We start from the raw sequence: 112,851 nt of genomic DNA, 5'->3' as shown, positions 1-112,851 counted from the left end.
CGTCGCTGACGGTCCGCGGGGACGTGTCCGAGGCCAGGGCGTCCGCGAGCGCCCTGGTGAAGTGGCTGCCCTGGAGTTCGTCCGAACCACAGGTCTGGCCCGCCGCGCAGCCGAAGACGACGGCCACCCGGTCCCGCCACGACGGAAAGTTGGTCGCGGGCCCGCCGAAGGAGCCCACACCGTCGGGTTGTTGCGCGTCTCGGCAGGCGTCGATGCTGAGCAGGACCGTGCCCGCCTTGCAGCCCTTGAGCAGCGTCGTCAGATCGAGGCCGATCAGGCTGTCGGCGTCGACGTGCGGCGGATCGGTCGACCAGTTGAGCTGTGCCTCCGAGGGCACGAGGTAGTCGGCGCCGTCGACGGACAGTCCATGGCCGGTGAAGTGGATCAGTACCGTGCCGTCCTCCGGTGCCGTGCAGCAGACCCGGCTGATGGCGCTGACGATCCGGGACCGCAGAGCCGGCCGGTCCGAGGAGAGCCCCAGTGTCTCGACGCTGTATCCGGACGAACGCAGCGCGGCATCCATCAGCTCGACGTCCCGCTGCACTGCTTGGGTCAAGTCCGGGAAATGGTCGCTCAGTTCGTACTGCGGCACAGCGATGAGCAGTGCCTGCCTGCTGTTCCCCACGGCCGTCGCCTCCCCCCGTCGGGCCTGATCGTGCAGATCACCATGCCACAGGTGAACGGCGGCCCGGACGGGGTTCGGCGACCGCAGGTCACCAGACGCGTACCGACCCGCCCGGGGCGAAGGCGGGGCTGGTCGCGCCGGCCGGAACCTCCTTCAGTGGTTCGGCGATCTCCTCGACCGTCGGGCCGACCTCGGCCGCGATGCGGTCGAGCGCCGCCAGGTCGAAGCCGTAGACGCGGGCCGCGTTGCCGCCGGTCATCGCAGCGACCTCCTCGGGCTCCACGCCCGCGTACGCGATCCGCAGGGCCTCCCGTGTGTACGGGGCGGTGCCCTCGTCGTGCGGGTAGTCGCTGCCCCACATGATCTTGTCGAGGCCGATCCGGTCGCGCAGCGGCACCTCGTGGGGGCGCATGAAGCTGGCGCCCACGTAGCAGTTGTCGCGCCAGACCTCGCTGGGGCTCGCTCCCATCGAGGCGGCCAGCCCCGCACCGAACCTGGATTCGGCTGTGGTCGCCCGGGTCGCCGCCGCGACCAGGCGGCCGTGGTAGTAGTCGAGCATCCCGACGACGCCCGGGATCCAGCCGGAGCCCTGTTCGGTGAGGACCAGTTTCAGTCCGGGGTGGCGGCGGAAGGCCCCGCCGAAGATCAGGTGCCACAGCGCCCGGTGGGAGAACCAGGTCGTCTCCACCATGAAGACGGCGCGGGCCGCCGGTTCGTCGCCGAGCGGCGGGGAGGCCGAGCCGCCGTGGTGGTTCACCGGTACGTCCAGCTCCTCGCAGACCGCCCACAGCGGGTCGTACGCCTGCGAGTACAGCTCCGGGACGCCCGAGCCGGGCGGTGCGCCGGGCAGCAGGATGCCGCCGGTGAGGCCCGCCTCCTTGGTTCGGCGGACCTCGCGGACCGCTTCGGCCGGGTCGTTGAGGAGGATCTGTGCCACGCCCGCGCGCCGGCCCGGTGCCTGCGCGCAGAAGTCGGCGAGCCAGCGGTTGTGGGCGCGCAGGCCGGCCCAGCGCTGTTCGTACTCCTGCCGGGAGGGCGCGGGCGCCATCAGGGAGGCGGAGGGGAAGAAGGGCGGGATGGTGTTGGGGAAGACGACCTCCGCGACGATGCCGTCCGCCTCCAGTTCGGCGAGGCGGCGCTGCGAGTTCCAGTTGCGGTCGGCGGTGTCGGCGACCAAGTCCTCGTACGGATTGACGTAGGCCGCCGCCCAGGCGTCGAAGTCGTCGTGGTGCTTCGACTCCAGGTAGGGCCGGTAGTCCAGGAGATCGGCGCCGGCATGGCAGTCGGCGGAGATGACGGTGTAGCGCTCGCGGGGCATCAGCCGGCCCCCAGGACCGGGAAGTCGTGGCCGGTCAGCCAGTGCCGGCCGGTCTCGCGCGAGCGCGTCCAGGACGCCTCGACCGCCGCCTGGTCGGTGCTCTGGCCCAGGTCGGCGGGGGTGGGGCCGATGCGTTCGGCGATCGGGGCGAGCTTCGCCGTGTCGAAGCCGAACACCTCGGCCGCGGCGAGGCCCAGCATGCGGCGGGTCTCGGCGACGGGGATGTCGTGGAAGGTGTCGCGCAGCCATTGGGCGGTGTTCGGCCAGGTGCCTTCGGGGTGCGGGAAGTCGCTGCCCCACAGGATGTTGTCGACGCCGATCTCGTACCGCTGGGCGAGTTCGCGGCGCTTGGTGTTCGTGGCGCAGATGAAGACCTGGCGGTCGAGGTACTCGTGCGGGGGCCGCTTCAGTTCGGCGAACGGGGAGAGTTTCTTGCCGCCGTGGGCGCCGAGGTAGAGCCGGTCCATGAACCAGAGGAGGTTCGGCAGCCACCAGCAGCCGGACTCGGCGACGCCGAACCTCAGCCCGGGGTGGCGTTCGAAGGCGCCCGACCAGAGCAGGAACCAGAGCGGGCGGGACGGCCACCAGGTGACCTCGGAGACGTAGATCCCGAGGTGGTCGCCGTACTCGTGGCGCGGGGCCGCCCCGGAGTGCGTGACCACCGGCATCCCCGTCTCGGCGGCGGCCGCCCACACGGGGTCGTAACGGCGGTCGTGGTAGGGCGCCTTGTCCACCCACATGGAGGGGATCATCAGCGCGCCGAGGCCGGAATCCTTCGCCCGGTGGATCTCCGCCACGACCCGGTCGACCTCGCCGGTGACGGGCAGCAGGGCGACCCCGCAGTGGCGTTCGGGGTTCTGCGAGACGAAGTCGGCGAGCCAGCGGTTGTGGGCCTGCGCGCCCGCCATGCCCAGTTCGGGGTCCTGGTCGCCGGAGAGGCCGAGGCCGACGCCGAAGGGCGCGGCGGTGCGGCTGTCGACGGCGTCCGCGTCGGGGAAGACGACCTCGGCCGCCACCCCGTCGCCGTCGAGTTCCTTCAGCCGCCGGGCGGCATCCCAACCGCCTTTCAGGCCTTCCTCGTTGTCGTGGAACCACTTGTCGGCGAAGGCCTCGTTGCGCACACCGAGGCGGGTCATCTCCTCGCGGCGGCGGTCGCGCCCGGCGAGGAAGTCGTCGAAGTCCCGGTGGAAGCGGGGGTCGAGATAGGGCCGGTACTCCTCCGTGGGCAGCCCGGCGTGGCAGTCGGAGGAGATGATCAGGTAGGGGTCGTCGGTCATCGCTCGCTCCTCAGTCGAGTATGAAACTCTCCAGGTACGACGGGTTGGCCCGCTCCAGCATCGACTGCGACCTGGCGCGGATCTGCCGGTCGCTGTGCTCGCTGTCCGGCAGCATCCAGAAGCGGTCGGCGCGTATCCCGTCCACGACGGTCGCCGCGACGTCCTCCACCGGGGTGAACTCCACCTCGTGGCCCGCCGCCCGCATCGCGGACTCCCATTGGCCGAGGCTGCGGTACGGGGTCCTGCGCGGGCGTTCCTTGGCGTACCGCTCCGGCCGGTTGCGGTGCGACTCCCACAGTCCGGTGCGGAGCATGTGCGGTCCGGGGAAGAGCACCGAGGCGCCGACCGTGACGCCCTCCGCCTTCAGGTGTGCGTACAGCGACTCGGTCATCGTGACGACGGCGGACTTGGTGACCGCGTACACGGAGGCGGTCGGCAGCGGTGCGATCCCGCCGTCACCGGACGAGGTGTTGACGACGTGGCCGGGGGCGCCGCCCGCGATCATGCGCGGCACGAACGCCTGGATGCCGTGGAAGACGCCCCAGACGTTGACGGCGAACGCCCATTTCCAGTCGTTCGGTTCGTGCTCCCACATCCGGCCCTCGGCACCGGAGCCGACACCGGCGTTGTTGCACAGCACGTGCACGGCGCCGAAGGTGTCGTACGCGGCTTCGGCCAGGGCCTGCACGGAGTCGCGTTCGGCGACGTCGACGGCCCTGGCCAGCACCCGCGCACCGTCCTGGCGCAGTTCGCCCGCCGCCTTGTCGAGCGCGTCCTCCTCCACGTCGGCGAGGACCACCTTCAGTCCCTCGGCGGCGAACCTGCGTGCCATCGCGAGGCCGATGCCGCTCGCGGCGCCGGTGACGACGGCGACCTGGCCCTCCTCCAGCCTCATCGGGCGCTCCCTTCCGGCGGGCCGTCGTGGATCTGCTGCGGGTCGTCGTAGCGCTGGTGGATGTACGGCAGCAGGGCCTTCGCGCTCACCCGCTCCACGGCCCTGCCCCGCTGGTCGCTGGTCTTCTCGCCGATGGTGAGTTCGACCAGCCGCCGTACGGGGAGGTCGGCGACCGGGTCGTACACCGATTCGCGCAGCACCACGTCGCCCGAGACACGTTCCAGCCTGCGGACCTTCTCGTGGCGGGTGCAGTGGATCAGCACGGGGTCGGAGTCGAAGCCCTCGCCGTCCACGGCGGGCAGGAACTTGAAGTAGAAGTCGAGTTTGTCGGCAGGTTCGGGCAGGGGGAGCGGTCCGCTCACCGCGCCGCGCACCTCGACGAACTCGATGCCGTGGCGGGCGAGCGCGGCCCGGACGACGAGGCCGTCGCGTTCGACGCTCACCTCGCCGAGCTTCTTCGGTTCGCCGAACACCTCGCGGCCGCCGATCAGCGCCCGTTCATGGGTCATCGGCATGACGAGCGGATACCAGCCCTCGTGGCCGTCGTGGACTGCGGCGACCGCGACGGAGCCGGCACCGAGCGGGTAGCCGGGGAGTTCGACCGTGCTGATACTGGCCCGGACGAGCGGGCGCCCGGCCGGCTTGAGGGGCGGCGGCAGGACGGCCGCCACCGCGTCGGGGTCGCTCTCCCAGAGGGCCACCACACCGGTGGACCAGATGTCGGGGAGCTGGGAGCGGGCCGCGCGGGCCGCCGCGATCTCGGCCCCGGTGCGCGCGCCGTACCGTACGCGTGCCATGTCGTACCACCCTTCTCGGTCGTCCGTGGATCGGTCGTCCGTGACTCGGTCTCCGTGGATCGGTCTCCGTGTCCCGGTTCTCCGTGCGGGTTCTGTAACACAGTTACACCGACGCCGATGAAGGGTAAATAGGCATGCATGTAACGGAGTTCGAGAATCAAGGAGCGCTGTGGCGCGATCGTCGCTGACCCGCGAAGAGGTCCTGGACACGGCCGCCGCCCTGGTGAAGCGGCACGGGCCGCAGGCCCTCACCATGCGCGCCCTCGCCGCGGAGCTGGGCACCGCGGTCACGTCCATCTACTGGCACGTCGGCAACCGTGAATCGCTGCTGGACGCCCTCGTCGAGCGCACCGTGCGCGAGATGGGCACCCTCCGCCCGGCCGGCCGGACCCCGGCGGCCCGCATCGTCTCCGTCGCCCGCGGCCTGCGCCGCGAGCTGCGGGCCAGACCGCATCTGATCGCGATGGTCCACGAACGGGGGCTCACCGAGCGGATGTTCCTCCCCGCACAACAGGCCCTCGTCCACGAGGTGCACGCCGCGGGGCTGCGCGGGGCGCGGGCGGCGGCGGCGGTGCGGGCGGTGCAGTTCCAGACCGTCGGCTTCCTGCTCGTCGAACGCAACCGGGAGCGGTCCCCCGTCCAGTCCCCCGGCGAGGGCGATCTGTGGGCCGCGTCCACCGCGGACGACGACCCGGCGCTGGCCCGCGCGCTGGCCCGGCCGGCCGACCCGGACCGGCTGTTCGCGGATTCCGTACGGGCCCTGGTGGAGGGGCTGCTGGCGGGCCCCGTGCGACAGGGGCCGGGCCGCGGACCCGGGGCGCGGGGGCGGGCGGCCGAATAGGAGACTGTCAGTCGCGGCCCGTATTCTCTGTGACCATGCTCGACGACCGCCAGACCGCAGCACCGTGGCCGACCGCCTACCCGCAGGGGTACGCGGTCGTCGACGTGGAGACCACCGGACTCGCACGGGACGACCGGATAGTGTCCGCCGCCGTCTACCGTCTGGACGCGCAGGGCAATGTCGAGGACCACTGGTACACCCTCGTCAACCCCGAGCGCGATCCCGGCCCGGTCTGGATCCACGGCCTGACCAGTGAGGTGCTCGAAGGCGCCCCGCTCTTCCCGGAGGTCGCCGCGCAGCTCTCCGAGCGGCTCGCGGGCCGCGTCCTCGTCGCGCACAACGCGGCCTTCGACTGGTCGATGCTGGCCCGGGAGTACGCACGGGCCTCGGTCGTCGCCCCCGTCGAGCAGCGGCTGTGCACCATCGCGCTCGCCAAGGAGCTGCGGCTGCCACTGCCCAACCACAAGCTGGCGTCGCTGGCCGCGCACTTCGGCGTCGTGCAGCAGAACGCCCACCACGCCCTGGACGACGCCCGGGTGCTGGCCGAGGCGTTCCGGCCGAGCCTGCACGCGGCGGCGCGGGACGGGGTGCGGCTGCCGCTGCTGGAGTGCCGGCCGCTGACCGAGTGGTCGGACTCCCCGGTCACACCGCGGATCGGCTTTCAGGCCTCGTACGGCCAGAACAGCTGGCGCGCCTCGCGCAAGCGCCCGGCGTGCCCGTATCCGAACCCCGGGCGGTACCAGAAGGACAAACCCCTCATGCAGGGCATGCGGGTGGCCTTCTCCGGGGACACCTCCGTCGACCGCGAGCTATTGGAGGACCGGGCCGTGGAGGCCGGGCTGCATGTGGCGACCAGCGTCTCCCGCCTGACCAGTCTGCTGGTCACCAACGACCCGGACGCGTCGACGTCGAAGACGGTCAAGGCGAAGTCGTTCGGCACACCGATCCTGGACGAGAGCGCCTTCACCCACCTGCTGCGCGATGTGGCACCCGCAGGCGTGCAGGTGCCCGCGCCGTCATCGGAGTGAACCGGCGCGACTCGCCCGCCCGCCGCTCGCCCGCCGCCGCCCCCGCGTCCGACCCTGTGGCGCATGGCACGTTGTGAGGTTTGCGGAAACGACTACGGCATGTCCTTCGAGGTGCACGCGCAGGGCGCGGTGCACGTCTTCGACTGCTTCTCCTGCGCCATTCACCGCATGGCGCCCATCTGCGAGCACTGCCGGGTCCAGATCATCGGCCAGGGTGTCGAGGTCGACGGGCACTGGTTCTGCGGCGGGCACTGCGCCCGCGCCGAGGGGAAGGTGGGCATCATCGACAAAGTCTGAAGCGCGGTCGCGTCCCCTTCCGCGACCCCTGCGCGTCGCACCCCACGGCACAGTTGTACCGTCGTGGGGTGTACCGCTTCCTGTTGACCCGGCAGTGGCTGATCCTCGCCCTCCTCGCCCTCGTCCTGATTCCCACCATGGTCGAGCTGGGCTTCTGGCAGCTGCACCGGCATGAGCACAAGGTCGCGCAGAACTCCCTGATCTCCCGCAATCTCAAGGCGGAGCCGGTTCCGGTCGCCTCCCTCACCGCTCCGGGCCACACGGTCCCGCGCTCCGACTACTGGCGGACGGTGACCGCCACGGGTACGTACGACACCGCGCACCAGGTGGTCGTGCGCCGCAGGACCTCCACCGACGGCCGGATCGGCGTCCATGTGCTGATCCCGCTCGACCTCAAGGGCGGCGGCACGGTCCTGGTCAACCGCGGCTGGGTGCCCTCCGCCGCGAGCCAGCAGGCCTTCCCCGACGTACCGGCCGTGCCCAGGGGCGAGGTGACCGTCACCGGGCGGCTCAAGGCCGACGAGACGACCGACGCCAGCGGCATCAAGGACATCTCGGACCTCCCGGACCGCCAGGTGATGCTGATCAGCAGCTCCCAGGAGGCCAAGAGGCTCTCCCGGCCGGTGCTCGGCGGCTACATCGAGCAGACCGCGCCCGAGCCCGTCGGCGACTCCCCGGAGCTGATCGAGGCCCCCGACGACAGCTCGATCGGCCCGCACATGGCGTACGCCGTGCAGTGGTGGCTCTTCGCCGCCGGTGTCCCGGTCGGGTACGTGGTGCTGGCGCGCCGGGAGAAGCGCGACCGGGCGGAGGCGGCGAAGGCCGCTGCCGGGGAGCAGCAGCCAGCCGAGCCGGAGAAGCCGGAACCCGCCACGGCCTGACACCGTGTCCGCCGGATGCGGGCCGGGGCGTGCCCGGCCGGGTGACTCCCGCGGCCCGGGACTGCTTAACGGGGCCCAGGTTCGGGAACACGCCAGAACGTGACCCCACGCATCGAGGACTACGCCCTCATCGGCGATCTCCAGACGGCCGCCCTGGTCGGCAGAAACGGTTCTGTCGACTGGCTCTGTCTGCCCCGCTTCGACTCGGGCGCCTGCTTCGCCGCCCTGCTCGGCGACGAGGACAACGGCCACTGGCGGATCGCCCCGAAGGGCGCGGAGACCTGTACCCGGCGCGGCTACGTAGGTGAGTCCCTCGTCCTGGAGACGTTCTGGGAGACCCGCACCGGCACGGTCAAGGTCATCGACTTCATGCCGCAGCGCGACCAGGAACCCGATGTCATGCGGATCATCGAGGGCGCCAGCGGCACCGTCGAGATGAGCTCCGTGATCCGGCTGCGCTTCGACTTCGGCTCGGTCGTGCCGTGGGTGCGCCGCTCGCAGGGGCACCGGGTGGCGGTCGCGGGGCCGGACTCGGCCTGGCTGCGCAGCGAGCCGCCGGTCAAGACCTGGGGCCAGCAGTTCTCCACCTGCTCGTCGTTCACCGTCTCGGCGGGCCAGAAGGTGGCGTTCGTACTGACCTGGCACCCCTCCCACTCGCCCCGCCCCGATCTGGTCGACCCGCACGAGGCGCTGGAGAACACCCTGTCCGACTGGGCCGAATGGTCCTCGCGATGCAGGTACCGGGGCCCCTACCGGGAAGCGGTGATCCGCTCGCTGATCACGCTGAAGGCGCTGACCTTCGGCCCGACCGGCGGCATCGTGGCGGCGCCCACCACCTCGCTGCCGGAGGAGATCGGGGGCGTCCGGAACTGGGACTACCGTTTCTGCTGGCTGCGGGACTCCACGCTGACCCTCGGCGCCCTGATCTCGGCCGGTTACCTGGAGGAGGCCGCCGCCTGGCGGGACTGGCTGCTGCGGGCGGTCGCCGGGGACCCGGCCGACCTCCAGATCATGTACGGGCTCGCGGGCGAACGCAGACTGCCCGAGGCGGAGCTGCCGTGGCTGCGCGGATACGAGAACTCCACCCCGGTCCGGATCGGCAACGCCGCGGTCCGCCAGCGTCAGCTCGATGTGTACGGGGAGGTCATCGACTCCCTGCGGCTCGCCCGTGAGGCGGGCCTCGGCGACAAGCCGCACGCCTGGAATCTGCAGCTCAGCCTGCTCGGCTTCCTGGAGTCCACCTGGCGCGAGCCGGACGAGGGGCTGTGGGAGATCCGCGGCCAGCGCCGTCACTTCGTGCACTCCAAGGTGATGGCCTGGGTCGCCGCCGACCGTGCCGTACGCACCCTGGAGAACGATCCCTCGCTGACCGGCGACGCCGACCGGTGGCGGGCGATGCGGGACGCCGTGCACCGGGAGGTCTGCGAGAAGGGGTACGACCCGGAACGGAACACCTTCACCCAGTCCTACGGCTCACGGAACCTGGACGCCGCGACCCTGCTGATCCCCCGGACCGGTTTTCTGCCGCCGGACGATCCCCGGGTGATCGGTACGGTCGACGCGGTCCGGGCCGAGCTGGGCCGGGACTGCCTGGTCCGCCGCTACAGCACGGACGGCGCGTCGATCGACGGGCTGCCCGGCAGCGAAGGGGCCTTCCTGGCGTGCTCGTTCTGGCTGGCCGACGCGCTGCGCCTGACCGGGCGCGCCGACGAGGCCAGGGAACTCTTCGAACGGCTCCTGGCGCTCCGTAACGACGTGGGGCTGCTCGCCGAGGAGTACGACACCGCCGGCCGCCGCCAGGTGGGCAACTTCCCGCAGGCGTTCAGCCACATCGGCCTCGTGGGCACCGCCATCGCACTGTCCGGGGAGGACACGACGGAGCCCGACGCGGCAGGATAGGGGCCATGGATCTTGGACTGAAGGACCGTGTGTACATCGTCACCGGAGCGACCCGGGGGCTCGGCAACGCCACGGCGCGGGTGCTCACCGACGACGGGGCGAGGGTGATCGTCACCGGCCGGGACGGGCGGCGTGCCGAGGCGGCCGCCGCCGAACTGGGGCCGGACGCGGTCGGTCTCGCCGCCGACAACGCCGACCCCGCGTCCGCGCAGCGGCTGGTGGACGAAGCGCACGAGCGGTTCGGCCGGCTGGACGGCATTCTCATCAGCGTCGGCGGGCCGGCCCCCGGTTTCCTCGCCGACAACACCGACGAGCAGTGGCAGTCGGCCTTCGAGTCGGTGTTCCTGGGCGCGGTGCGGCTGGCCAGGGCCGCGGCGGCCGTGCTCGGTGAGGGTGGTGTGATCGGCTTCGTGCTCTCCGGCTCCGTGTACGAGCCGATCCCCGGGCTTACCATCTCCAACGGGCTCCGTCCCGGCCTGGCCGGTTTCGCCAAGTCGCTGGCGGACGAGCTCGGTCCGCGCGGCATCCGGGTGGTGGGCGTGCTGCCGTCCCGGATCGACACGGACCGGGTGCGTGAGCTGGATGCCCTCTCGGGCGACGCCGAGGCCGCCCGGACGGCCAACGAGGCGCAGATCCCGCTGCGGCGCTACGGCACCCCGGAGGAGTTCGGCCGGACCGCGGCGTTCCTGCTCTCCCCCGCGGCCTCGTATCTGACGGGCATCATGGTGCCGGTCGACGGCGGCACCCGGCACGGCTTCTGAACCGGAGCCCTGCCCCGGCCGGGCGGCGGCGGTCAGCTCACCCGTTCCGCACGGTGCTTGACCGCCCTCAGCCGCACCTCGGCCGGCAGCTCGGCCAGCCCCGCCGAGTCCCGCGCATGGGCCAGCGCCTCGTCGGTGAGGCGGCCGAGCGCCTCGTCCGGCGCCGCGTGCGGTTCCATCAGCAGGCGGATCCTGGCGTGCGGCGAGCTGCGCCGGCCGGTCAGCACGACCTGGGCGCGGGCCACCCCGTCCAGCGTTCCCGCCTCACCGGCGAGCACCCCTTCCAGGGCCCGGCCCCGCAGCAGCGCCCCCTCGCCGTCCCCGCTGTCCACCAGCACCTCGGCGAGGCGGGCGCGGCGCAGCTGGGCCAGCAGCCACCACAGGGCGAGGACGACCACGACGGCGAGGGTGGCGATGACCGCCGGCCACCACCAGCCCTGGTCGTGCCAGCGGTTCCGGTCGGCCTCGCTGATGAGCACATCGCCCTTGCCGTACCAGGGCCACCAGGACGGCACGCCGAGGCCGAGACCGGCGGCGAGCACCGCGCCGCCGCCGCAGATCAGTACCAGCCCGGCGAGGCCGATCAGTACCCGGTTGACGGTCCTGAGCAACGGACTCACCCCTTCTTCGCGGGCCGGCGGACGTGTACGGACAGGCTCGGCGGCCGGGCCAGCCCGAGTTCCCTCATGCCGGTCCCGAGCACGGTGTCCAGATCGGCCCGTACGTCGTCGAGTTCCCGGAAGTGCGAGACGGCGCGCACCACCGCCCTGCGCCGGCCCATCCGGACCCGTACCGACTGCACTCCGGACACCTCGACGGCCCGGTCGCGCAGGACCAGCGCGGCCGCGGACCGGTCGAGTGCGGCGCGTACGCCGGGACGGTCGCGGCGCATGGGCAGCAGGGCGCGGAGGCCGGGGGTGACGGCGAGCACGAGGAGCCACACTCCGACGGCCACGGTGAGCGCGGCGGCGGCGAGCAGCCAGGCGTTCCCCAGCGGTCGCTCGGCGAGCTGGTCGGCCAGCTCCCGGCGCCACCGCATCGCCGGGCGGTCGGCCCGCACCGCGGCCACGTCGTAGAGCAGTAGCCCGCTGCCGCCGAGGACCACGAGCGCGAGGAGCGTCGCGGGGATCCGGCGCGCCGACCAGAAGCGGCCCGCCCCGGCGGCTTCCTCCTGCCGCGCGGGCACCGGGTCGTACGCGGCGGACGAGGCGGACTGGTCGAGTTCGAGCACGTCCCCCTCCTCGGCGGGGCCGGTGGTGGGCGGCCGTCCGGCACGGTGTTCCGGTTCGTGGGGCTCGGTCACTGGATCCTCCCCTGTGCCGCGGCGCTCGTTCCCGTCGGATGCAGGCGCTCGACCTGTACGGCCACCTCGGGCACTTCCATCCCCGCCAACGCTTTTACCCGTTCGGCGACATGGCGACGCACCCCACCGCACTGGCGGCCGATGGCGCAGGGATATCCGAGCTCCAGGCTCACTCGCACCCGGGCGGTGCCCCGGTGCACCGTGACCGTGGCGCGCGGGGCACCACCCTGTTCCGGTGGCTCGTCGATCGCCTCCTTCGCCGCCTGCGCGGCGATCTTCGCGACCACCCGGTCGGCGATCCGGGTCTCGCCGCGCTCACCGGCGGCGATCTGGTCCTTCACCCCCGACAACGCCGTCACCGCCGTCGGTCGCCGCGCTCGCGACGCCGGAAGAAGTCGCCGAGCTCCAGGTCACCCTCCAGGAGGCGGCCGGCGACGAAGCCGACCGCTCCCAGGGCGGCCACCAGCAGGAAGGCCCCGAACCCGCCGAAGTACCCGGCGAATGCGAGCGCCATGCCGGCCACCATGCCGACCACAGCCATGTTCATCGTGCGCTCCTCAACTGCCTTGCGCCGGAGGTCTAATGGAGACGTGACTCGGACTGGTCCTCGTCCTCGGCCTCGTCGGGCAGCTTCACGTCGCTCACCGCGATGTTGACCTCGACGACCTCCAGCCCGGTCATCCGCTCGACCGCGGCGACCACGTTCTCCCGTACGTCACGGGCGACATCGGAGATCGAGACGCCGTACTCGACGACGATCTCCAGGTCGAGCGCGGTCTGGGACTCACCGACCTCCGCCTTCACTCCACGGGTGACGGACTTGCCGCCGCCGGGTACCCGGTCGCGCACGGCTCCGAAGGTGCGCGAGAAACCGCTGCCCATGGCGTGGACGCCGACCACGTCGCGGGTCGCCATTCCCGCGATTTTCTCGACCACACCGTCGGCGATGGTCGTCCGGCCACGGGTGGCGGGGGCTCCCCCGCCGCGCCTGGTGATCTGGGTCGATTCCTTGTCGAGGCTCTCCGGGCGGTTTCGCTGAGTGGTGTCGGTCATCGCCATTCTTCCCTTCAGGGCAGTTTGGAACTCTTTGCCCACATTAGGTGTGCTTGTCCCGTCCCGCGCCGTGGATGCGGCAGGCTGGGGCAATGACGACGGCTGACGGCCCGCACAGGGCGGACGAATGGACAGCGGCGGTCCGGCAGCGGCTCGGCCTCGGCCGGCTGCTTCCGCTGGGCGGTCCGGCGGACGGGGCCTGGATCTCCGAGCGGGCCGCGGTCGCGGTGCTGCGCACAGCGGTGGCGGGAGCGGGCCCCGGCCCCGCGCTCGGGGAGCTGAGGATCTCGGTGGCCGATCCGGACGGGGCGCCCCGGGCGGAGGTGGAGGCGCCGCCGAGCGCGCTGCGGCCCGGTCCGCTGCGGATCGAGGTGGAGATGTCGGCCGTGTCCGGTCAGCCACTGCCCGCCGCGGCCGAGGCGCTGCGCGCGGCGCTGCTGACGGCGGCCGGGCAGCGCCTCGGCCTGGTGGTCGCCGCGGTGGACGTCCGGGTGACGGAACTGCTCGACGCGGCACCGGAACGACCGGCTCCCGCCCCGGCCGAGGCGCGCGCGACGGAGGCGGAGGGGGTCGCGGGGACCACGGCGGCGGGTGTTCCCGGTGTGGTGACACTGACCCGGGTGCTGGGCCATGCGGTGCACGCGCGGCCGGGCCATGTGCGGGTCGAACTGGCTACGGCCTCGGACCACCGGGCGCTCGACGTGGTCCGCGCGGTGCGGGGCGCCGTGGCCGCGGCGGTGGAGGGGCAGCCTTCGGTCGCGGTGCTGGTCACCGCGGTGGTGGAGCGGGGCTGAGTGCGAGGCGGGTCCGGGGTCCGGGCCCGCCCGTGATCGCGGCGCGGAGGCTCGGACCGATCGGCGATCGGGGATGCCCGGCACCGCGACGCCGCCCCGCGACCGCGTCGGCCGGACTCAGTCGGTGATGCCCGCCAGATCGCGCAGCCGACGGCCCTGCGCGGCGCGTTCGGCGACGCGCTGCTCCTCGTAACCACGGGAGACGGCACCGCTCAGCAGCGCCTTGGTCTCCACGACGGCGTCGCGCGGGGCGGCCAGCAGCGCGCCGGCCAGATCGCGGGCCGCGGCGTCCAGCTCACCGGCGGGGACGACGAGGTTGGCCAGGCCGGTGCGCTCGGCCTCCTCGGCGTGCACGAAGCGGCCCGTGGCGCAGATTTCGAGCGCGCGGGCGTAACCCACCAGGTTCACCAGGGGGTGCGTACCGGTGAGGTCGGGCACCAGACCGAGGCTGGTCTCACGCATGGCGAACTGCACGTCCTCGGCGACGATCCGCAGATCACAGGCGAGGGCGAGCTGGAAGCCGGCACCGATCGCATGTCCCTGGACGGCCGCGATCGACACGATGTCGTTGCGGCGCCACCAGGTGAACGCCTCCTGGTACTCGGCGATGGTCGCGTCGAGCTCGGCCTCCGGGCCGCGCGCCATGTCGAGGAAGGATGGCTCGCCGTCGAACCCCTCGGGGGTGAACGCCTGCCGGTCGAGTCCCGCGGAGAAGGACTTGCCCTCGCCGCGGAGCACGACGACCCGCACGCTGCCGGGCAGTGCCCGTCCGGCCTCCGTCAACGCCCGCCACAGAGCGGGGGACTGAGCGTTGCGCTTGGCCGGATTGGTGAGGGTCACCGTGGCGACCGCGTCGTCGACGGTGAGTCGTACGCCGTCCTTGTCGAGCACAGAGTCGAGCGAGGTCATGGGGCGCCTCCGGATCGGTTCAGTCAACATGAAGAGCTAAGTGACTGAACAGTAACCACCCGAACGGCATCACTGCCGACCGGGTGGCCACCGCCGAAACCGGTGAGCCCCGGGGCGGGCCGCACAGCCTGCCCCTCGACCCCGGGGCGTCAGGCCGTGGCGGCCTTCTTGCCCCGCGTCGCTCCGCCGCGTCCCCGCAGCGTGACTCCGGACTCGCTGAGCATCCGGTGGACGAATCCGTAGGAGCGGCCGGTCTCTTCGGCCAACGCCCGGATGCTCGCACCGGAGTCGTACTTCTTCTTCAGGTCTGCCGCGAGCTTGTCGCGCGCGGCGCCGGTAACCCGGCTGCCCTTCTTCAGAGTCTCGGCCACCCGTGCCTCCTCATGGGAAGTGCGCTCTGGACTCTCATGATCACCCCTCAAGAGCTTCCTGGCCACCCATTCGGCAAGGTCCGTACAACCGGGTTCACGGCCGGGGAACGGGCCGACACGACCGGAATTTCGCATTCCGCCGGGCTGTGGCGGCAGGCAGGGCAGGGCTCGGAACCGAACCGGCAGGTCAGGGCCACACGGGGCGCGCGGCCGCCATACGGGTGCGCCCGGCAGGTATCTGCCGGGCGCTGCGCCAGGGTACGAGACGCACTCACACAGATGATGGATCACGCGTAGGCCGAATGATCCAGACGGAGTGGATCAGACGGCGGCGGGCCGGATCAGGCCAGCGCGACGAGGTCCTGGTAGTCCGCGCCCCACAGGTCCTCGACACCGTCGGGCAGCAGGATGATGCGCTCCGGCTGGAGCGCCTCGACCGCGCCCTCGTCGTGCGTGACGAGGACGACGGCGCCCTTGTACGTGCGCAGCGCGCCGAGGATCTCCTCGCGGCTGGCCGGGTCGAGGTTGTTGGTCGGCTCGTCCAGCAGCAGCACGTTGGCGGAGGAGACCACCAGGGTGGCCAGGGCGAGACGGGTCTTCTCGCCGCCGGAGAGGACGCCGGCGGGCTTGTCGACGTCGTCGCCGGAGAAGAGGAAGGAGCCCAGGGTCTTGCGGACCTCGACGAGGTCGAGGTCGGGCGCCGCGGAGCGCATGTTCTCCAGGACGGAGCGGTCCGGGTCGAGGGTCTCGTGTTCCTGGGCGTAGTAGCCGAGCTTGAGGCCGTGGCCCTGGATCACCTCGCCGGTGTTGGGCTTCTCGGCGCCGCCGAGGAGCCGCAGCAGCGTGGTCTTGCCCGCGCCGTTGAGGCCGAGGATGACGACCCGGGAGCCCTTGTCGATGGCGAGGTCCACATCGGTGAAGATTTCGAGCGAGCCGTACGACTTGGACAGGCCCTCGGCCATCAGGGGGGTCTTGCCGCATGGTGCGGGCTCGGGGAAGCGGAGCTTGGCGACCTTGTCGGAGACCCGGACGGCCTCCAGACCGGAGAGCAGCCGCTCGGCGCGCTTGGCCATGTTCTGCGCGGCGACGGTCTTGGTGGCCTTGGCGCGCATCTTGTCGGCCTGCGAGTTGAGGGCCGCGGCCTTCTTCTCGGCGTTCTGCCGCTCGCGCTTGCGGCGCTTCTCGTCGGCCTCGCGCTGCTGCTGGTAGAGCTTCCAGCTCATGTTGTAGATGTCGATCTGGGCGCGGTTGGCGTCGAGGTAGAAGACCTTGTTGACGACCGTCTCGACCAGCTCTTCATCGTGGGAGATCACGATGAAGCCGCCGCGGTAGGTCTTGAGGTAGTCGCGCAGCCAGACGATCGAGTCGGCGTCGAGGTGGTTGGTCGGCTCGTCGAGCAGCAGGATGTCGGCGTCCGAGAAGAGGATGCGGGCCAGCTCGACGCGGCGGCGCTGTCCGCCGGAGAGCGTATGGAGCGGCTGTCCGAGGACCCGGTCGGGCAGGCTGAGCGCGGCGGCGATGGTGGCGGCCTCGGCCTCGGCGGCGTAGCCGCCCTTGGTGAGGAACTCCGTCTCCAGGCGCTCGTACTTCTTCATCGCCTTCTCGCGGGTGGCGCCCTTGCCGGTCGCCATCCGCTCCTCGTTCTCCCGCATCTTGCGCAGGATCTCGTCGAGGCCACGGGCGGAGAGGATGCGGTCGCGGGCCAGCACGTCGAGGTCGCCGGTGCGGGGGTCCTGCGGGAGGTAGCCCACCTCGCCGGAGCGGGCGATCGTGCCGCCGACGGGATTGCCCTCGCCGGCAAGGCACTTGGTGAGCGTGGTCTTGCCCGCTCCGTTGCGGCCGACCAGACCGATGCGGTCGCCCTTGGCGATACGGAAGGAAGCGGACTCGATGAGGATGCGGGCGCCGGCACGCAGCTCGATGCCGGAAGCGGTGATCACGGTAAAACTCCAGGGCGGGTCGGACGGCTGACGGGACGAGGGCGGAGGTGTCTCGACGCCGCTAATGCACAAGGAGAATTGCCATACGGGCCATTCTACTGGCGGTGTGCAACTGCTTTTCCGCATGCATCCACAGCACCGGCCGGACGGTCGCCCCGCGTCGCCTTCCCACTCCACCGCGCAACGTAAAAGGGCATAGCGGTGTGAACTATCCGATACTCGGCGGAGGCGCGGAGGCGGTGGGAGCACCGCGGCCGGAGCGGAGGGTGGTGCCTCATGCAGTTCGACGACGACGCCGACCTGGACACGTCCGAGGTCCAGGACGTGCGCGGCAGCCGGATCCCGGGCGGCAGGGCCACCGTGGGCGGCGGCATCGCCGGCCTCATCGCGCTGATCCTGGGGCTGCTCTTCGGTGTCGGCCCGGAGCAGCTGGGCCTGTCGGACGGCGGTCCGGACACGACGCCGACCGCGTCGACGGCGGCGCAGGTGCAGCAGTCCTGCCGGACCGGGCAGGACGCGAACACCAGGGACGACTGCCGGACCGTGGCCGTGGTCAACAGCGTGCAGGACTTCTGGCGGCAGGAGTTCCAGCGGCGCCAGGCCACGTACACGCCGTCGCGCACCGTCCTGTTCAGCGACCGGATCGGCACCGCGTGCGGCTCCGCGACCTCGGCGGTCGGGCCGTTCTACTGCCCGGGTGACCGGCAGGTCTACCTGGACCTGGGGTTCTTCGACGAGCTGCGGACGAAGTTCGGCTCCAGCGGCGGCCCGTTCGCCCAGGCCTATGTCGTCGCCCATGAGTACGGACACCATGTGCAGGACCTGATGGGGACGCTGGAACGGTCGCAGGACGGCCGGACCGGCGAGAACAGCAACGCGGTCCGGGTGGAGCTCCAGGCGGACTGCTACGCCGGGGTCTGGGCGCATCACGCGACGACCACTCCGGACGAGTCGACCGGGCGGCCGCTGATCACCTCGCTGACGCAGGCGGACATCCGGGACGGGCTCGACGCGGCGGCCGCGGTCGGCGACGACCGGATCCAGGAGAAGTTCCAGGGCCGCGTCACGCCGGAGTCCTGGACGCACGGCTCGGCCGCGCAGCGCCAGCAGTGGTTCACCACCGGCTTCCGCAGCGGCGACATGGCCGACTGCAACACCTTCCGCTGAGCCCCGGGGCCGTGCCCGTACGGATGCCGTGCAGGGCCGATGTCAGTGGCGAATGGAAGACTGAGACGCAGATCACAGAACCGGGTCACGGGAGCACGAAAAGGGGTGAGCGTCATGGCAGGCGCACCGGCCGGCGTTCCGACGATCTATCCGACGATTCTGTACGACGACGCGAAGACCGCGATCAGGACCTTGACGGAGGGCCTCGGCTTCACCGAGGAAGCGGTGTACGAGGGCGAGGGCGGCCAGGTGCTCCATGCCGAGCTGTCCTGCGGCAACGGCAGGGTGATGCTGGGCTCCAAGGGTCGCGAGGGCGTCTTCGCCAAGGCGATGCAGGGCGCGGGCCCCGCCGGTGTCTACGTCGTGGTCGACGAGGTCGACGCGCACCACGCCAGGGCGGTGGAGTACGGGGTGGAGATCCTGATGCCGCCCACCGATCAGGACTACGGCTCGCGCGACTACATGGCGCGGGACACCGAGGGCAATGTGTGGACCTTCGGCACGTACGCACCGGGGTCAGCCGGCTGACGGCCGGACGGGCCCGGGGCAGGGCCTGTCCGGCGCGGGGTGTCAGGCGCCGCCGGTGTGCACCTGGAACGCGGCCCGGCGCACCGCCTTGGCCAGCGCCGGGTCCGGGTGCGCGGCGGCCAGGGCCACCAGCACCTGCACGGTGCGCGGATGGCCGACGGCCCGGACCTCGTCCAGCAGGGCCGGTACCGTGCCCTGGACGGCCGAGTCGAGATGGCGGACCAGCAGCCCGGTCTCGCCGTGGTCGGCGACGGCCGCCGCGGTGTCGACCCAGAGCCAGGTGGCCTCCTCCCGGCTGAGGACGTCCTGGGCGTCCTCGGGGTCGGTTCCGTCGTACTCGGCCAGCCAGAGCAGCGCGTAGGGGCGCAGCGAGGGGTCGGCGACGACGGAGCGCACCTCGGGCTCGGCCGGGGCGCCGACGACCCGGAGCGCCTCGAAGGCGAGCCCGCGCAGGAGCGCGTCCTCGCCGCGGGCGACGGCGAGGAGTTCCGCGACGGCGCTGCCGACGGGGCGGGCGGCCAGCCAGGCCCGGTATTCGTCGCGGGCCGGGCCGGGGGTGAGCCGGGCACAGCCCAGCAGCATGTCGGCGGCGGACTGCTCGATGTTCCCGGCCGGACTCTGGGCCGCGACGCAGATCTGTTCCAGCTTGACCCAGACCGCCCAGTTGCCGAGCGGGGTGAGGGTGGCGTGGCCGCTGCCGAGGGTCAGCGCCCCGACGGCGGCCAGGCCCTCCAGGGCCCAGTCCAGCAGGAGCGCCACCAGGGCGGCGGGGTGTGCGGCGGGCGCGGTATCGGCCGGTGCGGGCAGCGGCTGGGGTCCGTAGGGCACCTCGCAGCGCTCCTCGCGCAGTTCCGCGACGCGCTGGCCGAGCAGGTCCAGCAGGGCGGGCACGGTGACCGGGCCGGCCGAGAGCTGGAGGAGGGAGAGGACCTGCGGCACGGCCTCGACGGCCTCGGCGACCGCGGTGGACTCGATGTCCGCGGGTGCCGGGTGGACGAGCGACCAGGCGTCGAAGAGCGCCACCCAGCCGCGGAGCACGGCGGAGTCGTCGCGGTCCCAGGCGCGCAGCCGCCAGCCGGGGCGTGCGGTGTCGCCGTGCAGTTCGACAAGGCCGGCGAGCCTGGCCCGGTCCCAGCCGGAGCGCACCTGAGCCGGGGACAATTCCAGAGCGGTCGCGGCCCGTTGGAGCGCCTGGGCGGCGAGCGGTGGTGCGCCGGGGATCGCGCCGTCGGCCGCCCAGCGGGCGATCCGTACGGCATCGGCGAGGGCCGTCCTGGCCTGCCGGGCCAGTTCCGACCGGGGCGGAGTGCCCTCCGGTGGGCGGGGTGCCGGCCTGGTGCGCCGGGTGGTCACGGCCTTGCGAGCGGTCGCAAGGGGTCGCGGGCGGACAAGTCGCAGCCTGGAGTCGCGCGGGTTACGGGACGTCACGGGAGCAGTCTTGCCCCTGACGGCCCGAAAGCCCAAACGGAACCCGAATTCCCGGTGGAGGGGCTGGTGGACGGGGCCTCGGACCAATCGGCCGAACCCTCGCATCACCTCACATCAGGGGCGTGAGGAAGCGGCGCAGGGTCTCTTCGTAGTGGACCGGATCGGCATTCCACATTGCCGCATGCGGAGCCTGCGGTACGGCGTGCAGCGCGATCAGCTCCGGGCGGCGGGCGGCGAGGTCGCGGGAGGGCTGCCAGGGGGCGAGCCGGTCGTCGGGTCCGTGGAAGATCAGGGTCGGGGCGCGCAGTGCCGGGGCGAGGGAGCCGTCGAGCAGCCGGGCGCCGTGCAGTCCGGTCTGTCCCTCGGCGGCGCGGACGGCGAGCGGCAGCAGGGCGGCCGGGACGCCGCGGGCGAGGGCCAGGGCGCGCAGCGTGGTGGCCCAGTCCAGCACCGGGGAGTCCAGGACGAGGCCGCAGATCCGGTCGCGCAGCGCGGAGTTGACGGCCGCGAGCAGCGCCATGGAGGCGCCGGTGGACCAGCCGTGCAGGACGACCTTCTCGGCTCCGTACCGCACGGCGAAGCGGATCGCGGCGTCCAGGTCGCGCCATTCGGATTCGCCGAGATGAGCGAGGCCGTCGGGGGACCTCGGGGCTCCGGCGTCGCCGCGGTAGGCCAGATCGAGCACGGGCAGCCGCAGGCCGTGCAGGAACCTCATGACGTTCATGGGGTGTTCCCGGGTGGTGCCGATGCCGTGCACGGTGATGACCCAGGTGTCGCGGGGGCCGGGCAGGAACCAGGCGGGCAGGGTGCCGAGTTCGCCGGGGATCTCGACGTCCCGGTGGTCCAGGCCGAGGGCAGAGAACGGGTCGCCGCTGTGCAGCTGCGGGGTGACCCGGACCTTGGTGCCGGTCTCCAGGCTGCCGCGGTCGACGCGTTCCAGTCTGCGGACGACGGTGTCGGGGGCGTGGTGGGCGTGCTCGATCACCGGGCCGACCACGGCGTGGACGTCCTTGCCCGTCAGTCCGTACGTGCCGGGCCGCAGGGCGGTGAAGGAACGGGTCAGGGTGACCTGCCCGGCCGCCGTGGCGTGCACGGTGAGTCTGCGGTCGGCGGGGAGGGGTCGTCCGGACGGGGCCCTGAGGGCGGCGTCGCTGGCGAACCGGCCGGCCGCGACCGCTGCCGCACCGACGCCGAGGATCGTGGTGACGGCTGCTGCCGTAACTGTTGCCGGGCGCACCGCTTCAGTGTCGTGGCGGGTGCGGGACCCTGCCAGCGGGCGGAGCGGCCCCTACGCCGTCCGGTGGACCGGACCGGCCGGTCAGCCCGGTTGTCCGTACGCCTTCAGCGCCTCCTGCACATCGTCCAGCTGCTCCGGGGAGAGCAGGCTCGGGACGCGTCCGGGGACGGAGCTCGCGGCGAGCCAGAGCCGGCAGAGCCATTCCAGCTGGGCGGTCCGGTCGTACGCCTGGTCCAGGGTGGCTCCGTAGGTGACGGTTCCGTGGTTCTGGAGCAGGCAGCCGGTGCGGTCGCGCAGGGCGGCGAGCATGTTCACGGCCAGTTCCTCGGTGCCGTAGCGCGCGTAGGGGGCGACGCGGACGGGGCCGCCCAGCATGGCGGCGGCGTAGTGGACCGGGGGGACCTCGGGAACCAGCGTGGAGACGGCGGTGGCGTGCACCGCGTGGGTGTGCACGACGGCGGCCGCGTCGGTGTTCCGGTAGACGGCGAGGTGGAGGGGGAGTTCGCTGGTCGGGGAGAGTTCGCCGAGTACGCGGTTGCCCTCCGGATCGACGCCGACGGCGTCCTCGGGACCCAGCCGCTCGTACGGCACTCCGCTCGGCGTGACCAGGATGGTGTCGCCGACCCGTGCCGACACGTTTCCCGAGGTCCCGACGACGAGGCCCTCGGCCGCCGTCCGCCGGGCGGTGGCGACGACGCCGTCCCAGGCCTGTCCGATCGCGTCCCGCTGCTGATCGCTCATGCGCCGATCCTGTCAGTCCCGGGGGCGAACAGGTATGCGATCGGCCACAGCCGTGCCCCGCCGGAAACCATGGCCGCACCCCGTCGGAGGGCCGGGCCACGCCCCGCAGAAAGGCCGGGCCACGCCCCCCGCGACAACAAGCGGAATGCTCCGGCTCCGCTTTGGAACACCACAGCGCCCTGTCCAGTTCATCTTCCGTTCACCCTGGTTGCCTACGGTCCACATGCCAATGACGTCGAACGATTGCCTGGGTAAATGGAACACATCACGCTGCTACTCGCGATTGTGATCGTGACAGCTCTAGTGTTCGATTTCACGAACGGTTTCCATGACACCGCGAACGCGATGGCGACCACCATCTCGACCGGTGCACTCAGACCGAAGACAGCGGTGGCCATGTCCGCCGTTCTCAATCTCGTCGGCGCGTTCCTGTCGGTGGAGGTCGCCAAGACGATCTCCGGCGGGATCATCAACGAGGACGGGCTGCGGACAGAAGTCATCTTCGCGGCACTCGTCGGCGCCATTCTGTGGAACCTGCTGACCTGGCTGGTCGGACTGCCGTCCAGCTCCTCGCACGCCCTGTTCGGCGGTCTGATCGGTGCGGCCGTGATGTCGGCCGGCTGGTCGTCCGTCAACGGCGGCACCGTCGTCACCAAGGTGCTGCTCCCCGCGGTCGCCGCCCCGATCGTCGCCGGTCTGGCCGCGCTGCTGGCCACCAGGCTGACGTACCGGATCGGCGGCAAGGTCCGCAACGACGCCCAGGAGAAGGCCACCGCCAAGGGGTACCGGGCCGGCCAGATCGCCTCGGCCGGACTGGTCTCGCTCGCCCACGGCACCAACGACGCGCAGAAGACCATGGGCATCATCACCCTGGCCCTGGTCACCGGCGGCGTCCTGCACCCGGGCGCCAACCCGCCGGTCTGGGTCATCGTCTGCGCCGGTACGGCCATCGCGCTCGGCACCTACCTGGGCGGCTGGCGCATCATCCGCACCATGGGCAGCGGCCTCACCGACCTCAAGCCGCCGCAGGGCTTCGCCGCCCAGACCAGCGCGGCCACGGTCATCCTGGCCTCCTCGCACCTCGGCTTCTCGCTCTCCACCACCCAGTCCTGCTCCGGCGCCGTGATGGGCGCGGGCCTCGGCCGGCAGGGCGGTGTGGTCCGCTGGTCCACCGCCACCCGGATGTTCGTCGCCTGGGGTCTGACCCTGCCGGCCGCCGGTCTGGTCGGGGCGGGCGCGGAGCTCCTCACCAAGCAGGGCACCTGGGGTGTCGTGGTCGTCGCGGCGCTGCTGGTCGCGGGCTCCGGTGCCATCTGGCTGGTGTCGCGCCGCAAGCCGGTCGGCCACGGCGACGTCGCCCCGTCGGACGGCGACGCCGAGCCCGCGGGCGTCGTCACCCAGGCCATCGCCGCCGTCAGCCCGCCGCCCACCGCGGCCGCGGTCCAGACGCCGGACCTGAACCTCATGACCACCATTCCGGCCCCGGCCGGAACCACCCAGGACCCGGCGCGACCCGCCACCGTCTGAGCCGGCCGTCTAAGGAATCAGCATGAACATCGACTGGGCAGCCCTCGGCTCCGTATTCGGCGTCTCCCTCGTTGTCACCGTCGCGCTGGTGGGCCTCTTCACCCTGGGCATCGTCGGCCTCTCCAAGCAGCCGGAACCGGCGGCGCAGGGCGGCTCCGGCGGCTCGCTGCTGCTGGCCCGCGCCGGCGCGTACGTCTGCTTCGGGCTGTGCGCGGCGGCCGTCGCGTACGGGATCTATCTGATCGTCGCCTGAGCCGCTCCCGCGCACGCTCTCCCGTCGGGCCGGACACCACGTGTGTCCGGCCCGATGTGCGTCTCAGCACACTGCGCCGTCGCAGGTCAACGGCAGGTTGACGGGCGTTCGCAGAGCGTGGTGGACTGCCGGAGCCAATTACGGCGACAGCAGAGGAAGCCGGTGCGAATCCGGCGCGGTCCCGCCACTGTCACCGGGGAGCGGTCCCCCACACCGGAAGTCACGGCTCGCGCGAGCGGGCTGGAAGGCCGGGGGAACCGCGGATCCGGGAGCCAGGAGACTCTCGTCGCCGGTCACGTCGAACCAGGGCGCGGACCCTGAGTGAGGACATATCGCCATGCCCGGCTGCCGTGCGTCCGCTGTCCCGGTGCTCTCGACGAGAGCCCTTTGTACGAAGGTCCGCCGAGGCGCGACGGCCGGCTGAGCCGTGCGAGCCGACCGCATCTTCGCGTACGGCGCCACGGCCGGCCTGATCGGCGACCTGCTGCTCGGTGACCCCCGCAGGGGACACCCGGTCGCCGCCTTCGGGCGGGCCGCGGCGGGCGTCGAGCGCCGTCTGTGGCGCGATCACCGCGGCTGGGGCGCGCTGCACACCCTCGTCTGTGCCGGAGGCGCCGCGGGCGGTGCCGCGCTGCTCACCCGTGCCGTGCGCCGCAGCCCCGCCGCCTCCGTGGCACTGACCGCCGCCGCCACCTGGTCCGTCGTCGGCGGTACGTCCCTGGGCCGCGAGGCGCGGGCCATCGGCTCCGCCCTGGCCGCCGGTGACATCGAGCTGGCCCGGGAGCGGCTGCCGCATCTGTGCGGACGCGACCCGCATTCCCTGGACGGACCGCAGATCGCCCGCGCCGTGGTGGAGTCCGTGGCGGAGAACACCTCGGACGCCGTGGTCGGCGCCCTGGTGTGGGGTGCGCTGGCCGGGGTACCCGGGCTGGCCGGTTTCCGGGCCGCGAACACCCTCGACGCCATGGTCGGGCACCGCTCGCCCCGGCATCTGCGCTACGGCTGGGCCTCGGCCCGCCTCGACGACCTCGCGGGCTGGCCGGGCGCCCGGCTCACGGCCCTGCTCGCCGTGGCAGCCGGGGGGCGCCCGCGTGGCGCGGTCCGCGCCTGGCGGGCCGATGCCGCGAAGCACCCGAGCCCCAACGCGGGCCCGGTGGAGGCCTCGTTCGCGGGTGCGCTCGGCGTACGGCTCGGCGGCACCCTCGCGTACGGCGGCCGGGTCGAGCACCGCCCCGTGCTCAACGGGGAGACGGGCCGGGCGGTGGAGACCGCGGACATCGAGCGGGCGGTGCGGCTGTCGCGCCGGGTGAGTGCGCTGGCGCTCGGCGTGTGCGTGGCGGGACGGCTCGGCGCGGCCCTCGCCGCACGGCGGATCGCGGGGCGCCGGAGCACCGCGACCAACCTTGCGGGACCTCGCATCACAGGACGGAGCAACGCATGAGCGGCGGGCTGCTGGTCGCCGGAACCACCTCCGACGCGGGCAAGAGCGTCGTCACGGCAGGGATCTGCCGCTGGCTCGTGCGCCGGGGCGTGAAGGTGGCGCCCTTCAAGGCGCAGAACATGTCGCTCAACTCGTTCGTCACCCGGGAGGGCGCCGAGATAGGGCGTGCCCAGGCCATGCAGGCCCAGGCCGCCCGCGTCGAGCCGAGCGCGCTGATGAACCCGGTCCTGCTCAAGCCTGGCAGCGACCGCTCCAGCCAGGTCGTCCTGATGGGGAAGCCGGTCGGCGAGATGAGCGCCCGCGGCTACCACGGGGGCAGGCAGGAGGCGCTGCTCTCCACGGTCGTGGAGTGCCTGGAGCAGCTCCGGGGCACGTACGACGCGGTGATCTGCGAGGGGGCGGGCAGTCCGGCCGAGATCAATCTGCGGCGCACGGACATCGTGAACATGGGCATCGCGCGGGCGGCGCGCTTCCCGGTGGTGGTCGTCGGCGACATCGACCGCGGTGGGGTCTTCGCCTCGTTCTTCGGTACGACGGCGCTGCTCGCCGCCGAGGACCAGTCGCTGATCGCCGGCTATCTCGTCAACAAGTTCCGCGGTGACGTGTCGCTGCTGGAGCCGGGCCTGGAGATGCTGCGGGACCTCACGGGCCGGCCGACGTACGGTGTGCTGCCCTTCGCCCACGGTCTCGGCATCGACGAGGAGGACGGGCTGCGGGTCTCGCTGCGCGGCGCCGTGCGCGAGTCGGTCGTCGCGCCGCCGCACGGCGAGGACGTGCTGCGCGTCGCGGTGTGCGCGGTGCCGCTGATGTCGAACTTCACCGATGTGGACGCGCTGGCCGCCGAGCCCGGCGTCGTCGTCAGGTTCGTGGACCGCGCCGAGGAGCTGTCCGACGCGGACCTGGTCGTCGTGCCCGGCACCCGCGGCACCGTGAAGGCGCTGGCCTGGCTGCGCGAGCGCGGCCTCGCCGACGCGCTGGTGCGGCGCGCGGCCGAGGGCCGGCCGGTCCTCGGCATCTGCGGCGGCTTCCAGATCCTCGGCGAGCACATCGAGGACGAGGTCGAGTCGCGGGCCGGACAGGTGGCGGGCCTCGGCCTGCTCCCCGTACGCATCCGCTTCGACCGCGAGAAGACCCTGGCCCGGCCCGTCGGCGAGGCGCTCGGCGCGCCGGTCGAGGGGTACGAGATCCACCACGGCGTGGCGGACGTGCGGGGCGGGGAGCCGTTCCTGGACGGCTGCCGGGTCGGCGCCGTGTGGGGCACCCACTGGCACGGCTCGCTGGAGAGCGACGAGTTCCGCCGCCGCTTCCTGGCCGAGGTCGCCCGTGGCGCCGGCCGGCGTTTCGTCCCCGCTCCGGACACCTGTTTCGCGGCGCTGCGCGAGGAGCAGCTGGACCGCCTCGGCGATCTCGTCGAGGAGCACGCGGACACCGACGCACTGCTGCGGCTCATCGAGTCGGGCGCGCCGTCGGGTCTTCCCTTCATCGCTCCGGGAGCCCCCGCCGCCCCCGCGGCCCCGGGAGGCCGCCGATGAACAGCGTGTCCCGAGACCGCCTTCTTCATGCCCATTCACCCGCAGGAGGGATCGCCCCGTGAGCACGCATTTCCCGTTCACCGCCGTCGTCGGGCAGCAGGACCTGCAACTCGCCCTGCTCCTCAACTCCGTCGCACCGAACATCGGCGGCGTCCTCGTGCGCGGGGAGAAGGGCACCGCCAAGAGCACCGCCGTGCGCGCGCTCTCGGCGCTGCTGCCCGAGGTGGACGTCGTCTCCGGCTGCCGTTTCTCCTGCGACCCCGCGTCGCCCGACCCGGCGTGTCCGGACGGCCCCCACGAGGTCGGGAACGGTGTGTCGCGGGACGCCCGGATGGTGGAGCTGCCGGTCGGCGCGTCCGAGGACCGGCTCGTCGGGGCGCTCGACATCGAGCGGGCGCTCGCGGAGGGCGTGAAGGCGTTCGAGCCGGGCCTGCTCGCCGACGCGCATCGCGGGATCCTCTACGTCGACGAGGTCAACCTGCTCCACGACCACCTCGTGGACCTGCTGCTGGACGCGGCGGCGATGGGTGCCTCGTACGTGGAGCGCGAAGGCGTCTCCGTACGGCATGCGGCTCGTTTCCTGCTCGTGGGGACGATGAACCCCGAGGAGGGCGAGCTGCGGCCGCAGTTGCTCGACCGGTTCGGGCTGACCGTGGAGGTCGCCGCGTCCCGGGAGACCGATCAGCGGGTCGAGGTCGTGCGGCGGCGGCTCGCGTACGACGACGACCCGGCGGCGTTCGCCGCCAAGTGGGCCGACGAGGAGGACACGTTGCGGGCGAGGATCGTCGCCGCGCGTGCCCTGCTGCCCGAAGTACGGCTCGGCGACGCGGCGTTGCGGCAGATCGCGGCCACCTGCGCGGCCTTCGAGGTCGACGGGATGCGCGCGGACATCGTGATGGCGCGGACGGCCACCGCGCTGGCCGCCTGGGCGGGGCGCACGGATGTGCTCGCCGAGGACGTACGGCAGGCCGCCCTGCTCGCCCTCCCCCACCGGCGCCGGCGCAATCCCTTCGACGCGCCGGGCCTCGACGAGGACAAGCTCGACGACACGCTGGAGCAGAACGGCGGCGAGGACGACGACCCGGACCCGGACGGCCCGGGTGGCGGCGGCCGCCCCCCGCGGGGCGACGGCCCCGACACGCCGCCGGACCCCGGGGGCGAGTCCGGCGACACGCCCGCTCCGTCCGTACCGGAACAGGGCCGGGAACAAGGGCAGGGGCAGTCCTCCGGGGGCGGTGAGCGGCAGCCGGTGGGCGCCGCCGAGCCGTTCCGCACGAAGATGCTGAGCGTTCCCGGGCTGGGCGAGGGCGCGGCGGGGCGGCGCTCCCGGGCCCGTACCGAGCACGGGCGTACGACCGGCGCACGGCGTCCGCAGGGTGCCCTGACCAAGCTGCACCTGGCGGCGACCGTGCAGGCCGCCGCCCCGCACCAGCGGACGCGGGGCCGGTCCGGGCGCGGGCTCGTGGTCCGGCGGGACGATCTGCGGCAGGCGGTCCGGGAGGGGCGCGAGGGGAACCTCGTGCTCTTCGTGGTGGACGCCTCCGGGTCGATGGCCGCCCGGCAGCGGATGGCCGCGGTGAAGGGTGCGGTCCTCTCGCTGCTGCTGGACGCGTACCAGCGGCGGGACAAGGTCGGGCTGATCACCTTCCGGGGCAGGGACTCCGAGGTGGCGCTGCCCCCGACGTCGTCGGTGGACGCCGCGGCGGCGCGGCTGGAGCTGCTGCCGACCGGCGGGCGCACCCCGCTCGCGGCCGGGCTGCTCAAGGCCCATGAGGTGCTGCGGGTGGAGCGGTTGCGCGATCCGTCGCGGCGGCCGCTGCTGGTCGTGGTGACCGACGGGCGGGCGACCGGGGGGCCCGATCCGGTGGCACTGGCCTCCCGGGCGGCGCGGCTGCACGAGGCGGAGGGCATCGCGTCCGTCGTCGTGGACTGCGAGTCGGGGCCGGTACGGCTCGGCCTCGCGGGAAGCCTCGCGCGCGATCTCGGGGGCAGCGCCGTCACGCTCGACGAATTGCGGGCCGAGGCGATCGCCGGGCTCGTCAAGGACGTTCAGGAAACCAACAGGAGGGCCGCGTAATGCCGCAGGGACAGCCGACCACCGTGCCCGACGACGGGCTCACGACCCGTCAGCGCCGCAATCGTCCGCTGCTGATGGTGCACACCGGCATCGGCAAGGGGAAGTCGACGGCGGCCTTCGGGCTCGCGCTGCGCGCCTGGAATCAGGGGTGGCCGATCGGCGTCTTCCAATTCGTCAAGTCGGCGAAGTGGAAGGTCGGCGAGGAGAACGCGCTGAAGGTCCTCGGGGCCAGCGGCGAGGGCGGGTCCGTCGTCTGGAACAAGATGGGCGAGGGCTGGTCGTGGGTGCAGCGCGACGGCCAGATGGACAACGAGGAGGCGGCGCGCGAGGGCTGGGAGCAGGTCAAGCGCGACCTGGCCGCCGAGACGTACCGGCTGTACGTCCTCGACGAGTTCGCGTACCCGATGCACTGGGGGTGGATCGACACCGACGAGGTGGTCGAGGTGCTGCGCGAGCGCCCCGGTGCGCAGCACGTGGTCATCACCGGGCGCAACGCGCCGCAGAAGCTGCTGGACGCCGCCGATCTGGTGACCGAGATGTCGAAGGTCAAGCACCCGATGGACGCCGGTCAGAAGGGCCAGCGGGGCATCGAATGGTGAGGCACCGGAAGTGAACATTCCTCGTCTGGTGATCGCCGCGCCCTCGTCGGGCAGCGGCAAGACCACCGTCGCCACGGGGCTGATGGCGGCCTTCGCGGGTCGGGGCCTCGCCGTGTCCCCGCACAAGGTCGGGCCCGACTACATCGACCCCGGCTACCACACGCTGGCCACGGGCCGGCCCGGACGCAACCTCGACGCGTACATGTGCGGCCCCGACCGGGTCGCCCCGCTGTTCGCGCACGGGGCGCGGGGGTGCGACCTCGCGGTGGTCGAGGGCGTGATGGGGCTGTACGACGGTGCGTCGGGGCAGGGCGAACTGGCGTCGACCGCCCAGGTGGCGAAGCTGTTGCGGGCGCCCGTGGTGCTGGTCGTCGACGCGTCGTCGCAGTCGCGTTCCGTGGCCGCGCTGGTGCACGGCTTCGCCTCGTGGGATCCGCAGGTGCGGCTCGGCGGGGTGATCCTGAACAAGGTCGGCTCCCAGCGGCACGAGGCGCTGCTGCGGGACGCGCTGGAGGAGTCCGGTCTGCCGGTGCTCGGGGTGCTGCACCGGGCCGAGCAGGTGGCCGTGCCGTCGCGCCATCTGGGTCTGGTGCCGGTGGCCGAGCGGCGCGGCGACGCGGTGGGCGCGGTCCAGGCGATGCGGGAGCAGGTGGTGGCGGGGTGCGATCTGGAGGCCCTGATGGCGCTGGCCCGGTCCGCGCCCGCGCTGCCGGGCGAGGTGTGGGACGCGGCGGGGGAGATCGGCGGCTGCGGCGGGCCCGTGGAGCTGTCCGCCCCCGCCGGGCGCCCGGTCGTGGCGGTGGCCTCCGGCGCCGCGTTCACCTTCTCGTACGCCGAGCACACCGAGCTGCTCACCGCCGCCGGGGCCGAGGTCGTGCCGTTCGATCCGTTGCGGGACGAGAAACTGCCCGAGGGCACCCGGGGGCTGGTCATAGGCGGGGGCTTCCCGGAGGTGTACGCGGGTGAGCTGTCCGCCAACGCGGCGCTGCGCGGGGCCGTCGCCGGGCTGGTGGAGTCCGGGGCTCCGGTGTCCGCCGAGTGTGCCGGGCTGCTGTACCTGGCGCGGTCGCTCGACGGGCTGCCGATGTGCGGGGTGCTCGACGCCGAGGCCCGGATGTCGAAGCGGCTGACGCTCGGCTACCGGGAGGCCGTGGCGGTCTCCGACAGCGTGCTGGCGGCCCCCGGCACCCGGGTGCGCGGTCACGAGTTCCACCGCACCGTGCTGGAGCCGGGTGCCGGGGCCGATCCGGCGTGGGGCATGCACCAGCCGGAGCGGCGGGTCGAGGGGTACGTGCAGCGGGGCGTGCACGCGAGCTATCTGCACACGCACTGGGCCTCGGCGCCCGGCATGGCGCGCCGGTTCGTCGAGCGGTGCCGGGGGTGAAGCGCCTGCGGCGCTCAGTCCGCGATGCCCACCACGAGCCAGATGAAGCCCACCCCGGCCACGGTGCACAGCAGCGTGGAGCGGGCCGGGTGCCGGTGGTGTGCCTCGGGAAGGATCTCGGCGGCGGCGAGGTAGAGCAGCGCGCCGCCGAAGAAGCCGAGATAGCAGCCGAGAAGTTCCGCCGGAAGGGTGAACAGGAGCGTCGTCGCGGCGCCCACGATCGGTGCCAGCGCGTCCGCGAACAGCATGATCATGGCCTTGCGGCGGGCGTTCCCGTACAGGCTGGTGATCGTGTAGGTGTTGAAGCCGTCGGCGAAGTCGTGCGTGATGACGGCGAGCGCGACGGCGGCTCCCATGCCGGCGCCCACCTGGAAGGCGGCGCCGAGTGCGACGCCGTCCATCAGGCTGTGGCCGACCATCGCCGCCGCTGCCGTGAGCCCGACCTGCGGCACCCGTTCCTCGCCCGCGCCGTGTGCCGCCTGGCGTACCGCGAGCAGCCGCTCCACGAGGTGGGCGAGGAGGAAGCCGCCGACGAACAGGAGCAGGGCGGCCGGGACGCCGAAGACGGGTTCGCCCGCGGCCTCGATCGCCTCCGGCAGCAGGTCCAGGCCGACCACCCCGAGCATCAGCCCGCCGGCGAAGCCGAGCACCAGGTGACGGCGGTCGGTGACGCGCTGGGCGACCCAGCCGCCTGCCAGGGTCATCAGGAACGCGCCGAGCGCGACGAACACCGCCATGCGCTCTTGCTAGCCGATCGCCCCCGGTGCGCGCATCTCAGCACGCCCGCACATTCCTTACGAACCGCGCATTCCTCGCGACCCGCGCATTCCTTGTGAACCACGCGCACTTCTCGCGCCCCGTGCATTGCTTGTGAACCGCGCACTCCTTGTGATCCGTGCGTTCCTTTTGAACCGCGCACTCCTGTGAAGGGAATCCGCTCCATGCCCGCATCCCCCGACACGGCCGCCTCGGCCGCCGCGCCCGGCGCGTCGCTCGCCGTCGGGGTCGGCGCGTCCAGGGGCGCACCGGTCGACGAGATCCTCGGGCTGATCCGGGACACCCTGCGCGAGGCCGGGCTCTCGCCGACGGGCATCGCGGAGTTGGTGACCGTGGACGCCAAGGCGGACGAGCCGGGCATCGTCGCGGCGGCCGCGGCGCTCGGCGTACCGCTGCGGACGTACCCGGCCGGGGAGTTGGCCCGGATCGAGGTGCCCGGTCCGTCCGGCGCACCGCTCGCCGCCGTCGGGGCGCCGTCGGTCGCGGAGGCCGCCGCGCTCGCGGCGGGAGGTGAGCTCCTGGTGCCCAAACGGAAGTCGGCCCCGCGGGGGCGGGCGGCGATGGCGACCTGTGCGGTGGTGCGCCGCGGTCCGCCCGTCCCGGTCGTCGACGCCCTCCCGGCACCGGACGTACCTCCCGGTCCCGGCCGTTGCGTGAAGCCCGGTGCCGGGCGCATAGTCGTTCTGCCGTACTCAGAGGATGAACCGGGACGGCCGCGGCAGCCGGCCCCCGTCCCCACGACGACGGCCATCACCACCATCACCCCCACGGCGGTCATGCACACTCCCACCGAAAGTCCCGACGCAACAGGCGCGGGCGCGCACGATCTGCGGCACCACGGTGACGCGGAAGTACGGGGACGGGACCGGGATCTGACCGATCTCGCCGTCAACGTACGGGCCGGTACTCCCCCGGCCTGGCTGAGGGAACGGATAGCCGGGTCGCTGGGCTCGCTCGCCGCCTACCCGGACGGCCGGGCCGCTCGGGCGGCGGTCGCGGACCGGCACGGGCTGCCGGAGGAGCGGGTGCTGCTGACGGCGGGTGCGGCCGAGGCGTTCGTGCTGATCGCGCGGGCGCTGCCGGTCTGCCGTCCGGTCGTGGTCCATCCGCAGTTCACCGAGCCGGAGGCGGCGCTGCGCGCGGCCGGGCACGAGGTGGGGCGGGTGCTGCTGCGGGCCGAGGACGGGTTCCGGCTGGACCCGTCGGCGGTGCCCGAGGACGCGGATCTGGTGGTGGTCGGCAATCCGACCAACCCCACGTCGGTGCTGCATCCGGCGGCGATGGTGGAGCAACTGGCCCGTCCCGGCCGGACGCTGGTGGTCGACGAGGCGTTCATGGACGCGGTGCCGGGCGAGCGCGAGACCCTGTGCGGGCGTACGGACGTCCCGGGGCTGGTCGTACTGCGGAGCCTCACCAAGACCTGGGGGCTCGCGGGGCTGCGGATCGGTTACGTGCTGGCCGAGCCCGGGATCGTCCGCGCGCTGGAGGAGACCCAGCCGCTGTGGCCGGTGTCGGCCCCGGCGCTGACCGCCGCCGAGGCGTGCATGGAGCCGCGGGCCCTGGCCGAGGCTGCCGCCGCCGCCGAGCGGATCACGGTGGACCGGGCCCATCTGGTGGCGGGGCTCAGGGAGTTCACCGAGGTGCGGGTGGCGGAGCCGGCCGAGGCGCCGTTCGTCCTGGTGCGGCTGGAGCGGGCCGCCGAGGTGCGGGAGCGGTTGCGGCTGCTGGGGTTCGCGGCGCGGCGAGGGGACACGTTTCCCGGGCTCGGTCCCGAGTGGCTGCGGCTGGCCGTGCGCGACCGTGTCACGACGAACCGTTTCCTCCAGGCGTTCGACCAGGCGCTGCAGACGCTGGGCACGGCAGTGCGCTGACGGGGCAGCCGGTGAGAAACCGGCACCGGCTGCCCCGCTCGGGCGCCCTCGGGGCAGGTCAGCTCCGGGCGCGCCGCCTGGCAACGACCACCGCCCCGGCGCCCGCCGCCAGCAGTACGGCCGCGCCGCCCGCGAGGTACGGAGTGGTGGAGCTGCTGCCCGTCTCCGCGAGGTTCGATCCGGCGGCCGGTTCGTTGCCGGTGCCGGTCTGGGGCTTCACGCCGCCGCCGCTGGTGCCGCCGCTTCCGCTGTTGCCACCGTCACCGGACCCGCCGCCGGTCGAACCGCCGTTGCCCGAACCACCGCTGTTCGAGCCGCCGCCGGTCGAACCGCCGTCGCCGGACCCGCCATCACTGGACCCGCCGGTGCTCGAACCACCGTTGCTCGAACCACCGTTGCTCGTACCGCCATTGCTCGTACCACCGCTGTCCCCGCCGCCCGGTCCGGTCGACTTCGGCGTCTCGCAGGTCGCCTCGGCGAGCGTGATCTCGCCCTGCACATCGGCGACGTTCAGCTTGAGCGGGTTGACGGAGACCTTCAGCTGCAGCGCGGTCGCCGCGGCGGTGCGCGAGGTGGTGTGCGTCTTCGAGAGGTCCAGGGTCACCTCGCCGACGGCCGGGACCGCGACCCGTGTGGTGCCGCCCGCGGTGAGGTCGATGCGCTTACCGAGGACCGACACGTGTCCCAGCACGTTCGACTCGGCGACCGGCTTCCTGCCCACCTCGCAGACCGCCCTGGACGTGACCTTCTCCACCTCGATCAGCGAGAGCAGCGGCAGTCCGGGCACATGCACCCGGGCCTTGGCCACATTGCTGTAGCCCTCCGCCCGGTGCTTGTCGGCGGTCGCGTTCGCGGTGGCCACATCGGCGGCGAGCACGCTGACCGGCCGGCCGCCCTCCACGCCGTCGAGCCGTACGCTGAGCGCGGTCTCCTTGGCGTCGGCGGGTGCCTGCACCTCGTTGAGCGTGGCCTTGAGCGGCACGTCGACCGTCTTGTTCAGGAGCGAGACGTCGAGTGCGGTACGGAGCACGACCGCGCTCGCCTTCCCGCCACCGGTGGTCGTGGTGGCCGCGGGTGCGGCCTGCGCCGGGGCGGCGACCAGCAGTGCGACGGGAGCGGCTGCGACCGCCAGGGCGGCCAGGCGGAAGGTGTTGCTGTTCAAAGTGGTGGAACCCCCACAAGAGACATGGAGCCACCGGTGCCGTCCAATGGGGGACATCGAGTGCTCCGGTGGCCTCGACCCCGAAATCTTTACGCACGGAGGGTGAACTTGCGGACACCTGACGTGAGTTCACTCCAAAGGGGGGTTTCCGTGCTTGTATTCGAATATCTCGGTACGTTCGTTCCTCCGGGTCACCCGATCCGCTGAGCGCAGACCGCGCCGGAGCCGACTGCGCCGGGGTGCGCGCGAAGGTGTTCCAACGACAGGACCGGGATTCGGTAACCGCCTGTCAACACGGCGCACCCCGTCGCGGGGCCGGCGGACTCAGCCGATCACCCGCCCGTTCAGCACCACCCGCCGCGGCGCCGCGAGCACCCGTACGTCCGCCCGCGGGTCCTCGTCGTACACCACCAGGTCCGCCGGGGCGCCCTCCTCCAGCACCGGCCGCCCCAGCCACCGGCGCGCGCCCCAGGTCGTCGCGGACAGCGCGTCCAGGGCCGGGATGCCCGCCTTCACCAGCTCGGCGACCTCGTCCCCCACCAGCCCGTGGGCGAGCACCCCGCCCGCGTCGGTGCCGACGAAGACCGGGATCCCGGCGTCGTACGCGGCGCGCACCGTGTCGTAACGCCGCTCGTGCAGCCGCCGCATATGGGCCGACCAGCGGGGGAACTTGGCCTCGCCGCCCGCCGCGAGCGAGGGGAAGGTGGCGATGTTGATCAGCGTGGGGACGATCGCCACACCGCGCTCGGCGAAGAGCGGAATGGTGTCCTCGGTGAGCCCGGTGGCATGCTCGATGCAGTCGATCCCGGCCTCCACGAGATCGCGCAGCGAGTCCTCGGCGAAGCAGTGCGCGGTGACGCGGGCGCCGAGCCTGTGCGCCTCGGCGATGGCCGCCTCGACGGCCTCGCGAGGCCAGAGGGCCGTCAGATCGCCCACCTCGCGGTCGATCCAGTCGCCGACCAGCTTCACCCAGCCGTCGCCGCGGCGCGCCTCCTGGGCGACGTACGCGACCAGTTCGTCGGGCTCGATCTCGTGGGCGTAGTTCCGGGTGTACCTGCGGGGCCTGGCGATGTGCCGGCCGGCCCTGATGATCTTCGGCAGGTCCTCGCGGTCGTCGATCCACCGGGTGTCGGCCGGTGACCCCGCGTCCCGCAGCAGCAGCGCCCCCGCCTCCCGGTCGGCGAGTGCCTGCTTCTCGCTGGTCGCCGCGTCCACGGCGCCGTGGTGGTCGAGCCCGACGTGGCAGTGGGCGTCCACCAGACCGGGCAGCACCCAGCCGGTGACCGTCACCGCCCCGTCCGCACCGGCCGGCCGGCCGTACGAGACCCGCCCGTCGACCACCCAGAGCTCGTCCCGGACGTCGTCGGGGCCGACGAGCACCCGTCCCTTCACGTGCAGCACCTGAGATGCCCTGTGATCACTCATGGGCAGCACTGTACGAGGCGGCGCGCGGGGCCCTCGGTACGCTTCGACGGAAGCACCGACCGTACGCGGCACCGCGCACCGACCCGATCCGACCCGAAGAGAGCACCACCGTGACGCACCCCTTCCTCGACCTCGCCCCGCTCACCGCCGCGCACTTCGCGGCCATCGAGAAGCGGGTGGCCGGCCTCCTCGCCACCGAGCAGGACGTCGTCATCATGCAGGGCGAGGCGCTGCTCCCCCTCGAAGGCTGCATCCGGGGCGGCGCCCGGCCCGGCTCGACCGCGCTGAACGTCGTCACCGGGCCGTACGGGCAGACCTTCGGGAACTGGCTGCGGGACTGCGGCGCCAATGTGGTCGATCTCGCGGTCCCCTTCCACACGGCGGTCACCGCCGACCAGGTCGCGCGGGCGCTGGCCGAGCACCCGGAGATCGACTTCGTCTCCCTGGTCCACGCGGAGGCGGCGACCGGCAACACCAATCCGGTCGCCGAGATCGGCGAGGTGGTCCGTTCGCACGGGGCGCTGTTCATGCTGGACGCCGTCGCCTCGGTGGGTGCCGAGCCGCTGCTGCCGGACATGTGGGGCGTCGACCTCTGCGTGATCGGCGCGCAGAAGGCCATGGGCGGCCCGGCCGGGGTGTCGGCGGTGTCGGTGAGCGAGCGCGCCTGGGAGCGGATCGCCGCCAACCCCGAGGCCCCGCGCCGCTCCTACCTCTCGTTGCTGGACTGGAAGGAGCGCTGGATCGACGGCGGCCGCAAGGCCCTGCTGCACGCCCCCGCCCAGCTGGAGATGCTGGCGCTGGAGGCCTGTGTGGAGCGCATCGAGACCGAGGGCCTGGACGCGCTGATGGCCCGTCACTCGGCGGCTGCCGCGGCGACGCGCGCGGGTGCGGTGGCGCTCGGCGGCGGCCTCTCGCCGTACGTGCACGAGGCAGCGGATGCGGCGCCGGTCGCGACGACGCTGCGCGCCCCCGAGGGGGTCGACGCCTCCGAGCTGGTCGCACGGGCGCTCGCGGCCGACCCCTCGCTGCCGCTGATCGCGGGCGGGGGTGCGCTGTCCAAGGAGATGATCCGGGTCAATCACTACGGTGTGGATGCGACGCGGGGCGCGGTGCGGTCCTCGCTCGCGGCTCTGGGGGCGGCGCTGGCCGATGCGGGCCGGCAGGTCGATTTCGAAGCTGCCCGCAAGGCCGTTTCGGAAACCTGGCCGAGCGAATAAATTCGGGCCGAATCAAATATTTCCCGAACACGGGGAGCCGAATGCGGGGAGCTGCTTTATTCAGAGCAGCTCCCCGCATTCTTCTGCCCGGTTTCCCGGACCCTAAACACCCGAGTTTCCAGAGAGTCCGAACGACCCCGAACCACACAATTCCGTTGCGTCGCACGAGAGTTACAACCATGTGACCTACTCCACATCGCGACCGTTATGCCGGATAAATAGCCCTCAAAACAGAAGAAAACACTCCCTGTTCGCGCCGGGGCACGCGCCCGCGTGATAACACAGAGGGCCATCCCACCCAACCCCTCACGTCGATGCAATTTGGAAATTTGCTGGGTAAATTCAATTTGCATGACCGCCGCACCAGCAGATTTTGCAAGTGCCCGAAACGAATTCATCACCATCGACACCCCACGAGTGGAGGACGGGGCCGCGATCTGGCGCATCGCCCGCGACTCCGAGGTCCTGGACCTCAACTCCTCGTACAGCTACCTGCTGTGGTGCCGTGACTTCACCGCGACCTCCGTGGTCGCCCGGGGCGAGAGCGGCGAACCCGTCGCCTTCGTGACGGGGTACCTCCGGCCGGACCGTCCCGGAACGCTCGTCGTCTGGCAGGTGGCCGTCGACCACGCCCACCGCGGGGCGGGGCTCGCCGGAAAGCTGCTGGACGCACTGACCTCCCGGGTCGCCGCCGAACAGGGCCTGGCCTCGGTCGAGACGACCGTCACCCCGGACAACACCGCGTCGGACCGGCTGTTCACCTCCTACGCACAGCGCCACGACGTGGCCCTGGACCGCGAGGTGCTCTTCGACGGCGGGCTGTTCCCCGAGGGGAACCACCTGCCCGAAGTCCTGTACCGCATCGGCCCGTTCCACACCTGAGCCTCCCGGCGACTCACCCCCCTCTCTCAAGCAGGAGATCCCCTGTGACCATCACCCCGCCCGCGCTGAGTGTCTTCGAGACCCTGGAGTCGGAGGTACGGAGCTACTGCCGCGGCTGGCCCGCCGTGTTCGACCGTGCGCAGGGCGCCCGGCTGACCGACGAGGACGGCCACAGCTACCTCGACTTCTTCGCCGGCGCGGGGTCGCTCAACTACGGGCACAACAACCCGGTGCTGAAACGTGCCCTGATCGACTACATCGAGCGCGACGGCATCACCCACGGCCTGGACATGGCCACCACGGCCAAGCGGACCTTCCTGGAGTCCTTCCAGAACAACGTGTTGCGCCCGCGCGATCTCCCGTACAAGGTGATGTTCCCCGGGCCGACGGGCACCAACGCGGTCGAGGCGGCGCTGAAACTGGCCCGCAAGGTGAAGGGGCGCGAGTCCATCGTGTCCTTCACCAACGCCTTCCACGGCATGTCGCTCGGCTCGCTCGCCGTCACCGGCAACGCCTTCAAGCGGGCCGGCGCCGGCATCCCGCTCGTGCACGGCACCCCGATGCCGTTCGACAACTACCTCGACGGCAAGGTGCCCGACTTCCTCTGGTTCGAACGGCTCCTGGAGGACCAGGGCTCCGGGCTGAACAAGCCCGCCGCCGTGATCGTCGAGACGGTGCAGGGCGAGGGCGGCATCAACGTGGCGCGCCCCGAGTGGCTGCGGGCGCTGGCCGACCTGTGCCACCGCCGCGACATGCTCCTGATCGTCGACGACATCCAGATGGGCTGCGGACGCACCGGGTCGTTCTTCTCGTTCGAGGAGGCCGGCATCGTCCCCGACATCGTGACCCTGTCGAAGTCCATCAGCGGCTACGGACTGCCCATGTCCCTCTGCCTGTTCAACCCGGAGCTGGACATCTGGGGGCCGGGCGAGCACAACGGCACCTTCCGCGGCAACAACCCGGCGTTCGTCACGGCCGCCGCCGCGCTGGACGCCTACTGGGCGGACGGCCAGATGGAAAAGCAGACCCTGGTCCGGGGTGAGCAGATCGAGCAGGCGCTGCTCCCGATCTGCGACGAACACTCCGCTCTCGGCACGCGGTACCGGGGCCGCGGCCTGGTCTGGGGCCTGGAGTTCACGGACGAGGCACGCGCCGCCGCGATCTGCGCCCGCGCCTTCGAACTGGGGCTGCTGGTGGAGACCTCCGGCCCGCGCAGCGAGGTCGTGAAGCTGCTGCCGCCGCTGATCATCACCCCCGACGAGCTGGACGAGGGTCTGCGCACACTGGCCCGCGCGATCCGCGACACCGTCTGATTCCGGACCCGCCCCGGCGCGGGTCCGACGAGAAGCACCACCGCAGAGAGAAAGGTACCGACCCACCGTGATCGTCCGATCGTTCAGCGACATCGAGAACACCGACCGGCATGTGAAGGCCGCTTCCGGCACCTGGGAGAGCAAGCGCATCGTGCTCGCGCAGGAGAAGGTGGGCTTCTCCCTCCACGAGACCACGATGTACGCGGGCACGGAGACGTCGATGTGGTACGCGAACCACATCGAGGCCGTCCTGTGCGTCGAGGGCGAGGCCGAACTCACCAACGACGAGACCGGCGAGAAGCACTGGATCACCCCCGGCACGATGTATCTGCTGAACGGCCATGAACACCACACCATGCGGCCGAAGACCGACTTCCGCTGCGTCTGCGTCTTCAACCCGCCGGTCACCGGGCGGGAGGAACACGACGAGAACGGTGTCTACCCGCTGCTGACCGAGGAGGGCTGAACCATGACCACCGCCGGACGCACCGACCTCTACCCCACGCGCGGCTCCGCCGAGATGACCACCCCCCGCCAGGACCCGGTGATCTGGTCCCCGCCCGGCACCCCCGGCCCGGTGGCGGTGCGGGACCTCCAGGGCTTCGAGCGCGACGGCTTCCTCACCGTCGACCAGCTGATCACCCCCGACGAGGTCGCCGCCTACCACTGCGAACTGGAACGGCTGATCGCCGATCCGGAGGTGCGGGCCGACGAGCGCTCGATCATCGAGCCGAAGTCGCAGAAGGTACGGTCGGTCTTCGAGGTCCACCGGATCAGCGAGGTCTTCGCCCGGCTGGTCGAGGACGAGCGGGTGGTGGGCCGGGCCCGGCAGATCCTCGGCTCGGACGTGTACGTCCACCAGTCCCGGATCAACGTCAAGCCGGGCTTCGGAGCCTCGGGGTTCTACTGGCACTCGGACTTCGAGACCTGGCACGCCGAGGACGGGCTGCCGAACATGCGGGCGGTGTCCGTGTCGATCGCGCTGACGGAGAATCACGACACCAACGGCGGGCTGATGATCATGCCCGGTTCGCACAAGTCGTTCCTCGGCTGCGCGGGCGAGACGCCCAGGGACAACTACAAGAAGTCCCTGAAGATGCAGGACGCCGGAACCCCGTCCGACGAGGCCCTGACGAAGCTGGCCGACCGGCACGGCATCAAGCTCTTCACGGGCCGGGCGGGTTCGGCGACCTGGTTCGACTGCAACTGCATGCACGGCTCGGGCGACAACATCACCCCGTACCCGCGCAGCAATGTCTTCATCGTCTTCAACAGCGTGGAGAACGCCGCCGAGGAGCCGTTCGCGGCACCGGCGCGGCGCCCGGAGTTCATCGGGGCGAGGGACTTCACCCCGGTGCGATGAGGTGATCCGCCGGGAGGGGGAGGAGCGGCACCCCCCGCTCCTCCCCCTCCCTTCCCCCCCTCCCCCTTCCCCCTTCCCGTACCGAAATCGCTGGACCGGCACGGCGGTCGGCGGCGAGGGTGGGCCCCATGACCTCACTCGTACGTCACATCACCATCGACTGCTCCGACCCCTACGGACTCGCCCGCTTCTGGTCCGAGGTGCTCGACGCCCCGGTCTCCGACCAGGACGCCCCCGGTGACCCCGAGGTGCTCGTCGAGGCTCCCGGTGCCGCGCTGCTCTTCATCCGGGTACCGGAACCCAGGAACGGCAAGACCCGCGTCCACCTGGACATTCAGCCGCAGGACCGGACCCGCGACGAGGAGGTCGAGCGGCTGCTCGGCCTGGGCGCCACTCTCGTCGCCGACCACCGCAAACCGAACGGGCGGGGCTGGGCGACGCTCGGCGACCCCGAGGGCAACGAGTTCTGCGTCGAGTGCGGTGCGGCGGAACGGGCGGCCCTGACCGGGACCCGGCTGCCGGTCACCGCGGACGACGTGACCACCGCGGTACGGCTCGCGATCGACGCGCTCCGGGAGTCCCCGGTGGACAAGTGGCACTCTCCGGCGGGGTCGCTGGAGTGGACCTGCTGGGAGACCGCCGAGCATCTGGGCGACGACCTCTTCAGCTACGCGGCCCAACTGGGCCCGCAGCGGCCGTCGGTGGACGCGTACGTCCCGTACCGCTGGAGCGCCGACCGCGAGGGCGGTCCGATGAACGCGGTCTTCGCGGACCGGTCGGCCGGAACCGCCGGGCTGTTCCTGACCCTGGAGGCCTGCGGCGCGCTGCTCGCCTCGATGGTGCGGACGACTCCGCCCGGGATCCGCTCGTACCACTCCTACGGGGTGTCCGACCCGGAGGGCTTCGCCGCGATGGGCATCGTGGAGACCCTGGTCCACACGCACGACATCGCCGCGAGCCTGGGGGCCGGCTGGACCCCGCCCGCCGGCCTCTGCGACCGGGTGCTGGCCCGGCTGTTCCCGGACGCCCCGAAGGACGCCGACCGGTGGGCCGTACTGCTCTGGGCCACCGGCCGCGGCGAACTGCCCGGCCGCCCCCGCGTCACCTCGTGGAAGTGGCGCAGCGCACCGCTGGACGAGTCCGGCCAGGAGTGACGCGGCGGCGCCCGGCGGGCGTCCGGGACTTGGGCCTCTCGCTCGGATCACGCCGGGCTCGCGGGGCCTGATCCAAACGAAAGACCCTAGGCCTGGGCCTCGTCCAGCGCCGGGTAGTCGACGTAGCCCTTCGCGTCGCCGCCGAAGAAGGTCGACGGGTCCGGGGTGTTGAAGGGGCCGCCGGCCTTCAGCCTGGCAGGCAGGTCCGGGTTGGCTATGAACAGGGCGCCGTACGCGATGAGGTCGGCGACCCCGTCGTCGACCAGTGAGTGGTCGTCCGGGCCGGTCGGGCCGTCCGTCAGCGCGTTGAGGACGAACGTGCCGGAGAACTGCTTGCGCAGCGCAAGGGTCAGCTCGCGGATCTCCACCGCCTCCAGGACGTGCAGATAGGCGAGGCCGAGCGGCTCGATCTCCCGTACCAGCGCGGTGTAGAGGGCTTCCGGCGCGGGCTCGTCGATGTCGTTGTAGGGGTTCTTGGGCGAGATCCGCAGTCCGGTCCGCTCCGCGCCGATCTCGGCGGCGACGGCCTTGACCGCCTCGACGGCGAACCGGATGCGGGCCTCCTCCGAGCCGCCCCACTCGTCGTCGCGCAGGTTGGTGTTGGGGGCCAGGAACTGGTGGATGAGGTAGCCGTTGGCGCCGTGCAGCTCGACCCCGTCGAAGCCGGCGTCGACCGCGTTGCGGGCGGCCGTCGCAAAGTCGGCGATGGTCTGGCGGACCTCGTCGCCGGTCAGTTCGCGCGGGGTGGTGAAGTCCTTCATGCCCGTGCCGGTGAAGAGCTGGCCGACGGGCCTGACCGCTGACGCGCTGACCGGGGTCAGCCCGTCCGGCAGCACGTCCGGGTGGCCGATCCGGCCCGCGTGCATCAGCTGGGCGAAGATCCGGCCGCCCGCCGCGTGCACCGCGTCGGTGACCTTGCGCCAGGACGCGACCTGTTCCGCGCTGTGCAGTCCCGGGGTGGAGGGGTAGCCCTGGCCCACCACCGACGGCTGGACGCCCTCCGTGATGATGAGGCCCGCCGAGGCGCGCTGGGTGTAGTACTGGGCGACGAGATCCGTGGCGGTGCCGCCCTCACCGGCCCGGCTGCGGGTCATCGGAGCCATCGCGATGCGGTTGGCGAGCCGGGTGCCGGACAGGTCGATGGGGTCGAACGCGGTGGTCATCGGGGCTCCCGAGGTATTTATGTGGTCGGCCAACTATCTGTGCGGGTGCCACTGTAACCCATTACTTGGCCGACCAATGTAAAGTGTGCGGAAAGCCGCCGGAACCCGGCATCGGAGCCGGGCCGGGGCGTCCCACCGAGGAGCTCCCATGAAGGCCGGACCAGCCGGATCAGCCGGACCCCCAGACCCCGCCTGTCCCGGCCCGCCGAGCGCGGCCCTCGGCGGACCTGTCAGCCACGCCCTCTCCCGGGTCGCGCGGCTGCACCGGACCGCCGCGGGCAGGCTGCTCAAGGGGCTCGGGCTCTACCCGGGCCAGGAGTTTCTGATGATGTACCTGTGGGACGCCGGTGCGGTGCGCCAGGCCGAGCTGATCAAGGCCGTCGACCTCGATCCCTCCACCGTCACCAAGATGCTCCAGCGGCTCGAACAGAGCGGGCACGTGTGCCGCCGCCCCGACCCGGACGACCGCCGGGCCGTCCTGGTCGAGGCCACCGACGAGAGCTGCGCGCTGCACTCCGACGTCCAGCGGGCCTGGGTGGAGCTGGAGGACCGCACCCTCGCCGGTCTCGAACCCGCCGAACGAGAGGAGCTGACCCGGCTGCTCGCCAAGGTCGAGGCGAACCTCTGCCGGGAGGCCGGGGAAGCCGGGGAGTGCGGGGAGGCCGGGGGCTGTCCCGGACCCCGCTGATCCCCGGCGGGCGGCGTCAGCCGGCGAGCACGTCCAGGGCCCGGTCGACATCGGCCTCCGTGTTGTACAGGTGGAAGGCCGCACGCAGGCTTCCCGCCCGGTTCGAGACCACCACTCCGGCCCGCGCGAGCTCCGGCTCCCGCGCGCCGAGGCCCGGCACGGCCACGATCGCCGACTCCCCCGGCACCGCCTCGTGCCCCAGCCCGGCCAGCCCCGCCCGCATGCGGGCCGCGAGCCCGGTGGCATGGGCGTGGACGGCTTCCACACCGACCTCGTTCAGCAGCGCGAGGGACTGCTCGGCGCCGTGGTACGAGAGGAAGGCGGGCGGTTCGTCGTAGCGGCGCGCGGTCCGGGAGAGCTGTCCGACCGGGCCGTACGTGCTGTTCCAGGGGTCTTCGGCGGCGTACATGCCGGCGAAGACCGGCGGCAGGGTCCGCTGCGCCTCCTCGGTGACGGTGAGGAACGACGCGCCGCGCGGGCAGAGCAGGAACTTGAAGCCGCCGGTGACGGTGTAGTCGTACTCCCCGGCGTCCAGCGGCAGCCAGCCGGCCGACTGGGTGGCGTCGAGCAGCGTCCGGGCACCATGGGCGCCGGCTGCCGCCCGTACCGCCTTCAGGTCGGCGATCCGGCCGTTGGACGACTGCACGGAGGAGAGGGCGACGAGCGCGGTGTCCGGCCCCACCGCGTCGGCCAGCCGGTCCAGCGGGGCGTAGCGCGTCCTGAGGTCGCCGCGGACCGCGAAGGGGCTGACGACGGAGCTGAACTCGCCCTCCGGCGCCAGGACTTCGGCCCCCGGCGGCAGCGCGGCGGCGATCAGCCCGACGTGCACGGAGACCGAGCTGCCGACGGCGACCCGGTCGGCGTCGACCCCGCAGAGCCGGGCGAAGCCGGACCGGGCCGCTTCCACCGCTTCGAAGTCGCCGGAATCGGCCCGGCTGCCGGAGCCGACCGCCTCGGCGAGCGTCCGCACCGCCGCCACGGTCCGCCGGGGCAGCAGCCCGCAGGTGGAGGTGTTGAGGTAGGTCGTCCTCGGTGCGAACTCTGCGTTCACCGCACGGCTGAGCGAAGTAGTCTCCATGCGCCCAGCCTGCGGCCCCCTCACCTCCTGGTCAATCACGAAGAGTTGAGGGGAACACTCAAGCAATGCTCATGCGTGCCGCCGGGGACGGGGCTCAGGCGTTGCCGCCGGCCTGCGGGACCTCGCAGGCGCCGTCCGCGTCGCACGCCGCGGCGTCCTGGCCGATCGCGGTGAGCGGGCGGTCCTTCCACGCCTGCTCCAGCGCCTGGGCGAAGACCTCGGCGGGCTGGCCACCGGAGATGCCGTAGCGCCGGTCGAGCACGAAGAACGGCACCGCGTTGGCGCCCAGCTCGGACGCCTCCCGCTCATCGGCCCGCACCTCGGCCGCGTACGCCTCCGGGTCGGCGAGCACGGCGCGCGCCTCGTCGGCGTCGAGCCCGGCCTCGACGGCCAGCTCGACCAGTACACCGGCGTCGTAGACGGACCGCTTCTCGGCGAAGTTCGCCCGGTAGGCGAGGTTCAGCAGCTCGTCCTGGCGGCCGCGGGCCTTGGCCAGGTGGAGCAGCCGGTGGATGTCGAAGGTGTTGCCGTGGTCACGGCCCTCGGTGAGGTAGCCGAGCCCCTCGGCCCGCGCGTTGGCCGCGACGTTCGCCTCCATGGCCTGAGCCTCTTCGCGGGTGCGCCCGTACTTCTGCGCCAGCATGTCGATGACCTGCGCGGTGTCGCCCTTGGCGCGCCCGGGATCGAGCTCGAAGGACCGGTGCACGACCTCGACCTGGTCGCGGTGGGCGAACCCCGCCAGGCCCTTCTCGAAGCGGGCCTTCCCGATGTAGCACCAGGGGCAGGCTATGTCGCTCCAGATCTCGACGCGCATTCTCTTCTTCTCTCCGTATCCTCGTACGTACCGCTCAGGGCGCGGAGCCACCCTCCGCTCCCGTCCACAACACACGAGCGGACTTCCTCATTCCCCGGCCGGGGGCACCGGCTCGCAACGGCCCGTCGAGTCGAGCGTCACGTTCGCCGCGCCAGGCGTGGTGGCGCCACCACTGGTGGGGGCTCATCGCAGCCGCGTAGGATCCGGTCGGCCTTGAAAAGGACCTGTCGGCCCTGCCCGCGTGGAGGCCGCGAGGAAGCTCTCGATGCCTTCAACTCGCGTCAGCCATCGCACACTTCGGGCAGCAACGGTCACAAATCCCATAGGGGGACCGAGCTGTGGGTTCAGCACTCCCGACAATCATTGTCGTGTTCTTTCTCGTCGCGCTGGCGGCATGGATCATCTCCGCAGTGGTGGGCGGCCGGAAGAACAACAGCGATGGCGGCGGAGGCGGCAACTGATCCCTTGTGAGCCGGGTACCCGCTGCCCATGGCGCAGGGGATGTGGAGTCGGATCGTTCCGGATGGGCCGTGGGGCCGAAGGGCACCCCGGCTCGACCTGGCCGGCCCGTTGAGCAGCGGCGGCCGACACGGCTGCGTGTCGGCCGCCCGGCCTGCGGCTCTCCCCGTTGTCACTCCCCGTCGTCGAGCTCGACGATCGGCCGGTCGGCGACCACGGCGACCAGGATCATCGGCGCGTCGCCGTCGCACTGGTTGAGGGAGACCGCGACCCACCGGCCGTTCACCGGCCCCCACACCCGCAGATCCCCGAGACAGTCCGCGTCGCACAGGGCCCGGTACAGCGGCGGCAGGGGCTCACCCGCGAGGTCGCGGAAGATCGGCACCCGCATGCCCACCGCACGGTGCGCGCCCCACCGGCGGTCCAACTCGTCCACGAGATCGGCGAGATGACCTGTTGCGGCCTCCTCGGCCTCCTCCCACTCGCGTTCGTACACACCCACGAGGTCACCGCTCTCCCAGAGCGGCACGATCCGGAAGCCCTCGCCGGCGGTCGCGGACCACTCCCCGGTGTCCGGCTCCCCCTCGCCGACCGTCGGGCCCGTGGCGGGTACGGGCCCGGCGAGCAGCGCCTCGATGTCGGACACCGCGCGGCCGGCCTTGAAGGTCTCCCCCGTCCGGACGGTCATCAGCTTCCGTCGCGCAGGTCGTCCGGACCCGTCGTGCGGAACGCGATCCGGTCGAAGGACGCCTCGCAGCCCTCGCCCGTCGGCGACTGGACCAGGAAGCCGACCGAGGCGTCGGCCGCGCGCTCCGGCTCGCCGAGGGCGAAGACGCGGACGAAGGTCCACTTCTCGCCGTCGGTGGAGGCATGGAAGGCGAACGCGTTGCCCGTGCGGCTCAGGCGCAGCCAGCAGCTGCCGCCGTCCACGGTGAAGGAGTTGACGTCGTCGGAGTGGCCACGGGTGACGACCGTGCAGACGGTGGGGCGGTCCGGGGAGAGTTCCAGGCAGATCTTGGCCCACTCCCGTTCCCCGACGTGGAGGTAGAGCACCCCGGCGTCGAAGGCGGCCGCGAAGCCGACCCGCACCCGGGCGATCAGCTGGAAGTCGCCCCTGGGCGCGGGGCCGAGGAGGCGGGGGGCGTCGCTCGCGGAGTCCAGGGCCTCGCCGCCCGGCGGTACGAAGCGGTCCTGGCGGGCGCCGGCGCGGCCGGTGAGAGTGCCGTTCTCGTACGTCCAGTCGCCGCTGGGGCCGAACTCGTCGAGCCCGAAGGGGAGTTCGGGGAGGTGCGGGGTCATGCGCGGCGTCCGTCCACTCGGCGGGGAAGGCCCTGGGGGTTGTCCTCGCGGAGCTCCGGCGGGAGCAGCGCCTCGGGGGTGGTCTGGTAGGTGACCGGGCGCAGCCAGCGTTCGATCGCGGTGGCGCCGACCGAGGTGGAGGTGGAGGTGGAGGACGGGTAGGGGCCACCGTGGTGCTGGGCGGGGGCGACGGCGACGCCGGTCGGCCAGCCGTTGACGAGGACCCGGCCGGCCAGCGGGGTGAGGGCCGCGAGGAGTGCGGGGGCCTCGGCGTCGACGCCGTCCGCGGCAGTCTGGAGGGTGGCGGTGAGGTTGCCGGGGAGCCGGGAGAGCACGGCGGTGATCTCGTCGTGGGAGGTGTAGCGGGCGACGACGGTGACGGGGCCGAAGCACTCCTCCAGGAGTTCGTCGTGCGGGCCCTCGGCGGCGAGGAGGTGCGCCGGTACGGTGAGGAAGCCGGCCGAGACGGTGTGGTCGCCGCCCGCGCCGGGGGTGACCGGGGCCTGGACGCCGGGGAGTCCGGCCCGCTTCCGTACGCCCGCGAGGAAGGCGTCGCGCATCCGGTGGTCGAGCAGGACCGCGGCCTCGGTGTCGCTGACCGCGGCGGTCAGGGACTCCAGCAGCCGGTCGCCCGCCTCGCCGGCCGGGGCCAGGACGAAGCCCGGCTTGGTGCAGAACTGGCCCGCCCCCATGGTCATCGAGGCCCCGAGCCCGGCGCCGATCTCCTCGGGGCGCTCGGCGGCGGCCGCCCCGGTGACGACGACGGGGTTGAGGGAGCCCAGCTCGCCGTGGAAGGGGATGGGGCGGGGGCGGGCCGCCGCGGCGTCGAACAGGGCGCGGCCGCCGCGTACCGAACCGGTGAATCCGGCGGCGGAGACCAGCGGGTGCCCGATCAGCTCGACGCCGGCGTCGAAGCCGTGCACCAGGGTCAGCACGTCCTCGGGCAGGCCGGCCTTGGCCGCCGCCCTGCGCAGTACGGAGGCGCACAGTTCGGAGGTGGCGGGGTGGTCGGGGTGTGCCTTGACGACGACGGGGCAGCCGGCCGCCAGCGCGCTCGCGGTGTCACCGCCGGGGACGGAGAAGGCGAGCGGGAAGTTGCTGGCCGCGTAGACGGCGACGACGCCGAGCGGGATCTTGTAGCGGCGCAGGTCGGGCCAGGGCGGGGTCCGGTCGGCGTCCGCGTGGTCGATGTGGATGTCGAGGAAGGCCCCCTCGTCGACGACCTCCGCGAAGGCCCGCAACTGGGCGGCGGTGCGGGCGAGTTCGCCGGTCAGCCGGGCCGGCCCCAGCGCGGTCTCGGCGTCGGCCGCCTCGATGACGTGCTCCCCGGCCTCGGTGAGCAGATCGGCCGCGATGCGCAGGAAGGCGGCGCGCACGGTGCGGTCGGCGAGCGATTCACGTACCGCGTGGGCGGCCCGGACCGCACGGTCGACCTCCTCCGCTGTAGCCTCCACCGCAACCTGCTCGCGCGGGTTCCCGGTGCGGGGGTCGACGCTCCAGACTGGTGCTGCTGCCACCGTGATTCCTTCCGCTCCACTGCCGCACATGCCAGAAGTTGTTCGGTATTCTGAACAGAGTTCCTGATCGTGAATATGCAGCGACTCTATTTCCGGGCGTTCGATGTTGGCAAGGAGCCACCGGGCTCCGGAAGTCGTCCGGTTCAAGCAGTCGTCGGGTGCACGAAGTCTCAGGGTTTCGCAAGTGGGCTGGAAGGGGCGTAGGGCGATGTCGGTTGCCGAATCTGGTGGGGCACAGGTCAAGTCCGCCGTACGGACGGTGGAGCTGCTCGAATACTTCGCGGGGCGGCCCGGCATGCATTCGCTCGCCGCGGTGCAGGAGGCCGTCGGCTATCCCAAGTCCAGCCTGTACATGCTGCTGCGCACGCTGGTGGAGCTGGGCTGGGTGGAGACCGACGCGACGGGCACGCGGTACGGGATCGGCGTACGGGCCCTGCTGGTGGGCACCTCGTACATCGACGGCGACGAGGTCGTCGCGGCCGCCCGGCCCACCCTGGACCGGCTCTCCGACGACACCACGGAGACCATCCACCTGGCCCGGCTCGACGGGACGAACGTGGTGTACCTCGCCACCCGGCAGTCCCAGCACTATCTGCGCCCCTTCACCCGCGTCGGCCGCCGGCTGCCCGCCCACTCCACCTCGCTCGGCAAGGCACTGCTGGCCACCCACAGCGACGAGCAGGTCCGCAAGCTGCTCCCCGAGACGCTGCCCGCGCTGACCGAGCACACCATCACCGACCGCGAGAAGCTCATCGAGGAGCTGCACACCGTACGCGAACAGGGCTACGCGGTGGACCGCGAGGAGAACACCCTCGGACTGCGCTGCTTCGGCGTCGCCGTTCCGTACCGCACCCCCGCCCGCGACGCCATCAGCTGCTCGGTGCCGGTCGCCCGGCTCACGCCCGCGCACGAGCAGATGGTGAAGGACGCGCTGTTCGACGCCCGGGACCGCCTCACGCTCGCCACCCGGAGGCTCTGACCGTGCGCATCACCCTTCGCGAGGTCCGGGCGGATGACCTGCCCCTGTTCTTCGCGTTCATGTCCGACCCGGAATCGGTCAGGACGGCCGCCTTCACCAGCGAGGACCCCACCGACCGGCATGCCTTCGACGCCCACTGGCAGCGCATCCTGGCCGACGGCTCCATCGTGATGCGCACGGTGGTCGCGGACGGGACGGCGATCGGCAACGCCGGGGTGTACGGACCCCCGGGCGACCGCCAGGTCACCTACTGGATCGACCGGGCGCTGTGGGGCCGCGGGGTGGCCACCGCCGCGCTGTCGGCGCTGCTCGACGTCGTGCCCGAACGCCCGCTGCACGCACGGGCGGCGGCCGACAACAACGGTTCGCGCCGGGTGCTGGAGAAGTGCGGGTTCACCGTCACCGGCACGGACAACGGGTACGCCCACGCCCGCGGCGAGGAGACCGACGAGCTGCTGTTCACCCTGCCCGGATGACCGGACGGCGGTCCGCCGCCGTACCGGGGCACGCCGGTCGGGTATGAGAAACCGGTGAGAATCGGCGCATTCGGGAACGGTGCGCGGCGCCCCGCTCGTCGTCCGGGCGGGATGAACAGAACAATCAGGCGAACCTCGGTCTTCTGCCTGCTGCTGGTTCTCGCCCTGATGGGGCGGGCGACCTGGGTGCAGGCGTACCAGGCGAAGGCGCTCGCGGAAAACGACCACAACCGGCGGAAAACCATCGCGCAGTACGCGCAGCCGCTCGGCGACATCATCGTGGCCGGGAACCCGGTCACCGGATCGAAGAGGACGGAGGGCAGTGACCTCGCGTACAAGCGCACCTACACACAGGGCGAGCTCTACTCGGCCGTCACCGGCTACAGCTCGCAGGCGTACGGCGCCACGCAGCTCGAAGGGATCTACAGCCATGTGCTGGACGGCACCGACGACCGGCTGAAGAACCCGCTGGACGCGTTGACGCGCAAGCAGGCGGCGCCGGGCAACGTCCTGACGACGATCGACCCGGACGTGCAGAAGGCCGCGTACGAGGCGCTCGGCGACGACAAGGGGGCGGCGGTCGCGATCGACCCGAAGACCGGCCGCATCCTGGGCATGGTCTCCACCCCCTCGTACGACCCGTCGACGATCAGCGGGACGGCGGACGGCGAGGCCTGGCAGAAGCTGCTCGACGACGAGGACAAGCCGATGGTCAACCGTGCGCTGCGGCAGCCGCTGGCGCCCGGTTCGACGTTCAAGCTGGTGGTGGCGGCCGCGGCGCTGGAGGACGGGCTGTACGGCTCGGTCGACGAGCGCACCGAAAGCCCCAATCCGTACACACTGCCCGACACCAGCACCGTCCTGAGCAACGAGAATCCCTCGGCGCCCTGCGAGAACGCCACATTGCGCACCGCGCTCCAGTACTCCTGCAACAACGTCTTCGCGAAGGCCGCCGTCGACCTCGGCCAGGACAAGGTCAGGGCGATGGCGGAGAAGTTCGGCTTCAACACCGACAAGCTCGATGTGCCGGTACGGGCGTCGAAAAGCGTCTACCCGACCGGCATGGACCGCCCGCAGACGGCGCTCACCGGCATCGGTCAGTTCGAGGTCACCGCGACGCCGTTGCAGATGGCCATGGTCTCGGCCGCCCTCGCCAACGGCGGCGAACTCGCCGCTCCGCACATGGTGTCCGCCGTGACCGACTCCAAGGACAACCCGCTCCAGGAGTTCGCGGACGGGGACACCGAGCGGGTCGTCTCCGAGTCCACCGCCGAGCAGCTGCGCAGCGCCATGGTGACCGTCGTCGAGGAGGGCACCGGCACCAACGCCCGGATCGCCGGGGTCGAGGTGGGCGGGAAGACCGGCACCGCGCAGAACGGCGTGGGCAACAGCAAGAGCCCGTACGCCTGGTTCACCTCGTACGCGAAGGACGCGTCCACCGGCAAGGAGGTCGCGGTCGCCGTGGTCGTCGAGGACTCGGGCGCGGCGCGCTCCGAGGTCAGCGGCAACGGCCTGGCGGCGCCGATCGCCCAGAAGATGATGAAGGCGGCGCTGGCGGGCTGACGGACGGGCGGGAGCCGTCCGCCCGGCCGTCCGGCATCTGCCCTAGGCCGGGCGGGGAAGGCATCCCCCGCCCGGTCTCGCGATAGGACATCCTCCCGATGCCGCCGGGCCCCCTCGGTCAGCAGCCTTGTCCCATGACGAAGGCGCTGGTCGGGAGGGTGCGGTGGGTACGGTGACGGGGTCGGCGACGGTGCGGGTGCTACGGGACCGCACGGCGGGGCTGTTCCTGGCGGCGGTCGTCGTCTCGGGTTTCGGGACCTCCGCGATGTGGCTCGCGGCCGGGGTCTGGGTCAAGTCGCTGACCGGGTCGGACAGTCTGGCGGCGCTCGCCGTGTTCGCCATGTGGCTGCCGGTGCTGGTCGGGCCGGCGCTCGGCACGGTCGCCGACCGGCTCCCGGGGAAGAAGCTTCTCGTCGGGTCGAATCTCGTCATGGCGGCGCTGCTCGCCTCGTTGACGGCGGTGGACTCGGCCGGCCGGGTCTGGCTCCTGTTCGCCGTGCTCGTCATGTACGGAGCGAGTTTCGTGCTGATGGACGCGGCCGAGTCGGCGCTGGTCGCCGGGGCCGTCGACGCCCGGCTGCTGGGTGATTTCAACGGGCTGCGGATGATGGCGGGCGAGGGCATGAAGCTGCTGGCGCCGCTGGCGGGTGCCGGGCTGTACGCGCGGTTCGGGGGCGGGGCCGTGGCGTTGCTGGACGCGGCGTCGTTCGTGCTGGCGGCCGGGGTCTGCGCGCTGCTGCCGCCCCCGGAGCGGGCCGAGGCCGCTCCGGCGGGCCGACGGGCCGAACTCACCGCGGGCGTACGGCAGGTGTGGGGTTCGCCGGTGCTGCGGCCGCTGGTGCTGGCGGGATCGGTGACGATGCTGTGCGCGGGGCTCAACGGGGCCGCGCTCTACGCCGTCGTGGACGACTCCCTGGGGCACTCCCCCACGTACGCGGGAGTGCTGTACGCGGTGCAGGGCGCCGGGTCCGTCGCGGTCGGACTGCTGGCCGGTCCGCTGCTTCGGCGGCTGCCGGAGCGGGTGTTCACCGCGGCCGGGATCGCGCTGTTCGCGGTCGCCGTGGGGGCGCGGGCGCTGCCGTACGACGCGGTGGCGCTGGCGGCGAGCGCGGCCGTCGGGGTCGGGCTGCCGTGTGTGCTGATCGCCGCGATGACGGCGGTGCAGCGGGAGACCCCGCCGTCCGTGCTGGGCCGCACCGCCGCGACGGCCAACACGCTGCTGATGGTGCCGAACGCGGTGGCCCTGGCGCTCGGCGCGGGTCTGATCGCGCTGGTGGACATCCGGGTGCTGCTGCCGCTGGTCGGCGCGGCGGCGCTGGCGACCGCGGCCCTGCTGGTGAAGGGCCGGCGGGGAAGGCTGACGGACTCCCCCACCGGCCCGGCTCATTCACCGGCCGAGGCGTGAGAGCGCTCCGGCGACGGCGCGGAGGTCGGGGACCGAGGCCAGTCCCGCATGGTACAGCCGCAGCTGGCCGGCGCCGAGCGACGCGGCGTGCGCGGCGTCCCGCTCCAGCGTGGCGGGGCTGCCGCCCATCCCCGTGACCACGGAGAAGTTGGCCGCGAGCACCCCGTCACGGCCGGCGAACGGGCCGAGCACGGCCTCGCGCGCCGCGTCGCCGCCGGTGCAGGGCAGCACCACACCGTCCGCCACGGAGAGGATGTGCTCCGGGTCGACACCGACGTTCGCACCGGTGCGGTGGGGCTCGGGGTCGGCGTGCAGCAGCACCTGGAACCCCGGCTCCGCCGCCGCCCGCACGGCGGCGACCGCCGATTCCTGGAGCGTACGGGCGACCGTGCCGCGCCACCGGAGGGTGGCGTCGGCGAGGCCGGCGCCGAGGAGCTTCTCGATGCCCGCCCGCCCGGTCTCCGGGGAGCCGGCACCGGCCCAGGCCGGTTCCAGCGCACCGCGTACGGCCGCGGCCAGGGCGTCGGGGTCCAGGCCGTGTCCGGCGTAGCCGGTCCGGCAGTCCGGGCAGAAGCAGAGCGACATCAGATACTGCGCCGCGTCCCCGAGACCGACGCCCGCGATCTTGTCGTGGGCGTGCAGGTGCGCGAAGCCGTACCAGCCGCAGGACTCCAGCTCGGTGCCGCGCGCACCGCCGCGCACCGCGGCGTCCGCCGCCAGGGCGGTCAGGTACTCGCGGACCCCGGCCCCGGCGATGCACGGCGCCCAGGGGTAGCGGTCGCCGTACGCGTTGACCACACAGGTGTCCGGATGTTCGGCGCCCAGCCGGGAGTTGTGCGCCAGGACCACCCAGGTGTGGACCTCCAGACCGGCGGCGGCGAGGGCCTCGGCGGCCTCGGCGAACGGATCGTCCGAGGCCACCCAGGACTGTTCGTAGGGGCGGAGCGGGCGCCCCGCCCACCGGGTGGCGTCCGGCGGGTAGAGCACCGCGGCGTGCTCGGCGGTGACGATGCGGTGTCCGGGGTGGCGCGGGGTCAGCGCCCGGGTGGAGTGGTAGGCGGCGGCGAGCGTCACCTGTTGGACCCCCAGGTCCGCGACGCGAGCGGCCGCGTCCGGGTCGCCGATCACGTCCCAGGGGTAGAGGAAGGCCGAGGTCTTCACCCGCGCCGCTCCTGCCCGTACTTCTCCAGCAGGGCCCGGCCGCGCGCGATGATCGCGGCGAGCTCCTCGATGTGGGCGGCGGGCGGCTCGGTGAGCGGGGTGCGGACCTCGCCGACGTCCAGGCCGCCCAGCCGGACCCCGGCCTTGACGAGCGAGACGGCGTAGCCGCGGCCCTTGGCGCGCAGCTCGACGAGCGGCCGGTAGAAGTGGTCGAGGAGCGCTCCCGTCAGTTCTTCGTCGCCGGTCTCCAGCGCACGGTAGAAGGCCAGCGCGATGTCGGGCGCGAAGGCGAAGACGGCGGAGGAGTAGAGGGCGACGCCGATGCCCCGGTAGGCCGGGCCGGTGAGTTCGGCGGTGGGCAGTCCGTTGAAGTACAGGAAGTCGCTGCCCGGCAGTTCGGTGCGCACGGCGCTGACGATGCGCTGCATCAGGTCGAGGTCGCCGTAGCCGTCCTTCAGGCCGATGATGCCGGGCGTCGCGGCCAGTGCGACGACGGTGGCGGGGGTGAAGACGGCGTTGTCGCGCTGGTAGACGATCGTCTCCAGCGAGGTGGCCGCGGCGAGCGCGGTGTAGTGGCCCAGCAGCCCCTCCTGGTCGGCGACGACGAGGTACGGGGGCATGGCGAGGAGCCCGTCCGCGCCCGCTTCCTCGGCGAGCTCCGCGTACTGGATCGCGAGCGCCGTGCCGTACCCGGCCCCCGCGACGACGGGCACCTCTCCGGCGGTCTCCTCGACGGCCGCGGCGACGACACGGCGGAACTCCTGGGGCGTGAGCGCGTGGAACTCACCGGTGCCGCAGCAGGCGAAGACCGCCGCCGCCCCGGCGTCGACTCCGGCGCGCACATGCGCGCGGAAGGCATCGAGGTCGACGGCGCCGTCCGGTCCGTACGCGGTGACGGGGAAGAAGAGCGGCCCGGCGACACGGCCGAGTCGGGCGGCAAGAGGGGCTGAGGTCACTGGCGCTCCCTGAGCTGGTTCAGGCGTGCACAATTATGATCGGCGTCCATATTCATGAACGCTCACACGCTAAGGCAGCCGCCCTGCGCGGGTCAAGGAGGGGAACACCCCTGGTGGCCGCCCCGGAGGGCGGAGCCTGCAGCTCCGCACGAACGGCGCCGCACCCCGCCCGCGCACTTGACTCCACACCCCAGGACTTCTTAGCTAGTCCACGCATATGAATGCCGTCCATGGAGGAGATCCGCGCATGCCCGCTCCCCGCACCGTCCTGCTCACCGGCGCCGCCGGCGGCCTCGGCACCCTGATGCGCGGACTCCTGCCCGCGTACGGCTACGGGCTCCGCCTCCTGGACGTCGTCCCCGTCGAGGGCGAGCCGGACGCGATCGCCGCCGACCTCGGCGACCGGGAGGCGCTGCGCGAAGCCGTGCGGGGCGTCGACGCGGTCGTCCATCTCGCGGGCATCTCCCTGGAGGCCTCCTTCGACAAGATCCTCAGGGCGAACATCGAGGGCACGTACAACCTCTACGAGGCCGCCCGCGAGGAGAGTGTGCGGCGCATCGTGTTCGCCTCCTCCAACCATGTGCTCGGCTACACCCCGCGCCCGCTGCCCGGCCACCCGCTGATCCCCGTAGGCGCCCCGCGCCGCCCCGACACCTTCTACGGACTGTCCAAGTCGTTCGGGGAGGACCTCGCCCAGCTGTACTGGGACCGGCACGGAATGGAGACCGTCTCGGTGCGCATCGGCTCCTGCTTCCCCGAGCCGACCTCGGTACGGATGCTCTCGGTCTGGATGAGCCCCGCGGACGGCGCCCGGCTCTTCCACGCCGCGCTCACCGCCGAGGACGTGGGGCACACCGTCGTGCACGGCTCGTCCGACAACACCCGGCTGTGGTGGGACCTGACGACGGCCCGCGCACTGGGGTACGAGCCGCAGGACGACTCCGAGCCGTACGCGGCCCGGCTCATCGCCGAGCAGGGCGAACTGGACCCGGACAACCCCGACCACGCCCACCTCGGCGGTCACTTCTGCACCAACCCGCCCATCTGGCCGCGCTGACAGGGGGCCACGAAAACCGTGCGACACGGCGCCCGCACGACGGGCAGGATGCGGAGCCATGCCGAGACCTTCCGGATTCCTGTACGAGCAGCACGGCGACGCGAGCGTCACCATCACCCACCACGGCCGCCCCGCCGGCACCCTGCGCGGCGGCAGGGCGGAGAAGTTCCTGGCCGAGGTGGAGTCGGGGGACGCGCAACTGGTGATGGCCCGCTGGACGGGGGCGTACAAGCACGGCAACGAGCGCACCGCCCGCAACCACGCCCGCAACCGCTGACGGACCGGCGAACGCAGCCGACGGGCACAGCAGAGACAAAAGGTGCAGGGCGAGGGCAGAAGGTAAGGGAACGGCAAAGCGAGGTCGTTCGTTACCCCGAGCATGACCGCTATGACCCCCGGCTCGAACATCCCTCTCTCCGCCGCCCGCGTGGCAGTGGACGTCTCCGCACCGGTGCGGCTCGACGTTTCGGGCCTGCTGCTCACCGCAGACGGCAAGGTGCGCTCCGACGACGACTTCATCTTCTACAACCAGCCCAGCGGCCCCGGTGTGACCTACCGCTCCGGCGGCGGCACCGCACCGGACGCGATCGTGGTGGACACCACCGCGGTCCCGCCCGGCATCGAGAAGATCGTCGTCACAGCGAGCCCGGACGCTGCGGGCCAGACCTTCCAGGGCATCGAGCCCACCGCGACCGTGCGCAACGCCGACGACGGCAGCGCGCTCGCCACGTTCACCCCGCCCCGGCTGGGCGCCGAGACGGCGCTCGTGGTCATCGAGGTCTATCTCCGCAACGGCGCCTGGAAGGCCCGCGCGGTCGGCCAGGGCTATGCGAACGGGCTGGCCGGCATCGCCACGGACTTCGGCGTCTCGGTCGAGGAGGAGCCCACCCCGGCGCCCGTGGCGCCCCCGGCACCCGCCGCCGCCCCGGTCGACCCCCGGATCGTCGCGCCCCCGGTCCCCTCGGCCCCGCCGGCCCCGCCCGCCCCGGCGCCCGCACCCGCCACCGGGAAGATCAACCTCGACAAGGGGCGGGTCAGCCTCCAGAAGAACCAGACGGTCTCCCTGGTCAAGGGCGGCCGGCCGCTGCTCTCCCAGGTCAAGATGGGTCTGGGCTGGGAGCCCGCGTTCCGGGGCAAGGACATCGACCTCGACGCCTCCGTGATCGCCTACGGCCCCAACCGGAACCACCTGGACAGCTGCTACTTCGGCAAGCTCTCCATCCTGAACGGCGCGATCAAGCACTCCGGCGACAACCTCACGGGCGAGGGCGCGGGTGACGACGAGGTGATCGTCGTGGACCTGGGCCGGATCCCGGCGGAGGCGACCGGTCTGGTCTTCACGGTCAATTCGTTCACCGGCCAGAAGTTCACCGAGGTCGCCAAGGCCTACTGCCGACTGGTCGACGCGGCCACCGGCGAGGAGCTGGTCCGCTTCGACCTGACCGGCGCCGAGCCGCAGACCGGCGTGATGATGGCCAAGCTGATCAAGCAGTTCTCCGGCGAGTGGGAGATGACGGCGATGGGCGACTTCGTGAAGTCGCGCACCGTCCGCGGCATGGTGAAGCCCGCCGCCCAGGCGCTGTAAGCGCGGCAGCGGGCTCCGGAAACGGATTCAGGGGCACCTGTCGGGTGCAGGTGCCCCTGAATACGGAGAGCGTGACGGGAAAAAACGGACGCGCCGCGCGCGTGCTCGCCGCCTCTCTCAGAGCTTGGTCAGCTTGGAGTACGGGCTCAGGATCCTCCCCTGCCGCCCCGAGAAGTCGATGAGTACCGCGTCGTTGTCGCCCTCGACCGCGAGGACGCGGCCGAGACCGAACTGATCGTGCGACACCCTGTCGCCCACATCGAACAATTCGACCGGTGGGGCCGCCTGGGCCGGGCGGTTGAAGGGACTGGAGGGCAGGTGGCGCCGGGATCCGGCTGACTGTTTCATTACCTTGAGTATGCGCCCTGGGGACGCCCGACGCCATGCCCGTTCACCGCAGGGGCCCCACTGATACCGGATTCGTGATCAGCGGATCCAGGGCCAGTCCGCGTCCCGGCCCGCTTCCAGCAGCGGCACCATGCGGAACGCGGCGTCCGAAAGCCCCCCGAAGGTGTGGCGCATCCCGTCGCCCGAGGGGGCGTGTCCGACCCGGTAGCCGGCCAGGTTCCAGGTGTAGACGGGCACGGTGTCGGGCACCGCCGCGGTGGCGTCCGCGGCGTACGAGAACGACGCCTGCTCGTCGGTGACGATCAGTACCCGGTCATGGCCCCGGTAGTGCCGGCGCACCGCCGCCGCGGTGTTGGTGCCGCCGAGGTCGCCGAAGCGCTCCAGGACCTTCAGCACGGACTCGCTCCGGCGATATGTCACCGGTGCGCTGTCCGTGCCGAACTGCACCAGATCGGCATCGGCCGCCCGCAGTGCCAGCGCCGTGCCGAAGATCGCGGCCGCGTCGGCCCGGTTGAGCTGCGAGCGGTCCGAGAGCGGCGACCACATCGAGCCCGAGCGGTCGACCAGGACCAGCGTCCGCCCCGGCAGGGCGGGCACGTTGTCCAGCGAGTGGCCGAGCGCCTGCTCCAGCGGGTGGGCCCAGCGCAGCGAGGGCGCGTGCTGGTAGGCGGCGAGATAGCGGAACGGGAACTGCTGGGACGCGGCGACCGCGGCCGGGTCGCAGATCCGCTCCGCCACCTGCGCGGCGACCTCGTCCGAGACGCCCGCCTCGTCGAAGTTGCGCAGATTGCGGATGAGGGCCATCGCGCCCATCGACGGAATCACCGCTTCCCAGGCGGTGGCGTCCATCGGCCCCTGGAGCCAGCCCGCCAAGGCCTCCCAGGTCATGCCCGCGGCGGCCAGCCGGTCCGCCCCGCCGACGCTCTCGACCACGGCCCGCCGCTCCCCGACGGGCAGCTCCATCAGCGCGCGGTGGGCGTTCAGAACCCGGTCCGAGACCGGCACCACGGCCGCCTCGGGGTGGTGGCGGCGGTCGAGGGCGTACCGGAACAGTTCGCCCTGCCACGGCTTCTGCGGGTCGGGCGAGGCGTGCACCAGGTTCAGGATGTCGCCGAAGCGGTAGCCCTTGGACGCGGTGTCGTACTTCAGCAGCGACCTGCCGTTGTAGAGCCGGCGCACGGCATCGGCGATGCCGCGCTTGACCGGCTTGGGCACGGCCCGGCCGTAGCGGGAGGTCCAGTACCCGAGGAGTTCCCCGGGCTCGTCGGCGCGCAGCAGGACGGAGTCGACGACCTGGCGGTTGGCCGGTCCGTCCTCGGCGCCCGCGTCCAGCCGCGCCTTCACGTACTCGGCGGCGCCGACGATCGAGGCGGTACGCATCCGGCCGTCGCGGCGCAGCCAGTGCAGCAGGCCGGCGGTCCACTCGGGATCACCGACGGCGAGCACCCGCACCAGTTCGGCGAAGCGCTCGTCGCGCTGCTCGCCGTCCTCGTAAAAGGTCTGCTGCGAAACGAAATTGGCGACCGCGAGCAGGAAGAGTTCGGAGCGGTTGTCGCGCAGATATCCCCGGCCGCCCTGATGGGTCGGCGCGGTGCGCCCGGTCGTCCGCACGGGCGAGGTGGCGCGGGGCCCGGCGGTGCGGGTGTTGAAGCGTGCCATCAGAATTCCCCCGAATTCATTGGGGGAGGGCACAGCGGAAAAGGGTGCCCGAGATCAGAAGTCGGCGACGGGCTTACTGATGCTCTACCCGATTGAGCTACCGGCCGTGGCCGGGCGGGACTCGAACCCGCAACCGTCAGTTCAATGGAAGTATCCGTCGCCTGCGCACCGGGCACCCCCCGGCGTCTGTGCCTCCCGAGATCAGAGTCGGCGGCGGCGGGTTCGTGAGAGGAAGTAGCCGCAGCCTGCGCACCGGGAGGTGCCATGCAGTCGTGCTGATGAAGTTGTGGTGCCCAGAGTTCAAGGTCGGCGGAACCGACGAAGGTGCTCTGCCGACTGAGCTACACCGGACCGAAATCCGGTGGCGGGACTCGAACCCGCGACATCCCCATTATCAGTGGAAGTAGGTCCTGCCTGCGCACCTGGGCACGGACAGGACTCTAGGGGGATGCCCGGCCGGCGCGCGAGGGATTTACGCGCGCCGGCCTGAGAGGACGCCGTTGCCGGTAATCCGGCGACAGGCCGTCAGCCGCGGTTCGGCTGGCGCTTCCACGGGCCGGTGATGGCGAGCATGATGCCCGGCGTCTGGATGTTGGCGTACAGCGTCCTGCCGTCGGGCGAGAACGTGACACCGGTGAACTCGCTGTACTCCGGCTCCTCCTCGCTGCCGATGTTCAGGTCGTTGCGCGCGATGGGGTAGGTGCGGCCGCTCTCGGTCGCGCCGAAGAGGTGCTGGACGCCTTCGCCGTCCTCGGCGATGACCAGTCCGCCGTAAGGCGAGACGGTGATGTTGTCCGGGCCGTCGAACGCGCCGTCCTTCGACGGGTCGGCGTTCACGCCGAGGAGCACCTTCAGCGTCAGGGTGCGGCGCTTGGGGTCGTAGAACCAGACCTGGCCGTCGTGCTGGACGGGGCTCTCGGAGCGGGCGAACGAGGAGACGATGTAGGCGCCGCCGTCGCCCCACCACATGCCTTCGAGCTTGCGGGCCCGGGTGATCTCGCCGTCGGCGAACTGCTTGCGCACCGAGACGGACTTGGCGTCACGGTCGGGTACGTCGACCCAGTCCACGCCGTACACCGTGCCGATCTTCGTGGCGCGGGACAGGTCGTCGACGAACTTGCCGTTGCTGTCGAAGCACTTGGTGGCCTGGAGGACACCGGCGTCGTCGGCGAGCGTGCGCAGCTTGCCGCGGCCGTGCCGGAAGCCGTGCGGCGGGACCCAGCGGTAGAGCAGTCCGTTGGGGCCGGAGGCGTCCTCGGTCAGGTAGGCGTGGCCCTGCTTGGGGTCGATGACGACGGCCTCGTGGGCGTACCGGCCGAACGCCTTGATCGGGTGCGGGTCACGGTTGGCGCGCCGGTCGTACGGGTCGACCTCGAAGACGTAGCCGTGGTCCTTGAGCAGGCCGTTCTTGCCCGCCTTGTCCTCGGTCTCCTCGCAGGTGAGCCAGGTGCCCCACGGGGTGGCGCCACCGGCGCAGTTGGTGGAGGTGCCGGCGATGCCGACCCACTCGGCGGTACGGCCGTCGCGGCGGGTCTCCACGACGGTGCAGCCGCCGGCCGCGACCGGGTCGTAGACGAGGCCCTCGGTGAGCGGCACCGGGTGCTCCCAGCCGGCCCGGGTACCGCTGAGCTCGTGGTTGTTGACGAGCAGGGTGACACCGCGCGGGCCCTCGAAGGTGGCCGTGCCGTCGTGGTTGGAGGGGGTGAACTCGCCGCTCTCCAGCTTGGTGACCCCGCAGTGGGTGATGACCTGGTACGAGAAGCCGGCGGGGAGCGCGAGTATGCCCTCGGGGTCGGCGACCAGCGGCCCGTAGCCGGGCTCGCGGTCGTGGCCATGGCCGTGGTCGTGACCGTGGCCGTCGTGGCCGTGCCCGTGCTTCGGGTCCCCGGCGGCGAGGGCGCCCGGCGCGGTGGCCAGTGCAGCGACGGTACCGGTCAGCGCGACGCCTGCACCGGTGAGGGCGGACTGCTTGGTGAATTCCCTGCGCGTGATGGGCATCACGTACTCCTGGGGCAACTGGGCGGGTTGTTGGCGCGCCCACAGTCGCGCCCTTGTGCCAACGCCAGTTGAACTGCGGGCGACGCCGAGGGGCATCCTTCCTGTGCAGTTGGCCTGAAGCGATGTCCCGAAGTCGCCGTCCACCCCGGACCGGGCCGCTCGCGTCGCCCGTGCCGTACCCGGCCGGGGCCGAGCCCCCGCCCCGTGCCGTACCCGAGCGGAGGTCAGGCCCCCTTGCGCGACCGGGCCTTGAACGCCGCCTTGCGGGCCTCCTTGGCCTTCTTCTTGTCGCTGTGCAGCCGTCCCATCGCTTCGAGGACATCGGCGGTCGCCGGGTGCACCACCCGCCACGCCTCGTCGAAGAAGCCGCTGTGCTGGCCCGCCAGGCCCTCGACCAGGCCCTGGAGCTCGTCCAGCTCGCCGTCGGCCTCCAGCTGGGCCGCGATCGTGTCGATGGCGAGCCAGAAGATCATCGGTTCCGGCGGTGCGGGAACGTCGGAGGCACCCAGCTCCGCGAGCCAGACCCGGGCGAGGCCGCCCAGCTCGGGGTCGTCCAGCACCGCGCGCACCGCGGGCTCCGCCTCCGCGCCGACCAGGGCGAGGGCCTGCTGGCAGTGCAGCCGGCGCAGCGGCGCCTGCTGGTCCGTGCCGCGGGACGCCGCCAGGAGTTCGGCCGCCGCGCCGTCCGCACCGCCGCGTCGGGCGAGCCACAGCTCGACCTCGCTGCGGGCCGCCGCCTCGGGGTAGTACGCGACCCCGCCGAGCAGCGCGTCGGCGCCCTTGTCCGCGAAGTCGCCGATCGCCGGGGCGTCCACGCCGGCCTCCAGCATCCGGCTCCGCAGGCCGTAGAGGCCGAGGGGGGTCAGCTTCACCATTCCGTACCGGGTGATGTCCTCGTCGTCGGCCGGCGGGGCGGCGTCCTCGCCCTCCTCGACCAGCAACGCCTCGTCCACCGGGCGGTATTCGACGATGCCGATGGGTTCGAGGACCCGGAACTGGTCGTCCAGGCGCATCATCGCCTCGGACACCTGCTCAAGGATGTCGTCGGTGGGTTCGCCCATGTCGTCGGGGACGATCACCGACGCGGCGAGGGCGGGCAGCGGCACGGGGGCCGGGTCCGTGCCGCCGTGGCCGTCCCCGACGGTGAGCAGGTACAGATTTCCGAGGACTCCGTCGAGGAACTCCGCCTCGACCTCCGGGTCCCAGTCCAGGGATTCGAAGTCGATCGAGCCGTCCTCACCGACGAGATCGGCGAGGTCGTCGAAGACGGGCGCGGTGGCGTCGGCGTGGACGGCATCCAGGCCGTCGAGCCAGATCGACAGGACGTCCTTCGGTGAACCACCGGTGACCAGCGCCAGGGCCTCACCGGCGGTGGCGGTCCCCTCCGCGTCCGGTCCGGCGTCCTCGCCGGGGTCCTCGACGTCGACGAGCCCCGCGTCGACCGCGAGCCGCCACGCCTCGCTCGCCTCCGCCGCCCCGTCCTCGTCGGCCGCCAGGCCGATGTGCTCGGCCGCCGCGGGCAGTTGGGCGTCGACGAGCTCGCCACCGGCGCCGACCCGGGTCTCCGGGCCCGCCCAGCGGGCGAGCCGGACGGCGCGGGCGAGCAGCGGCGCGGCAAGCGCGTCCCGAGCCAGCTCGGCCTCGGTGCGCAGCCGTACGGGCGGCAGGGTGGGGCGCTCTGCGGACATCAGGTGGTTCTCCTCGAGGACGTACGGATCGGGCGGACCGGACCTACGTGCCGGACGTACGGATCAGGTGCCCGCACATACGGGCCGGGCGTACCGGACGTACGGACCGGGCATGCTGCACGTACGGATCGGGCGGCCCAAGCGTAGACGCATTTCGCCCCATGCCGCCCGGTTCATGCAACGGACAGCGGCAGTACACCCGGCAGACCTTGACAACCCCCTTGCGCACACAAGAGATTGACGCGCGTAGATCTCCGTCCCGACCCTCGATACCCCCGGAGCCCGTGATGCCTGCCGCATCGTCCAGAACCACCGCTGTCTCCGCCGTAGTCACCGCCGCCCTCGCCGCCGGTCTGCTCGCCGGTGCCGCGACCACCTCCGCGTCCGCCTCCACCGCCGAACTGCCCGTGGACGGCCAGGTCCGGATCCACGACATCCAGGGCTCCACCCGGATATCCCCGCTCGTCGGCCAGCAGGTCGCCGACGTGGCGGGCATCGTCACGGGTGTGCGGACGTACGGTACGAAGGGCTTCTGGTTCCAGGACCCGAACCCCGACGCCGACCCCGCCACCAGCGAGGGCGTCTTCGTCTACACCGGCTCCGCGCCCACCGTCGCGGTCGGTGACGCGGTCACCGTCTCCGGCACGGTCACCGAGTACGTCCCGGGCGGCCTCGACTCCGGCAACCAGTCGCTGACCGAGATCAGCAAGCCCACCGTCACCGTGGTGTCCTCCGGCAACGCCCTGCCCGCGCCGGTGCGGGTCTCGGAGCGCTCGGTCCCCTCCCGGTACACCTCTGAGGGCGACCCCGCCGCCGGCGGCTCCATCAACGCGCTGACCCTGCGGCCGTCCCGCTACGCCCTCGACTACTACGAGTCGGTCGAAGGCATGAACATCAGCGTCGGCACCTCGCGGGTGGTCGGCGCCACCGACGCGCACGCCGAGCTGTGGGTGACGGTGAAGCCGCGCGAGAACGACGCCCGCCGCGGCGGCACGGTCTACGGCTCGTACGGCTCGCAGAACACCGGACGGATCCAGATCCAGTCGCTGGTGCCGCTGGCCCAGCAGCCCTTCCCCAAGGCCGACGTGGGCGATGTGCTGACCGGTACGACCGAGGGCCCGCTCGACTTCAACCAGTACGGCGGCTACACGCTGACCGCCCGCACCATGGGCACCGTCGCCGGCGAGGGCCTGCGCCGGGAGACCACCCGCAAGCAGCGCGGCGGCGAGCTGGCCGTGGCGACGTACAACGTCGAGAACCTCGACCCCGGCGACCCGCAGGAGAAGTTCGACGCGCTCGCCGCCGCGGTCGTCGACAACCTCGCCTCGCCCGACATCGTGGCGCTGGAGGAGATCCAGGACAACAACGGCGCGAAGAGCGACGGCACGGTCGCCGCCGACGCGACGGTGAAGAAGTTCACCGACGCGATCGTGGCGGCGGGCGGTCCGGCGTACGACTGGCGCTCCATCGACCCGCAGGACAAGAAGGACGGCGGCGAGCCCGGCGGCAACATCCGTCAGGTGTTCCTCTTCAACCCGGAGCGGGTCTCGTTCACCGACCGGGCCGGCGGCGACGCGACGACGGCGACCGATGTCGCCCGGGAGCGGGGCCGCGCAGCCCTGACGCTCTCCCCCGGCCGGATCGACCCGGCAAACCCGGCGTGGGAGAACAGCCGCAAGCCGCTCGTCGGAGAGTTCAGCTTCCGCGGCCGTACGGTCTTCGTCGTCGCCAACCACTTCGCGTCCAAGGGCGGCGACGAGTCCATCTTCTCGGAGCACCAGCCGCCGTCCCGTTCCTCGGAGGTCCAGCGGCACGCGCAGGGCGCGGTGGTCAACACCTTCGTCAAGAAGCTGCTGAGCGTCCAGAAGAACGCGGACGTCCTGGTCGTCGGTGACATCAACGACTTCGAGTTCTCCGGCACGGCCGAGGCACTGACCGCCGGGGGCGCGCTGTACCCGGCGATCAAGTCCCTGCCGCGCTCGGAGCGTTACAGCTACGTCTACCAGGGCAACAGCCAGGTTCTCGACCAGATCCTGACCAGCCCGTCGATCGACGACTTCCAGTACGACAGCGTGCACATCAACGCCGAGTTCGCCGATCAGAACAGCGACCACGACCCGCAGGTGCTCCGCTTCCGCCCGTAGCGGCCCTACGCGCCCGCGCTCGGCCGGATGCTGAGCGCGGGCGTGTACCGGTGCACCCCGCCGCCGGTCACCCCCGGGTAGGACCGCACCCGTTCCCACTGCGGCGTGCCCGACCCGATCCCGGCACCGGGCGCGGCCAGCGCGTCGATGTGGGCGGCCGCGCTCTCCCATTCGGCGTAGTTGAGCACCCGCGTCCCGTCGGTGCTCACGTGGAAGTGGCCGGAGATGCCTCCCGGGGCGGGCGCCGGGTCGGTGCCCAGCGCCTCGAACACGGTGTCCACCCAGTCCCGTTGCCGCGCCTTGTCCGCGCCGTCGAACTCCACGTCGACGATCACGACACAGCCCGGCTCCCGTCCGTCGCCCTCCCGGGGCGGCGTGGAACGGTAGAGCTCCAGGGTGTGCAGCCCGAGCCGCCGGATGCCCGGCACGGCGGCGTCGATGTCAGCGTTGCGCTCGTCCCTGCCGTGCCGGAAGAAGTCCTGGTACGCCTGTTCACCACTCCACTGGCTGTAGTGGAACAGGGTCCTGCCGTCCTCACCGGCGTGGACGGTGTACGAAAGAAGTCCCGGATGCGGCCAGTCCCGGCTCTCCCACGCCTCGCGAATGGCCTCGACCGTCCGCCGCATGCGCTCCGGGGTGCCTGCGTCCCAGGTGCTCGCCTTGACGAGTCCGGCATCGTTACGGGCAAGATCGGGACCGGATTCGAATCGCACGCTCATGACGGGACCTCCCTGGCGGGCGCACCGGGGTGGCGCGCCGTTGCGGACCACCCTGATACGTCAAGTTCGCTTGAGGTCAACAGCACGCCCCGTCGATACCGTCGGACCCACCGACAGCACAACGAACGGAGTACCGCATGGCACCGCATCTCAGGACGATCGGCCGCGAGGAGCATCTGGCGTTCGTCGCGAGCCGGCCGGCCGTGAGCCATATGCAGGTTCCGTCGTGGGGCGACGTGAAGCCCGACTGGCGTGCGGAGAGCATCGGCTGGTTCGACCGGGACGGCGCGGGCCGGGAGCGGATCGTCGGGGCCGGGCTCGTCCTGTACCGGCCGATCCCCCGGGTGAAACGCTATCTGGCCTATCTGCCGGAGGGTCCGGTCATCGACTGGCACGACGGCGGTCTGCGTGAGTGGCTGGATCCGATGCTGGCGCATCTGAAGGCGCAGGGCGCGTTCTCGGTGCGGATGGGCCCGCCGGTGGTCGCCCGGCGCTGGGACGCCCGGACGGTGAAGGACGCCATCGCCGACCCGGCCGCCGGCCGCCTGCGCGACGTGGAGCCGGACGCGCGGGAGCCGCGGGCCGACGAGGTCGTGAAGCAGCTGAGCGGGCTGGGCTGGCGGCGCGGCGAGGAGGAGAGCGAGGACGGTTTCAGCGCGGGGCAGCCCCGGTACGTCTTCCAGGTCCCGTTCGCCGGGCTGTCGCTGGAGGAGATCCGGGGCAATCTGAACCAGCAGTGGCGGCGCAACATCAAGAAGGCGGAGAAGGCGGGCGTCAAGGTCGTCGAGGGCGACTACGAGGACCTCCCGGCCTTCTACGAGTTGTACCGCGAGACGGCCGGGCGCGACCGCTTCATCCCCCGTCCGCTCGGCTACTTCCAGCGGATGTGGACCGCGCTGCGGGCCGAGGACCCGGACCGGATGCGGCTCTACCTCGCCCAGTACGAGGGCGAGACGCTCTCCGCCGCGACGATGCTGACCGTCGGGAACCACGTCTGGTACTCCTACGGTGCCTCGACCGGCCGCAAGCGCGAGGTCCAGCCCAGCAACGCCATCCAGTGGCGGATGATGAGCGACGCGCACGAGCGGGGCGCGGCCGTCTACGACCTGCGCGGCATCACCGACACCCTGGACGAGAGCAACCATCTGCTGGGCCTGCTGCGCTTCAAGGTCGGTACCGGCGGCCGGGCCGCCGAGTACATCGGCGAGTGGGACTACCCGCTCAACAAGGTGCTCCACAAGGCGTTCAGCCTCTACATGGCGCGCCGCTGACCGTGCCGGGCCGGCGCCCGGTGCACCGGGCGCCGGGTGCTCCGGCGCCCGTGCCAGACTCCGGAACATGATCCTTCGCACCGCCACCCGCGCCGACCTGCCCGCCGTCCTCGCCCTGCTCGCCGACGAGGAACGGGTCGTCGATCCGGCCTCGGTCGTGGTCGACGACGCGTACGAGAGCGCCTTCGCCGCCATCGAGAGCGACCCGCGCAACGAGATGCTGGTGCTGGTGGACGGCGACACCGTGCTGGGCTGTGCGCAGGCGACGTACATACCGGGGCTGGGCAGGGGCGGCGCGGAGCGAGTGCTGATCGAGGCGGTACGGGTCAGGGCCGACCGGCGGGGCGGCGGGCTGGGCCGGGAGCTGATGAAGCAGGCGGTGGAACGGGCCCGGCTGCGCGGGTGCGGGCTGATGCAGCTGACCAGCGGCAAGCGGCGTGCGGACGCGCACCGGTTCTACGAGTCGCTGGGCTTCGCCCGCAGCCACGAGGGCTTCAAGCTCGCCCTCTGAGCCCGCGCCGCCGCTCCGCTACGGGGTGGTCCGCCAGGCGGTCATGTTGAGCTCGTCGAGCAGCCGGACGTCGCTGCCCTTGAGCGGGAAGGTGCGCGCCTCCAGTCCGGGGGCCGGTGCGATCTCCAGGGCGTCGCCCTCGATGAGGTCGCCGCCGGTCGGGGTGGAGACCCAGGCCAGGAGCGAGCGCACGGTCCGACCCGGCTTCAGCATGACCTCCTTCGGCCCCCGGTCGGTGCCCATGTAGGAGGAGCCGGGGTTCACCGGGACGGGCAGCGGGTCACCGGCCTCGTCCAGGGCCCGGACGGACGGGTAGCCGTGGACCCGGTACGGCTTGCTGCCGCAGTTGGTGAGGGTGAGTCCGACGGCCCGGTGGCCGAGCGCCGCCTCCACCTCGCCCATGTCGACGACGACGCCGGAGGACGGGCAGCCGGCCGGGACGGTGGGCGTGGGGGCGGGCCCCTGCGCGCCCGGCCGGTCGGAGACCCCGACGGAGACGCTGGGGAACGGCGTCGGCAGCTTGTCGGCGTGCACCCGGTACGGATCGCTGGGCGTCGGCTCCGGCTCGCCCTCGCCCGCCGGCACGAGGAACCCGGCGCATCCGGAGAGCGTCAGCCCCAGCACCCCGGCCAGCAGCCCGGCCGCCAGCGGCCCCCGTCTCCCGGTCCCCGCCCACGTCAGTCCTCGCATGCTCACGCACCCACCCCGATCCCGGCCTGCCGTACAGTCGTTCGATCATGCCAGACCCGTGGGCACGGACCCGCGACTGTTCAGCCCTGCTTGCCGCTCACCCCAAGCAGATCTAAGTGGACCTTCACGGTCCGGTCGGCCGACACTTCGGGGATGACCTCACCAGTGGCCCCCTTCAGACGCGCGCTCTGCGCCATGATCACGCCGTTCACCGACTCCGGCGAGCTGGATCCGGACGCGGCCGGGAAGCATGCCGCCGCCCTGGTCGCCGACGGCTGCGACGGACTGGTGCTCAGCGGCACCACCGGCGAGTCCCCGACCACCACCGACGCCGAGAAGACCGCGCTGCTGCGGGCGGTCCGGGCGGCGGTCGGCGACGGTGTGCCGATCGTCGCCGGGGTCGGCAGCGCGGACACCCGGCACACCATCGCCCTCGCCCGGCAGGCCGAACAGGCGGGCGCGGACGGCCTGTTGGTGGTGACGCCGTACTACAGCCGGCCGCCGCAGCCCGCCGTCGAGGCGCATTTCCGGAGTGTCGCCGACGCGAGCGGCCTCCCGCTGATGCTGTACGACATCCCCGGCCGCACCGGCACCCGCATCGAGCCGGAGACCCTGCTGCGGCTCGCGGAGCACCCGCGCATCGTGGCCGTGAAGGACTGCGCGTACGACCTGCTGGGCTCCACGAAGGTGATCGGCGCGACCTCGCTGGCGTACTACTCGGGCTGCGAGGAGCTGAATCTGCCGCTGTACGCGGTGGGCGCGGCGGGCTATGTCAGCACCGTCGCCAATGTGGCGCCCCGTGCGCTGCGGGCGGTCCTGGACGCGTTCGACGCCGGGGACACCGCGCGGGCCGCCCGGCTCAACCTCCTGGTCCTCCCGCTCGCCGAGGCGATGATGGCCTCCGGGCTGCCCGGCACGGTCACCGCCAAGGCGCTGCTCGGCGCCGGACCGGTCCGCGAACCGCTGCAGCCCGCCGGACGCGGAGCGACCGACGGGCTGCGGAGGGCTTACGAGGAACTGCTGCGCGCCACCGATTGAGGCCGGGCGGCCTCAGTTGTGGCTGTGCAGGACGTCGTTGAGGCCGTCCCAGACCGCGTTGTTCGGGCGGGCCTCGACGGCGCCGGTGACCGAGTTGCGGCGGAAGAGGATGTTCGAGGCGCCGGAGAGCTCACGGGCCTTGACGATCTGGCCGTCCGGCAGCGTGATGCGGGTACCGGCCGTGACGTAGAGCCCGGCCTCGACGACGCACTCGTCGCCGAGCGCGATCCCGACACCGGCCTCGGCGCCGATCAGGCAGCGCTCGCCGATGACGATGCGCTCCTTGCCACCGCCGGAGAGGGTGCCCATGGTGGAGGCGCCCCCTCCGATGTCGGAGCCGTTGCCGACGACGACACCGGCGGAGATGCGGCCCTCGACCATCGACGTCCCGAGGGTGCCGGCGTTGAAGTTGACGAAGCCCTCGTGCATGACGGTCGTGCCGGCGGCGAGGTGCGCGCCGAGCCTGACCCGGTCGGCGTCGGCGATCCGGACGCCCTTCGGAGCGACGTAGTCCGTCATCCGGGGGAACTTGTCGACCGAGGTGACCTGGAGGTGCAGGCCCTCGGCGCGGGCGTTCAGCCGCACCCTCTCCACGTCGTCGACGGCGACCGGGCCGAGCGAGGTCCAGGCGACGTTGGTGAGGAGGCCGAAAAGCCCGTCCAGGTTCTGGCCGTGCGGCTGGACGAGGCGGTGCGAGAGGAGGTGCAGGCGCAGGTACGCGTCGTGGGCGTCCAGCGGCTTGTCGTCGAGCGAGGCGATGACCGTACGTACGGCGACGACCTCGACACCGCGGCGGGCGTCCACGCCGATGGCCTTGCCGGCGCCCTCACCGAGGAGGTTGACGGCCTGGTCGGGGGTGAGCCGTTCGGTTCCGGCCGGGCCCGGCTCGGCGGTGAGCTCGGGGGCGGGGAACCAGGTGTCGAGAACGGAACCGTCGCCGGCGATGGTGGCGAGGCCGGCGGCGACGGCGCCGGTGGTGCGAGCAGGAGTCGTGTCGGTCATGACACGAAACCTAACCGGCGAGGCACCACCGGGGCCAACCGGTCTCGCCGGATGGGCAGGTCCGGCCCGGGAGCCCGGACCTGCCAGGTCAGCCGGGCTGTGTCTGCCGTTCGGGCACCGGTACGACGGCCGCCTCGCGCACCGGTCCCCGCAGCCGCCGCGCCGCCAGCACCGCCGCCCCCGCGCCGCAGGCCAGCACCGCGCAGGCGGGCCAGAGCAGTCCGGGCGCGTGGGCGTAGAGCGCACCGCCGAGCGGCGGCGCCAGTACCTGGCCGCTGATGGAGGCACCCGCGTACAGGCTCTGGAAGCGGCCCTGCGCGTGGTCCGGGGCCTGGTCGGCGACGTACGCCGTCGCGGTGGTCTTGTAGAGGATCTCGCCGGCGGTCAGCGACGCCATCATGGTGACGGCGAACAGCGCTCCGGCGCCGGGGATCAGCACCGTGTAGCCCAGCCCCACCAGCAGCAGCCCGGTGCCCACGATGGACAGCGGCGCCCGGCGGCGCAGCACGTGGGCGGCGGGGAGTTCCAGCAGGAGGATGAGCCCGCCGTTGACGGCCAGCAGCCAGCCGTAGAACTGGTCGCCGTGGCCGTGTTCGGCGAGGAAGACGGGCAGGGTCGAGTACTGCTGCCGGTAGACGAGGTCGACGCAGAGGATCGCGGCGAGCAGGACCAGCACGGCGGGCCTGGCCCGCAGCTCCCGCCAGAGGCCCGGCGCGCCGGGGTCACGGTCCGGCCGGGCGTGCGCGGTGCCGTGTGCGGGGAGCACCGCCGCCGCGTACCCGGCGAAGAGCAGGGTCCCGAGTCCGTCGGCGACGAACAGCCAGCCGTACGAGAAGTGGGCGGCGATCAGCGCGCCGAGCGGCGGGCCGACGGCGAACGCGGCGTTGCCCGCGGCCCGAACCAGGGCGAAGCTCTGGCGCCTGCCGCCCTCGGGGACGGAGACCGCGACGAGCGCGGAGTTGGCGGCGCGCACGACGCCCGCCGCGTACTGCGCGAGCGGCAGCACCCCGTACATCGCCGCGACCGGGAGGACCGGCAGGGCGGCCAGCGCCGCCCCGCTGACCAGGGCGCCGGTCAGCAGCATCCGGCGGTGGCCGTAGTGGTCGCCGAACCAGCCGCCGGTGAAGTTCCCCGCGACCAGGCCGATACCGCCGATGCCCGCGACGACTCCGGCCTGCGGGACGCTCAGCCCGCGCGGGCCGGTCAGATAGACGAAGAGGTAGATGAAGGTGAAGCTGACGACCCCGTTGAGAAAGGAACCGAAGGCCAGCAGCCGCACGGTGCGCGGCACGTCCCGCACGACCCCGAAAAAGCTCATCCCCAGCACCCTCCCCAGTGAGTTTCCTTTGGGAACGGACTATGGCATCGTGGTTTCCTGCAGGTCAATCCGGTAAGCGGCGAATACGGGAGACGGACGGAGGAGCCGATGCCCCAGCGCACCAGCCTGGCCGACGCCGACTGCGCGATCGCCCAGGCGCTCGATGTCGTGGGCGACTGGTGGACCCTGCTGATCGTGCGGGACACGGCGCGCGGGGTGCACCGCTTCGACGCGCTCCAGCAGGAGCTGGGCGTGTCCCGCAAGGTGCTGACCGAGCGGCTGCGGCTGCTGGTCGACGCGGGCGTGCTCTCCCGACAGCCGTACCAGGACCGGCCACCCCGGTACGAGTACCGCCTCACCCCGCGTGGACGCGCGCTGCTGCCCGTACTGATCGCGCTCCAGGACTGGGGCGACACCTGGGTACTGGGAGAAGGGGAAATGATGGCGACGACCGCGGAGGCCTCGAAGGAGGCGGCCCGGGTGCACGCCCTGGTGGGCACCCGCCTGCCCGAGCTGCGGCTGCCGGACCTCGACGGCGCGCCGCGCGACCCGGTCGCCGGCACCCCGTACACCGTCCTGTACTTCTTCCCCGGCGCCTACGCCCGCCGGGACGCCTATCCGCCGGGCTGGGCCGAGATCCCGGGCGCGAGCGGCTGCACACTCGAATCGTGCACGTACCGCGACCAGTTGGCCGGGTTCACCGCGGCGGGCGCGACCGTGCAGGGGGTCTCCACCCAGCGCCCGGACGAGCAACGGGCCTTCGCGGACGCGGAGCGGCTGCGGTTCCCGCTGCTGTCCGACGCGGAGCTGGAGCTGACGGCGGCACTGCGCCTGCCCACCTTCCGCGCGGGCGGCATCAGCCGGCTGAAGCGGCTGACGCTGGTGGTGGACCGCGACCGGACGGTCCGCGAGGCGCTGTATCCGATCACCGACATCGAGGCGAGCGTCCGGGCGGCCCTGGCGGCGGTACGGAACGGGGGCCCGTCCGGCGCGTGAGGGGCACGCGGGGACGGAGCGGTCACCCGTTCCGTCGGTCGCGGGCGGAGCGATCACCCGGCGCGCGGGGACGGAGCCGTTACCCGGCGATCGGCGGTCGGATCCGTCAACCGGCGATCCGCCGCAGCATCTCCCGCGCGTACGCTTCGTCGTACTCGCCGCCGGTGAGCAGCACCTGCAGGCAGATCCCGTCCATCAGCGCGATCAGCGCCCGCGCGGTGACCGGATCGGTGCGCCCGGACAGCAGCTCGGCGGTGCCGTCGGTCCACTCGGCGGCGACGGGCCGCAGCGCGGGCCTGCGGAGCGCGGCTAGATACAGCTCGTACTCCAGCTCGGCCCTCCCGCGCCCGCCGGAGAAGTACTCCCCCAGCAGCCGGGCCAGCTCCTCGGCGAGATCGGCCGCCGGATCGGCCAGCGCCTCGCTCTCCCGCATGACCTCGGCGAAGTTCTCGTTCGACCGGCGCAGCGCGGCGATCAACAGCTCGTCCAGCGAGGCGAAGTGATACGTCGTCGAGCCGAGCGGCACATCCGCCTCGGCGGCGACGGAGCGGTGGCTCAGCCCAGCGATGCCCTTGGCGCCGACCACCCTGATCGCGGCATCGATGATGCGGTCGCGCCGCTCGGGGTCGTAACGGCGCACCATCAGTGGGCCCCGCCCAGGTTCAGCACCACCACTCCGGCGATGACCAGCGCTATGCCCGCCAGTTTGACCGGACTGCCGGACTCGCCCATGAAGAGGATGCCGATGGCGGCGACGGCCGCGGTGCCGATCCCCGCCCAGATCGCGTATGCGGTGCCCACCGACAGCGTCTTCAGCGTCTGGGCGAGCAGCCCGAAGGCCACGAGGTATCCCGTGACGGTGATCAGCGAGGGCCAGAGCCGGGTGAAGCCCTCGCTGTACTTCATGGCCGTCGTGCCGGCCACCTCCGCCGCGATCGCCGCGGCCAGCAGTCCGTATCCCATGTGTACGAGTGTACGCATCGCCGCCCGTACAACGGTACGAGCACTTTCGGCCGACCGGGACGCTACGGTGTCCCGACCAGCACACCGGACAACGACACATGACGGAGCAGCAGTGGCGCAGGACGCAGGGTGGGGCGGCGGAGCACCGTACGGAGGGCCCCCGGGACCACCGGGATGGGGCGGCTGGATGCCACCGCCGAAGCCCGGGGTGATACCGCTGGCGCCCCTGAAACTCGGGGACATACTCGGCGGCGCCCTCAGCACGATGGGCCGCTACTGGAAGCAGTTGTTCGGCATCGGCGCGGCCGTGTACGGCGGGGCGGTGGTGCTCATGGCCGCCACGGCCCTGATCGCGTACTCCGCGGTCAGCGACCAGCTGCACACGGTCATCTCGCTCAGCGCCGAGGAGGACCCGAGGTCCTCCGAGGTGGTGCCGATCGTGGTCGCCCTCGGTGTCGTCTGGCTGGTCGCCGTGATCGCCTTCGCGGTCGCCACGGCCATGATGTACGCGACCGTGCCCGCGATCCTGCAGGAGGCGGTGCTGGGCAGGCCCACCACCTTCTCCTTCATCTGGCGCCGGGCCTGGGCCCGTGTGCCGGCGGTGTTCGGGACGGTGGTCCTGACCTTCCTGGTCGCGATGGTCCCGACGGTGCTCATGGTGGTCGGCTTCTTCGCGCTGATCATCGGCTCCATCACCCTGGAGTACGGGGGCAACCTGGCGGTGTGGACCGCTCTCGGCTTCCTGGGCGCCCTGGCCACCGCCCCGCTCGCGATCTGGCTCTGGGTGAAGTTCTGCCTGGCACCCTCGGCCGTGGTGTTCGAGGGCCAGTCCCCGGTGGCCGCCCTGCGCCGCTCCGCGCAGCTGGTGCGTGGCGACTGGTGGCGGGTCCTCGGGATCACCCTGCTGGCCCTCGGCATGGCCTATGTCGCGAGCTACGTCATCCAGATCCCGTTCTCGTTCCTCGGCATGTTCTCCGGCATGATCGGCGGCACGACCCTGGACGAGGACCCGAACCCGGCCGCGATCGCCTTCGCCATGAGCGGCTACCTGGTGATCATGGCGCTCGGGCAGCTGATCAGCCAGTTCATCGCGGCGACGTTCCCGCAGCTGGTGACCGGGCTGCTCTACGTCGACCGGCGCATGCGCACCGAGAACCTGGGCCCGGCCCTGGCCGAGGCGGCGGCCGCCGCACCGCCGCCGCCGTACGGACCGTAGGACCACGCCCGGGGCCCGCCCGTCCGGTCCGTCAGCCGCCGACGGTGAACCGGACGGCGCGGGACTTCTTCCACTCGGCGTGGTCGAGATCCTTCGCCTCCGTGCCGTCCCCGTACAGGTCGGCCGAACCGGCATCGGTGATCAGCTGCGTCCGGGCGCCCGGAACGGTGAGGTCGGGAACGTCCACGACGGCCTCCCAGCCGCCCGCGTCGGCGGTCGGCAGATCGGCCCGCTTGACCGGGGCGTGCGAGGCGATCCCGTCCCAGGCGTAGAGGGCGTACGGGTCGGAGTTGCCGTCGGCCGCCCAGGAACCGGCCACGATCAGGTACTGGTCGGCGGCGTTCTTGCGGATGTCCCGGATGCTGAGCCCGCCGAGGTCCAGCTCGATCGGCGCGCCCATGACGGCCTTCGCCCCGCTGCCGGCCACCTCGTCGAAGTTGGTGACGGGCACGATCAGAGCCTTGCCGCCCGCCTTCGGCGGGACCAGTGGTGCCCGGAAGCCGAGGTACGCGGTGGTCGTCGAGCCGGGCGCGAACTCCAGACCCTCGATGTTGAACCCGTCGATCTGCTTGGGCACTTCGCCGTCCGCCGTGCCCGCGGCGAAGCCGAGCCGGTTGCCGTTGGCCTTGTCCCACGCGACGAGATCGTCCCGGAGCTTCCCGTACCTACCACCCACCGTCAGCGCGGTGGCCGCGCCCGAGCCGGTCACCGTCGTGGTGAAGACGGTGTTGCGGTCGGACTTGTACTCGCCGTCCTTGTTGTTGCCGAGCGATCCGGTCCAGTAGATGGTGTCGCCGACCCGGGCCGCGCCCTCGATGTCGACCTCCTTGTCCGCCCCGAGCTCCGGGCCGACGTCCCAGCTCTTCACGGGCGCGCCGGACGAGGAACGGTCGTACAGGCGCAGCGTGTTGGACTCGTCGTCGGCCACGACCATGTATCCGCCACCGACGTCGACGGCTGCCGAGGCGTCCGAGGAGCCGGTGAGGTAGCGGGTGTCGGCGGCGTTCCGCACGGCGGCGGAGGCGGCGTAGTGCAGCGTCCTGGTGGCGGTCTTTCCGCCGAGTCCGGTGACCTTGATCGTGAGGTCGGTGTAGCCGCGCTCGTGCGCGGCGACGGAGAGCCGCCGGGTGGCGCCCGTACCGGTCACGGTCACGTCCCCGGTCCCGGCGACGGACGCCTTGGAGCTGGCGGAAGCCGCCACGCCGAGCGCGCTCGCGTCGGCCCCGCTCTGCGCGACGGTGACGGTGACCACGGGGTCGCCGCTCGCACCGACGGCACCGGAGAGGTAGGAGGCCGAGAAGGCGATCGTCGGCGTTCCGTAACTCGCGGCGTGCGCGGGGGCGTTGATCCCCAGCGCGGCCAGCAGGAGCACTCCGCCCGCGGCGGCGGCCATCCTGCGGTCGGGGAGCGAAAGCTGATGCAGCACGGCATGCCTCTCGTCGGCGTGGTGTCGCGGGTAGGTTCCGCTACCCGGGCCAACGAGGGACACACCTCGTGAGTACGGCAGGTGAAACAACGACGAAAAACGGCCCCCGGCACGAAGCCGGGGGCCGTTCGTCGTCGGCAATGGGCTCAGACGTTGAAGCCCAGGGCCCGCAGCTGCTCGCGCCCGTCGTCCGTGATCTTGTCCGGGCCCCACGGCGGCATCCAGACCCAGTTGATCCGCAGTTCGTTGACGATGCCCTCGGTCGCGGACTTCGCCTGGTCCTCGATGACATCGGTCAGCGGGCAGGCCGCGGACGTCAGCGTCATGTCGAGGGTGGCGATGTTGGCGTCGTCGATGTGGATGCCGTAGATCAGGCCCAGGTTGACGACGTCGATGCCCAGCTCGGGGTCGACGACGTCGTACAGCGCCTCACGGACCTCCTCCTCGGAGGCCGGCTTGGTGGTCAGTACTTCCGGCGTACCGTGATCGCTCATGCCGTCTTCCCTTCGGACAGCGCTTTGGCCGTCGCGTCCTTCCATGCCATCCAGCTCAGCAGCGCGCACTTCACGCGGGCCGGGTACTTCGAGACGCCGGCGAACGCGACCGCGTCCTCCAGCACCTCCTCCATCGCGTCGTCCGGCTCCAGCTGGCCCTTCGACTGCATCAGCTCCAGGAAGGTCTCCTGGATCTTCTGCGCCTGGCCCAGCTCCTTGCCGACCAGCAGGTCGTTCAGCACGGAGGCGCTGGCCTGGCTGATGGAGCAGCCCTGACCCTCGTACGACACATCGGCGATGGTCTCGCCGTCGTACTTCACCCGGAGAGTGATCTCGTCGCCACACGTCGGGTTGACGTGGTGCACCTCGGCGTCGCCGTCCCGCAGGCCGCGCCCGTGGGGGTGCTTGTAGTGGTCCAGGATCACTTCCTGGTACATGGAATCAAGCTTCACCAGTCAACCCTCAGCCGCTCGCCCATTATCCGAAAAAGTTCCGTACGTGCTCCAGACCGTCCACCAGGGCGTCGACCTCGGCGGGCGTGGAGTACAGATAGAACGACGCTCGCGTGGTCGCAGGAATTCCGTACCGCAGGCAGACCGGCCGTGCGCAGTGGTGTCCGACCCGGACCGCGATGCCCTGCTCGTCGAGCACCTGACCCACGTCGTGCGGGTGGATGTCGCCGAGCGTGAAGGAGATCGTGGCGCCGCGGTCCTCGGCCGTCGCCGGGCCGATGATCCGCAGGTCCGGGACCTCCAGGAGCCGCTTCACCGCGTACTCGGTGATCGCGTGCTCGTGGCGGTAGATGTTCTCCATGCCGATGGCCGAGAGGTAGTCCACGGCCGCGCCGAGGCCGACGGCCTGGGCGATCGGGGGCGTACCGGCCTCGAACTTGTGCGGCGCGGGGGCGTACGTCGACGAGTGCATCGACACGGTCTCGATCATCTCGCCGCCGCCGAGGAACGGCGGCAGGTCCTCCAGGAGCTCCTGCCGTCCCCAGAGCACACCGATGCCGGTCGGGCCGACCATCTTGTGACCGGTGAAGGCCACGAAGTCGGCCTGCAGCGCCTGCACGTCCAGCACCATGTGCGGGGCGGCCTGCGAGGCGTCGATGCAGACCAGCGCGCCGACCTGCTGGGCCCGGCGGATGATCTTCTCGACCGGGTTGATGGTGCCCATGATGTTGGAGACCAGGGTGAAGGAGACGATCTTCGTCTTCTCCGTGATGATCTCCTCGATGTTGGACAGGTCGAGGCGGCCGTCGTCGGTGATGCCGAACCACTTCAGCTTCGCGCCCGTGCGCTGCGAGAGCAGCTGCCACGGCACGATGTTGGAGTGGTGCTCCATCTCCGTGGTGACGATCTCGGTGTCGTGGTCCACCCGGTAGGGCTCGTCGGCCCAGCCGAGCATGTTGGCCACGAGGTTGAGCGACTCGGAGGCGTTCTTGGTGAAGATCACCTCGTTGCGGCTGGGTGCGTTGATGAACGCGGCGACCTTGTCACGGGCGCCTTCGTACAGCGCCGTGGCCTCCTCCGCGATCGTGTACACACCGCGGTGCACATTGGCGTTGTGCCGCTCGTAGTACTCGTTGAGGGCGTCGAGCACCTGGCGCGGCTTCTGCGAGGTCGCAGCGCTGTCCAGGTAAACGATCTTCTTCCCGTCATGGACCGTACGATCCAGCAGGGGGAAGTCCTTGCGGATCGCCTCGGTGTCGAGGAGGCCCGGCAGCTGTGTCACGCGGAAGCGCCACCCTTCACATATGCCTCGTAGCCCTCGTTCTCCAGCTTGTCGGCGAGCTCGGCGCCGCCGGACTCGGCAATGCGGCCGTTGGCGAAGACGTGCACGAAGTCGGGCTTGATGTAGCGGAGGATCCGCGTGTAGTGCGTGATCAGCAGGGTGCCGACCTCGCCGGTCTCGCGGACCCGGTTGACGCCCTCGGAGACGATGCGCAGGGCGTCGACGTCCAGACCGGAGTCGGTCTCGTCGAGGATCGCGACCTTCGGCTTGAGGAGCTCCAGCTGAAGGATCTCGTGGCGCTTCTTCTCACCGCCGGAGAAGCCCTCGTTGACGTTGCGCTCGGCGAACGCCGGGTCCATCTGGAGCCGGCCCATCGTCTCCTTGACCTCCTTCACCCAGGTGCGCAGCTTGGGCGCCTCGCCGCGGACGGCGGTGGCGGAGGTGCGGAGGAAGTTGGAGACCGAGACACCGGGGATCTCGACCGGGTACTGCATCGCGAGGAACAGGCCGGCGCGGGCCCGCTCGTCGACGGTCATCTCCAGGACGTCCTCGCCGTCCAGGGTCACCGAACCGCTGGTGATCGTGTACTTGGGGTGACCCGCGAGGGAGTACGCGAGGGTGGACTTGCCGGACCCGTTGGGGCCCATGATGGCGTGGGTCTCGCCCTGCTTCACGGTCAGGTCGACGCCCTTGAGGATCTCCTTCGTGGCGTTGTCGGCCTCGACGGAGACGTGCAGGTCGCGGATTTCAAGCGTTGCCATGGGTGACTCAGGACTCCTGGGTGACGGAGACGAGCACATCGTCCCCTTCGATCTTGACGGGGTATACGGGGACGGGGCGCGTCGCGGGAAGGCCGGACGGCTTGCCGGTGCGCAGGTCGAAGCTGGAGCCGTGCAGCCAGCACTCGATCGAGCAGTCCTCGACCTCGCCCTCGGACAGGGACACGTTCGCGTGCGAGCAGATGTCGTTGATCGCGAACACCTCGCCCTCGGTACGGACGACGGACACCGGGACGCCGTCGAGCTCCACCCGCTTGGGGGTGTCGTCCTCCAGCTCACTCAGCGCACAGGCTTTGACGAAGGCCATCAGACGGAAGCCTTCAGCTCGGCCTCGATCTTCTCCAGCAGCCGCGCCTCTACGTCCGGCAGACCGATCTGCTGGACGAGCTCGGCGAAGAACCCGCGCACGACGAGGCGACGGGCCTCCTCGGCGTCGATGCCCCGGGACATCAGGTAGAAGAGCTGCTCGTCGTCGAAGCGGCCGGTCGCCGAGGCGTGGCCGGCGCCGACGATCTCGCCGGTCTCGATCTCCAGGTTCGGCACGGAGTCGACCCGCGCGCCGTCCGTGAGGACGAGGTTGCGGTTCATCTCGTAGGTGTCGGTGCCCTCGGCCTTGGCCTGGATGAGGACGTCTCCGATCCACACGGCGTGTGCGCCTTCGCCCTGGAGCGCGCCCTTGTAGGCGGCGTTGGACTTGCAGTGCGGGGTGTTGTGGTCGACCAGGAGGCGGTGCTCCTGGTGCTGGCCCTTGTCGGTGAAGTACAGACCGAAGAGCTCGGCCTCGCCGCCGGTGCCCGCGTAGCTGACGCGCGGGTGGAGGCGGACGAGGTCACCGCCGAAGGTGACGACGATCGACTTGAACGAGGCGTCCCGGCCGACCAGCGCGTTGTGCTGGCCGACGTGGACCGCGGTCTCGTCCCAGTCCTGCACGGAGACGACGGTGAGCTTCGCGCCGTCACCGAGGACGTAGTCCACGTTGGCGGCGAGCACCGCGTCACCGGTGTGGTCGATGACGACGACGGCCTCGGCGAAGGCGCCCAGCTCGACGACCTGTTGGCCGTAGGCCACGCCGCCCTCGCCGTGCACCGCGATGCGGATCGGCTCGGTGAGCACGGCCTCCTTGGCGACCGTGACGACGGACGCCTGCTCGAAGGACGTGTACGCCTGGGCGGCGACGCGGTCCACCGGGGTGCCGGCCCTGCCGAGCCGGGAGTCGTCACGGCCGACGGTCTCGACGGTGACGCCCTCGGGGGCCTCGATCGCCACCTTCACACCGCCGCCGGTGGCGACGGCCGTGCCGTCGTGCAGCCCGCGCAGCCGCTCCAGCGGCGTGAACCGCCACTCCTCCTCGCGGCCGTGCGGGACCGGGAAGTCCGCGACGTCGAAGGACGGGGGCGCGCTCATGCGCGTGGCGACGGTCGACTCGGCGGCCACCGCGATGGATCCGGTGGTGGTGGAGCCCGCCGGGATGTTCTGAGCCTCAGCCATGGCTGTCGTAGTGCTCGCTTTCTCTGTCGAAATCGGGGGTCGGTCGTCGGGCCTGCTAGCCGACCGAACCCTCCATCTGCAGCTCGATCAGCCGGTTGAGCTCAAGGGCGTACTCCATCGGCAGCTCCTTCGCGATCGGCTCGACGAAGCCGCGCACGATCATCGCCATCGCCTCGAACTCCGTCAGACCGCGGCTCATCAGGTAGAAGAGCTGGTCCTCGGAGACCTTGGAGACGGTCGCCTCGTGACCCATCGACACGTCGTCCTCGCGGACGTCGACGTACGGGTAGGTGTCGGAGCGCGAGATCGTGTCGACCAGCAGCGCGTCGCAGAGCACGTTGGACTTCGCGCCCGGTGCGCCCTCGCCGATCTCGATCAGACCGCGGTAGGAGGTACGGCCGCCGCCTCGCGCCACCGACTTGGAGACGATGTTGGAGGAGGTGTTCGGCGCCATGTGGACCATCTTGGCGCCGGCGTCCTGGTGCTGGCCCTCGCCCGCGAAGGCGATGGACAGGGTCTCGCCCTTGGCGTGCTCGCCCATCAGGTAGACGGCCGGGTACTTCATGGTGACCTTGGAGCCGATGTTGCCGTCGACCCACTCCATGGTCGCGCCCTCGTAGGCCACGGCGCGCTTGGTGACCAGGTTGTAGACGTTGTTCGACCAGTTCTGGATCGTCGTGTAGCGGCAGCGGCCGCCCTTCTTCACGATGATCTCGACGACCGCGGAGTGCAGCGAGTCGGAGGAGTAGATCGGGGCGGTGCAGCCCTCGACGTAGTGGACGTAGGCGTCCTCGTCGACGATGATCAGCGTCCGCTCGAACTGGCCCATGTTCTCCGTGTTGATACGGAAGTAGGCCTGGAGCGGGATGTCGACGTGGACACCCTTGGGCACGTAGATGAACGAGCCGCCGGACCACACGGCCGAGTTCAGCGAGGCGAACTTGTTGTCGCCGACCGGGATGACGGTGCCGAAGTACTCCTTGAAGAGCTCCGGGTGCTCCTTCAGCGCGGTGTCGGTGTCCAGGAAGATGACGCCCTGCTCCTCCAGGTCCTCACGGATCTGGTGGTAGACGACCTCGGACTCGTACTGCGCGGCGACACCGGCGACCAGGCGCTGCTTCTCCGCCTCCGGGATGCCGAGCTTGTCGTAGGTGTTCTTGATGTCCTCGGGCAGGTCCTCCCAGGACTCCGCCTGCTTCTCCGTGGACCGCACGAAGTACTTGATGTTGTCGAAGTCGATGCCCGACAGGTCGGAGCCCCAGTTCGGCATGGGCTTCTTGTCGAAGAGGCGCAGACCCTTGAGGCGCAGCTTCAGCATCCACTCGGGCTCGTTCTTCTTCGCCGAGATGTCGCGTACGACCTCCTCGGAGAGCCCGCGCTTGGCGGCGGCGCCCGCCGCGTCGGAGTCGGCCCAGCCGAATTCGTACGTACCCAGACCCTCGAGCTCAGGGTGGGCAGTCTCCGTAGGGAGCGTCATGCGGGGTTCCTCCCGGCCGTGCTTGCAGATGCTGAATTGGTGGTCTGTGGTGCTGAGTGGCCGCTGCGCGGAATGTACGTCGTGCACACGCCGTCGCCGTGGGCGATGGTGGCCAGACGCTGCACATGCGTCCCGAGGAGGCTGGAGAAGAACTCCGTCTCCGCCTCGCACAGCTGCGGGTACTGCTCGGCGACATGTGCGACCGGGCAGTGGTGCTGGCACAGCTGCTCGCCCCGCTGCGGACCGGGCGCGCTACGCGCCGTAGCAGCGTACCCGTCGACGGACAGGGCCTTGGCCAGCGCTTCGGTGCGGGCCTCGGGGTCCGCGGCCTCGACCGCCGTGCGGTACGCCTCGGACTGGGCCTCGATCCTGGCGCGGGCGAAAGCGGTGACCGCTTCCTCACCCGCGGTCTCGGCGATCCAGCGCAGGGCGTCCGTCGCGAGCTTGTCGTAGGACTGGTCGAAGGCGTCCCGGCCGCAGTCGGTGAGGGCGAACACCTTGGCCGGGCGGCCACGGGTCCGCGCCCCGTAGACCCGCTGCTCACGGGCCTCCACGACGCTGTCGGTGACGAGGGCGTCGAGATGGCGGCGGACCGCTGCCTGGGTGAGGCCGAGGCGCTTCGCCAGATCGGCGACGGTGGACGGGCCGTGGTCCAGGATGGAGCGCGCGACCCGGTTGCGCGTCGAGCGCTCTCCGGTCGCGAGTTCCTCCTGCGGAGCCTCGCCAACGTATTTCACAACGCCATTGTTGCGTAATTCATCCGGCCCTGACAACCACGGTCCGAAACGATCTACGGTGCCGTTCATCACTTAGGGTCACCTAATCCGGCCCCGGGAGACGGGGGCCGTTCCACCCCTGCCTAGACTTACCCGCCATGAAGAGCGAGTCGGCCGTACAGGTCCGCGGCCTGGTGAAGCGGTACGGCCCCAAGACCGCTGTGGACGGCCTCGACCTGTGTGTGAGCGCAGGCGCCGTCACCGCCGTCCTCGGCCCCAACGGCGCCGGCAAGACCACCACGATCGAGACCTGCGAGGGCTACCGCCGCCCCGACGCCGGCACGGTGCGGGTCCTCGGCCTCGACCCGGTCGCCGATGCCGCGAGGCTCCGCCCCCGGATCGGCGTGATGCTCCAGTCGGGCGGTGTCTACTCCGGAGCGCGCGCCGACGAGATGCTCCGCCACATGGCGAAGCTCCACGCCCACCCGCTGGACGTCGACACCCTGATCGAGCGCCTCGGCCTCGGCGGCTGCGGCCGCACGACCTACCGGCGGCTCTCCGGCGGCCAGCAGCAGCGGCTCGCCCTGGCGATGGCCGTCGTGGGCCGTCCCGAACTGGTCTTCCTCGACGAGCCGACCGCCGGCCTGGACCCGCAGGCCCGCCGCTCCACCTGGGAGCTCGTGCGCGAGCTGCGCACCGACGGCGTGTCCGTGGTCCTCACCACGCACTTCATGGACGAGGCCGAGGAGCTCGCCGACGACGTCGCCGTCATCGACGCGGGCAAGGTCATCGCCCAGGGCAGCCCCGAGACGCTCTGCCGGGGCGGCGCCGAGAACACCCTGCGCTTCACCGGCCGCCCCGGTCTCGACATCGGCTCGCTGCTGAAGGCGCTGCCGGACGGCTCCGAGGCGGCCGAGCTCGTCCCGGGCGCGTACCGCATCTCCGGGGACGTGAACCCGGAGCTGCTGGCCACCGTCACCTCCTGGTGCGCCCAGCACGGAGTGATGCCGTCGGGCATCTCCGTGGAGCGGCACACGCTGGAGGACGTCTTCCTGGAACTGACCGGCAAGGAGCTGCGCGCATGAGCGCCGGTACGTACACCCCCCGGCCCGGCGCCTCCCCGCTGGGCCGCATGATCGCCGCGCAGACCGCCCTGGAGACGCGGATGCTGCTGCGCAACGGCGAGCAGCTGCTGCTGACCGTGATCATCCCGACGCTGCTGCTGGTGCTGTTCAGCGCGGTCGACATCGTGGACACCGGCGCGGGCGAGTCCGTCGACTTCCTGGCGCCCGGCATCCTCGCACTCGCCGTGATGTCCACGGCCTTCACGGGCCAGGCCATCGCCACCGGCTTCGAGCGGCGGTACGGGGTGCTCAAGCGGCTCGCGGCCTCGCCGCTGCCGCGCTGGGCGCTGATGACCGCGAAGACCCTCGCGGTGCTGGTCACCGAGGTGCTCCAGGTGGCGCTGCTCACGGTGATCGCGTTCGCGCTCGGCTGGTCGCCGCACGGCAACCCCCTCTCCGTCCTGCTGCTGCTCGTGCTCGGCACGGCGGCCTTCTCCGGGCTCGGGCTGCTGATGGCCGGGACGCTCAAGGCGGAGGCGACGCTCGCCGCGGCCAACCTGGTCTTCCTTCTGCTGCTGGTCGGCGGCGGGGTCATCGTGCCGCTGGACAAGTTCCCGGACGCGGTGCAGTCGGTGCTCGGGCTGCTGCCGATCGCGGCCCTGTCGGACGGTCTGCGGGACGTGCTCCAGCACGGCGCGGCGATTCCCTGGGGCGACCTCGGCGTCCTGGCTGTGTGGGCGGTCCTGGGGCTGGGCGCGGCGGCGAAGTTCTTCCGCTGGGAGTGAGCCCGGCGGCCTCCCGTACGTGAGCGCGCGGACGCGCTCCGTCGACGTTTCGGGGTAACTCGTCCCCCTCGTGAAAGCTTGCACAAGCCGCCGCCTACGATGGTGCGCGTGCCCAAGCTGACCCGAGCCGAAGTCGCTCAAGCCGCGCGGAACCCGCTCCTGTACATCGCCGAGCGATGGACCCCCTCCCCCCGTACGGTCCGCCGTGCGGCCATGTCCGCCGTGGTCATGGCCGTGCTCATCGTGGTGACCGGCGGCGCGGTGCGGCTGACCGGCTCCGGCCTCGGCTGCCCGACCTGGCCCAAGTGCACCGACGAGAGCCTCACGGCCACGAGCGAGATGGGCTTCCACGGCGCCATCGAGTTCGGCAACCGGATGCTGACGTACGTGCTGTGCGCGGCCGTCGGGTGGGCGATCATCGCCGCCCGGTCCGCCAAGCCCTGGCGGCGCAGCCTGACGAAGCTCGGCTGGCTGCAGTTCTGGGTGGTCATGGGCAACGCCGTGCTCGGTGGCATCGTGGTGCTGGTCGGCCTCAACCCGTACACCGTCGCGGCACACTTCCTGCTCTCCACGGCACTGCTCACCGTCGCGATGGTGACCTGGCAGCGGGTCGGCGAGGGCGACGAGGCGCCCCGGCCGCTGGTCGGCAAGGCGGTCTCCCAGCTGACCTGGCTGCTCGCGGTCGCCGCGGGGCTGCTGGTCGCGGTCGGCACCGTGGTCACGGGCGCCGGGCGGCACGCGGGCGACTCCAGCGACGTGCACCGCATCCCGATCGACTGGAAGATGATCGCGCAACTGCACGCCGATCTGGCCTGGGTCGTGGTGGCTCTGACCGTCGCCCTCTGGTTCGTACTGAAGGCCGTGGACGCGCCGACCGGCCCGCTGCACCGCGCCCGTGACCTCTTCCTGGTGCTGATGGCCCAGGGCGTGATCGGGTACGTGCAGTACTTCACCGACACGCCGGAGATCCTGGTCGGTCTGCACATGCTGGGCTCGTGCCTGGTGTGGATCGCGGTCGTGCGGGTGATCCTGTCGCTGCGCGAGCGCCCCGTGGCCGTGACCGCGGTGCCCGGCCCCGCCGCCGAGCAGCCGGAGCCCGCGGCGGCCGGCTGACCGCCGCGGCCACTTCCCTGTACGACGCACGACGACGATCGCCGGACGGTTCCGAGAAGGAATCCGTCCGGCGATCGTCGTTGTACAGGGAAGTGCTGGTCAGGCCTTGTCGGAGGGGCCGCCGATCTGGATGCCTGCCATCCGCGTCCACTCGTACGGGCCGGTGCGGACCTTCGCGGCGAACTCCCCGTCGAACTCGTCGTGCATCGTGATCCCGGCCTTGCGCGTGGCGCTCTCGGCGACCGCGTACGAGGGGGCGACCAGATCGCCCCAGCCGCCGTCCTCGCCCACGAGCACGATGCGGGCGCCCCGCTGCCCGATGTAGGCGAGCTGTCCCTCCGCGCCGCCGTGCGCCTTGGCGAAGGCGCCGATCTCCTTGGCGAGCTTCGCCGCCCTGCGCTCCGCGCGGGCCGCCTGCTTGCCGCTCTCCACCTGGGTCTCTGCCGTCTCAGCCATGTTCAGAATGCTACCGACGGGTAGCTCGACGCGCGACGGGCGGGGTACGTGGCTTGGACCACGCACCCCGCCCGTCGGCAGGAATCATCAGCAGGAACCGAGCAGCGGGACTACCTCAGGAAGGGGTCGACCGCCACGGCGACGAAGAGCAGGGAGACATAGGTGATGGACCAGTGGAACAGCCGCATCTCCTTGAGCTTGGCCCCGGTCACACCGGCCTTGGCCCGGTTCTGCAGGCCGTGCGCCTCCCAGAGCCAGAACCCGCCGGTCAGCAGCGCCACCGCCGTGTAGAACCAGCCGGTGTAGCCCAGCGGGGTCAGCAGCAGCGAGACGGCCACCATCACCCAGCTGTAGATGACGATCTGGCGGGCCACCACCCGGTTGGACGCGATGACCGGGAGCATCGGCACGCCGACCCGGGCGTAGTCGTCCTTCACCTTCATGGAGAGCGGCCAGTAGTGCGGCGGCGTCCAGAAGAAGATGACGGCGAAGAGGATGACGGCCGCCCACGACATGGAGTTCGTCACGGCCGACCAGCCGATGAGGACCGGCATGCAGCCCGCGATGCCGCCCCAGACGATGTTCTGCGAGGTTCGGCGCTTGAGCAGCATCGTGTAGACGACGACGTAGAACAGCAGCGCGCCGAGCGACAGCGCCGCCGACAGCCAGTTGACCAGCAGGCCGAACCAGACCGTCGAGATCGCGGCGAGCGCGAAGCCGAAGGCCAGGCACTCACGCGGGCTCACCATGCCGGTGACCAGCGGGCGCTGCGACGTACGGTCCATCAGCGCGTCGATGTCGCGGTCGATGTACATGTTCAGCGCGTTGGCACCACCCGCGGAGAGATATCCGCCGACGGTGGTGGCGAGCACGAGCCACAGGTCGGGCACGCCCTGAGCGGCGAGGAACATCACCGGAACAGTGGTGATCAGCAACAGCTCGATGATCCGCGGCTTGGTCAGCGCCACGAATGCCTTGACACGGGCCCCGAACGGGCGATGGCCCCCTGGGCTGGGAGTCAAGGCGACCCCTGCGGGTCGGGACTCGACGGCCGTCACGCACACCCCTGACAGAGAAATCCCAGCAAGCTCCGGGCGTGAAGGCCCGGTAAAGACTTGCGCGAACCAGACCACTGTAGACGTTGGGGACAGGCCCTCCTTCGCGGGGGTGGGTCGTGTTGAGGAGGCGCGGAAGCGGGGGTCCCGCTCCCCCGTGTCGCGGCACCCGGGCCGCGGTTCCCGCCGTCGTGATACTGCGCGTGACCAGCGACCCGCCGACCGGGGCGGCACAGAAGTAGGAGGACACGCTCATAGGAGGGCCCATAAGTAAGGAGAGGCGCTCATCGGAGTGGCGCAGAAGTGAGCCGTCGCGCTCATACGGGAGGCGAACTCAGCGGGCCGCCTGCACCCTGGAAAGCAGCGGAAAATGCTTGTTCCGACGGGGGTAGGCTCGACAACGCCCGGTGCGGTCACAGTCACCGGTTTACAACAGTGGAGAGGAGCCCTGACTCAGGGTGAGCACCAAGCCGACCACCACAGATCTCCAGTGGACCGAATTGGACCAGCGGGCCGTGGACACTGTCCGTGTCCTTGCAGCGGACGCCGTACAGAAGGTCGGAAACGGCCACCCTGGTACGGCCATGAGCCTCGCTCCCGCCGCGTACACCCTCTTCCAGAAGGTGATGCGCCACGACCCCGCCGACGCGGACTGGGCCGGACGCGACCGGTTCGTTCTGTCGGCCGGTCACACCAGCCTGACCCTCTACATCCAGCTCTACCTGGCCGGGTACGGCCTGGAGCTCGATGACCTCAAGGCCTTCCGTACCTGGGGCTCGAAGACCCCCGGTCACCCGGAGTACGGCCACACCACCGGCGTCGAGACGACCACGGGCCCGCTGGGCCAGGGTGTCGCCAACGCGGTGGGCATGGCGATGGCCGCCCGCTACGAGCGCGGCCTGTTCGACCCGGACGCGGCCCCCGGCACCTCCCCCTTCGACCACATGGTCTGGGCCGTCGCCGGTGACGGCTGCCTCCAGGAGGGCATCTCCGCCGAGGCGTCCTCGCTGGCCGGGCACCAGAAGCTCGGCAACCTGGTCCTGCTGTGGGACGACAACCACATCTCCATCGAGGGCGACACGGAGACCGCGGTCTCCGAGGACACCCTGAAGCGGTACGAGGCGTACGGCTGGCACGTCCAGCGCGTCGACCAGCTGCCCAACGGCGACCTGGACCCGGCGGGTCTGTACGCGGCGCTCCAGGCGGCCAAGGCCGAGACCGGGCGCCCGTCGTTCATCGCGGCCCGCTCGATCATCGCCTGGCCCGCTCCGCACGCCCAGAACACCGAGGCCTCGCACGGCTCGGCGCTCGGCGCCGATGAGGTCGCGGCGACCAAGCGGGTCCTCGGCTTCGACCCGGAGAAGACCTTCGAGGTCGCCGACGAGGTCATCGCCCACACTCGTGAGGCGCTGGACCGCGGCCGCGAGGCCAAGGGCGAGTGGGAGAAGAGCTTCGCCGCGTGGCGCACCGCCAACCCGGAGCGCGCCGCCGAGTTCGACCGGATCTCCGCCGGCGAACTGCCCGCGGGCTGGGAGGACAAGCTCCCGGTCTTCGAGCCGGGCAAGGGTGTCGCCACCCGCGCCGCCTCCGGCAAGGTGCTCCAGGCACTCGGCGAGATCATCCCCGAGCTGTGGGGCGGCTCCGCCGACCTCGCGGGCTCGAACAACACCACGATCGACAAGACGTCGTCGTTCCTCCCGGTGGGCAACCCGCTGCCGGGCGCGGACCCGTACGGCCGCACGATCCACTTCGGCATCCGCGAGCACGCCATGGCCGCCGCCATGAACGGCATCGCGCTGCACGGCAACACCCGTATCTACGGCGGCACCTTCCTGGTGTTCTCCGACTACATGCGCAACGCCGTGCGCCTGTCCGCGCTGATGCACCTGCCGGTGACGTACGTGTGGACGCACGACTCGATCGGTCTCGGCGAGGACGGCCCGACCCACCAGCCGGTGGAGCACCTGGCCTCGCTGCGCGCCATCCCGGGCCTGAACATCGTCCGCCCGGCCGACGCCAACGAGACCTCCATCGCCTGGCGCGAGATCCTGCGCCGCTACACCAAGGTGTTCGGCAAGGGCGCCCCGCACGGCCTGGCGCTGACCCGCCAGGGCGTTCCGACGTACGAGGCGAACGAGGACGCGGCCAAGGGCGGTTACGTGCTCTTCGAGGCCGACGGTGGCGAGCCGCAGGTGCTGCTGATCGGCACCGGCTCCGAGGTGCACCTCGCGGTCGAGGCGCGCGAGGAGCTCCAGGCGGCCGGCATTCCGACCCGGGTGGTCTCGATGCCCTCGGTCGAGTGGTTCGAGGAGCAGGACCAGGCGTACAAGGACAGCGTTCTGCCGCCGTCCGTGAAGGCGCGCGTCGCGGTCGAGGCCGGCATCGGTCTGACCTGGTACCGCTATGTCGGTGACGCCGGCCGGATCGTGTCGCTGGAGCACTTCGGTGCCTCGGCCGACGCCAAGGTCCTCTTCCGCGAGTTCGGTTTCACCGGCGAGCACGTCGCCGCCGCCGCGCGGGAATCTCTCGCCGCAGCCACGCGCTGACGCCGATATACGACTAGTAGGAGATGCAATTCTCATGACAGACGCACTCAAGCGCCTCTCCGACGAGGGCGTGGCGATCTGGCTCGATGACCTGTCGCGCAAGCGGATCACCTCCGGCAATCTCGCCGAGCTGATCGACCAGCAGCACGTCGTGGGCGTCACCACCAACCCGTCGATCTTCCAGAAGGCGATCTCCTCGGGCGACGGGTACGAGCAGCAGCTCACCGACCTCGCCACCCGCAAGGTCACCGTCGACGAGGCCATCCGCATGATCACCACGGCCGACGTGCGGGACGCGGCGGACATCCTGCGCCCGGTCTTCGACGCCACGGACGGCCAGGACGGCCGGGTCTCCATCGAGGTCGACCCGCGTCTGGCCCACCACACCGCGGCCACCGTCGCCGAGGCCAAGCAGCTGGCCTGGCTGGTGGACCGGCCCAACACGCTCATCAAGATCCCGGCGACGAAGGCCGGTCTCCCGGCGATCACCGAGGTCATCGGCAAGGGCATCAGCGTCAACGTCACGCTGATCTTCTCGCTGGAGCGCTACCGCGAGGTCATGGACGCCTACCTGGCGGGCCTGGAGAAGGCGAAGGCCGCGGGCCTGGACCTCTCCCTGATCCACTCGGTGGCCTCCTTCTTCGTGTCCCGCGTGGACACCGAGATCGACAAGCGCCTGGACACCGTCGGCACCGGCGAGGCCAAGGCCCTCAAGGGCAAGGCGGCGCTCGCCAACGCCCGGCTCGCCTACCAGGCGTACGAAGAGGTCTTCTCCTCGGAGCGCTGGGCCGCCCTGGACAAGGCGCAGGCCAACAAGCAGCGTCCGCTGTGGGCCTCGACCGGCGTCAAGGACCCCGCGTACAAGGACACCCTGTACGTCGTCGACCTGGTGGCCCCCGGCACGGTGAACACCATGCCCGAGGCCACCCTGGACGCCACGGCGGACCACGGGGAGGTCACCGGCAACACCATCGCCGGCACCTACGAGCAGGCCCGCGCCGAGCTCGACGCCGTGGCGAAGCTCGGGATCTCCTACGACGACGTCGTCCAGCTCCTTGAGGACGAGGGCGTCGAGAAGTTCGAGGCGTCCTGGATCGACCTGCTCAACTCGACCGAGGCGGAGCTCAAGCGCCTCGCCCCTTCGGAGGGCTGACCACCTTGTCTGGTGTTCCCGGAGCCAATCCGCTTCGTGACCCCCAGGACCGACGGCTCCCGCGCATCGCGGGGCCGTCGGGTCTGGTGATCTTCGGAGTCACGGGCGATTTGTCCCGTAAAAAGTTGATGCCCGCCGTGTACGACCTGGCCAATCGCGGCCTGTTGCCGCCGGGCTTCTCCCTCATCGGTTTCGCGCGCCGCGAGTGGCAGGACGAGGACTTCGCACAAGAGGTCCACGACGCCGTCAAGCAGCACGCCCGTACGCCGTTCCGCGAGGAGGTCTGGCAGCAGCTCATCCAGGGGATGCGCTTCGTCCAGGGCAACTTCGACGACGACGATGCCTTCGAGCAGCTGAAGAACACGATCCAGGAGCTGGACAAGGCGCAGGGCACGGGAGGCAACTTCGCCTTCTACCTGTCCGTGCCGCCGAAGTTCTTCCCCAAGGTCGTCCAGCAGCTCAAGAAGCACGGCCTCGCGGACCAGAAGGAGGGCTCCTGGCGGCGTGCCGTCATCGAGAAGCCCTTCGGCCACGATCTGAAGAGCGCACAGGAGCTCAACCAGATCGTGCACGACGTCTTCCCGCCCAACGAGGTCTTCCGGATCGACCACTACCTGGGCAAGGAGACGGTCCAGAACATCCTGGCGCTGCGGTTCGCCAACACGATGTTCGAGCCGATCTGGAACCGGTCGTACGTCGACCACATCCAGATCACGATGGCCGAGGACATCGGCATCGGTGGCCGGGCCGGCTACTACGACGGCATCGGCGCCGCCCGTGACGTCATCCAGAACCACCTGCTCCAGCTGCTGGCGCTGACCGCGATGGAGGAGCCCGGCTCCTTCCATCCGAAGGCCCTGGTCGCCGAGAAGCTCAAGGTGCTCACGGCGGTGGAGCTGCCGGAGGACCTGGGCAAGCACACGGTGCGCGCCCAGTACGAGCACGCGTGGCAGGGCGGCGAGGAGGTCCGCGGCTACCTCGAAGAGGACGGCATCGACCCCAAGTCGAAGACCGACACCTACGCCGCGATCAAGCTGACGATCAACAACCGCCGCTGGGCGGGCGTGCCGTTCTACCTCCGTACCGGAAAGCGGCTCGGCCGCCGGGTCACGGAGATCGCGGTCGTCTTCAAGCGGGCCCCGTACCTGCCCTTCGAGTCCGGCGCCACCGAGGAGCTGGGCGGCAACGCCCTGGTCATCCGGGTGCAGCCGGACGAGGGCGTGACCGTGCGGTTCGGCTCCAAGGTGCCCGGCACCTCGATGGAGGTCCGGGACGTCACGATGGACTTCGCGTACGGCGAGTCCTTCACGGAGTCCAGCCCGGAGGCCTACGAGCGGCTCATCCTCGATGTGCTGCTCGGCGACGCCAACCTCTTCCCCCGGCACCAGGAGGTCGAGCTCTCCTGGAACATCCTCGACCCGATCGAGCAGTACTGGGACAAGCACGGCAAGCCCGCCCAGTACCCGGCGGGTTCCTGGGGTCCGGCCGAGGCCGACGAGATGCTCGCACGAGACGGACGGAGCTGGCGCCGGCCATGAAGATCGATCTGACGGAGACCACTTCCAGCAAGATCAACCAGGCGCTGGTCTCGGCCCGCCGTGCCATCGGCACGCCGGCCATCGGCATGGTGCTCACCCTGGTCATCGTCACCGACGAGGAGAACGCGTACGACGCGCTCAAGTCGGCCGGTGACGCCTCGCGCGAGCACCCCTCGCGGATCATCGCGGTGATCAAGCGGGTCAGCCGCTCGCCGCGCAGCCGCCGGGACGCCCGGCTCGACGCCGAGGTGCGGGTCGGTTCCGACGCGGGCACCGGCGAGACGGTCGTGCTGCGTCTCCACGGCGAGCTGGTCAACCACGCCCAGTCGGTGGTGCTGCCGCTGCTGCTGCCGGACGCCCCGGTCGTGGTCTGGTGGCCCGAGGACGCACCCGCCGACCCGGCGAAGGACCCGCTGGGCGCGCTCGCCCAGCGCCGGATCACGGACGCGTACTCGGCGGAGCACCCTGGCCAGGAGCTGGCGATCCGCGCCGACTCGTACACCCCGGGCGACACCGATCTGGCGTGGACCCGCATCACGCCGTGGCGCTCGATGCTGGCGGCCTCGCTCGACCAGCAGTCCGCCCAGGTCGTCTCGGCGACGGTCGAGGGCGAGTCGGAGAACCCGAGCTGCGAGCTGCTCGCCATGTGGCTCGCGGACCGGCTCGGGGTCCCGGTGGAGCGCACCGTCTCCGCCGGTCCCGGTCTGACGGCCGTGCGGATGGAGACCAAGAGCGGCACCATCGTCCTGGACCGTCCCGACGGTTCGCTGGCCACGCTCTCGATGCAGGGCCAGCCGGACCGCGCGGTGGCGCTCAAGCGGCGGGACACCGCCGAGCTGCTCGCCGAGGAGCTGCGCCGTCTGGACCCGGACAACACGTACGCGGCGACGGTGAAGTTCGGCGTGGAGAAGCTCGGCGGACCGGCGGAGCCGAAGCCGGCCGAGCCCGCGGCGGACGCCGCCCCGGCCGCCGCGAAGAAGACCGCGGCCAAGAAGGCGGCGTCGAAGTGAGTGCTCCTCAACTTGTCGTGCACCGCGACAAGGAGCTGATGGCGCTGGCCGCCGCGGCCCGGCTGATCACGAAGATCGTGGACGCCCAGACCGCACGCGGCCACGCCTCGGTGGTCCTCACCGGCGGGCGCAACGGCAACGGCCTGCTGGCCGCGCTCGCCGCCGCGCCCGCCCGGGACGCGATCGACTGGTCGCGGCTCGATCTGTGGTGGGGCGACGAGCGGTTCCTGCCCGAGGGCGACCCGGAGCGCAATGTCACGCAGGCCCGCGAGGCCCTGCTGGACTCGGTGGAGCTGGACCCGTCCCGGGTGCACGCGATGCCCGCTTCGGACGGCCCCTGGGGCAACGACGCCGACGCGGCGGCGGCCGCGTACGCCGGTGAACTGGCCGCGGCAGCCGGCCCGGAGGACCACGGTCCGGTGCCGACGTTCGATGTGCTGATGCTGGGCGTCGGCCCGGACACGCATGTCGCGTCGCTCTTCCCGGAGCTGCCCGCGGTACGGGAGACCGAGCGCACCGTCGTCGGTGTGCACGGCGCCCCCAAGCCGCCGCCCACCCGCATCTCGCTCACGCTGCCCGCGATCCGGGCGGCGCGCGAGGTGTGGCTGCTCGCCGCCGGCGAGGACAAGGCGGAGGCCGCGGAGATCGCGCTGTCGGGTGCCGGGGAGATCCAGGCCCCGGCGGCCGGTGCGTACGGGCGCAGCCGCACGCTGTGGCTGCTGGACGCGGCGGCGGCCTCCCGGCTGCCGCGCGCGCTGTATCCGCCCGCCTCGCCCTGACCGTACGTCAGCACGGTTGCGCACAGGCCCGGTTCGCTCCTCGGAGCGGCCGGGCCTGTCGCGTGAAAGGATCGCGCCATGGTGCGTATCGGGACCATGGTGATGGGCGCGTCGGACGTACGGCGTGCGGCGGCGTTCTGGAAGGCGGCGCTCGGCTACGTGGAGCGTGAGCCGGCGACGGACGACGACTGGGTGGTGCTGGTCCCGGCCGAGGGGCCCGGCGTCGGCCTGGCTCTGGACCTCAGCGGTACGCCCGTGCAGGAGGTCCCCCGGGTCCACCTCGATCTCTACACCGAGGAGCAGGACGCCGAGGTGGACCGGCTGATCGCGCTCGGCGCGATGCGGGTGGACTGGGATCTGTACCCGGACGACCCGGACTTCGTCGTACTGGCGGACCCCGAGGGCAACAGATTCTGCGTCATCGACACCACGCACGGCTGACCGGGCTCACCCGGCGGGCGGGACGCGCTCCAGGAAGGGCTCCAGCAGACCGGGCACGGCCTTCGCGGCGAAGTCGAGGCCCTCGCCCGCGTCCGTGTCGTACGCCGTGTACGCACCCGCTCCGGCGGCCGTCGTCGCGGTGACGCTCAGGACTCCGGCCCGCCGCTGGAAGTAGGTCTGCCGGACCGTCCAGCCGATGACTCCGGCCCGCTCCAGCGCGGCGGTCGAGCGCCGGACCGTGCCCGACCTCACCACCAGGTAGTCGCCGCTGATCGCGTGCCCGAGACCGCGGTAGGCGTCGCGGGCCAGGAACACCCCGGCCGGCAGCCCCACGACGGCGCAGCCGAGCGCGATCCAGAGCAGTACGGGTGTCAGCAGCGCGCCCAGGAGAGCCGACACGGCCACCGGGACCAGGACGGCCCAGAACGCCCGGCGCAGCCTGCGGCCGCGGGCGGCGCGGGGGTGCCCGGTCAGTGGGGCGCCGGTCGGGGACGTGGTCTCGCGCAGCACGTCGGCGGCCACCGCGTCGGCGACGGGCCTGGGCGCGGCGGGCAGCAGGGTGTTGTGGTCGCCGTGCTGTTCCTCGTCGTCCTTGGCCAGTCCGGTGGTGATCGCGTCGACCCGGGCTGCGCCGAACGCCCGGATGCCGATCGGTTCGACGAGCTCGACCCCGCGCAGCCGCCGTTCCTCGATGGAGACGGACCGGGAGGTCAGCAGTCCGCGCCGGATGCGCAGGGTGCCGCCGGGCTCGCGCTCCAGCCGGTAGTTCCACCACATCTCGACCCACAGGCCGAGCGCGCCCACGACACCGGCGGCCACTGCGGTGACGGCAAGGATCATGATCATGGCGGTCAGCGAGGTGTCCCGGAAGCGCTCGCCGATCCACTCGATCACCCGCCCCTGTGCCCCGAACCAGTCGCTGACCTGCATCACCGCACCGGCTGCCGCACCGCCGAGCGCGGGGGCGACGAAGGAGACCGGTGCGTAGCGGATCCAGCGCGGGTCGAGGGCGACGAGCTCGCCCTCGCGGTGGGTGCCCGGGACGCCGGTGGCCGTACGTTCCAGCAGTTCGCGGCGGAGCCGTTCGCCCTCGGCCCTGGGGACCGGGTCGAGCTCCAGGGTGGAGTCGTTGCCGGAGTGCTCACCGGTGCCGATGCGGACGGTGACCAGGCCGAGTACCCGTTGCAGCAGATGGGCGGTGAGGTCGACGCTGCGGATGCGCTCCCGGGCCAGTGAGCGCTTCTTGACCAGGAACAGCCCGGTGTGGAGATCGACCCGCTCGCCACCGACGCGGTAGCGGGTGCGGCGCCACCGTACGTAGTCGCCGGCCGCCGCGGAGCCGATCAGCAGGACCGAGCCGGCGAGGACCCAGGCGACGGCGGCGTCGAGGCCGAACCGCCCGGACAGGCCGAGCGTGGTGGGAACGGCCGCGCCGGCCGCCACCCCGGCCGTGACGAGTGCGCTGACCAGGACCGTGCGCCGGTCCAGCCGCCGCCAGTCGACGGAGGTGGCCGTGCCGGGCTCCTGGGCCGGGCTCCGGCCTTCCCCGGCGTCCGGGGAGGGGGAGAGCGCCGCCCCGGGGCTCATGTGGCGTCCCCGGGGGTGGCCTGGGTGATCCGGGTCAGCCGCTCGGCCAGCCCGGCCGCCGTCTCGTGGTCGAGGCCCTCGATCCGGACCGCGCCCCTGGCCGACGCGGTGGTCACGGTGACCGTGGCGAGCCGGTAGAGCTGTTCGAGCGGTCCGCGCACGGTGTCCACGGTCTGGATCCGGGACATCGGCGCGATCCGCCACTCCTGCCGGAAGACCCCGGTCCTGACGTACACCGCTTCGTCGGTGACCTCCCAGCGGTGGGTGCGGAACCACCACGAGGGGAGGAGGACGGCGCAGCCGGTGCCGAGGACCGCGAGGACCGCGGCGGCCGTCAGCAGCCAGAACCGGGCGGGCCCGATGAACGCGCCCAGCACGGCCAGGACGGCCACGGGGGCGGCGGTCAGCAGCAGCCACTGGGCCCGCCACCACCCGACGGCCCTCGGGTCCAGCGTGTTGTTCGGCGGCCGCAGCCGCACCGTCCCCTCCCCCGTGGTCATCGGCTCAGCGCCCCCGGCGGGCGCGGTACGCCCCGACGAGCGCGGCGGTCGAGCTGTCCAGCTGCTCGCCCCCCTCGCCCCCGGTGAGCACCGGCTCGATCTTCTTGGCGAGGACCTTGCCCAGCTCGACGCCCCACTGGTCGAAGGAGTCGATGTTCCAGACGGCGCCCTGGACGAAGACCTTGTGCTCGTACAGCGCGATCAGCTGGCCGAGGACGGACGGGGTCAGCCGGTCGGCGAGGATCGTCGTCGTCGGGTGGTTGCCCAGGAAGGTCTTGTGCGGCACCAGTTCCTCGGCGACGCCCTCGGCGCGGACCTCGTCCGGCGTCTTTCCGAAGGCCAGCGCCTGGGTCTGGGCGAAGAAGTTGGCCATCAGCAGATCGTGCTGGGCGACCAGGCCGGGCAGCAGGTCGGCGACCGGCTCGGCGAAGCCGATGAAGTCGGCCGGGATGACCTTGGTGCCCTGGTGGATCAGCTGATAATAGGCGTGCTGTCCGTTGGTGCCGGGGGTGCCCCAGACGACCGGTCCGGTCTGCCAGTCGACCGGATTGCCGTCCCGGTCCACGGACTTGCCGTTGGACTCCATGTCCAGCTGCTGCAAGTACGCGGTGAACTTGGACAGATAGTGGCTGTACGGCAGCACCGCGTGCGACTGGGCGTCGAAGAACGCGCCGTACCAGACGCCCAACAGCCCCAGCAGCATGGGGACGTTGGATTCGGCGGGGGCGGTGCGGAAGTGCTCGTCGACGAGGTGGAAACCGTCGAGCATCTCGCGGAACCGGTCCGGGCCGATGGCGATCATCAGCGAGAGGCCGATGGCGGAGTCGTACGAGTAGCGCCCGCCGACCCAGTCCCAGAACTCGAACATGTTGGCGGTGTCGATGCCGAAGTCCGCGACCTTGCCGGCATTCGTGGACAGCGCCACGAAGTGCTTGGCGACGGCGTCCTGATCGGCCCTCAGACCGGTCAGCAGCCAGTCGCGGGCCGAGGTGGCGTTGGTGATCGTCTCGATCGTGGTGAAGGTCTTCGACGCGATGACGAAGAGCGTCTCGGCCGGGTCGAGATCGCGCACCGCCTCGTGGAGGTCGGCGCCGTCGACGTTCGACACGAAGCGGACGGTGAGGTCGCGGTCCGTGAAGGAGCGCAGCACCTCGTACGCCATGGCCGGGCCGAGGTCGGAGCCGCCGATGCCGATGTTGACGACGTTCTTGATGCGCTTGCCGGTGTGGCCGGTCCACTCCCCCGACCTGACGCGGTCGGAGAACGCCGCCATCCGGTCGAGCACGGCGTGCACACCCGGCACCACGTTCTCGCCGTCGACCTCGATCACCGCGTCGCGCGGGGCACGCAGCGCGGTGTGCAGAACGGCGCGGTCCTCGGTGGTGTTGATCTTCTCGCCGCGGAACATCGCGTCCCGCAGCCCGGCCACCCCGGTGGCCGCGGCGAGCTCGCGCAGCAGCCGAAGCGTCTCGTCGGTGACCAGGTGCTTGGAGTAGTCGACGTACAGATCGCCGACCGTCAGGGTGTATTCGGTGCCGCGCTCCGGATCGTCCGCGAAGAGCTGCCGCAGATGGGTCGTCCCGAACTGCTCGCGGTGCTTGCCCAGAGCTGTCCACTCGGGCGTCTGGTTGAGCCTGGTTCGGCTTCGTGTGTTCATCCCGGAAATCAGCCCAATTCTTCTCGTGCCTGCAGATGCCCCGCTGCACCTACAAACCTAATTGATCAGAAGGGCCGACGAGGCAATGGAGACCTGCGGCACGGCGAAAGCGGTCCGGCCGGACACCCTGTGGGTGCCCGGCCGGACAACTTCTAGATTTCGCCCCGGAGTTTCGCCAGCGCCTCGGCGAGAATGGCCTCGCCGTCCGCGTCGCTGCGCCGCTCGCGTACGTACGCGAGGTGCGTCTTGTACGGCTCGGTGCGCGGCGGGTCCGGCGGGCTGTCCCGGTCCTGGCCGGCCGGGAAGCCGCAGCGCGGGCAGTCCCAAGTCTCCGGTACCTGCGCGTCACTGGCGAAGCTCGGCTGCGTCTCGTGCCCGTTCGAGCACCAGAAGGAGATGCGGAGGCGCGGCGCGGACTCACCGCGCTCGGCCTCCCCCATCGGCCCCGCTCCGACCCGGCTTCCCCGGATCGCGTTGCCACTTGCCACGGTCGTAACTCCCTGCGTGATGGTGCTCGAAGATGCCCCAGTCTACGTAAGGCCCAACGCGCGTCCAGTGAAAGGAGTTACACCATCACCGGGAATCGCGTACGACGGGTCAGTTGTCCAGCTTGATCAGCAGACCAAGCACAACAATGCACGCGAACCATGCCAGACCGACGAACACGGTGATCCGGTCGAGGTTCCGTTCGGCGACCGAGGAGCCGCCGACCGACGACTGCATGCCGCCACCGAACATGTCGGAGAGGCCGCCGCCCTTTCCCTTGTGCATCAGCACCAGCAGCATCAGCAGCAGGCTGAAGACGATCAGGGCGATCTCGAACGCCAAAATCACGGCTGGTCCCTACTTTCCGGAATTCCTCTGGACTGCATGTGCTGATTACGGGGGCCGGGAGGTTACACCCTCCGCGGCCCCCGCAAGGGTACGACGGATCCGCGCTACCGCATACTCACTGGTCGCGGAAGCGGACGATCTTGACGAACTCGTCGGCGTCCAGCGCGGCGCCGCCGACCAGCGCTCCGTCCACGTCGGGCTGCGCCATGATCGCGGCGACATTGCCGGACTTCACCGAGCCGCCGTACTGGATACGGACCGCGTCGGCCAGCTCCTGCGAGTACAGCTCGGCCAGCCGGCCGCGGATCGCACCGCAGACCTCCTGGGCGTCCTCGGGGGTGGCGACCTCACCGGTGCCGATGGCCCAGACCGGCTCGTACGCGATCACGATGGACTCGGCCTGCTCGGCCGGGACGTCCTTCAGACCGCCGTCGAGCTGCGCGAGGGTGTAGGAGACCTGGTCACCGGCCTTGCGGACGTCCAGGCCCTCGCCGATGCAGAGGATCGGGGTCAGGCCGTGCTTGTACGCGGCCTTCACCTTGGCGTTGCAGATCTCGTCGGTCTCGCCGTGGTACTGGCGGCGCTCGCTGTGGCCGACGGCGACGTAGGTGCACCGCAGCTTGGCGAGCATCGGGCCGGAGATCTCACCGGTGTACGCACCGGAGTCGTGCGCCGAGATGTCCTGGGCGCCGTACTTGATCTTCAGCTTGTCGCCCTCGACCAGGGTCTGCACGGAGCGCAGGTCGGTGAAGGGCGGCAGGACGGCGACCTCGACGGCGTCGTAGTCCTTGTCGGTCAGCGCGAAGCCGAGCTTCTGGGTGTGTGCGATGGCCTCGAGGTGGTTGAGGTTCATCTTCCAGTTGCCCGCCATCAGCGGGGTACGAGTGGTCATGAAAGGTCAGTCCTCCAGTGCGGCGAGGCCGGGAAGCGTCTTGCCCTCGAGGTATTCGAGGCTGGCACCGCCACCGGTCGAGATGTGTCCGAATGCGTTCTCGTCGAAGCCCAGGGTGCGGACGGCCGCGGCGGAGTCGCCACCGCCGACGACACTGAAGCCCGAGGAGTCGACGAGGGCCTGGGCGACTGCCCGGGTGCCCTCGGCGTAGTCGGGGTGCTCGAAGACGCCCATCGGGCCGTTCCAGAAGACGGTGGCGGCGTCGGCGAGCTTCGATGCGTACAGCTTGTTGGTCTCGGGGCCGTTGTCCAGGCCCATGAAACCGGCAGGCATGGCGTCCGCGGGCACCGTGCGGTGCTCGGTGGGGGCCTTGCTCTTGAGGTCCGGGAACTGCGCGGAGACCACTACGTCGACGGGGAGCACGAACTCCACGCCCTTGTCCTCGGCGCGCTTGAGGTACTCCAGCACCGCCGGGATCTGGTCCTCCTGGAGCAGCGAGCTGCCGACCTCGTGGCCCTGGGCCTTGAGGAAGGTGTACGCCATGCCGCCGCCGATCAGGATGCGGTCGGCACGCTCCAGGAGGTGGTCGATGACGCCGAGCTTGTCGGAGACCTTGGAGCCGCCGAGCACCACGGCGTACGGGCGCTCGACGTTCTCGGTGAGCTTCTTCAGGACGCCGACCTCGGTGGCGATCAGGTCACCGGCGGCGTGCGGCAGCCGGGCCGGGAGGTCGAAGACCGAGGCGTGCTTGCGGTGCACGGCCCCGAAGCCGTCGCCCACGTAGAGGTCGGCGAGTTCGGCGAGCTGGTCGGCGAACGCGCCGCGCTCGGCGTCGTCCTTGGACGTCTCACCCGGGTTGAAGCGGAGGTTCTCCAGGACGGCGACCTGGCCGTCGGCGAGACCGGCGACCGCGGCGCGGGCGGACTCGCCGACCGTGTCGGTCGCGAACGCCACGTCGGCTCCGATGAGTTCACCGAGACGGGCGGCGGCGGGCGCCAGGGAGAAGGCGGGGTCCGGGGCGCCCTTGGGGCGGCCCAGGTGCGAGGCCACTACGACCCGCGCGCCGGCCGCGACGAGCTTCTCGACGGTCGGCTGGACGGCACGGATCCGGCCGTCGTCGGTGATGGTGGTGCCGCTCAGCGGCACGTTGAGGTCGGCGCGCACGAATACGCGCTTGCCGGTGACCCCTTCGGCGATCAGTTCGTCGATCGTCTTCATCTTGCTGGACTCCTTGGAGGGCGGGAGAGCATGCGACGGGGCCCGAACGGCGCGGCGTTGCGCTGTTCGAGCCCCGTGCTCACATCTTGATGCCTGCCGGTTCGACGGTCAGAGCTGGCTGCCGACGAAGACGGTCAGGTCGACGAGGCGGTTGGAGTAACCCCACTCGTTGTCGTACCAGCCGAGGATCTTCACCGACTTGCCCTCCTGAACCATGGTCAGCGAGGAGTCGAAGGTGCAGGACGCTGGGTCGCCGACGATGTCCGACGACACGATCGGGTCCTCGGTGTAGTACAGGATGCCCTTGAGGTCGCCGTCGTCGGCAGCCTTCTTGAACGCGGCGTTGACCTCGTCCTTGGTGACCTCGCGCTGGAGCTCGACGACCAGGTCGGTGGCCGAGCCGGTCGGGACCGGGACGCGCATGGCGATGCCGTCCAGCTTGCCCTTCAGCTGCGGGAGCACCAGGGCGGTCGCCTTGGCGGCACCGGTGGTGGTCGGGATGATGTTCTCGGCGGCGGCGCGGGCGCGGCGCAGGTCCGAGTGCGGGAAGTCCAGGATGCGCTGGTCGTTGGTGTACGCGTGGACCGTCGTCATGAGGCCCTTGACGATGCCGAAGTTCTCGTCGAGAACCTTGGCCATCGGTGCGACACAGTTGGTCGTGCAGGACGCGTTGGAGATGACGTGGTGGCTGGCCGCGTCGTACTGGTCCTGGTTGACGCCCATCACGATGGTGATGTCCTCGCCCTTGGCCGGAGCCGAGATGAGGACCTTCTTGGCGCCGCCCGCGATGTGCTTCTCGGCATCGGCCTTCTTCGTGAAGATGCCGGTCGACTCGATGACGATGTCGACGCCCAGCTCACCCCAGGGGATGTCGGCCGGGTTGCGCTCGGAGAGAACCTTGATCGTGTGACCATCGACGGTGATGGTGTCGGCGGTGTGGCTGACCTCTGCCTTCAGACGACCCAGGATGGTGTCGTACTTCAGCAGGTGGGCGGTGGTCGCGGTGTCACCCAGGTCGTTGACAGCCACGATCTCGATGTCCGCACCCTGCTCCAGCAGTGCGCGGAAGTAGTTGCGGCCGATGCGACCGAAGCCGTTGATGCCTACGCGGATCGTCACGAACCGATCTCCTCGTTAGGTACGCGGGGTTTTCACCCCGGCGAGTTGTATGAGATGTCCCCGACCGCCTCCGACCCTACCTCTCCGAGGCCCCCGGGGTGACATCGAGCACGGCCGTGAGAAGCGCCGAGGCCCGTACTTCTCGGTAGGAGTACGGGCCTCCGGATACCCGGCCGCGCATGCTGTGACGATTACGGAGCGTCAGCGTCCCTGGGAGCCCCGGGAGTCCGGAATCCGGCCGGATTCCGCGGCCCCGGCGGGTCGGCCCGAGGCGGCTCCGACGGGTCGGCCAGGGGCGGCTCCGACGGCTCCGGCGGCCTCGGCGGGTCAGCCCACCAGGCCGTCGGCGAGCTCCTCGCTGAGGGTGGATTCGGTGCCCGGGATGCCCAGGTCCTGGGCCCGCTTGTCGGCCATCGCCAGCAGCCGGCGGATCCGGCCGGCGACCGCGTCCTTGGTCAGCGGCGGGTCGGCGAGCGCACCCAGCTCCTCCAGGGACGCCTGCTTGTGCTCCATGCGCAGCCGCCCGGCCGCCGCCAGGTGCTCGGGCACCTCCTCGCCCAGGATCTCCAGCGCGCGCCCCACCCGGGCACCCGCGGCGACCGCGGCCCGCGCCGAACGGCGCAGGTTGGCGTCGTCGAAGTTGGCGAGCCGGTTGGCCGTGGCGCGGACCTCGCGGCGCATCCGCCGCTCCTCCCAGGCCAGCACCGCGTCATGGGCGCCGAGCCGGGTGAGCAGCGCGCCGATCGCGTCGCCGTCGCGGACGACGACCCGGTCCACCCCGCGCACCTCGCGGGCCTTGGCCGCGATGGAGAGCCTGCGGGCCGCGCCGACCAGCGCGAGCGCCGCCTCCGGGCCCGGGCAGGTCACCTCCAGCGAGGAGGAGCGGCCCGGCTCGGTGAGCGAGCCATGGGCCAGGAAGGCCCCGCGCCAGGCGGCCTCGGCGTCACAGGTCGCCCCCGAGACCACCTGCGGGGGCAGCCCGCGGATGGGGCGGCCCCTGCCGTCCACCAGGCCGGTCTGGCGGGCCAGCTGGTCGCCGCCCGCCACCACCCGCACGACGAAGCGCGAGCTGCGCCGCAGACCTCCGGGCGCCATCACGATCAGCTCCGAGCTGTGCCCGAAGATTTCGAGAATGTCCCGCTTCAGCCGGCGCGCCGCGTTCCCGGTGTCCAGCTCGGCCTCGATCACGATCCGGCCGCTCACCAGGTGCAGCCCACCCGCGAACCGAAGAATCGCCGAGACTTCTGCCTTCCTGCAGCAGGTCCGGGTCACGGGAAGCCGAGAGATTTCGTCCTTCACCGCGGGCGTCATCGCCATGGGCCGATCCTTCCATGCATCCGAAAAATACGGTCGTACGCGGCGGCCAACAGCTCCGGATCATGGATCGGAACGCCGTCGGGTGAGGCCACCGGCGCCAGCTCGACCGCGGCGCCGAGCCGCTTGGCGGCATCGGCGAGGGACTCACGATCGGGCACAGCGGCTTCGTCGGCCAGCACCACGTCCAGGGCGAGTTTAGGGGCGTGTCGTCCCAAAACCTCCAAATGACGCTGCGGGGAGAAGCCATCAGTTTCACCGGGTTGCGGTGCCAGGTTGAGCGAGAGGACCTTGCGGGCCTTGGTCTCGACGAGCGCGTCGAGCAGTTCGGGGACGAGCAGGTGCGGGATCACCGAGGAGAACCAGGACCCCGGGCCGAGCACCACCCAGTCGGCGTCGAGGACCGCGGCGACGGCCTCGGGGACGGCGGGCGGGTCGTTCGGGACGAGGTGCACGGACTGCACCTCGCCGGGGGTGAGCGCCACGGTGGCCTGTCCGCGCACGGTGTCCACGTCGTCCGGGCGGGCCGGGTCGTGACCCCGGACCAGCGCCTGGAGCTCCAGCGGAACGGCGGACATGGGGAGCACCCGGCCGTGCGCCCCGAGGAGCCTGCCGACCAGGTCGAGGGCCTGGACATGGTCGCCGAGCTGCTCCCAGAGGGCGACGATCAGCAGATTGCCGACCGCGTGCTCGTGCAGGTCGCCCTTGGACTGGAAGCGGTGCTGGATCACCCGGGCCCAGGTCTGGCCCCAGTCGTCGTCACCGCACAGGGCGGCGAGCGCCTTGCGCAGGTCGCCGGGCGGCAGCACGCCGAGCTCCTCGCGGAGCCGGCCGCTGGAGCCGCCGTCGTCGGCGACCGTCACCACGGCGGTGAGGTCGCCGGTGATCCGGCGGAGCGACGCGAGCGAAGCGGACAGCCCCATGCCGCCGCCGAGGGCGACGACCTTGGGCTGTGCGCCGCGTTTGCGGCCGGGGAGCGCGGAGGTGGCTCTGCGCAGCCGCCGCAGGCGCAGATTGCGGCTGGTCACTCGCGCCCCATGTCCCGGTGGACGAGGACGGTCTCGATGCCTTCGGTCGCGAGCCGGGCCGCCAGCTTCTCGGACATGGCGACCGAACGGTGCTTGCCGCCCGTGCAGCCGACGGCGATCGTCACGTAGCGCTTGCCCTCGCGGCGGTATCCGGCGGCGATGAGCTGGAGCAGCTCCGTGTACTGGTTGAGGAATTCCTTGGCACCGGGCTGATCGAAGACGTAGGCGGAGACCTCCTCGTTGAGACCGGTGAACGGGCGCAGCTCGGGGACCCAGTGCGGGTTGGGCAGGAAGCGGCAGTCGACCACCAGGTCGGCGTCGACCGGCAGGCCGTACTTGAAGCCGAACGACATCACTGTGGCGCGCAGCTCCGGCTCCTCCTCGCCGGCGAACTGGGCGTCCATCTTGGCGCGCAGTTCGTGCACGTTGAGGCTGGAGGTGTCGATCACCAGGTCCGCGTCGCCGCGCAGCTCGCGCAGCAGGTCGCGCTCGGCGGCGATGCCGTCGACGATCCGGCCGTCGCCCTGGAGGGGGTGCGGGCGGCGGACCGATTCGAAGCGGCGGACGAGGGCGTCGTCGGAGGACTCCAGGAAGACGATCCGCCGGGTGACGTGCTTGGCCTCCAGGTCGGCGAGGGATTCGCGGAGGTTGTCGAAGAAGCGGCGCCCCCGGACGTCGACGACGACGGCGATCCGCGCCACGTTGCCCTGCGAGCGGGCGCCGAGCTCGACCATGGTGGGGATCAGTGCGGGCGGCAGGTTGTCGACGACGAACCAGCCGAGGTCCTCCAGACACTTGGCCGCCGTGCTGCGCCCGGCGCCCGACATCCCCGAGATGATCACCAGCTCGGGGATGGTCGTGGTCCCGTCGCCCGTCTCGTTCGTGGTGGCCGTACTCACTTGTGCTGCTCCGTCTGCTCGGTCGGTGCCGTCGTGCCCGGCTTCTTGCCCGCGCCCGGCTTCCTGCTCGTTCTCACGCTCGGTCATGTCGTGCTGCCCCCGTCGTCCTCTTCAATGATCTCTCCTGTCGCCGTGTTCACGGCGGGCGCGGCCGGGGCGGCCGACGCGAGGGCGACAGCCACTGATTCCGCCGTTCTGCGGCCTATCCCCGGAACTTCGCAGATCTCGTCGATTGTCGCTTGCTTCAGCTTCTTCACGGAGCCGAAATGCTTGATCAACGCCTGTTTCCGGGTTTCGCCGAGACCGGCGACGGCGTCCAGGGGGCCGGAGCGGATCCGTTTGGCCCGCTTGGCGCGCTGGTAGGTGATCGCGAAGCGGTGGGCCTCGTCACGGACGCGCTGCAGGAGGTAGAGGCCCTCGCTGGAGCGGGGCAGGACGACGGGGTCGTCGTCATCGGGCAACCAGACCTCTTCGAGGCGCTTGGCGAGGCCGCAGACGGCGATGTCGTCGATCCCCAGTTCGTCGAGGGCCCGCTTGGCGGCGGCGACCTGCGGCTGGCCGCCGTCGACCACGACGAGCTGCGGCGGGTAGGCGAACCTCTTGGGGCGCCCGTCGTCCTCACGGGGCTCGGCGTCCGGGTCGGAAGCGGTGGCGTCGGAAGCGGTGGCGCCGGGGTCGGTGGTGTCGTTCTGCGGTGCGGGGACCGGGCCGGTCGGGGCGGGGGTCTCCTCCCACTCCCCCGTACGTTCCTTCTCCTGGAGGTACCGCTTGAAGCGGCGGCCGATGACCTCGTGCATCGACCGGACGTCGTCCTGTCCCTCGAAGCCCTTGATCTGGAAGCGGCGGTACTCGCTCTTGCGGGCGAGGCCGTCCTCGAAGACGACCATGGAGGCGACCACGTCGTCGCCCTGGAGGTGCGAGATGTCGAAGCACTCGATGCGCAGCGGGGCGGTGTCGAGGCCGAGCGCCTCCGCGATCTCCTCCAGGGCGCGGGAGCGGGTGGTCAGGTCGGAGGCGCGCTTGGTCTTGTGCAGCCCCAGGGCCTGCTGGGCGTTGCGCTGGACCGTCGCCATCAGGTCCTTCTTGTCGCCGCGCTGCGGGATGCGCAGGCTGACCTGGGAGCCCCGGCGGCCGGCGAGCCACTGGGAGACCGCGTCCGGGTCCTCGGGCAGGGCCGGGACGAGGACCTCCTTGGGGACCGAGTCGCCCGTCTCCTCGCCGTACAGCTGCTGGAGGGCGTGCTCGACCAGGCCCGAGGTGTCGACGTTCTCGACCTTGTCGGTGACCCAGCCGCGCTGGCCGCGCACCCGGCCGCCGCGCACATGGAAGATCTGGACGGCGGCTTCGAGCTCGTCCTCGGCGACCGCGATCAGGTCGGCGTCGGTGGCGTCGGCCAGCACGACGGCGCTCTTCTCCATGGCCCGCTTGAGGGCCTCCACGTCGTCGCGGAGCCGGGCCGCCCGCTCGTACTCCGTCTCCTCGGCCGCCGCCATCATGTCCTTCTCCAGGCGGCGGATGTACGTACCGGTCCGGCCTGCCATGAAGTCGCAGAAGTCGTCGGCCAGTTCGCGGTGTTCCTCGGGGGTGACGCGGCCCACACAGGGGGCGGAGCACTTGCCGATGTAGCCGAGGAGGCACGGACGGCCGGTCCTGGCGGCGTTCTTGAAGACTCCGGCGGAGCACGTACGCACCGGGAAGACCCGGAGCATGAGGTCGACCGTCTCGCGGATCGCCCAGGCGTGCCCGTACGGACCGAAGTAGCGCACGCCCTTCTTCTTGGCGCCGCGCATCACCTGGACGCGCGGGAACTCCTCGTTGAGCGTGACCGCGAGGTACGGATAGCTCTTGTCGTCGCGGTACTTGACGTTGAACCGGGGGTCGAACTCCTTGATCCAGGAGTACTCCAGCTGGAGGGCCTCGACCTCCGTGGAGACGACCGTCCATTCCACCGAGGCGGCCGTGGTGACCATCGTGCGCGTACGCGGGTGGAGCGCGGCCAGGTCCTGGAAGTAGTTGGCCAGGCGCTGGCGCAGGTTCTTGGCCTTTCCGACGTAGATCACCCGGCGGTGTTCGTCGCGGAATTTGTAGACCCCCGGGGAGTCGGGGATCTGTCCCGGCTTGGGGCGGTAGCTGGAGGGGTCTGCCATGTGTCCCACCCTACTTGCGGGCAGTGACAGTCCGGCCGCCCGGAAGTGGTGCCGTGCTCCGGGGCGCGGATCGCGGGAGCGCGCCCCGGAGCACGGGTCAGTGGGTACGGCTGCCGGTCACGGGTTCTCCCGGTGGCGGCGGTTGCGCAGGACGGTGAGCCCGCCGAGGCCGAGCACCACGAGGGCGCCCGCTCCGGCGGCGGCCGAGGTGGCGGCCTGCGCGGTGCCGGACGCCGTGCTCGCCGCGACCGTCCGGGGCTCCTGGCCGGCGGGGGCGGAGGCAGGGGCGGCGGGCGGGGAGTAGCCGCCCGCCTTGCCGGAGCGGGCGTATGCGGAGCCGGGGAGCTTGTCGCCGTACGCCTCCCGTACCCGGGTGCGGTAGGCGGCCAGTGTGGTGCCGCTGGCACCGACCGCGCGGACCGCGTCCTGGTCCAGCGGGAGCACCTTCGTCCCCTTCCGGACGTACCAGGCGTCCACCTGCGGCTCACGGAACACCGTCCCGCCGGGGAGTTTGCGGGCGCCGGCGGCCGCATACCTCGTCTCGTCGTCGCCGGTGGCGATGTTCACCACCTGCCAGCCGCTCTCCTTCCCTTCCTTCGGAAGGGTCCACAGGGACGCCTTCTGGCCGTCCGAGGAGACGGCCGTGGTGGCGAGGTAGTCCAGCCTGGCGACGGGCGCGCCCGGCTTCCCGGCCACGAAGTCCGGGTCGAGGGTATGCACGGGGACGGCGGCGCCCTCGATGCGCGGTGCCGCCGCCGACCTGGTGACCGCGCCCTCGCGGGCGAAGAACCGGGCCAGGGTGTCCAGGGTCGCGGGTTCGGTGGCGGCCTGCCGGGCAGCCGCCAGGGCGGACGGGCCGGCGGTGGGTCCGGTGGCGGCGGCCGCCCCGGGGGCCGCGACGGTGAGCAGGGCGGCGCCGGTAAGGATGCCGGTCGCGGCCAGGGCGGCGGCCGTGGACCGGGCGGTGCATGCGGTCCTGCGGATCATCTCGTCACGCCCCGATCCGGTAGAGGGAGTGGGTCCAGGAGAACTCGTCGTTGTTCACGTACCAGGCGTGCGAGGCCCAGTTGTAGCGGTTGCTGGAGGGCCAGGGATCGCCCCAGTAGACCCAGCTGCCGGAGTCGTCGTACCCGTACAGGACATGCATGTGGCCACCGCCCGACGACCACTGGATGCGGGTCTCCACGGGGCGGCCCGCGGCGATCTCGGCCTGAACGGTGGGATAGCGCAGCCAGCCGGTGACGTACGAACCGGGGTTGACACCGGCCCAGTACAGGCCGTCCTGGACATTGCCCAGCGTGGCCTGCGAGTTGGGGCACTCGTAGCCCTGCGCACGGCCGAAGGCGGCGTTGCAGAACTGGTTCTGCGAGTAGTTGCGGCCGAACCAGGTGGCGATGGTGTTGCCGGATGCCGCCCAGCACCAGTTGGTCTTCTGCTGGGCCTGCATGGTGATGTTCAGCCGCTGTGTCGCGGCGAGCCCGGTGACGGCCGGGCCGGTCGTGGTTGTGGCCGTGGTCGTGGCCGACGCCGGGACCGGGGCCGCCGAGGCGGTCGCCGTCGGCACGGCGAGGAGCACGGCGGCCAGGGCGGCCAGGGCCGGGAGCCGTCCTGTTCGGATTCTTCGGATACGCATGACGTTCCTCCCGAGGCGGGGGGTGTGGGATCACAGGAGCGCGTCCGGACGCTGCCCGAGGAGCATCAACCGTTGTCGGGGACGGGTCAACACGCTTCAATGCGGGGGAACATCGCGGTGTGAACGGCGTGGCGGATACGTGAACGGCCCTGCCCCGGCCACCTGCGGCGCCGCCCCCCGCCGACGCGCTCCCCCCACACCGCGTCGTGAACGTTCACCTGGAGGACCTCATGCGGCACACCGAGGCCGAACTGGCACAGGTGCTGCACACCGGCCCGTTCCATCTGGCCCTGCGCACCGCGCTCTCGGTGCGCGGGCTGCCGCTCCAGCGGGTGCAGCACCATCTCGCGCACCGCGGGGTCAAGGTCGGGGTGACGAGCCTGAGTTACTGGCAGCAGGGGGCCAGGCGCCCGCAGCGCGCCGAGTCCCTGCGGGCCGTGAAGGCGCTGGAGGAAGTGCTGGAGTTGCCGGGGAACTCGCTGCTCCGGCTGCTGGGAAGCGGGAACGCGCGCCCGGAGGCCGACCGTCCGGCCGCGCGTTCGTACCGTTCGCTGATGGAGTCGTCCGGCGCCGTGGAACGGCTGCTCGCCGGCATGGGGTCACCGGTGGACGGCGGACTGCACACGGTGGGCCATCACGAGCGGGTACGGATCGGTCCCGGCCGGGAGCTGCGGCGGCGCGATTCGCAGCATGTGGTGCGTGCCCACCGGGACGACATCGACCGCTACCTCGCCGTCCACCGTGGCGATCCGGGCTGCGACCCGGCGCGGGTGACGGTGGCGGCCGGGGAGAACTGCCGGACGGGGCGGGTCCGCTGGGACCGCGGGACCGGGGTGCTCGTCGCGGAGCTGCTCTTCGACACCCGGCTGAGGGCGGGCGACACCTACCTCTTCGGCTACGGCTTCGACGACGGCACGGGAGGGCCGAGCGGCGAGTACGTGCGGGGGTTCAGCTTCGGCGGCGGGCAGTACGTGCTCCAGGTGGCCTTCGACGAGGCCGCGCTGCCGGTACGGTGCCGGCGCTTCGCCCAGGTCTCGGCGGGGGCGCCTCGCGGCGCCCGCACGGACCTCACGCTGACGGGCAGGCACCGGACCGTTCACCTGGTGGAGCAGGGGGTACGGCCCGGTCTGGTCGGCATCGACTGGGACTGGGAGTGAGCCCGTCCCCGGCCGTTGTCTCTCCGACCGCTGCCTTCCCGGACGGTGTCAGGCGTCGGGGCCCGCGATCAGCTTTCCGCCCTCGACCCTGACCGGGACGGCGGGCAGCGGTGCGGTCGCCGGACCGCGCATCGCCTTACCGGTCGTCGTGTCGAAGTGGCTGCCGTGACAGGGGCACTTCCCCACGTTGTCCTCGACCTTGTCCAGCAGGCAGCCCGCGTGGGTGCACTGGGCGCTGAACGCCTTGTACTGGCCCTTGGCCGGGCAGTTCACGATGACCCGCTCGTTGCGGAAGAGCTTGGATCCGCCGACCGGAATCTCGTCCGGCGCGCCAAGCTCGACGGGAGCGGTCGGCGTCGGCGTCTCGGCATGGCCGAGCTTCGATTCGGTCGAGCAGGCGGCCACTCCCAGCCCGGCGGCGCCGGCGAGAGCGGCACCCTTCAGCACGGTACGGCGGGCGGCGGGCTGGCCGGACATGCGGTCTCCACTGGTCGTAGGGGTGGATGGGCACCGGGCGCGACTGCAGCGCCGCGGGTACCAGGAGTACCGCGGGCATCACAGCTGTCGGAGCCATCGGTCCCATCGGTGACAGAAGCGACGATACCGGCGGAGACGGACGGCCCTGCGGCCGGGCCGCCCGAGGCCGATCGTCCCTGGTCAGCGGCCCGGCTGTGGCGGTGAACAGGCCCTGGCGGTGAGCAGGGCGTGGCAGTGGACAGGGCGGCGGCCCCCGGGGATCCGGGAGCCGCCGCCCTGTTCCGCCGGAGGCGTCAGGCCTTGCGCGCGCGGGTCGCCTTCTTCGCCGCAGCCGTCTTCGCGGTCCCGTCCGTGCTCGTCCGGGCCGTGGCCGTCTTCCTGGCCGGGGCCGACTTCGCGGCGACCGCCTTCTTCACGGCCGCCTTCCGCATCGGCTTGCGGGCCGCGGGCACCGCGGCCTCGCTCACCCGCTCCGGGTCCAGGATGCCCTGGAGGAACTTGCCGGTG

General features: G+C 71.6%; 111 protein-coding genes, 1 tRNA gene and 1 riboswitch (2 of these 113 running past the window's edge). Of the genes, 47 read left to right on the top strand and 65 right to left on the bottom strand.

What is annotated here, in order from left to right:
* The 5 genes from OG842_RS30325 to OG842_RS30305 all read right to left on the bottom strand — a co-directional run.
* Positions 1-625, bottom strand: partial view of an HD domain-containing protein gene (locus OG842_RS30325; protein ID WP_266736362.1) — the 5' end (the start) only. The gene continues 4,556 nt to the left of window position 1, outside the view; 625 of the gene's 5,181 nt are visible here — the first part of the coding sequence; its start codon is at positions 623-625; the stop codon falls past the left edge of the window.
* Positions 626-713: 88 nt separating this feature from the next.
* Positions 714-1,943, bottom strand: a complete 1,230-nt coding sequence (locus tag OG842_RS30320; protein ID WP_266736363.1) for an amidohydrolase family protein — start codon at positions 1,941-1,943, stop codon at positions 714-716.
* A complete protein-coding gene (locus OG842_RS30315) occupies positions 1,943-3,220 on the bottom strand; it encodes an amidohydrolase family protein (RefSeq protein WP_266736365.1) in 1,278 nt (425 codons plus the stop codon). Before OG842_RS30315 ends, OG842_RS30320 begins: the two co-directional genes overlap by 1 nt.
* A 10-nt stretch (positions 3,221-3,230) precedes the next feature.
* Positions 3,231-4,115: an SDR family NAD(P)-dependent oxidoreductase gene (locus OG842_RS30310; protein WP_266736367.1), complete on the bottom strand. Its 885-nt coding sequence runs from the start codon at positions 4,113-4,115 to the stop codon at positions 3,231-3,233.
* On the bottom strand, positions 4,112-4,912 hold the full coding sequence (locus OG842_RS30305; RefSeq protein ID WP_266736369.1) for an acetoacetate decarboxylase family protein: 801 nt from the start codon (positions 4,910-4,912) through the stop codon (positions 4,112-4,114). Before OG842_RS30305 ends, OG842_RS30310 begins: the two co-directional genes overlap by 4 nt.
* A gap of 169 nt (positions 4,913-5,081) precedes the next feature.
* Between OG842_RS30305 and OG842_RS30300 the strand changes: the two genes are divergently transcribed.
* The 6 genes from OG842_RS30300 to OG842_RS30275 all read left to right on the top strand — a co-directional run bounded on the left by OG842_RS30300 (position 5,082) and on the right by OG842_RS30275 (position 10,619).
* Positions 5,082-5,753: a TetR/AcrR family transcriptional regulator gene (locus OG842_RS30300; RefSeq protein ID WP_266736371.1), complete on the top strand. Its 672-nt coding sequence runs from the start codon at positions 5,082-5,084 to the stop codon at positions 5,751-5,753.
* Between the two features lie 29 nt (positions 5,754-5,782).
* Entirely contained in the window at positions 5,783-6,781 is a 999-nt protein-coding gene (locus OG842_RS30295) for a DEDDh family exonuclease (protein WP_266736373.1), read from the top strand.
* 63 nt (positions 6,782-6,844) lie between these two features.
* A complete protein-coding gene (locus tag OG842_RS30290) occupies positions 6,845-7,078 on the top strand; it encodes a hypothetical protein (RefSeq protein WP_072482991.1) in 234 nt (77 codons plus the stop codon).
* A 68-nt stretch (positions 7,079-7,146) separates the two neighbouring features.
* Positions 7,147-7,959, top strand: a complete 813-nt coding sequence (locus tag OG842_RS30285) for an SURF1 family cytochrome oxidase biogenesis protein (protein WP_266736375.1) — start codon at positions 7,147-7,149, stop codon at positions 7,957-7,959.
* Between the two features lie 99 nt (positions 7,960-8,058).
* Positions 8,059-9,858, top strand: a complete 1,800-nt coding sequence (locus OG842_RS30280) for a glycoside hydrolase family 15 protein (RefSeq protein ID WP_266736377.1) — start codon at positions 8,059-8,061, stop codon at positions 9,856-9,858.
* Between the two features lie 5 nt (positions 9,859-9,863).
* The gene (locus OG842_RS30275; protein ID WP_266736379.1) at positions 9,864-10,619 is read left to right on the top strand and encodes an SDR family oxidoreductase; all 756 of its coding nucleotides are present in this window, start codon (positions 9,864-9,866) and stop codon (positions 10,617-10,619) included.
* Positions 10,620-10,651: 32 nt separating this feature from the next.
* Here the strand turns inward: OG842_RS30275 and amaP are convergent, their stop codons facing one another.
* The 5 genes from amaP to OG842_RS30250 are packed head-to-tail and all read right to left on the bottom strand — an operon-like array spanning position 10,652 to position 12,975.
* Positions 10,652-11,239 carry an alkaline shock response membrane anchor protein AmaP gene (gene amaP / locus OG842_RS30270; RefSeq protein ID WP_266736381.1) on the bottom strand — a complete coding sequence of 196 codons (588 nt, stop codon included), beginning with the start codon at positions 11,237-11,239 and terminating at the stop codon, positions 10,652-10,654.
* Entirely contained in the window at positions 11,236-11,922 is a 687-nt protein-coding gene (locus OG842_RS30265; protein ID WP_266736383.1) for a DUF6286 domain-containing protein, read from the bottom strand. The genes amaP and OG842_RS30265 overlap by 4 nt, the downstream gene beginning before the upstream one ends.
* On the bottom strand, positions 11,919-12,272 hold the full coding sequence (locus OG842_RS30260; RefSeq protein ID WP_266736384.1) for a hypothetical protein: 354 nt from the start codon (positions 12,270-12,272) through the stop codon (positions 11,919-11,921). The genes OG842_RS30265 and OG842_RS30260 overlap by 4 nt, the downstream gene beginning before the upstream one ends.
* 5 nt (positions 12,273-12,277) lie before the next feature.
* The gene (locus tag OG842_RS30255; protein WP_266736385.1) at positions 12,278-12,469 is read right to left on the bottom strand and encodes a hypothetical protein; all 192 of its coding nucleotides are present in this window, start codon (positions 12,467-12,469) and stop codon (positions 12,278-12,280) included.
* Between the two features lie 32 nt (positions 12,470-12,501).
* Positions 12,502-12,975 carry an Asp23/Gls24 family envelope stress response protein gene (locus OG842_RS30250; protein ID WP_266736386.1) on the bottom strand — a complete coding sequence of 158 codons (474 nt, stop codon included), beginning with the start codon at positions 12,973-12,975 and terminating at the stop codon, positions 12,502-12,504.
* A 92-nt stretch (positions 12,976-13,067) separates the two neighbouring features.
* On the opposite strand from OG842_RS30250, the gene OG842_RS30245 reads away from it, so the two are divergent.
* Positions 13,068-13,769: a hypothetical protein gene (locus tag OG842_RS30245; protein ID WP_266736388.1), complete on the top strand. Its 702-nt coding sequence runs from the start codon at positions 13,068-13,070 to the stop codon at positions 13,767-13,769.
* A 117-nt stretch (positions 13,770-13,886) separates the two neighbouring features.
* Here OG842_RS30245 and OG842_RS30240 read toward each other — a convergent pair whose 3' ends face one another.
* The 3 genes from OG842_RS30240 to OG842_RS30230 all read right to left on the bottom strand — a co-directional run bounded on the left by OG842_RS30240 (position 13,887) and on the right by OG842_RS30230 (position 16,989).
* A complete protein-coding gene (locus OG842_RS30240) occupies positions 13,887-14,678 on the bottom strand; it encodes an enoyl-CoA hydratase/isomerase family protein (RefSeq protein ID WP_124718386.1) in 792 nt (263 codons plus the stop codon).
* Between the two features lie 149 nt (positions 14,679-14,827).
* On the bottom strand, positions 14,828-15,049 hold the full coding sequence (locus OG842_RS30235) for a helix-turn-helix domain-containing protein (RefSeq protein WP_018518904.1): 222 nt from the start codon (positions 15,047-15,049) through the stop codon (positions 14,828-14,830).
* A gap of 341 nt (positions 15,050-15,390) precedes the next feature.
* Positions 15,391-16,989, bottom strand: a complete 1,599-nt coding sequence (locus OG842_RS30230; protein WP_266726676.1) for an ABC-F family ATP-binding cassette domain-containing protein — start codon at positions 16,987-16,989, stop codon at positions 15,391-15,393.
* Between the two features lie 276 nt (positions 16,990-17,265).
* Here OG842_RS30230 and ypfJ point away from each other — a divergent pair, with 276 nt between their 5' ends.
* Complete coding sequence (gene ypfJ, locus OG842_RS30225; protein ID WP_266736390.1) at positions 17,266-18,156, top strand: KPN_02809 family neutral zinc metallopeptidase; 891 nt, start codon at positions 17,266-17,268, stop codon at positions 18,154-18,156.
* A 114-nt stretch (positions 18,157-18,270) separates the two neighbouring features.
* Positions 18,271-18,684 carry a VOC family protein gene (locus OG842_RS30220; RefSeq protein WP_266736392.1) on the top strand — a complete coding sequence of 138 codons (414 nt, stop codon included), beginning with the start codon at positions 18,271-18,273 and terminating at the stop codon, positions 18,682-18,684.
* Positions 18,685-18,726: 42 nt separating this feature from the next.
* Here the strand turns inward: OG842_RS30220 and OG842_RS30215 are convergent, their stop codons facing one another.
* The 3 genes from OG842_RS30215 to OG842_RS30205 form a co-directional block, all read right to left on the bottom strand.
* Positions 18,727-20,037 (bottom strand): hypothetical protein, encoded by a 1,311-nt coding sequence (locus OG842_RS30215; RefSeq protein WP_266737345.1) that lies wholly within the window; start codon positions 20,035-20,037, stop codon positions 18,727-18,729.
* Between the two features lie 184 nt (positions 20,038-20,221).
* Positions 20,222-21,349 (bottom strand): alpha/beta hydrolase, encoded by a 1,128-nt coding sequence (locus tag OG842_RS30210; RefSeq protein ID WP_266736394.1) that lies wholly within the window; start codon positions 21,347-21,349, stop codon positions 20,222-20,224.
* A gap of 81 nt (positions 21,350-21,430) precedes the next feature.
* The gene (locus OG842_RS30205) at positions 21,431-22,090 is read right to left on the bottom strand and encodes a class II aldolase/adducin family protein (RefSeq protein WP_266736396.1); all 660 of its coding nucleotides are present in this window, start codon (positions 22,088-22,090) and stop codon (positions 21,431-21,433) included.
* 255 nt (positions 22,091-22,345) lie between these two features.
* On the opposite strand from OG842_RS30205, the gene OG842_RS30200 reads away from it, so the two are divergent.
* From OG842_RS30200 to OG842_RS30170, 7 genes are all read left to right on the top strand, one after another.
* Positions 22,346-23,617, top strand: coding sequence for an inorganic phosphate transporter (locus tag OG842_RS30200; RefSeq protein WP_266736398.1), 1,272 nt, complete (start codon positions 22,346-22,348; stop codon positions 23,615-23,617).
* 22 nt (positions 23,618-23,639) lie between these two features.
* A complete protein-coding gene (locus tag OG842_RS30195) occupies positions 23,640-23,870 on the top strand; it encodes a hypothetical protein (RefSeq protein WP_124718378.1) in 231 nt (76 codons plus the stop codon).
* A 153-nt stretch (positions 23,871-24,023) separates the two neighbouring features.
* Positions 24,024-24,152, top strand: a riboswitch (cobalamin riboswitch).
* Positions 24,153-24,297: 145 nt separating this feature from the next.
* Positions 24,298-25,311, top strand: coding sequence for a cobalamin biosynthesis protein (locus OG842_RS30190; RefSeq protein ID WP_266736400.1), 1,014 nt, complete (start codon positions 24,298-24,300; stop codon positions 25,309-25,311).
* Positions 25,308-26,843: a cobyric acid synthase gene (locus OG842_RS30185; RefSeq protein ID WP_266736402.1), complete on the top strand. Its 1,536-nt coding sequence runs from the start codon at positions 25,308-25,310 to the stop codon at positions 26,841-26,843. The genes OG842_RS30190 and OG842_RS30185 overlap by 4 nt, the downstream gene beginning before the upstream one ends.
* Before the next feature lie 58 nt (positions 26,844-26,901).
* Entirely contained in the window at positions 26,902-28,920 is a 2,019-nt protein-coding gene (locus OG842_RS30180) for a putative cobaltochelatase (protein ID WP_266736403.1), read from the top strand.
* On the top strand, positions 28,920-29,519 hold the full coding sequence (cobO, locus tag OG842_RS30175) for a cob(I)yrinic acid a,c-diamide adenosyltransferase (RefSeq protein ID WP_266736405.1): 600 nt from the start codon (positions 28,920-28,922) through the stop codon (positions 29,517-29,519). Before OG842_RS30180 ends, cobO begins: the two co-directional genes overlap by 1 nt.
* Before the next feature lie 10 nt (positions 29,520-29,529).
* The gene (locus tag OG842_RS30170; protein WP_266736406.1) at positions 29,530-30,903 is read left to right on the top strand and encodes a cobyrinate a,c-diamide synthase; all 1,374 of its coding nucleotides are present in this window, start codon (positions 29,530-29,532) and stop codon (positions 30,901-30,903) included.
* A 14-nt stretch (positions 30,904-30,917) separates the two neighbouring features.
* On the opposite strand, the gene OG842_RS30165 is transcribed toward OG842_RS30170, so the two are convergent.
* Entirely contained in the window at positions 30,918-31,640 is a 723-nt protein-coding gene (locus OG842_RS30165) for a ZIP family metal transporter (protein ID WP_266736408.1), read from the bottom strand.
* A gap of 204 nt (positions 31,641-31,844) precedes the next feature.
* On the opposite strand from OG842_RS30165, the gene cobC reads away from it, so the two are divergent.
* On the top strand, positions 31,845-33,551 hold the full coding sequence (gene cobC, locus OG842_RS30160) for an Rv2231c family pyridoxal phosphate-dependent protein CobC (RefSeq protein WP_266736410.1): 1,707 nt from the start codon (positions 31,845-31,847) through the stop codon (positions 33,549-33,551).
* A 58-nt stretch (positions 33,552-33,609) separates the two neighbouring features.
* On the opposite strand, the gene OG842_RS30155 is transcribed toward cobC, so the two are convergent.
* A complete protein-coding gene (locus OG842_RS30155) occupies positions 33,610-34,713 on the bottom strand; it encodes an SCO1860 family LAETG-anchored protein (protein ID WP_266736411.1) in 1,104 nt (367 codons plus the stop codon).
* A gap of 324 nt (positions 34,714-35,037) precedes the next feature.
* Positions 35,038-36,114, bottom strand: a complete 1,077-nt coding sequence (locus tag OG842_RS30150; protein WP_328512690.1) for an amidohydrolase family protein — start codon at positions 36,112-36,114, stop codon at positions 35,038-35,040.
* Positions 36,115-36,248: 134 nt separating this feature from the next.
* On the opposite strand from OG842_RS30150, the gene OG842_RS30145 reads away from it, so the two are divergent.
* The 6 genes from OG842_RS30145 to OG842_RS30120 all read left to right on the top strand — a co-directional run bounded on the left by OG842_RS30145 (position 36,249) and on the right by OG842_RS30120 (position 42,067).
* Positions 36,249-37,355: a pyridoxal-phosphate-dependent aminotransferase family protein gene (locus OG842_RS30145; RefSeq protein ID WP_266736412.1), complete on the top strand. Its 1,107-nt coding sequence runs from the start codon at positions 36,249-36,251 to the stop codon at positions 37,353-37,355.
* Positions 37,356-37,772: 417 nt separating this feature from the next.
* Positions 37,773-38,237: a diaminobutyrate acetyltransferase gene (gene ectA / locus OG842_RS30140; RefSeq protein WP_266737348.1), complete on the top strand. Its 465-nt coding sequence runs from the start codon at positions 37,773-37,775 to the stop codon at positions 38,235-38,237.
* A 44-nt stretch (positions 38,238-38,281) separates the two neighbouring features.
* Positions 38,282-39,550 carry a diaminobutyrate--2-oxoglutarate transaminase gene (gene ectB, locus OG842_RS30135; RefSeq protein ID WP_266736413.1) on the top strand — a complete coding sequence of 423 codons (1,269 nt, stop codon included), beginning with the start codon at positions 38,282-38,284 and terminating at the stop codon, positions 39,548-39,550.
* A 67-nt stretch (positions 39,551-39,617) separates the two neighbouring features.
* Positions 39,618-40,016, top strand: coding sequence for an ectoine synthase (locus OG842_RS30130; RefSeq protein ID WP_093539722.1), 399 nt, complete (start codon positions 39,618-39,620; stop codon positions 40,014-40,016).
* A 3-nt stretch (positions 40,017-40,019) separates the two neighbouring features.
* Positions 40,020-40,913, top strand: coding sequence for an ectoine hydroxylase (gene thpD, locus OG842_RS30125; protein WP_266736416.1), 894 nt, complete (start codon positions 40,020-40,022; stop codon positions 40,911-40,913).
* Between the two features lie 128 nt (positions 40,914-41,041).
* Positions 41,042-42,067 (top strand): VOC family protein, encoded by a 1,026-nt coding sequence (locus tag OG842_RS30120; protein WP_266736417.1) that lies wholly within the window; start codon positions 41,042-41,044, stop codon positions 42,065-42,067.
* An 86-nt stretch (positions 42,068-42,153) separates the two neighbouring features.
* Here the strand turns inward: OG842_RS30120 and OG842_RS30115 are convergent, their stop codons facing one another.
* Positions 42,154-43,230, bottom strand: a complete 1,077-nt coding sequence (locus OG842_RS30115) for an alkene reductase (protein ID WP_266736419.1) — start codon at positions 43,228-43,230, stop codon at positions 42,154-42,156.
* Positions 43,231-43,378: 148 nt separating this feature from the next.
* Between OG842_RS30115 and OG842_RS30110 the strand changes: the two genes are divergently transcribed.
* Positions 43,379-43,918 carry a MarR family winged helix-turn-helix transcriptional regulator gene (locus tag OG842_RS30110; protein WP_266736421.1) on the top strand — a complete coding sequence of 180 codons (540 nt, stop codon included), beginning with the start codon at positions 43,379-43,381 and terminating at the stop codon, positions 43,916-43,918.
* Between the two features lie 16 nt (positions 43,919-43,934).
* Here the strand turns inward: OG842_RS30110 and OG842_RS30105 are convergent, their stop codons facing one another.
* The 5 genes from OG842_RS30105 to OG842_RS30085 form a co-directional block, all read right to left on the bottom strand.
* Positions 43,935-44,996, bottom strand: coding sequence for an aminotransferase class V-fold PLP-dependent enzyme (locus OG842_RS30105; protein ID WP_266736423.1), 1,062 nt, complete (start codon positions 44,994-44,996; stop codon positions 43,935-43,937).
* Positions 44,997-45,090: 94 nt separating this feature from the next.
* Complete coding sequence (locus tag OG842_RS30100) at positions 45,091-45,810, bottom strand: DsbA family oxidoreductase (protein ID WP_266736425.1); 720 nt, start codon at positions 45,808-45,810, stop codon at positions 45,091-45,093.
* A gap of 631 nt (positions 45,811-46,441) precedes the next feature.
* Positions 46,442-46,957, bottom strand: coding sequence for a hypothetical protein (locus OG842_RS30095; protein ID WP_266736426.1), 516 nt, complete (start codon positions 46,955-46,957; stop codon positions 46,442-46,444).
* Positions 46,957-47,568, bottom strand: a complete 612-nt coding sequence (locus OG842_RS30090; protein ID WP_266736427.1) for a DUF1349 domain-containing protein — start codon at positions 47,566-47,568, stop codon at positions 46,957-46,959. Before OG842_RS30090 ends, OG842_RS30095 begins: the two co-directional genes overlap by 1 nt.
* Positions 47,565-49,085, bottom strand: a complete 1,521-nt coding sequence (locus OG842_RS30085; RefSeq protein WP_401876479.1) for an aldehyde dehydrogenase (NADP(+)) — start codon at positions 49,083-49,085, stop codon at positions 47,565-47,567. Before OG842_RS30085 ends, OG842_RS30090 begins: the two co-directional genes overlap by 4 nt.
* A 208-nt stretch (positions 49,086-49,293) precedes the next feature.
* Here OG842_RS30085 and OG842_RS30080 point away from each other — a divergent pair, with 208 nt between their 5' ends.
* The 4 genes from OG842_RS30080 to OG842_RS30065 all read left to right on the top strand — a co-directional run bounded on the left by OG842_RS30080 (position 49,294) and on the right by OG842_RS30065 (position 53,508).
* Positions 49,294-50,064 (top strand): IclR family transcriptional regulator, encoded by a 771-nt coding sequence (locus tag OG842_RS30080; RefSeq protein ID WP_266736428.1) that lies wholly within the window; start codon positions 49,294-49,296, stop codon positions 50,062-50,064.
* 2 nt (positions 50,065-50,066) lie between these two features.
* Complete coding sequence (locus OG842_RS30075; protein ID WP_266736430.1) at positions 50,067-50,540, top strand: GNAT family N-acetyltransferase; 474 nt, start codon at positions 50,067-50,069, stop codon at positions 50,538-50,540.
* Between the two features lie 111 nt (positions 50,541-50,651).
* Positions 50,652-52,103, top strand: coding sequence for a peptidoglycan D,D-transpeptidase FtsI family protein (locus OG842_RS30070; RefSeq protein WP_266736432.1), 1,452 nt, complete (start codon positions 50,652-50,654; stop codon positions 52,101-52,103).
* Between the two features lie 172 nt (positions 52,104-52,275).
* Complete coding sequence (locus OG842_RS30065) at positions 52,276-53,508, top strand: MFS transporter (RefSeq protein WP_266737351.1); 1,233 nt, start codon at positions 52,276-52,278, stop codon at positions 53,506-53,508.
* On the opposite strand, the gene OG842_RS30060 is transcribed toward OG842_RS30065, so the two are convergent.
* A complete protein-coding gene (locus OG842_RS30060; RefSeq protein ID WP_266736433.1) occupies positions 53,491-54,669 on the bottom strand; it encodes a hypothetical protein in 1,179 nt (392 codons plus the stop codon). The two genes, OG842_RS30065 and OG842_RS30060, sit on opposite strands and share 18 nt — an antisense overlap.
* Positions 54,666-55,625, bottom strand: a complete 960-nt coding sequence (locus OG842_RS30055) for a 5-dehydro-4-deoxyglucarate dehydratase (protein WP_266736434.1) — start codon at positions 55,623-55,625, stop codon at positions 54,666-54,668. Before OG842_RS30055 ends, OG842_RS30060 begins: the two co-directional genes overlap by 4 nt.
* 247 nt (positions 55,626-55,872) lie before the next feature.
* On the opposite strand from OG842_RS30055, the gene OG842_RS30050 reads away from it, so the two are divergent.
* The 3 genes from OG842_RS30050 to OG842_RS30040 all read left to right on the top strand — a co-directional run bounded on the left by OG842_RS30050 (position 55,873) and on the right by OG842_RS30040 (position 58,267).
* Positions 55,873-56,682: an NAD-dependent epimerase/dehydratase family protein gene (locus OG842_RS30050; RefSeq protein ID WP_266736435.1), complete on the top strand. Its 810-nt coding sequence runs from the start codon at positions 55,873-55,875 to the stop codon at positions 56,680-56,682.
* A gap of 58 nt (positions 56,683-56,740) precedes the next feature.
* A complete protein-coding gene (locus OG842_RS30045) occupies positions 56,741-56,959 on the top strand; it encodes a hypothetical protein (RefSeq protein WP_266736436.1) in 219 nt (72 codons plus the stop codon).
* A 102-nt stretch (positions 56,960-57,061) separates the two neighbouring features.
* Positions 57,062-58,267: a TerD family protein gene (locus OG842_RS30040; RefSeq protein ID WP_266736438.1), complete on the top strand. Its 1,206-nt coding sequence runs from the start codon at positions 57,062-57,064 to the stop codon at positions 58,265-58,267.
* A 117-nt stretch (positions 58,268-58,384) separates the two neighbouring features.
* Here OG842_RS30040 and OG842_RS30035 read toward each other — a convergent pair whose 3' ends face one another.
* From OG842_RS30035 to OG842_RS30015, 5 genes are all read right to left on the bottom strand, one after another.
* Positions 58,385-58,615, bottom strand: coding sequence for a hypothetical protein (locus OG842_RS30035; protein WP_037711258.1), 231 nt, complete (start codon positions 58,613-58,615; stop codon positions 58,385-58,387).
* 78 nt (positions 58,616-58,693) lie between these two features.
* Positions 58,694-60,274, bottom strand: coding sequence for a TROVE domain-containing protein (locus tag OG842_RS30030; RefSeq protein ID WP_266736440.1), 1,581 nt, complete (start codon positions 60,272-60,274; stop codon positions 58,694-58,696).
* Positions 60,275-60,630: 356 nt separating this feature from the next.
* Positions 60,631-60,700, bottom strand: a tRNA-Ile gene (locus OG842_RS30025).
* A 99-nt stretch (positions 60,701-60,799) separates the two neighbouring features.
* The gene (locus OG842_RS30020) at positions 60,800-62,272 is read right to left on the bottom strand and encodes an alkaline phosphatase PhoX (RefSeq protein ID WP_266736442.1); all 1,473 of its coding nucleotides are present in this window, start codon (positions 62,270-62,272) and stop codon (positions 60,800-60,802) included.
* 224 nt (positions 62,273-62,496) lie between these two features.
* A complete protein-coding gene (locus OG842_RS30015; protein WP_266736444.1) occupies positions 62,497-63,960 on the bottom strand; it encodes a hypothetical protein in 1,464 nt (487 codons plus the stop codon).
* 287 nt (positions 63,961-64,247) lie between these two features.
* Between OG842_RS30015 and OG842_RS30010 the strand changes: the two genes are divergently transcribed.
* Entirely contained in the window at positions 64,248-66,104 is a 1,857-nt protein-coding gene (locus OG842_RS30010) for an endonuclease/exonuclease/phosphatase family protein (protein ID WP_266736446.1), read from the top strand.
* Positions 66,105-66,109: 5 nt separating this feature from the next.
* On the opposite strand, the gene OG842_RS30005 is transcribed toward OG842_RS30010, so the two are convergent.
* Positions 66,110-66,823, bottom strand: coding sequence for an antibiotic biosynthesis monooxygenase (locus OG842_RS30005; RefSeq protein WP_266736448.1), 714 nt, complete (start codon positions 66,821-66,823; stop codon positions 66,110-66,112).
* A gap of 137 nt (positions 66,824-66,960) precedes the next feature.
* Between OG842_RS30005 and OG842_RS30000 the strand changes: the two genes are divergently transcribed.
* Positions 66,961-68,094 (top strand): lipid II:glycine glycyltransferase FemX, encoded by a 1,134-nt coding sequence (locus tag OG842_RS30000; RefSeq protein WP_266736450.1) that lies wholly within the window; start codon positions 66,961-66,963, stop codon positions 68,092-68,094.
* Positions 68,095-68,161: 67 nt separating this feature from the next.
* A complete protein-coding gene (locus tag OG842_RS29995) occupies positions 68,162-68,605 on the top strand; it encodes a GNAT family N-acetyltransferase (protein ID WP_266736451.1) in 444 nt (147 codons plus the stop codon).
* An 18-nt stretch (positions 68,606-68,623) separates the two neighbouring features.
* Here the strand turns inward: OG842_RS29995 and OG842_RS29990 are convergent, their stop codons facing one another.
* Entirely contained in the window at positions 68,624-69,295 is a 672-nt protein-coding gene (locus OG842_RS29990; RefSeq protein WP_266736452.1) for a DUF4232 domain-containing protein, read from the bottom strand.
* Positions 69,296-69,448: 153 nt separating this feature from the next.
* On the opposite strand from OG842_RS29990, the gene dapA reads away from it, so the two are divergent.
* On the top strand, positions 69,449-70,333 hold the full coding sequence (dapA, locus tag OG842_RS29985) for a 4-hydroxy-tetrahydrodipicolinate synthase (protein ID WP_266736453.1): 885 nt from the start codon (positions 69,449-69,451) through the stop codon (positions 70,331-70,333).
* A gap of 12 nt (positions 70,334-70,345) precedes the next feature.
* On the opposite strand, the gene dapD is transcribed toward dapA, so the two are convergent.
* Both dapD and OG842_RS29975 read right to left on the bottom strand, forming a co-directional pair.
* Positions 70,346-71,335, bottom strand: coding sequence for a 2,3,4,5-tetrahydropyridine-2,6-dicarboxylate N-succinyltransferase (dapD, locus tag OG842_RS29980; RefSeq protein ID WP_266736455.1), 990 nt, complete (start codon positions 71,333-71,335; stop codon positions 70,346-70,348).
* Between the two features lie 88 nt (positions 71,336-71,423).
* Positions 71,424-72,653, bottom strand: coding sequence for an MFS transporter (locus OG842_RS29975; protein WP_266736457.1), 1,230 nt, complete (start codon positions 72,651-72,653; stop codon positions 71,424-71,426).
* 108 nt (positions 72,654-72,761) lie between these two features.
* Here OG842_RS29975 and OG842_RS29970 point away from each other — a divergent pair, with 108 nt between their 5' ends.
* The gene (locus tag OG842_RS29970; RefSeq protein WP_266736458.1) at positions 72,762-73,649 is read left to right on the top strand and encodes a winged helix-turn-helix transcriptional regulator; all 888 of its coding nucleotides are present in this window, start codon (positions 72,762-72,764) and stop codon (positions 73,647-73,649) included.
* 106 nt (positions 73,650-73,755) lie between these two features.
* Here OG842_RS29970 and OG842_RS29965 read toward each other — a convergent pair whose 3' ends face one another.
* Positions 73,756-74,292 (bottom strand): TetR/AcrR family transcriptional regulator, encoded by a 537-nt coding sequence (locus OG842_RS29965; RefSeq protein ID WP_266736459.1) that lies wholly within the window; start codon positions 74,290-74,292, stop codon positions 73,756-73,758.
* Positions 74,292-74,612: a DMT family transporter gene (locus OG842_RS29960; RefSeq protein ID WP_266737352.1), complete on the bottom strand. Its 321-nt coding sequence runs from the start codon at positions 74,610-74,612 to the stop codon at positions 74,292-74,294. The genes OG842_RS29965 and OG842_RS29960 overlap by 1 nt, the downstream gene beginning before the upstream one ends.
* A 187-nt stretch (positions 74,613-74,799) precedes the next feature.
* Between OG842_RS29960 and OG842_RS29955 the strand changes: the two genes are divergently transcribed.
* A complete protein-coding gene (locus tag OG842_RS29955) occupies positions 74,800-75,828 on the top strand; it encodes a hypothetical protein (protein WP_266736461.1) in 1,029 nt (342 codons plus the stop codon).
* A gap of 31 nt (positions 75,829-75,859) precedes the next feature.
* Here the strand turns inward: OG842_RS29955 and OG842_RS29950 are convergent, their stop codons facing one another.
* From OG842_RS29950 to OG842_RS29910, 9 genes are all read right to left on the bottom strand, one after another.
* Entirely contained in the window at positions 75,860-77,254 is a 1,395-nt protein-coding gene (locus OG842_RS29950; RefSeq protein ID WP_266736463.1) for a DUF3616 domain-containing protein, read from the bottom strand.
* Positions 77,255-77,400: 146 nt separating this feature from the next.
* Positions 77,401-77,748, bottom strand: coding sequence for a metal-sulfur cluster assembly factor (locus OG842_RS29945; RefSeq protein ID WP_266736465.1), 348 nt, complete (start codon positions 77,746-77,748; stop codon positions 77,401-77,403).
* Positions 77,745-78,200, bottom strand: coding sequence for a Fe-S cluster assembly sulfur transfer protein SufU (gene sufU, locus OG842_RS29940; RefSeq protein ID WP_072483050.1), 456 nt, complete (start codon positions 78,198-78,200; stop codon positions 77,745-77,747). The genes OG842_RS29945 and sufU overlap by 4 nt, the downstream gene beginning before the upstream one ends.
* 25 nt (positions 78,201-78,225) lie before the next feature.
* The gene (locus OG842_RS29935) at positions 78,226-79,482 is read right to left on the bottom strand and encodes a cysteine desulfurase (RefSeq protein ID WP_266736466.1); all 1,257 of its coding nucleotides are present in this window, start codon (positions 79,480-79,482) and stop codon (positions 78,226-78,228) included.
* Positions 79,479-80,243 (bottom strand): Fe-S cluster assembly ATPase SufC, encoded by a 765-nt coding sequence (sufC, locus tag OG842_RS29930; protein WP_266736468.1) that lies wholly within the window; start codon positions 80,241-80,243, stop codon positions 79,479-79,481. The genes OG842_RS29935 and sufC overlap by 4 nt, the downstream gene beginning before the upstream one ends.
* Before the next feature lie 7 nt (positions 80,244-80,250).
* Entirely contained in the window at positions 80,251-80,568 is a 318-nt protein-coding gene (locus OG842_RS29925) for a bifunctional 3-phenylpropionate/cinnamic acid dioxygenase ferredoxin subunit (protein ID WP_148834126.1), read from the bottom strand.
* Positions 80,568-81,749, bottom strand: a complete 1,182-nt coding sequence (gene sufD / locus OG842_RS29920; protein WP_266736470.1) for a Fe-S cluster assembly protein SufD — start codon at positions 81,747-81,749, stop codon at positions 80,568-80,570. The genes OG842_RS29925 and sufD overlap by 1 nt, the downstream gene beginning before the upstream one ends.
* Before the next feature lie 55 nt (positions 81,750-81,804).
* Entirely contained in the window at positions 81,805-83,226 is a 1,422-nt protein-coding gene (gene sufB, locus OG842_RS29915; RefSeq protein ID WP_266736472.1) for a Fe-S cluster assembly protein SufB, read from the bottom strand.
* The gene (locus OG842_RS29910) at positions 83,223-83,963 is read right to left on the bottom strand and encodes a helix-turn-helix transcriptional regulator (RefSeq protein ID WP_266736473.1); all 741 of its coding nucleotides are present in this window, start codon (positions 83,961-83,963) and stop codon (positions 83,223-83,225) included. The genes sufB and OG842_RS29910 overlap by 4 nt, the downstream gene beginning before the upstream one ends.
* Positions 83,964-84,100: 137 nt before the next feature.
* On the opposite strand from OG842_RS29910, the gene OG842_RS29905 reads away from it, so the two are divergent.
* The 3 genes from OG842_RS29905 to OG842_RS29895 all read left to right on the top strand — a co-directional run bounded on the left by OG842_RS29905 (position 84,101) and on the right by OG842_RS29895 (position 86,904).
* A complete protein-coding gene (locus tag OG842_RS29905; RefSeq protein WP_266736475.1) occupies positions 84,101-85,027 on the top strand; it encodes an ABC transporter ATP-binding protein in 927 nt (308 codons plus the stop codon).
* Positions 85,024-85,791: an ABC transporter permease gene (locus OG842_RS29900; RefSeq protein ID WP_266736477.1), complete on the top strand. Its 768-nt coding sequence runs from the start codon at positions 85,024-85,026 to the stop codon at positions 85,789-85,791. Before OG842_RS29905 ends, OG842_RS29900 begins: the two co-directional genes overlap by 4 nt.
* Positions 85,792-85,890: 99 nt before the next feature.
* Positions 85,891-86,904: a COX15/CtaA family protein gene (locus OG842_RS29895; RefSeq protein ID WP_266736479.1), complete on the top strand. Its 1,014-nt coding sequence runs from the start codon at positions 85,891-85,893 to the stop codon at positions 86,902-86,904.
* Positions 86,905-87,003: 99 nt separating this feature from the next.
* On the opposite strand, the gene OG842_RS29890 is transcribed toward OG842_RS29895, so the two are convergent.
* Positions 87,004-87,360, bottom strand: a complete 357-nt coding sequence (locus OG842_RS29890; protein WP_259929401.1) for a hypothetical protein — start codon at positions 87,358-87,360, stop codon at positions 87,004-87,006.
* Positions 87,361-87,470: 110 nt separating this feature from the next.
* Positions 87,471-88,424, bottom strand: coding sequence for a heme o synthase (locus tag OG842_RS29885; protein ID WP_266736482.1), 954 nt, complete (start codon positions 88,422-88,424; stop codon positions 87,471-87,473).
* A 449-nt stretch (positions 88,425-88,873) separates the two neighbouring features.
* Here OG842_RS29885 and tkt point away from each other — a divergent pair, with 449 nt between their 5' ends.
* The 6 genes from tkt (at position 88,874) to OG842_RS29855 (ending at position 95,882) form a co-directional block, all read left to right on the top strand.
* Positions 88,874-90,961, top strand: a complete 2,088-nt coding sequence (gene tkt / locus OG842_RS29880; protein WP_266736484.1) for a transketolase — start codon at positions 88,874-88,876, stop codon at positions 90,959-90,961.
* A gap of 34 nt (positions 90,962-90,995) precedes the next feature.
* Positions 90,996-92,114: a transaldolase gene (tal, locus tag OG842_RS29875; protein WP_266736485.1), complete on the top strand. Its 1,119-nt coding sequence runs from the start codon at positions 90,996-90,998 to the stop codon at positions 92,112-92,114.
* 5 nt (positions 92,115-92,119) lie between these two features.
* On the top strand, positions 92,120-93,652 hold the full coding sequence (gene zwf, locus OG842_RS29870) for a glucose-6-phosphate dehydrogenase (protein ID WP_266736487.1): 1,533 nt from the start codon (positions 92,120-92,122) through the stop codon (positions 93,650-93,652).
* The gene (gene opcA, locus OG842_RS29865) at positions 93,649-94,662 is read left to right on the top strand and encodes a glucose-6-phosphate dehydrogenase assembly protein OpcA (protein ID WP_266736488.1); all 1,014 of its coding nucleotides are present in this window, start codon (positions 93,649-93,651) and stop codon (positions 94,660-94,662) included. Before zwf ends, opcA begins: the two co-directional genes overlap by 4 nt.
* Positions 94,659-95,441 (top strand): 6-phosphogluconolactonase, encoded by a 783-nt coding sequence (pgl, locus tag OG842_RS29860; RefSeq protein WP_266736490.1) that lies wholly within the window; start codon positions 94,659-94,661, stop codon positions 95,439-95,441. Before opcA ends, pgl begins: the two co-directional genes overlap by 4 nt.
* Before the next feature lie 78 nt (positions 95,442-95,519).
* On the top strand, positions 95,520-95,882 hold the full coding sequence (locus OG842_RS29855; RefSeq protein WP_266736491.1) for a VOC family protein: 363 nt from the start codon (positions 95,520-95,522) through the stop codon (positions 95,880-95,882).
* 6 nt (positions 95,883-95,888) lie between these two features.
* Here OG842_RS29855 and OG842_RS29850 read toward each other — a convergent pair whose 3' ends face one another.
* The 14 genes from OG842_RS29850 to OG842_RS29785 all read right to left on the bottom strand — a co-directional run bounded on the left by OG842_RS29850 (position 95,889) and on the right by OG842_RS29785 (position 110,710).
* Positions 95,889-97,469: a PH domain-containing protein gene (locus tag OG842_RS29850; protein ID WP_266736493.1), complete on the bottom strand. Its 1,581-nt coding sequence runs from the start codon at positions 97,467-97,469 to the stop codon at positions 95,889-95,891.
* Positions 97,466-97,969: a PH domain-containing protein gene (locus OG842_RS29845; protein WP_266736494.1), complete on the bottom strand. Its 504-nt coding sequence runs from the start codon at positions 97,967-97,969 to the stop codon at positions 97,466-97,468. The genes OG842_RS29850 and OG842_RS29845 overlap by 4 nt, the downstream gene beginning before the upstream one ends.
* Positions 97,970-97,973: 4 nt before the next feature.
* Positions 97,974-99,626, bottom strand: coding sequence for a glucose-6-phosphate isomerase (gene pgi, locus OG842_RS29840; RefSeq protein ID WP_266736495.1), 1,653 nt, complete (start codon positions 99,624-99,626; stop codon positions 97,974-97,976).
* A gap of 152 nt (positions 99,627-99,778) precedes the next feature.
* Positions 99,779-100,114 carry an RNA polymerase-binding protein RbpA gene (locus tag OG842_RS29835; protein WP_072483070.1) on the bottom strand — a complete coding sequence of 112 codons (336 nt, stop codon included), beginning with the start codon at positions 100,112-100,114 and terminating at the stop codon, positions 99,779-99,781.
* 109 nt (positions 100,115-100,223) lie between these two features.
* On the bottom strand, positions 100,224-100,460 hold the full coding sequence (gene secG / locus OG842_RS29830) for a preprotein translocase subunit SecG (protein WP_266736497.1): 237 nt from the start codon (positions 100,458-100,460) through the stop codon (positions 100,224-100,226).
* A 115-nt stretch (positions 100,461-100,575) separates the two neighbouring features.
* Positions 100,576-101,352, bottom strand: coding sequence for a triose-phosphate isomerase (gene tpiA / locus OG842_RS29825; protein ID WP_266736498.1), 777 nt, complete (start codon positions 101,350-101,352; stop codon positions 100,576-100,578).
* A gap of 6 nt (positions 101,353-101,358) precedes the next feature.
* The gene (locus tag OG842_RS29820) at positions 101,359-102,570 is read right to left on the bottom strand and encodes a phosphoglycerate kinase (RefSeq protein WP_266736500.1); all 1,212 of its coding nucleotides are present in this window, start codon (positions 102,568-102,570) and stop codon (positions 101,359-101,361) included.
* A 108-nt stretch (positions 102,571-102,678) separates the two neighbouring features.
* The gene (gene gap, locus OG842_RS29815; protein ID WP_266736502.1) at positions 102,679-103,689 is read right to left on the bottom strand and encodes a type I glyceraldehyde-3-phosphate dehydrogenase; all 1,011 of its coding nucleotides are present in this window, start codon (positions 103,687-103,689) and stop codon (positions 102,679-102,681) included.
* 327 nt (positions 103,690-104,016) lie between these two features.
* The gene (whiA, locus tag OG842_RS29810) at positions 104,017-105,006 is read right to left on the bottom strand and encodes a DNA-binding protein WhiA (RefSeq protein WP_266736503.1); all 990 of its coding nucleotides are present in this window, start codon (positions 105,004-105,006) and stop codon (positions 104,017-104,019) included.
* Positions 104,997-106,031, bottom strand: a complete 1,035-nt coding sequence (locus OG842_RS29805; protein WP_266736504.1) for a gluconeogenesis factor YvcK family protein — start codon at positions 106,029-106,031, stop codon at positions 104,997-104,999. Before OG842_RS29805 ends, whiA begins: the two co-directional genes overlap by 10 nt.
* Positions 106,028-107,017 carry an RNase adapter RapZ gene (rapZ, locus tag OG842_RS29800; RefSeq protein WP_266736505.1) on the bottom strand — a complete coding sequence of 330 codons (990 nt, stop codon included), beginning with the start codon at positions 107,015-107,017 and terminating at the stop codon, positions 106,028-106,030. Before rapZ ends, OG842_RS29805 begins: the two co-directional genes overlap by 4 nt.
* On the bottom strand, positions 107,014-109,077 hold the full coding sequence (gene uvrC / locus OG842_RS29795) for an excinuclease ABC subunit UvrC (protein WP_266736507.1): 2,064 nt from the start codon (positions 109,075-109,077) through the stop codon (positions 107,014-107,016). Before uvrC ends, rapZ begins: the two co-directional genes overlap by 4 nt.
* Positions 109,078-109,194: 117 nt before the next feature.
* Positions 109,195-110,064, bottom strand: a complete 870-nt coding sequence (locus OG842_RS29790; RefSeq protein WP_266736508.1) for a hypothetical protein — start codon at positions 110,062-110,064, stop codon at positions 109,195-109,197.
* 4 nt (positions 110,065-110,068) lie between these two features.
* Positions 110,069-110,710 (bottom strand): papain-like cysteine protease family protein, encoded by a 642-nt coding sequence (locus OG842_RS29785; protein ID WP_266736510.1) that lies wholly within the window; start codon positions 110,708-110,710, stop codon positions 110,069-110,071.
* A gap of 230 nt (positions 110,711-110,940) precedes the next feature.
* On the opposite strand from OG842_RS29785, the gene OG842_RS29780 reads away from it, so the two are divergent.
* Positions 110,941-111,867, top strand: a complete 927-nt coding sequence (locus OG842_RS29780) for a hypothetical protein (RefSeq protein ID WP_266737353.1) — start codon at positions 110,941-110,943, stop codon at positions 111,865-111,867.
* Between the two features lie 48 nt (positions 111,868-111,915).
* Here OG842_RS29780 and OG842_RS29775 read toward each other — a convergent pair whose 3' ends face one another.
* Together OG842_RS29775 and uvrA are read right to left on the bottom strand one after the other, a co-directional pair.
* Positions 111,916-112,344, bottom strand: coding sequence for a Rieske (2Fe-2S) protein (locus OG842_RS29775; protein ID WP_266736511.1), 429 nt, complete (start codon positions 112,342-112,344; stop codon positions 111,916-111,918).
* A gap of 293 nt (positions 112,345-112,637) precedes the next feature.
* A protein-coding gene (uvrA, locus tag OG842_RS29770) for an excinuclease ABC subunit UvrA (protein ID WP_266736513.1) crosses the window boundary here: on the bottom strand, positions 112,638-112,851 show its 3' end. 2,807 nt of this gene lie beyond the right edge of the window; 214 of the gene's 3,021 nt are visible here — the last part of the coding sequence; its start codon lies off the right edge, out of view; the stop codon is at positions 112,638-112,640.

Origin of the sequence: Streptomyces sp. NBC_00376 (genome assembly GCF_036077095.1) — a bacterium.
Taxonomy (GTDB): Bacteria; Actinomycetota; Actinomycetes; order Streptomycetales; family Streptomycetaceae; genus Streptomyces.
Note: the sequence above shows the minus strand (reverse complement) of the source record. Positions and strands in the feature narration are given on the sequence as shown.

Bases quoted from the DNA above. Each gene is read 5' to 3' on its own strand.
- OG842_RS30250 (WP_266736386.1), bottom strand. From the start codon at position 12,975: ATGACCGACACCACTCAGCGAAACCGCCCGGAGAGCCTCGACAAGGAA.
- rapZ (WP_266736505.1), bottom strand. From the start codon at position 107,017: ATGACCGAGCGTGAGAACGAGCAGGAAGCCGGGCGCGGGCAAGAAGCC.
- OG842_RS29990 (WP_266736452.1), bottom strand. From the start codon at position 69,295: ATGCGAGGACTGACGTGGGCGGGGACCGGGAGACGGGGGCCGCTGGCG.
- OG842_RS29820 (WP_266736500.1), bottom strand. From the start codon at position 102,570: ATGAAGACGATCGACGAACTGATCGCCGAAGGGGTCACCGGCAAGCGC.
- OG842_RS30040 (WP_266736438.1), top strand. From the start codon at position 57,062: ATGACCGCTATGACCCCCGGCTCGAACATCCCTCTCTCCGCCGCCCGC.
- OG842_RS29970 (WP_266736458.1), top strand. From the start codon at position 72,762: ATGCCCCAGCGCACCAGCCTGGCCGACGCCGACTGCGCGATCGCCCAG.
- OG842_RS30240 (WP_124718386.1), bottom strand. From the start codon at position 14,678: ATGACCTCGCTCGACTCTGTGCTCGACAAGGACGGCGTACGACTCACC.
- OG842_RS29965 (WP_266736459.1), bottom strand. From the start codon at position 74,292: ATGGTGCGCCGTTACGACCCCGAGCGGCGCGACCGCATCATCGATGCC.
- OG842_RS30200 (WP_266736398.1), top strand. From the start codon at position 22,346: ATGGAACACATCACGCTGCTACTCGCGATTGTGATCGTGACAGCTCTA.
- OG842_RS30020 (WP_266736442.1), bottom strand. From the start codon at position 62,272: ATGCCCATCACGCGCAGGGAATTCACCAAGCAGTCCGCCCTCACCGGT.
- opcA (WP_266736488.1), top strand. From the start codon at position 93,649: ATGAAGATCGATCTGACGGAGACCACTTCCAGCAAGATCAACCAGGCG.
- OG842_RS30105 (WP_266736423.1), bottom strand. From the start codon at position 44,996: ATGGAGACTACTTCGCTCAGCCGTGCGGTGAACGCAGAGTTCGCACCG.
- OG842_RS29785 (WP_266736510.1), bottom strand. From the start codon at position 110,710: ATGCGTATCCGAAGAATCCGAACAGGACGGCTCCCGGCCCTGGCCGCC.
- uvrC (WP_266736507.1), bottom strand. From the start codon at position 109,077: ATGGCAGACCCCTCCAGCTACCGCCCCAAGCCGGGACAGATCCCCGAC.
- OG842_RS30255 (WP_266736385.1), bottom strand. From the start codon at position 12,469: ATGAACATGGCTGTGGTCGGCATGGTGGCCGGCATGGCGCTCGCATTC.
- OG842_RS30315 (WP_266736365.1), bottom strand. From the start codon at position 3,220: ATGACCGACGACCCCTACCTGATCATCTCCTCCGACTGCCACGCCGGG.
- OG842_RS30120 (WP_266736417.1), top strand. From the start codon at position 41,042: ATGACCTCACTCGTACGTCACATCACCATCGACTGCTCCGACCCCTAC.
- OG842_RS30050 (WP_266736435.1), top strand. From the start codon at position 55,873: ATGCCCGCTCCCCGCACCGTCCTGCTCACCGGCGCCGCCGGCGGCCTC.
- OG842_RS30005 (WP_266736448.1), bottom strand. From the start codon at position 66,823: ATGAGCGTGCGATTCGAATCCGGTCCCGATCTTGCCCGTAACGATGCC.
- OG842_RS29975 (WP_266736457.1), bottom strand. From the start codon at position 72,653: ATGAGCTTTTTCGGGGTCGTGCGGGACGTGCCGCGCACCGTGCGGCTG.
- OG842_RS29855 (WP_266736491.1), top strand. From the start codon at position 95,520: ATGGTGCGTATCGGGACCATGGTGATGGGCGCGTCGGACGTACGGCGT.
- OG842_RS29850 (WP_266736493.1), bottom strand. From the start codon at position 97,469: ATGAGCCCCGGGGCGGCGCTCTCCCCCTCCCCGGACGCCGGGGAAGGC.
- cobO (WP_266736405.1), top strand. From the start codon at position 28,920: ATGCCGCAGGGACAGCCGACCACCGTGCCCGACGACGGGCTCACGACC.
- sufC (WP_266736468.1), bottom strand. From the start codon at position 80,243: ATGGCAACGCTTGAAATCCGCGACCTGCACGTCTCCGTCGAGGCCGAC.
- dapA (WP_266736453.1), top strand. From the start codon at position 69,449: ATGACCTCACCAGTGGCCCCCTTCAGACGCGCGCTCTGCGCCATGATC.
- whiA (WP_266736503.1), bottom strand. From the start codon at position 105,006: ATGGCGATGACGCCCGCGGTGAAGGACGAAATCTCTCGGCTTCCCGTG.
- OG842_RS30205 (WP_266736396.1), bottom strand. From the start codon at position 22,090: ATGAGCGATCAGCAGCGGGACGCGATCGGACAGGCCTGGGACGGCGTC.
- OG842_RS30165 (WP_266736408.1), bottom strand. From the start codon at position 31,640: ATGGCGGTGTTCGTCGCGCTCGGCGCGTTCCTGATGACCCTGGCAGGC.
- tpiA (WP_266736498.1), bottom strand. From the start codon at position 101,352: ATGACCACTCGTACCCCGCTGATGGCGGGCAACTGGAAGATGAACCTC.
- OG842_RS30045 (WP_266736436.1), top strand. From the start codon at position 56,741: ATGCCGAGACCTTCCGGATTCCTGTACGAGCAGCACGGCGACGCGAGC.
- OG842_RS29895 (WP_266736479.1), top strand. From the start codon at position 85,891: ATGGTGCGCGTGCCCAAGCTGACCCGAGCCGAAGTCGCTCAAGCCGCG.
- OG842_RS29790 (WP_266736508.1), bottom strand. From the start codon at position 110,064: ATGATCCGCAGGACCGCATGCACCGCCCGGTCCACGGCCGCCGCCCTG.
- sufB (WP_266736472.1), bottom strand. From the start codon at position 83,226: ATGACGCTCCCTACGGAGACTGCCCACCCTGAGCTCGAGGGTCTGGGT.
- OG842_RS30320 (WP_266736363.1), bottom strand. From the start codon at position 1,943: ATGCCCCGCGAGCGCTACACCGTCATCTCCGCCGACTGCCATGCCGGC.
- OG842_RS30185 (WP_266736402.1), top strand. From the start codon at position 25,308: ATGAGCGGCGGGCTGCTGGTCGCCGGAACCACCTCCGACGCGGGCAAG.
- OG842_RS29955 (WP_266736461.1), top strand. From the start codon at position 74,800: ATGCCACCGCCGAAGCCCGGGGTGATACCGCTGGCGCCCCTGAAACTC.
- OG842_RS29960 (WP_266737352.1), bottom strand. From the start codon at position 74,612: ATGGGATACGGACTGCTGGCCGCGGCGATCGCGGCGGAGGTGGCCGGC.
- OG842_RS30195 (WP_124718378.1), top strand. From the start codon at position 23,640: ATGAACATCGACTGGGCAGCCCTCGGCTCCGTATTCGGCGTCTCCCTC.
- ypfJ (WP_266736390.1), top strand. From the start codon at position 17,266: ATGCAGTTCGACGACGACGCCGACCTGGACACGTCCGAGGTCCAGGAC.
- OG842_RS30095 (WP_266736426.1), bottom strand. From the start codon at position 46,957: ATGACCGTCCGGACGGGGGAGACCTTCAAGGCCGGCCGCGCGGTGTCC.
- OG842_RS29780 (WP_266737353.1), top strand. From the start codon at position 110,941: ATGCGGCACACCGAGGCCGAACTGGCACAGGTGCTGCACACCGGCCCG.
- OG842_RS30310 (WP_266736367.1), bottom strand. From the start codon at position 4,115: ATGAGGCTGGAGGAGGGCCAGGTCGCCGTCGTCACCGGCGCCGCGAGC.
- thpD (WP_266736416.1), top strand. From the start codon at position 40,020: ATGACCACCGCCGGACGCACCGACCTCTACCCCACGCGCGGCTCCGCC.
- OG842_RS29900 (WP_266736477.1), top strand. From the start codon at position 85,024: ATGAGCGCCGGTACGTACACCCCCCGGCCCGGCGCCTCCCCGCTGGGC.
- OG842_RS30100 (WP_266736425.1), bottom strand. From the start codon at position 45,810: ATGCGCGTCGAGATCTGGAGCGACATAGCCTGCCCCTGGTGCTACATC.
- OG842_RS29995 (WP_266736451.1), top strand. From the start codon at position 68,162: ATGATCCTTCGCACCGCCACCCGCGCCGACCTGCCCGCCGTCCTCGCC.
- pgi (WP_266736495.1), bottom strand. From the start codon at position 99,626: ATGAACACACGAAGCCGAACCAGGCTCAACCAGACGCCCGAGTGGACA.
- tal (WP_266736485.1), top strand. From the start codon at position 90,996: ATGACAGACGCACTCAAGCGCCTCTCCGACGAGGGCGTGGCGATCTGG.
- OG842_RS30035 (WP_037711258.1), bottom strand. From the start codon at position 58,615: ATGAAACAGTCAGCCGGATCCCGGCGCCACCTGCCCTCCAGTCCCTTC.
- OG842_RS29925 (WP_148834126.1), bottom strand. From the start codon at position 80,568: ATGGCCTTCGTCAAAGCCTGTGCGCTGAGTGAGCTGGAGGACGACACC.
- OG842_RS30290 (WP_072482991.1), top strand. From the start codon at position 6,845: ATGGCACGTTGTGAGGTTTGCGGAAACGACTACGGCATGTCCTTCGAG.
- OG842_RS29775 (WP_266736511.1), bottom strand. From the start codon at position 112,344: ATGTCCGGCCAGCCCGCCGCCCGCCGTACCGTGCTGAAGGGTGCCGCT.
- OG842_RS30220 (WP_266736392.1), top strand. From the start codon at position 18,271: ATGGCAGGCGCACCGGCCGGCGTTCCGACGATCTATCCGACGATTCTG.
- OG842_RS30245 (WP_266736388.1), top strand. From the start codon at position 13,068: ATGACGACGGCTGACGGCCCGCACAGGGCGGACGAATGGACAGCGGCG.
- OG842_RS30070 (WP_266736432.1), top strand. From the start codon at position 50,652: ATGAACAGAACAATCAGGCGAACCTCGGTCTTCTGCCTGCTGCTGGTT.
- OG842_RS29945 (WP_266736465.1), bottom strand. From the start codon at position 77,748: ATGAGCGATCACGGTACGCCGGAAGTACTGACCACCAAGCCGGCCTCC.
- OG842_RS29905 (WP_266736475.1), top strand. From the start codon at position 84,101: ATGAAGAGCGAGTCGGCCGTACAGGTCCGCGGCCTGGTGAAGCGGTAC.
- OG842_RS29845 (WP_266736494.1), bottom strand. From the start codon at position 97,969: ATGACCACGGGGGAGGGGACGGTGCGGCTGCGGCCGCCGAACAACACG.
- OG842_RS29890 (WP_259929401.1), bottom strand. From the start codon at position 87,360: ATGGCTGAGACGGCAGAGACCCAGGTGGAGAGCGGCAAGCAGGCGGCC.
- OG842_RS30090 (WP_266736427.1), bottom strand. From the start codon at position 47,568: ATGACCCCGCACCTCCCCGAACTCCCCTTCGGGCTCGACGAGTTCGGC.
- OG842_RS30305 (WP_266736369.1), bottom strand. From the start codon at position 4,912: ATGGCACGCGTACGGTACGGCGCGCGCACCGGGGCCGAGATCGCGGCG.
- OG842_RS30275 (WP_266736379.1), top strand. From the start codon at position 9,864: ATGGATCTTGGACTGAAGGACCGTGTGTACATCGTCACCGGAGCGACC.
- OG842_RS30000 (WP_266736450.1), top strand. From the start codon at position 66,961: ATGGCACCGCATCTCAGGACGATCGGCCGCGAGGAGCATCTGGCGTTC.
- OG842_RS30110 (WP_266736421.1), top strand. From the start codon at position 43,379: ATGAAGGCCGGACCAGCCGGATCAGCCGGACCCCCAGACCCCGCCTGT.
- cobC (WP_266736410.1), top strand. From the start codon at position 31,845: ATGCCCGCATCCCCCGACACGGCCGCCTCGGCCGCCGCGCCCGGCGCG.
- sufD (WP_266736470.1), bottom strand. From the start codon at position 81,749: ATGGCTGAGGCTCAGAACATCCCGGCGGGCTCCACCACCACCGGATCC.
- OG842_RS30080 (WP_266736428.1), top strand. From the start codon at position 49,294: ATGTCGGTTGCCGAATCTGGTGGGGCACAGGTCAAGTCCGCCGTACGG.
- OG842_RS30030 (WP_266736440.1), bottom strand. From the start codon at position 60,274: ATGGCACGCTTCAACACCCGCACCGCCGGGCCCCGCGCCACCTCGCCC.
- dapD (WP_266736455.1), bottom strand. From the start codon at position 71,335: ATGACCGACACGACTCCTGCTCGCACCACCGGCGCCGTCGCCGCCGGC.
- OG842_RS30115 (WP_266736419.1), bottom strand. From the start codon at position 43,230: ATGACCACCGCGTTCGACCCCATCGACCTGTCCGGCACCCGGCTCGCC.
- OG842_RS30010 (WP_266736446.1), top strand. From the start codon at position 64,248: ATGCCTGCCGCATCGTCCAGAACCACCGCTGTCTCCGCCGTAGTCACC.
- OG842_RS30015 (WP_266736444.1), bottom strand. From the start codon at position 63,960: ATGTCCGCAGAGCGCCCCACCCTGCCGCCCGTACGGCTGCGCACCGAG.